Raw genomic sequence first — 115,343 nt, 5'->3', positions numbered from 1 at the left:
TCGACCTGCGCGACATGCCGGAGGCCGAACGCGTACACCGCCTCGACGAACGCAGGGAGCGCCTCTCCCACGAGATGCGACCCACCGACACCTGGCCCCTGTTCGGCATCACGGCGGTACTCCTTCCTGAGGACCGGACACGGCTGTACCTCAGCTTCGACCTCCTCATCGCCGACATCGGCAGCATCCGCATCCTCCTCCAGGAATGGCGCACCCTCTACGCCGACCCCACGGCACGACTGCCCGAGATCGGCCTCTCGTACCGGGACTACGTCCTCGCCGCGGCACAGGTGCGCGGCACCGCGCTCCACGAGAAGTCCCTCGATCACTGGCGGCGGCGCGTCGCCGAACTCCCGCCCGCGCCGGAACTGCCCCTGGCAGTGGCACCGTCGGAGCTGGCGGAACCCCGCTTCACCCCACGCAGCCACGTCCTCGACCGGGCGGCGTGGCAGCGGGTGAAGGACCGGGCCGCCGCGCACGGTGTGACGCCCTCCGCGGTGCTGCTCGCCGCCTACGCGACCGTGCTGGGCCGCTGGTCCCGGAGCCCCCGGTTCACGCTCAACGTGACGGTCATCAACCGGATCCCGGTCCACCCCGACGCCGACCGGCTGGTGGGCGAGTTCGCTTCCTTCGACCTGCTGCCCGTCGACCTCGAACGCGACACGGGCATCGCCGCCATCGCGCGCGCCCTCCAGGAGCACGCCTGGGAGGACCTGGAGCACCGCTACGTCAACGGCGTCGACGTCCTGCGTGAACTCGCCCGCCAGCGGGGCGGCACCAGCGGCTCCGTGATGCCGATCGTGTTCACCTCCACGCTCGTCCAGGACACCGGCGACCAGGGCGAGACGCTGTTCGACTGGCTCGGCGACCTGGTGCACGAGTCCGTCCAGACCCCCCAGGTATGGATCGACGCCGCCGTCCTGGAGACCAGCAAGGGCCTCTACCTCAGCTGGCCCGCCGTCGAGGAACTGTTCCCGCCGGGCCTGGTGGACGAGATGTTCGAGGCGTACTGCCGGCTGCTGGCGGAACTGGCGGCCGACGAGCAGGTGTGGTCGTCGGGGCCGGGAGAACTGGCACCGGCCGGTCATCGCGCGCTGGTGGCTGGGGTGAACGGCACCGGTGGTCCGGTGCCGGAGGGGTTGCTGCACGCGGGGTTGCTGGAGCGTGCGGTGGAGTGTCCGGAGAAGGTCGCGGTGGTGGCGGCCGATGGGGTGCTGACGTATGGGGAGTTGAGGCTGCGGGCGGCGGCGGTGGCGCGGCGGCTGTTGGCGGAAGGGCTGTCGCCGGGTGAGTTGGTGGCGGTGTCGATCGGTAAGAGCCGTGAGCAGGTCCTCGCGGCGTTGGGCGTGCTGATGGCGGGTGGTGCGTATCTGCCCGTCGACCCGGAACTGCCCGTGGAGCGGCGGCACTCACTTCTTGAGCGCTCGGGTGCCCGCGTGGTGCTCACCTCCGGCCGTGAGGCTCCCCTGGGGTGGCCGGACGGCATCACCGAGGAGTTGGTGGACCTCGGCGGACCGGTCGTTGAGGGGCCGGTGCCGGAGGTGACGGGCGCTGCGGGTGACTTGGCGTATGTGATCTATACGTCGGGTTCGACGGGGGTGCCGAAGGGTGTGGCGGTGTCGCATCGGGCGGCGTTGAACACGTGTGTGGATGTGTGTGAGCGGTTCGGGGTGGGTGCCTCGGATGTGGTGCTGGGGTTGTCGTCGCTGAGTTTCGATCTGTCGGTGTTCGATGTGTTCGGTGTGCTGGGTGTGGGTGGCACGTTGGTGTTGCCGCGTGCGGGGTCGGGGCGGGATCCGGGGCATTGGCTGGAGTTGGTGGTGGAGCATGGGGTGACGGTGTGGAACTCGGTGCCCGCGCTGATGGGGATGCTGGTCGAGCAGGCGGGTGATGCGGTCCAACTGCCTCTGGAACTTGTGTTGTTGTCGGGGGACTGGATTCCGGTGGAGTTGCCGGGCCGGGTGCGGGCGGTGGCGCCGGGGGCGCGGGTGGTGAGTCTGGGCGGGGCGACCGAGGCGGGGATCTGGTCCATCGCCTGTCCCGTCGGTGAGGTGGACCCGGCGTGGGAGTCGATCCCGTACGGGCGGCCGTTGCGCAATCAGCGTTTTCATGTGCTGGACGCGCAGTGGCGGGAGTGTCCGGTGTGGGTGGCGGGGGAGTTGTTCATCGCTGGTACGGGTCTTGCCGAGGGGTACTGGCGTGATCCGGAGCGGACGGCGGTCTCCTTTGTGACCCACCCCGTCACGGGGGAGCGGTTGTACCGGACGGGGGATGTGGGGCGGTGGCTGCCGTCGGGGGACATCGAGTTCCTGGGCCGGGAGGACTTCCAGGTCAAGGTCGGCGGCTTCCGTATCGAACTCGGTGAGATCGAGGCGGCGCTGGCCGGATGCGAGGGAGTACGGGCCGCTGTCGCCGCCGCACCCGGGCCACGGCACCACCGCCGCCTCGTCGGCTACATCGTGCCCGGACAGCCCACCGCCGAGACGGAGTTGCTGGAGCGGGTACGGGCGCATGCCGAGCGGCATCTGCCTGGCTACATGGTGCCCCCGGTCCTGAAGGTGATCAACGAGATCCCGCTGTCCGCGAACGGCAAGGTCGACCGCACCGCCCTCCCCGACCCCACGACCGACACCGCTTCCGCCCCGAAGGCCGCCCGCGGCGCCGCCCTCGGTCCCACCGCCGCCGCGCTGAGCGCACTGGCCGCGGAGATCATCGGCATCGACGGGATCGATCCGCATGCCGACTTCTTCACCCTCGGCGGCGACTCGATCATGGGCATCCAGATGGTGTCCCGGGCCGGGGCCCTGGGGATGGACATCACCGCCGCAGACCTCTTCCGGCACCGTACGATCGCCGATCTGGCCGCCGTCGTCGACGAGCGGGCCGCCGGAGTGGAGGCCGCGGACGACGAGACTCTGCCCCTCACGCCGTACCAGCGCGACTTGTTCGCTTCGGCGGCCCCGCAGACACCCACGGCGGCGCACCGCTTCGCCATCCCCGTCGCGGCCGACTTCGCTCCCGAGCGGGCCGAGGAACTGCTCGCGCTGCTGTGGCGCCGGCACCCCGGGCTGCGTATGCGGTTCGCTCAGGGCACGCGGGGCCGGCATCAGATCGAGGAGGGCCGGGCGGAAGACACCGCCCATCCGGTGAGGTACGTGCCGCTGATCGATCTGTCCGCCCTGCCTGCCGAGCGGCGGGTGTCGGCGATGGAGCAGATGGCCGACGACATGCAGGAGGAGCTCGACCCGTTGACCGGGCTCACCGTCAAGGCGGCCCTGTTCGACCTCGGCCCGGAGGACCGCCGGCTGGTCTGGCTCTCCCACGCGCTGGTCACCGATCTGCGTAGCGTCCAGCTGCTGTTGAGCGACTTCTCCGCGGCAGCCGAGCTGCTTCGTGACGGCCGGCCCGCCGACCTGCTCCCGCCGACGCGTCCCTTCGCCAGGTGGGTCCGTGCCGCGGCCGAACACACGGCGGACGATCCCGCCGCAAGCGAGGAACCCGCACCGGCTCCCGAGTCCGACGGCGAGCCCGTCCACCGGTTCAGCACCGTGCTGGACCGCGACGAGGCCGAGCGTCTGCTCGGCACGGCCGCGGCGGCGTACCGGCTCACCGGCCGCGAGGTCGCCATCGCCGCCCTCGCCTGTGCCGCCTTCGAGGCCACCGACCGGCACAGCCTGCGCTTCGCCGTGGAGGACGACGCCCGGCCGCTGAACCTGGCTGATCTGGACGTCAGCGTGAGCGTCGGCGCCTTCTCCCGGATGCTGCCGGTGACCCTGGAACGGCACGTGCCCGGCAAGACCAAGGCGCTGCTGACTGCCGCCAAGGAACGCCTGCGCGCGGCCGTGCGCGACGAGACGCTCTGCACGGGCGACACGGCCTCGCTCCTGCTGCTGCGGGATCTCGACGAGCTGGCCGAACTGCCCCGCGTCGGGTACCCCTTCACCCCGGACGGTCCGGTGGCGCCGCCCGTGTGGGACCCCGGTACCGCTCCTGGCCATCCGCTCGTCGTCACGACCTACCGCCTCGACGGCCGCTGGCACATCGACTGGGCCTGCCGAGGCGGGGAGGCCCGTGCCCTGGCCGAGGACCTGGCCGACCGCACCGCCGGGGCGCTGCGCACCCTCGCCGACCACTGCGCGGCGACGGACAACGGCGCGGTGAGCCCCAGCGACTTCCCGCTCGCCGATCTCGACCAGGCGGCACTCGCCGCCCTGGCCGCCGCCCTGGACGACGGGGCGGGCCCGGACGGCGACGGCTTCTCCCCGAACGACGGCACCGACCACGAGGTGAACCGATGAGGCTCGACGGCATCGAGGACGTCTACGAACTCTCCTCCGTCCAGGAGGGACTCCTCTTCCACAACCTGTTCACTCCGGGCGCCGGCGTGTACCTGGAGCAGATCACCCTCACCCTGCGCGGCGAACTCGACCTGGCCGTCTTCCGCCGCTGCTGGCAGACCATCGTCGACCGCCACCCCGTGCTGCGTACCAGCTTCCACTGGGAGGGCGTCGGCAAGGCGCTCCAGGTGGTGCACCGCACGGTGCCGCTCGACATGCCCGAACTGGACTGGCGGGACGCCTCACCGGAGGAACAGGAGGCCCGCTACGAGCGGTTCGCACTCGACGACCGCATGCGCGGCTTCGCCTTCGACAAGCCCCCGTTGATGCGCACCGCGCTGCTGCGCACCGCCGACGACACCTGGAGGTTCTTCTGGAGCTTCTCCCACCTGCTGCTGGACGGCTGGTCGTTCGGCCTCTGCTTCTACGAGCTGACCCGGCTCTACAAGGCCCTCGCCCAGGGGCGTGAGCCCGCCCTGGAGCGCCCCCGCCCCTACCGGGATTACGTCGCCTGGTGGAAGAAGCGCAGCACCGAGGATGCGGAGAAGTTCTGGACCCGCCACCTCGCCGGATACGAGCCGCCCGCGCGCCCCCTCGAACTGGGCAGCATCGACCGCAGACCACTCGGCCCGGGTGAGCCCAGCCACGGCATGCTGCCCGACCGCGACCTCGTGGCCCTGGTGCCGCGCCTCGGCGAGGTGGCCCGCGAGCACGGACTGACGGTGAACACGATCGCCCAGGGCGCCTGGATGCTGCTCCTCAGCCGCTACCTGGACCGCGACGACGTGATTGCCGGATCCACCGGCACCCAGCGTCCGGCCGGGCTGCCGGGAGCCGAGCAGATCATGGGCCCGATGCTCGCCACCATGCCGGTACGCGCGCAGGTGGACCCCGACGCGAACCTCGTCGACTGGCTGCGTGCCCTGCAACAGGAGATGGCGGAGGCCCGGGAGAACGCCGACATCGCCCTGCCCGAGCTGCGCCGCCTCGCCGACCTGCCGGGCACCACCCCGCTGTTCGACATGGACCTGGCCTACGAGAACGTGCCCGTGCCGGATATGACGCTGCACAACGTGGAGATCGGCGAGTCCACCTACGACGGGCGCCCGCACTTCCCGATCACCATGATCATCATGCCGGGCGAGCGGCTGCCGGTGCCGCGCCTGGTCTACGACCGCACCCGTTTCCCGGACAGCGCCGCCCAGCGGCTCGTCGACCACTTCTACACCGTCCTCACGGCGATCATCGACGACCCGAACCGGCGTCTGGGGGAGATCCCGGTGCTCCCGGACTCCGAACGCGCCCAACTGGCCGCGTTCACCGCCACCGAACCCGTGCCGGTGACGGGCACCCTGCACGAGATCTTCGCCGAGCGGGCCCGCAGCCATCCCGACAAGCCGGCCGTCGTCTGTGGCGAGGACCGCCTGTCCTACGGCGAACTCGACCGCCGCGCCAACCGCCTCGCCCGGCGCCTCACCGACCTCGGCGCCGGCGCCGGCAGCACCGTCGGCCTGGCGATGGAGCGGTCCACGGACATGCTGGTCGCCGTCCTCGGCGTCCTCAAGTCCGGCGCCGCCTACGTCCCGCTCGACCTGACCCACCCCGCCGAACGCCTCGCCTGCACGCTGCGCGACGCCGGTGCGTGCGCCCTGGTCACGCACGCCCCGGGCCGCGGCCGCGTGCCGGACTTCGACGGCCCGCGCGTCGACCTCGATGCGGACGCCGCCGTCCTCGACGCACTCGGCGACGAGCCGCCCCCACAGCAGGCCGACCCGGACTCACCGGCGTACCTCATCTACACCTCCGGCTCCGCGGGCCGTCCCAAGGGCGTCGTGGTGACGCACCGCAACGTGGCCCGGCTGGTCGCCGGGGCCGGCACACGCTTCGACTTCCGGCCGGACGACGTGTGGAGCATGTTCCACTCGTACGCCTTCGACGTGTCGGTGTTCGAAACCTGGGGCGCCTTCTGCAACGGCGCGACGCTGGCCGTGGTGCCGCGCGAGGAGGCGCGCTCGCCCGAGGCCCTGCACGCCCTGCTGCGCGAGCACCGCGTCACGGTGTTCAGCCAGACACCGTCGGCCTTCCGCCCGTACATGACGGTGGCGCTGAACGCACCGGACGACGAACAGCCCCCGCTGCGCTACGTCGTCTTCGCCGGCGAGCCGCTGGACGCGCCCGTGCTGACGCCGTGGGCCGAGCGGTTCGGCACCGAACGCCCGCAGCTGATCAACATGTACGGCATCACCGAGGTCACCGTGCACTGCACCTACCACCGGGTCACCGCCGCCGACCTGACGGGCGGCATCGCCAACAACATCGGCCGGCCGCTGCCCGACGTCTTTGTCCACGTCCTCGACCGGCACGGCAGGCCGGCGCCCGTAGGGGTGGGCGGCGAGATGTACGTGGGCGGGCCGGCCGTCGCCCGGGGCTATCGGAACCTTCCCGGGCTGACGAGGGAACGCTTCCTGCCCGACGCGTTCTCCGACGACCCCGACGCACGCCTCTACCGCTCCGGCGATCTCGCCCGCTATCTGGAGAACGGCGATCTCGAGTTCCTCGGCAGGGCCGACCGGCAGGTCAAGATCCGCGGCTACCGGATCGAGCCCGGGGAGATCGAGACCGTCCTGCGCGAGGACGACACCGTGCGCGACGCGGTGGTCGTCGCCCGCGAGGACACCCCCGGCGATCGGCGGCTGGTCGCGTACGTCGTCACCGGCGACGAGGACGGCCCCACCGAGCGGCTGCGCGAGTTCGTGCGCGCCCGCCTGCCCGAGCACATGGTCCCCTCGGCGCTGGTCCGGCTCGACGCCCTGCCGCTGACTGTCAACGGCAAGACCGACCGCGCAGCCTTGCCCGCGCCCGGCGGGGAGCGCCCCGACCTCGCCGCCGCCTACGTCGCGCCCCGCGACCGGCGGGAGGAGGCCCTGGTCCGGGTGTGGACGGAAGTGCTGGGCGTGGAACGGGTCGGTGTGCACGACGACTTCTTCGCCCTGGGCGGCCACTCGCTGCTCGCCACCCGCGTCGCCTTCGGCGCGTCGGCAGCCCTGGGCGTCGAGGTCTCCGTCCGGCTGGTCTTCGACCGGCCCACCGTGGCGGCCATGGCGGCCGGCCTGGCCGCCGCCACCCCTGACGTGCCGGCCGGCGAGCCGGCGTCCCCGGGCGCGGACGCCCCCATCAAGCGCCGCGCCCGCGTCACCCGGAACACCGAGGCGGGAGGTGACGCGGCATGACCCAGGAGACGTCCGCCGCGGACGCCGTCATCGGCGGCGCCCACGACATGTACCTGATGCCCTGTTCCCCCGGACAGCACCGGCTGTGGCTGCTGGAGCAGTTGGAACCCGCCGGGGCCGCCGCGCACGTGGAGCACGTGGCCGTCCGGATGCGCGGCCCGCTCGACGCGACCGCGCTCCACCGGGCCGTGAACACCCTCGTCGAGCGCCACGAGACCCTGCGCACCGCACTGACCGAGGCCGACGGGGAACCGGTGCAGGCCATCCGGCCGCACCTGACCGTGCCGCTCACCCGGATCGACCTCGCCGATCGCCCCGACGACCTGGACACCGTCCTGCGTGAGCGCGTGCTGGTCCCGTTCCGGCTGGACAGCGCCCCGCTGTTCCGCACTGCCCTGGTCGCCCTGGGGACGGACGACCACGCCCTCGTGATCGCCTTCCACCACGCGGTCTACGACCAGTGGTCCGGCAGCATCTTCCTGCGTGACCTGTTCACCTGCTACCGGGCCATCGCCGACGGCCGGAAGCCGGAACTGCCCGAACTGCCCATCCAGTACGGCGACTTCGCCGCCTGGCAACGGGAGCGCGCCGGGGACTCCCGTGAGCGGGCCGAACTCGACCACTGGACGCGCCGGCTGTGGGAACCGCCCGTCCTGGACCTGCCCACCGACCGGCCCCGCCCCGCCGCACGGGCCCACCGCGGCGCGACCGTCACCGGCGAACTGCCCGCCGACGTGGTGCGGGACCTGGGCGAGCTGAGCAGGGCGCACGGCGCCACCCCGTTCATGACCGCCCTGGCCGCGTTCGGCGCCGTACTTCACCGCTGGAGCGGCCAGGAGGACATACCGATCGGCACACCCGTCGCCGGACGGGACCGGCCCGAGGTCCAGGACCTCATCGGCTTCTTCGTCAACAACCTGGTGCTGCGTACCGACCTGACCGACGACCCGTCCTTCGAACGGCTCCTGGACCGTGTCCGCGGCACCTGCCTGGACGCCTACGCACACGCCGACGTGCCGTTCGAGCGGCTCGTGGAACACCTGGCGCCGCCCCGGGACCTGTCGCGCAGCCCGCTGTTCCAGGTGATGTTCGTCTTCGGCAACGTCCCCATGCCCGAGAACGACGAGCCCGGCCTGCCGCGCCTGGAGATGCTGCGCACCGACACCGGCGCCGCCAAGTTCGACCTGTTCTTCGCGCTGGTCCCGCAGGGCGACGCCATGCGGACCGTGCTGGAGTACGACACCGACCTGTTCGACCGGTCCACCGCCGAACGCCTGCTGGACCACTACCGGCGCCTGCTCGCCGCCGCCGTACGCCGGCCGCGGCTGCCACTGTCCGAACTGCCGCTCGCCTCCCCCGAGGAGGAGCGCCTGCTGCGGGAGTGGGGGGCCGGTCCGGTGCGGCCCGTGCCAGACGCGACCGTGCCGGAGGAGTTCGCCGCCCGCTGCGCCGCCCATCCCGACCGCGCCGCCGTCACCAGCGGGCCCCTGGCCCTGACCTACGCACAACTGCGCGCCCGCGCCGACGAGATCGCCGCCCGGCTGGTCGCGGCCGGCGTCACCCGGGGCTCGCGCGTCGCGGTCGCCCTGCCGCGCGGCCCTGAACTCGTCGCCGCCCTTCTCGGCGTCCTGCGGGCGGGCGGGGCCTACGTCCCCCTCGACCCCGCCCACCCGGCCGCCCGCATCCGCCTCGTCCTCGACGACGCCGGACCCCGCGCCCTGCTGACGACCCGCGCGCTCGCCGCACAGCTCCCCGACGGCGTCCCGACGGTCCTGCTGGACGCACCCACCGTCCCGTCCCCGTCGGCCGGACTGCCCGTTTTCCCCCGCCCCGGCGATCCCGCCTACGTCGTCTACACCTCCGGGTCCACCGGCCGGCCCAAGGGCGTCGTCGTCCCGCACCGCGCCCTGAGCAACCTGCTGCACGCCACGGCCCGCGAACCCGGCCTGCACGCCGACGACGTGCTGGCCGCGGTCACCACCGTGTCGTTCGACATCGCCGCCCTGGAGCTGTTCCTGCCCCTGTTGACCGGCGCCCGGGTGGAGATCGTCCCGGCCGACGAGGCGGCCGACGGGGAACGCCTCGCCGCCCGGCTGCGGCACTGCGCCGCCACCGCGCTCCAGGCCACGCCCACCACCTTCCGGCTGCTCCTGGAGGCGGGATGGCACCCGGGGACGCCGACGTTCACCGCCCTGTGCGGCGGCGAGGCCATGCCGCCCGACCTCGCGGCGGACCTGGTCGCGACCGGGGCCGCCGTGTGGAACATGTACGGCCCCAGCGAGACGACCGTGTGGTCCACGGCGCACCGCGTCCGGGGCGAGGAGGACCCGGTGTCCCTGGGCCGTCCCCTCGCCAACACCGTCGTACGCGTCGCCGCCGGACCGGACGGGTCACCGCGTCCGCTCGGCGCCCCCGGCGAGCTGTGGATCGGCGGCGCCGGACTGGCGGACGGCTACCTGGACCGCCCCGAGCTGACCGGCGAACGCTTCGTCGACCGCCCCGACGGCCGCTGGTACCGCACCGGCGACCTCGCCCGGTACCGGGCCGACGGGCGTCTGGAATTCCTCGGCCGCGCCGACTTCCAGGTCAAGCTGCGCGGCTTCCGCATCGAACTCGGCGAGATCGAGTCCGTGCTCACCGCGCATCCGGCGGTCCGGGAGGCCGTCGCCCACGTACGCGAGGACACCCCCGGGGACCCGCGGCTCGCCGCCTACCTGGTCCTCCGCGACGACGCGGGGGAGAAGGAGACCGTCGCCGAGGTGCGCGCCCGTGCCGCCGACGCCCTGCCCGCCCCCATGGTGCCCGCCTCATTCACCGTCCTGGACGCCCTGCCGCTGACCGCCAACCGCAAGGTGGACCGGTCCGTGCTGCCGGCCCCCGACGCCACGGCGACGGCCCACCCGTCCTACGAGCCCCCGCGCACCCACGCCGAGCGAGAGGTCGCACAGGTCTGGTGCGACGTCCTCGGTATCGACAAGGCCGGCGTCCACGACGACTTCTTCGCGCTCGGCGGTCACTCCCTGCTCGCCTCGCGCCTCGCCGCCCGGCTGCGCGCCCGGCTCGGCATCGACCTGCCCGTGCACACCGTGTTCAGGCACCCCGTACTCGCCGACCTGGCCGCCCGACTCCCCGCGCCGGACGAGACCACCGCGGCCGGCGCGGTCGTCCCCGCCCTGCCCCGCGACCCGGAGCGGTCCGGACCGCACGCCGGGGCCTGTCTCCTGCCCGCGTCGTTCCAGCAGCGCCGCGTGTGGTTCCTGCACCAGCTCGACCCGGACAGCGCCTCCGCGTACGTCATGCACGGTGCGCAGCGCCTCGACGGCCCGCTCGACACCGACGCGCTGCGCGCCGCCACCGAACTCCTCGCCCGCCGCCACGAGACGCTGCGCACCTCCTTCACCGTCATCGGCGACGAACCGGTCCAGGTCGTCCACCCCGACCCCGCGCCACTGTTCGAGCTGGTCGACCTGGAGGACCGGCCCGGCGCCGCGCCGCGGGTCCTGCGCGAGCGCGCCGAGGCACCCTTCGACCTCGCGGCACCGCCGCTGGCCCGGGTCGTGCTGCTGCGGCTCGCCCCCGACGAGCACATCCTGCAACTCGTCGTCCACCACTCGGTGTGCGACCGGCTCACCATCGACGTACTGACCCGCGAACTGGCCGCCGCCTGCACGGCCCTGCACACCGGAGACCGGCCCCGCCTGCCGGACCTGCCCCTCCAGTACGGCGACTACGCCCACTGGCAGCAGGAGTGGCTGGCGGGCCCGGAACCGTCCCGCCAGGTCGAGTGCTGGCGTGAACGGCTCGCCGGGCTCCCCGTGCTCGACCTGCCCACCGACTCCCCGCGGCCCGCCGCACCCCGCTACACCGGAGCCACAGCCACCCTCGACCTGCCGCCCGGCCTGACACGCCGGCTCACGGCGCTGGCCGAGCGGCACGACGCCACGCTCTTCATGGTGCTGCTGACCGGCTACGTGCTCCTGCTGTCCCGCTGGAGCGGCCAGGACGACTTCGCCGTCGGCTCCCCGATCGACAGCCGGACCCGCCCGGAACTGGAGAACCTCGTCGGCTACCTCACCAACAATCTGGTGCTGCGCACCGACCTGACCGGCGACCCCACCGTCGCCGAACTGCTCGCCCGCGTCCGCGAGACCTGCCTCGACGCCTACGCGCACGCCGACGTGCCGTTCGAGACGCTCGTCGAGGAGCTGCGGCCCGACAGGGACCTCGCCCGCAGCCCGCTGTTCCAGGCCATGTTCATCGCCGTGCACCTGGGCGCCCCCGGCCTGGAGCTGCCCGGCGTCCGGGCCGAGCCGCTGTCGCCCGTCACCGAGTCGGCCAAGTACGAGCTCACCTTCACCGCCTTCCCGCACGACGGCGGTCAGCGGATCGTCGCCGAATACCGCACCGATCTGTTCCGGCCCGACACCGTCGAGCGCATGCTGCGCCAGTACGCCACTGCCCTTGACCGGATGTGCGCCGACGAACGGCACGTCGGCGCCCTCGACGTACTGCCCGACGACGAACACGCCACCCTCGTCCGGTGGGGGACCGGTCCCGCACCGGACATCCCGCCGGTGTCCCTGCCCGGCCTGCTCGCGGCGGCCTTCACCGAACACGCCGACCGCGTCGCGGTCGCCGACGGCGAACACGCCCTGACCTACGCCGAACTCGACGCCCGCGCCAACCGGCTGGCCCGCACGCTCCGCGCCCAGGGCGCGGGCCGGGGCACCTTCGTCGCTCTGTTCATGGAACGCTGCCCCGACCTCTTGGTGGCCCTGCTGGGCGTCCTGCGGTCCGGCGCCGCCTATGTGCCGATGGAGATCAACTTCCCGCCGGAACGGCTGAGGCACATGCTGGAGGACTCCGGCGCCGCCTTCGTCCTGACCCAGCGGCACCTCGTCCCCGACCTGCCCGGCACGACGGCCCGCGTACTGCGTCTGGACGCCGACTGGCCCGACATCGCCCGGGCGCCGGCCGACCCGCTGCCGAGCGGCCCCTGCCCCGACGACCTGGCGTACGTCGTCTACACCTCCGGTTCCACCGGCCGGCCCAAGGGCGTCGCCCTCCCGCACCGTCCGGTGGTCAACTTCCTGCTCAGCATGCGGGAGGAGCCGGGCATACGGCAGTCGGACGTGGTCGCGGCGGCCAACACCGTCTCCTGCGACATGCCCGTCCTCGACCTCTACCTGCCGCTGCTGTGCGGCGCCCGCATCGAAACCGTCCCCCTGGCCGACGTACTGGACGGTGAGCGGCTCAGCGAGCGGCTGCGGGACGCCGGTGTCACCTACCTCCAGGGCACACCGACCACCTGGCGCCTGCTTCAGGAGGCCGGCTGGACCCCACCCACCGGTTTCACGGCCCTCGCCGGCGCCGAGAAGGTGCCCGCGGACCTGGCCCACCGGCTCATCGACGCGGGCGCGACCGTCTGGCACCTGTACGGACCGACCGAGACCACCGTCTGGTCCACCGTCCACCGGGTCGGCCCCGACGACGACCCCCTGCCGCTCGGGCACCCCGTCGCCAACACCGACCTGCTCGTCCTCGACAGCGCGCTGCGCCGCACCCCGATCGGCGTGCCCGGCGAGCTGTACATCGGCGGCGACGGTCTCGCGGACGGTTATCTGCACCGTCCGGACCTGACCCGGCAGCGCTTCGTGCCCGACCCACGCGACGCCGGCCGCCGCCTCTACCGGACGGGGGACCTGGTGCGCCACACCCCCGACGGGACGCTCCAGTTCCTCGGCCGCACCGACTTCCAGGTGAAACTGCGCGGCTTCCGCATCGAGCTGGGCGAGATCGAGTCGCTGCTGCGCGACCACGCGAACATCCGCGACGCCGTCGTGACCGTGCGCGAGGACACCCCCGGCGACCCGCGCCTGGTGGGGTACGTCGTCCCGGAGCACCCGTGCCGGTCCGAGACGCTGATCGAGGAACTCGACGCGCTCGCCCGCACCCGGCTCCCCGCCCACATGGTCCCCTCCGCGCTGATGGTCCTCGACGAACTCCCGCTCACCCTGAACCGCAACAAGGTCGACCGCGCCAGGCTCCCCGCCCCCGACGGGCGGCAGCGCACCGGCCGCAGCGGCTACGTCGAGCCACGCGACGACCGGGAGCGCGCCGTCGCCGCCGTCTGGGCCGACCTGCTGGGCCTGGACCGAGTGGGCGTGCACGACGACTTCTTCGCTCTCGGCGGCCACTCACTGCTCGCCACCCGACTGGTCACGGCGCTGCGCGCGACGACCGGAGGGCCCTTCACCGTGCGGTCCGTGTTCGAGCGGCCCACCGTCGCGGCCGAGGCCGAGCTGCTGCGCGACGTCGACGGCAGCCGTGACGACGCCGGCGGCAGTGAGGACGGCGGCAGCGGTGACGGCGGCGAGGGCGAGCCGCTGCCGGCTCCCATCCCGGTACGGGAACGCGCCCCGGGCGCCCACAGCCTCTTTCCCGCCTCCGCCCAGCAGCGACGGGTGTGGTTCCTGGACCGCCTCGCACCGCACAGCGCGGGCGCCTACCTCATGCGGGGCGCGCTGCGGCTGCGCGGCCGGCTGGACGTGGCGGCGCTCCAGAGGGCCGTCGACCTGCTGGTCGAGCGGCACGAGGCGCTGCGCACCGCCATCGTGACCGTCGACGGAGCGCCGGTGCAGCGCGTCGCCCGGCAGGCGGAACTGCCCCTGCGCCACGTCGACCTCGGGCAGGTGCCCCGGGACCGGCGCGAGGACCGGCTGCGTACCCTGCTGGCCGAGGAGGCGCAGCGGCCGCTCCCGCTCGACCGGGGGCCGCTGGCGCGCATCACCCTGGTGCGGCTGTCCGACGAGGAACACGTCCTCGCCGTCGTGACCCACCACGCGGTGTCCGACCGGCTGTCCACCGAGATCATGGTGAGGGAACTCGCCGCCGCCTACGGGGCGCTGACGAGTGGCACCGCACCGGAACTGCCCGCCCCGGCCGTGCAGTACGGCGACTACGCGGCCTGGCAGGAGGACCGCCTCACCGGCGCCGACCTGGCCGGACAGGTCGCCCACTGGAGCCGCCGGCTCGGCGGTGTGCCGCCGCTCGACCTGCCCACCGACCGGCAGCGTCCGACCCGGCAGACCTACCGGGGTGCCACTCGCTCCACGGTCCTGCCGAGTGAACTAACCGACGCCGTCGGCCGGTTGGCGGCCGACGAGGACGCCACGCCGTTCATGGCCCTGCTCACGGTTCTCGGCGCGCTGCTGCACCGTCTGTCCGGCCGGCCGGACTTCGCGATCGGCACCCCGAACTCCGGTCGCGCACATCCGCAACTCGACGGTGTACTGGGCTACTTCGCCAACACTCTGGTACTGCGCTGCGACGCCTCCGGCGAACCGACCTTCCGCACCCTGCTGCGCCGGCTGCGCGACACCTGCCTGGACGCCTACGACCACGCCGACGTGCCCTTCGAGCGCCTCGTGGAGGAACTGCGCCCCGACCGGGACCCGTCGCGCAGCCCGCTGTTCCAGGTGCTGTTCATCCTCATGCCGCTCCCGGCTCCCACTCTGCGCCTGCCAGGGGTGACGGCCGAGACGCTCGACATGCCGGGCGGCGGCGCCAAGTTCGACCTGACGTTCATCGTGCAACCGGGCGCGGACGGCGCGGATGACCGGCTGCGGCTGGAGTACAACGCCGACCTGTTCGACGACGCCACCGCGGAGCGGCTGCTCCACCGGTTCCTCACCGCCGCCACGGCCGCCGTCGCCCGCCCCGACGCTCCGCTCGCCGGCCTGCCCGTGCTGTCGGCGGACGAGGAGAAGGACCTCGACCGGTGGGACACCGGCGCGCCCGCCGGACCGGCCACCCGCTGCGTCCCCCAGCAGTTCGAGGCGCACGCCGCCCGCGCCCCCGAGCGCGCCGCGGTCCACGACGGCGAACACGCGCTCAGCTACGGCGAGCTGAACGCCCGGGCCAACCGGCTCGCCCACCGCCTGCGCGCCCACGGCGCCGGACCGGGCAGCCGGGTCGTGCTCGCCACCGAACGGTCCCGCCACCTGTTCACCGGCCTGCTGGGCATCCTGAAGGCGGGAGCCGCCTACGTCCCCCTCGACCCGGCCCACCCTGCCGAACGGATCCGTGGCCTGCTCGCCTCCTGCGGGGCCGGCCTGCTGGTGACCACGGCGGACGCCGCCGAGCGCGTACCGGACGGCGCCCCGCCCGTCGTCCTGCTCGACGCCGACGACCTCGCCACCGAACCGGACTGGGACCCGGAGCCCCTGTCCGGCCCGGACGACCTGGCCTACGTCATCCACACCTCCGGCTCCACCGGACGGCCCAAGGGGGTGGAGATCACCCACGGCTCCCTCACCCGGCTGCTCGACAGCCTCACCGGGCTCGGCTGGATCGGCCCGGACGACCGGATGGCGGCACCCACCACCCCCGCCTTCGACCTGTCCGTGCCCGACCTGTTCCTGCCGCTGGTCACCGGCGCCCGCATCGAGACGGTGCCGCCGGCCGAGGCGCGCGACGGGGCCGCCTTCGCGCGGCGCCTGCGGGACGCGGGCGTGACCGTCATGCAGGCCACCCCCACCACCTGGCAGCTGCTGCTCGACGCCGGCTGGCAGCCGCCCGCCCGCTTCACCGCCGTGTGCGGCGGCGAGCGCGTCCCCAAGGAGCTGGCCCACCGTCTGGCCCGTACCGGAGCGACCGTCTGGCACATGTACGGGCCGACGGAGGCCACCGTCTGGGCGACCGCGCACCGCGTCACCGGAACCGAGACCCGGCTGTCGCTGGGCCGCCCACTGCCCGGCATGCGTATCAGGATCGCCGACGGCGACGGACAGCGCGTCCCGGTCGGCGTCCCGGGCGAACTGTGGCTGACAGGCCCGCAGTTGGCGCGCGGCTACCACGCCGACGAGGAGCACACCCGGCAGCGCTTCGTCACCCGGGGCGGCTGCCGCTGGTACCGCACCGGCGACATCGTGCGCCACCGCGGCGACGGCGACCTGGAGTTCGTCGGCCGCGACGACACACAGATCAAGCTGCGCGGACACCGCGTCGAACTCGGCGAGATCGAGGCCGTGCTCGGCCGCCTTCCCGCAGTGGCACAGTCCGTGGTCACGCCGTACGAGCCGACGCCGGGAGACCTGCGGCTCGTCGCCCACCTCGTACCGGCCGCACCCCGGGCCCTCGCCGACGACGGCCGGGAAGCCCTGCGGGCCGCCGCCGAGATGCTGCCGTCCTACATGGTGCCCGCGGCCGCGGTGGTCCACGACCGGCTGCCGCTCACCGCGAACCGCAAGGTCGACCGCGCCGCCCTGCCCGCACCCGGCGGGCCCGCGCGTCACACCGCGGACGGCGTGCCCACCACCCCCACCGAGCGCCGCCTGGTGACGCTCTTCGGCGAAGCCCTCGACACCGAACGGGTCGGCGTGCACGACGACTTCTTCGCACTCGGCGGGCACTCCCTGCTCGCCGCGCGGCTGCACGACCGGATCGAGCGGGAGTGGCCGGGGGCCCCCGGCGTCCGCGCCCTGTTCGACCATCCGACCGCCGCAGCCCTCGCCGCCGTGCTCGACACCCGCGCGGAGGCGACCGCCGAGGAAGTGAGCCCCGAGGCGGACGTCACCCTGGACGGCGACATCCGCCCCGCCCGGCCCGCCACGGAGGTCGGCCCGCCCCGCGACATCCTTCTCACCGGCGGCACCGGCTTCCTCGGCGCGTTCGTCCTCGCCCGGCTCCTGGACGGCACGACGGCGACCGTGCACTGCCTGGTGCGGGCGAGCGGCCGCGCGGCGGCCGAGCGCCGGCTCGTGGACCACCTCACCGCGCTGAGGTTGTGGGACCCCGCCTGGGCCGGGCGGATCAAGCCCGTGTGCGGAGACCTCGCCGAGCCCCTCCTGGGACTCACAGCCGAGGAGTTCCGCGTCCTGGCGGCCCGCGTCGACCTGATCCTGCACGGCGGTGCGGTCGTCAACTACGCCCTGCCGTACCGGGACCTGCGCGCCCCGAACGTGCACGGCACCCGCGAGATCCTGCGGCTGGCCTGCGCCGAGCGTGCCACACCGGTGCACCTCGTCTCCAGCCGCGCGGTGTTCGGCCGCGCCCGCGGCGGCGACACGCTCCACGAGTCCGAACTGCCGGGCACGCCCCCGTACGACGACAACGGCTACAGCCAGTCCAAGTGGACCGCCGAGCGGCTGGCCCGCGAGGCGGCGCGGCGCGGCCTTCCCGTCGCGGTGCACCGGCCCGGCCGCATCGCCGGCGACAGCCGCACCGGCCTGTGGCAGAGCGAGGACGTGGCCTGCCACCTGATGCGCGCCTGCGCCCTCACCGGCCTCGTCCCCGACACTGCCCTCGCCACCGACCTCGTGCCCGTCGACCGGCTCGCGGACGCCGTCACCGCCCTGGCGCTGCGCCGCGACGCACTCGGCGAGACCTTCCACTACGCCCCGGTGGGCAAGACGCCGCTGCGGCTGCTCGCCGACGCCCTGCCACCGGCCGGACACCCCGCCCGCCTGGTTCCGCCCCGCCAGTGGCACACCGCGGTACGGGACCTGGCCGACCGGCGCCCGGACGACGGCGGCCTCGCCCTGGTCGTCCAGGAGTACGCGCCGCTCGCCCGCGAGGACGCGGACGACTTCCGCGAGCCGGTCCACGACTGCGCCAACACGCTCCGGATGCTCGGCGCGAGCGGTGCCTTCCCGGCGGTCGACGCATCCCTGCTGACCCGCTACCTGCGGGCGATGACCGACCCGACCACGACCGAAAGCCGCTGACCGTGCCGATGGCGTCCGCCCCCGACGACCGAAAGCCGCTGACCGTGCCGATGGCGTCCGCCCCCGACGACCGAAAGCCGCTGACCGTGCCGATGGCGTCCGCACCCGACGACCGAAAGCCGCTGACCGTGCCGATGGCGTCCGCCCCCGACGACCGAAAGCCGCTGACCGTGCCGACGATGTCCGCCTCGACGACGTAAACGGAGAACACGTGCCCACCCCACCGAGCCCCACCAGGCCCGTCCTCATCGCCGGCGCCGGCATCGGAGGACTCACCGCCGCCCTCGCCCTGTCCGTGCGCGGCGTTCCCGTCGCCGTCTACGAGCGGCGCCGCGGCGGCGAGATCCGCATGGCCGGCAGCGGCCTGACCCTCTGGAGCAACGCCACCACCGCACTCGGCACGCTCGGCCTCGCCGACGTCCTGCTCGCCCGCGGCGAGCAGGTGCGCGGCGGGACCAGCGTCAACGAACACGAACGCGTCATCTACCGCATGCGCACTGCCCAATTCGCCTGGCCGGGCAGCGTCCCCTCGGTCAGCATCAGCCGGGGCGACCTGATCGGCCTGCTGATGGAGGCATGCCGGGAAGCCGGTGTGCCCGTGCACGAGGGCCACCGCTGCGTCGGCTACGAACAGGGCCCGGACGGCGTCGTCCTCGAACTGGACGACGGACAGACCGTGCCGGGCAGTGTGCTCATCGGCGCCGACGGCATCCGCTCGGCGATCCTCGCCCAGTTGCACGGCGAACCGCCGCAGCCGCTCTACACGGGACGCTCCACCTACCGCGGCATCAGCCCCACCCCCGAGGGTCTGGAACCCGGAACCGTCCACATGTTCCACCATGCCGGGACACGCGTCGGCGGCGGTGCCTGGCACGTCGGGGGCGGCCGGGTCGCCTGGACGCTGAGCTGCGCCGCCGAACCCGGCGAACGGGAAGAGCAGGGGGTGCTCAAGGAGCGCGCCACCCAACTCGCCCGCCCGCTGCCGGGCCTGCCCAGCAGGCTGGTGGCCGCCACCGCCGCGGAGGCGGTGATCCGCACCGACATCTTCTACCACGACTGGCGCGAGCACTGGGGCGACGGCCGGGTCACCCTCCTCGGCGACGCGGCCCACGCCATGCCCACCGACCTGGGCCAGGGCGCCTGCCAGGCCATCGAGGACGCCGTCGTACTGGCCGACGCGCTCGCAGGCCACGACGACCCGGTGGCGGCCCTGCGCGCTTACGAGCAGCGGCGCATTCCCCGGGTGCGCTGGGTGCGGGAACAGGTGATGCGCCTGGTGAAGTGGCCTCAGATCGACAGCCGCGTCGTCAAATGGCTGGTGACGAAGGTGATCGCCCCCGTCGTCGTCGCCGTGAAGCAGCGGTCCCTGTGGCGCGAACTGCAGCGCCCCCCGCTGCCCCTGAACACCGAGACCGCCACCGGGGAGACGCGATGACCACCCGCCATGACCCGCCCCTCCCGGTCACCTGGCTCTCCGAGGGCGAACAGGCGTGGCGCGAGCAGGTCGCGGCGTTCGTGGAGAAGGACGTCGTGCCGCGAGCGGCCGGCATGGACCGGGCGGCCCGGATCCCGCCGGACCTGGTCACGGAGCTGCGCTCCGCCGGCCTCATGGCGATCCACGTGCCCGAACGGTACGGCGGGCGGGGCGGCAGTCTCTTCGACGTCATCGTGGCCATCGAGGAACTCGCCAAGGCGGACCCCGCCGTCGCCGTCTTCGTGGACGTGCAGAACGCCCTGGTCACCCAGGCGCTGCTCACCCACGGAAGCGGCGACCAGAAGCGTGCCCATCTGCCCGGCCTGGCCGGTGGCGGTGTGGGGGCCTTCGCCCTGTCGGAGGACCAGGCCGGCAGCGACGCGCTCGCCCTGAGCACCACCGCCCGCCCCGACGGGGACGGCTTCGTCCTGCACGGCCGTAAACGCTGGATCACCAATGCCGCCGAGGCCGACCTGCTCCTGCTGCTGGCCAGGGTGCCCGAACAGGGCCTCACCGCCTTCCTCGTCGACCGCCGGGCCGACGGGCTGAGCGTCGGCGAGCGCACGGCCAAGATGGGCATCCGGGCCACCTCGACCTGCGAGGTGGCACTGCGCGGCGTACGCGTGTCGCGGCGCGGCGTCCTCGGGGGGGTCGGCCGGGGCGACGTGGTCGCCGTGCGGACCCTCGACGTCGGCAAGCTGGGCATCGCCGCCCAGCTGGTCGGCCTGGCCGACGGCGCGCTCGCCGCGGCCGTGGCCCACGCGCGCCGCCGCGTCCAGTTCGGGCGCCCGATCGGCGCCTACCAGGGCGTGCGCTTCCCGCTGGCCCGCACCAGTGCCGAGATCGAGGCCGCGCGGGTGCAGTTGTACAGCGCGACGCGGCTGGCCGAGCACGGCGGGCACACCGGCGAACTGACCCGCGCCGCGGCCGTCGCGAAATACCTGGCCTCCGAAGTGGCCGAGCGCAGTGCCTCGCTGGCCGTGGAGATCCTCGGCGGCCTGGGCTTCGCCGAGGCCGGGGGAGTGGAGAAGCTGTACCGGGACGCCAAGGTCGGCAAGATCTACGAAGGCACCAGCAACATGCAGTTCCGCGCCATTTCGGCGCACCTGCTGCGCGGGGTGGCGGAACACGCCGGCCAGGCACCGGGTCCGTGGGACGACACCTTCGCCACGGAGCTGGCGGAGTGACCGGCATACGGCTGTTCTGCCTCCCCTACGCCGGTGGCTCGGCCCCGCGCGTCTACCACGAGTGGCCGGCCCTGCTGCCCCACGGCATCGACGTGTGGCCGCTGGAACTGCCCGGCCGCGGCAGCCGTATGGCGGAGTCGCCGTGCACCTCCGTCGACGGGCTCGTGGACGACCTCGTTCCGACCGTGCTGTCCGCACTCCACGGCGGTCCGTACGCGATCTTCGGGCACAGTCTGGGCGGCCTGCTCGCCTTCGAGCTGGCCCGCCGACTCGAGCACGTGCACGGACGGCCCCCCGCGCACCTGCTGGTGTCCGCCTTCGAGGCACCCGGCCTGCCGACCGAGCCGGACCGCGACCACCTGCTGCCCGACGACGCGTTCCGCGCCCGGTTGCGCGAACTCGTCGGCACACCCCAGGAGGTCCTCGACAACGACGACCTGATGGAGATCCTCATCCCGGTGCTGCGGGCGGACTTCACGGTCTCCAACACATACCGGTTCCCCTCGCCGTGGCTCACGCTGAGCTGCCCGCTGACCGTCTTCGGAGGCCTGGACGATCCCGAGGCGCCCCCGCACACCCTGCGCGCCTGGCAGCACCGCACCACCGGCGCCTTCCGGCTCCGGCTGCTGCCGGGCAACCACTTCTTCCTCAGCACCGAACGCGCTCTGCTCACCGAGGCGGTCCGCACCGCCCTGGTCGCGGACGAGGCGGACGTCGAACGACGCCGCGGAAGGAGGGCCTGATGCGCCCTTGGCTCTACAACACCCTGTACCGGCTGGGCATCGCGCCCTGGGACACCGGAGTGCGGCCCCACCTCGTCGACCTGCTGGACTCCGGGCGCCTCAAGCCCGAGACCGGCAGCCGCGTTCTGGACCTGGGCTGCGGCACCGGATCCGAGTCCGTCCATCTGGCCCGCCAGGGCTTCGACGTCGTGGGTGTCGACTACTCGCGGGTCGCGCTGGAACGGGCCCGGGCCCGCGCGGCGAAGGAGGCACAGCAGAGCAGGTGCCGGTTCCAGTACGGCGACATCAGCACCTACCCGATCCCCGGGGTCGACGGCACCTTCGACGTGATCCTCGACTTCGGCGCCCTCGACGACATGACAGGAGAGCCACGGGAGCGCATGGCCGGCCTCATCCACCGGTACGCCCACCCGGGCACGGTGTTCGTCCTGTGGTGCTTCTACGCCCGCCCGGAGGACGTGCCCCGCGTCAAGTTCGCCGGTGTCTCGCGGTTGCACAGCATGCTGGAACCCGGGGAGGAACAACGGCTGTTCGGGCGCGAGTTCACCATCGAGCGAGTCGACTCCCCGGAGCACACCGCGTGCTTCGTGATGACGAAGAAGTGACCGGAGCGGCGGAACCGGCCCGCCCCGCCGGCCGGCAGGAGCGCACACTTACCCTGTGCGTGGTCTGCTCCGCCCTGTTCCTGGCCCTCCTGGACAGCACGGTCGTCGGCCTGGCGCTGCCGACCGTGCGACGGGACCTCGGCGCCGACCTGACCGGCCTGCAGTGGGTCGTCCTGGGGTACGTGTGCCCGTACGCGGCGCTGCTGCTGACCGGCGGCTACCTCGGCGACCGGTTCGGCAGGCGGCGGGTGTTCCTGGCCGGGACGGCCGTGTTCACCGCCGGATCCCTGCTCTGCGCCGCCGCCGGGTCGGCGGGGTTCCTGGCGGCCGGTCGCGCGGTGCAGGGCATCGGGGCGGCGGCCGTCACTCCGCAGACCCTGGCTCTGCTGCGGCAGGTGTTCCCGGGGGAGCGCGAACGCGCCAAGGCGCTGAGCACCTGGTCCGCCGTCTCCGGTCTCGCCCTGCTGCTGGGGCCGGTGGCGGGCGGGGCGTCCTCCGAAGTGCTGGGCTGGCGCAGCGTGTTCCTGCTCAATGTGCCGGTCGGGTTGTTCGCCCTGGCCGCCGGCCGGCGGCTGCCGGCCCCTGCTGCGGGCCCCCGGCGGCCATTTGACCGGACGGGCCACCTCCTGATCGTGACGTGCCTGGGGGCGGCCGCCTACGGACTGGTGGAAGGACCGCGCGCCGGCTGGTCGGCGCCGCCCGTGGCCGCCGCGCTGGTGCCGGCCGGGGCGGCGGCGCTCGCGCTGCTGACCGTGGAGCGGCGGACCGCGCATCCGGCGCTGCGGCTGGACCTCTTCCGCGGGCCCGTCTTCACCGGCGCCACGAGCGTGACGTTCCTGATGGCCGTCGCGCTCAACGCGGCGTATCTGGTGCTGAGTCTGCTGCTCCAGGTGCTCGACGGCGCCTCGCCCGCCCAGGCGGGTATGCGGCTGCTGCCGACCATGGCGGCCATCGTGGTCGGTGCCGTCGCCGCCGGACGCGCGACACGGCGCCTGGCGCCGTGGCAACTGGTCGCCGCCGGCACGTCCCTGGCCGGGCTGTCCCTGCTGTCCGTGGCGGCGCTGGCACCAGGCCACTCGTACGCCCTCTGGTGGCCCGGCGCGACGCTCATGGGGCTCGGTATGGGCCTGGTGATGTCACCGAACAACGGGGCCATGATCGGTGGTGTCCGCCCGGAGGACGCCGGCCAGGCCGCGGCCATGGGAGGGGTCCTGCAACAGGTCGGCGCGCTGCTGGGCGTCGCCTCACTCGGTGCGGTGCTCGGGTCCGCCGTGCTGGACGCCTCCACCGGGCCGGCCCGCGCCGGCCTGGCGTCCGGGCTGCGCCACGGCCTGCTGCTGGCCGGGGTGTGCTGTCTGCTGGCGACGGCGGTGACGGTGCTGCTGACCCGGCCCCGGGGGAGGGGCGGATCCGGTACGGCGCCGACGCGGGCGCAGAGTCCGCCCACGGCACGGCGAACCGCCGACGATCCCGGGGGTCACGGCTGATCGGTGTAGACGCGGGTGACGCGCGCACCGATCCCGACGACGATCTCGTTGGCGATGGTGTCGAGCCGCCGCACCCAGTCGGCCAGGGTCGGCTCTCCGTCGAGGCCCGCCCCGAACAGGACCACCTCGTCCCCGGCCGCCGCCGGCGTGTCGCCGAGGTCCAGCACGAACTGGTCCATGCACACCCGGCCGGCGATCCGGTGCCGGGCCCCCGACAACCACACCGGCGCCGTGTTGCCCGCACTCCGCGGCACCCCGTCGGCGTATCCGAGCGGCACCAGCGCCAGGCGGCTGTCGCGCGCGGTGCGGTAGGCGTGGCCGTACGAGACGCCCTGGCCGGCGGGCACCCGCTTCACCTGGGTCAGCCGGGCCCGCAGGGACATCGCGGGACGCAGGTCGGCGGCGGTCAGCGGCTCCTCGGGCCACAGCCCGTACACGGCGATGCCGGGGCGCACCAGATCGAAGGAGGCCTCCGGCAGGGTCAGGGTGGCAGCGGAATTGGCCAGGTGCCGGACGGCGCCCCGGACCCCGGCGCGTTCGGCGAATTCGGCGGCGTCCCGGAAGAGTTCCAGCTGGGCGAGACAGCGCGGATCACGGGGATCGTCGGCCGACCCCGGATGGGACCACAGCCCGGCCACGCGCAGGGTGCCGTCCGCCTCGCCCTTCAGCGCGGCGTCCACCAGCGCGGGCCACTCCGCGAGCGGGCATCCGCCACGGCCCAGCCCGGTGTCCACCTTGAGGTGTACCCGGGCGGTTGTGCCCCCGCGCGTCGCGGCCCGCCCGATCTCAGCCAGCAGCGCCGTGTCGCTCGCGGACAGGTCGACGTCGTGGGCGATGGCGGTCTGCCAGGCGGCGCCCGGCCCGTTGAGCCAGCTGAGGACGGGGGCGTCGATGCCGGCGGCGCGCAGCCGCAGTGCCTCGTCGATGGTGGCGGTGCCGAGCCAGGTGGCGCCCGCGGCGAGGGCGGCCCGGGCCACGGGCACGGCGCCGTGGCCGTAGCCGTCGGCCTTGACCACGGCCATCACCTCGGCGCGCCCCGCCCGCCCGCGCAGCAGCCGGGTGTTGTGGCGGACGGCGTCGAGGCTGATGCGGGCCAGGGCGGCTGGTTCATCGCTCACGCGTGGCAACCGTAGGGCGCGGCACCGGGCCCGGGGAGACCCGGCCGGGCGGTCGGTCGCCCGGCCCGATCGGGCAGGGCCGGGGCGGGCTCCGCCCGCACATGGGCGAGGGTTCAGGCGTCGCCCATGACCAGGCCCTCGATGGTGTGCTTCTGCGTCACCGGGGTCAGCTCCTCCACCAGGGGGCAGTCGAGGTGGCGGCGCACCCGGTCGGGCAGTGTGTCCCAGTAGCCGCGGGTGACCGCCATGTCGTGCCGCTCGCCGTTGGCCGACTCGGGGCCGTCCACGCCGAGGACGAGGACCGGGCGGGACGTGGCCGACTCGTTGGCCGTGCCCCGGTGGATCGTCAGAGCCGTCCGGGCCGAGATGTCGCCGCGCAGCGGATACTTGCGCACCGCGCGTTCCCGGTAGCGGTCGTAGCGCGACCTGGGCGGGAACATGCCGTGCTCGAAGTCGGGGCCGTCGTCCCACTGGGTGCCCGGTGCGATCTCGAAGGGCCCCATGTCCGGTGTGGTGTCGACGGTCGTCACGTTGAAGGCGAGTGAGGTGAGGCGGCGCTCGCGCCGGGTCTCCTCCGGGACGGGGAAGTCCCGGTGCCAGGGCTGGTCGACGGCGCCCGCCAGCGGGACGTCGAAGCCCAGCTCCACGATGCGGTACTCGGGCCCGAGGACCGCGGTGCACACGGACCGCACCCAGGGGTGGTCGACGAGTGCGACGAAGCCGTCGATCTGCTCGGGGTGCATCTCGACGTAGTAGCGGTTCGGCCCGCGCCCGACCGCGCCGCCTGCGCGGCCGCGGGCCTCCTCGAAGGCGGCCTCCACGTCCTCCCGGAGGCGGTTCACCCATGACACGGAGAACGCGCCCTTCCGGGCGGTGATGCCGTCCTCGTACAGGGCGGACACATCGGCCGTGACGTCCGCCTCCAGCTCGCTCCCGCTGATCCCCGGAAACATGTGCGACCCCATGACGCTCCTCCTGGTCTCGTTGAATGGCCCTCATGCTGCATCGATGCTTGCAACGTTGCAATGGAGCTGCGGAAGATCCCTGGTGCCGCTCCGGGGCGCCGTGCGAGGATGGCCGCCGTGAGGAGCCGTCTGAAGGATGTCGCCGCCGTGGCAGGCGTCTCGGTGCGCACGGTGTCCAACGTCGTCAGCGGCTCGGCGGCGGTGGCGGACGAGACCAGGGCGCGGGTCCAGGCGGCCCTCGACGAACTGGGCTACCGCCCCAATCTCGCCGCCCGCAACCTCCGCGCGGGCCGCACCGGACTGATCGGCCTGGCGATTCCCGAGCTCCACTCGCCCTACTTCTCGGAGCTCGCCGGCCTCCTCCTCGACGCCGCGCGGCAGCGGTCCTGGACCGTCGTCATCGATCAGACCTTCGGGGACCCGGAGGCGGAACGGCGGCTGCTGGAGGACGGCGACGGGCGCCTGGTCGACGGTCTGATCATCAGCCCGTGGTCCGTGAGCCCCGAGGAACTGGCCGTCCGGGCTCGCGACGTGCCCGTCGTCCTGCTGGGCGAGCAGGACCCGAACGGGGCCGCCGACCGCGTGGCCGTGGACAACGTACTCGCCGCCGACCAGGCGACGACCCACCTGATCGGGACGGGCCGCCGCCGGATCGCCGCGATCGGCCTCCAGCCGCAACTCCGCAACGGGACGGCCCGGCGCCGGCTGGAGGGTTACCACCACGCCCTGCGGCGCGCGGGCCTGACGCCCGAACCCTCCCTGGAGAAGGCGGTCACCGCCCTGCACCGACGGGACGGAGCCATGGCGATGGCCGACCTGCTGAGATCCGACGCGCGGCCGGACGCCGTCTTCGCGTTCAGCGACGAACTCGCCCTGGGCGCCCTGCACGTGGCGTGGGAGCACGGTCTGCGCGTCCCGCACGACCTCGCCGTGGCCGGCTTCGACGACGTCGAGGACGCGCGGTACTCCAACCCGCCCCTGACGACCGTGGTCCCCGACAAACGGCAGATCGCCGAACGGGCCCTGCAGTGCCTGGCGGACCGCATCTACAGCCCCGCCGCACAGGTGCCCCCGCTCGACGTCGTCGTCCCGCACCGCCTCGAGATCCGCGCCAGCACGCTGCGCGCCGGGTGACACGTCCGGCGCGGGTCACCGGGACGGATCAGGGCAGGGTCAGGATGCGGGGACCGTCTTCCGTGATGGCGACCGTGTGCTCGACGTGGGCGGCCCGGCTGCCGTCGACCGTGAGCAGAGTCCAGCCGTCGGTGCCGGTGCGGTAGTCGTCGTGCCCACCGGCCATGAGCATGGGTTCGATGGCGAGGGTCAGGCCGTGGCGGAGGGGGAAACCGCGGCGCGGGCGTCCCCGGTTGGGTACATGGGGGTCTTCGTGCATACGGCGGCCGATGCCGTGGCCGCCGAAGTCGGCGGGCATGCCGCAGCGTGCCGAGCGGGCGACGCCGCCGATGGCGTGCGAGATGTCGCCGATGCGGTTGCCGGGCCTGGCTGCGGCGATGCCGGCGTCGAGAGCGCGCCGGGTGGCGTCGATCAGCTCCACGTCGGCGGGGCGCGGGGTGCCGACGGTGAAGCTGATGGCGGCGTCGCCGGTCCAGCCCTCGAGCTCCGCTCCGCAGTCGATGCTGACCAGGTCGCCGTCGCGCAGGCGGTAGCCGGTGGGGACGCCGTGGACGATCGCGTCGTTGACCGATGTGCAGAGCACCGCGGGGAAGGGGGTGGCGGCGAAGGAGGGTTGGTAGCCGAGGAAGGGCGAGCGGGCTCCGGCCTCGGCCAGCACCGTGCGGGCCGCCTCGTCCAACTCGTGCAGGGACACCCCGACTCCTGACGCTTCCCGGGCGGCGGCGAGGGCGTTGGCCACGACCCGCCCTGCTTCCCGCATCGCGTCCAGCGCCGTATCGGTCTTGATCTCCACCATGTCCTGCGACTTCCTGTCTCCCGCACAGCGTCCAATTCTTATACCGGTATTAGTATCACGGACGTGCGGTGCGGGGATCGGTTCGGCGTGCTGCTGCGTCAGGTGCGAGGCGGCCGCAACATGGCGGAGACCCCCATGGCGGCGGGGTGGCGGCGGAGACACCGCGCAGGATCGAGGCCGGTGGCGGCGGCTTGCGTTCCGGACGGCTTGGTCCTGTCGGTGTGAACCCGGCTCCGGGGCTCAGGGCCACCCCCGGCCCTGGGAGAGAGCGGCGGCCCGCCGCTCTCTCCCACCGGCGTCTCAGTGCCCGTGCGGTTCGTCGTCGTGGCCCGGGTCGGCCGGCTCCCCGGACGACGCTGGTTCGCCGGGCTCCGGTGTGGAGGACCCGGGTGACGTCGGATCCGCCTCCCCGCCCCGGGGAGTGGCAGGCTTCCCGGTATCCGGCCCGTCCTCGTGCGGCGCCGAGTCCTCCGCCGTGCCGTGGCCGTGGCTGTGGGTCATAGCGGTTTCCACCGCGGGCATGGTCAGGGCGACCACGGCCGCGCTCGCGGCGCCGACCACCAGGACCGCTCGGACGGAGGAGGCGAAGCCCCGCGGGTTGCGCCGCTTCACGTGCCACAGCGCCACCAGGCAGATGACCGCCTGGAAGGCCCCGGCGGTGATGCCGGCCCGGCCGATGTCCTCGGGCACCCCGGCGCCGGGGCCCACGGGGAACCCGACGGTCCGGCTCACCGCCCATATCGCGGTGACTCCCGCGTTGCCCAGCAGGCCGAGCAGCATCACGACCGGACCCGGACGCCGGAGGGCCGCCACGGCCCAGCCGGTCTGGAACGCGCCGACGGCGTAGAAGAACGTCCCGGCCGGCCACCACTCGCCGTAATGGTCCGGGGCGGACGCGAAGTGAATGGCTGCGGCCCCCAGGGCGGCGAACGCCGCGGTGACGCGGGACGCGCTCATGTCCTCCATGACAGAGGGTGCGCTCTTCTTTCTCGTTCCCGTCTGCGGCTTTCCATCCCTTCCGTGTGGGGTCTCCCGAAGCACGCTGATCCGCGCGCCGCTCATGGGCGGCGGCACGCGACGCGTCCTCTAGATCCGCCACACGGAGAGAACCGTCAGGGACGGCGCCGGAGGGGACCGGGCGCCCACCGCGCACCCGCGCGGCCCGTCGGGCGGACACCCGTCGCCGAGCGGGCCGACGGCACAGCCGCTCTCCACGAGGTCCCGTGAGCCGGGTCCGCCGCCGGGACCGACCTGGCAGGAGGTGTCGTCCTCGCCGACCTACCGTGACGGTGCGACTCGACGCCGTACGACTCCGGGGACCCGGCGGCCGTCGCCACGAGCGCCCCTTCGGGATGGTGCGGAAGGTGCGTCGCCGCCCCCGCGAACCCGTGCCCCAGGGCGAGGGCAGGAAGCACCACCAGCACCAGCCAGTACGGTGCCCTCCTGCCGGACATCGGCGTCGTCTCCCTCAGCAGTCCTGCCATTGGCGGTGCACAGTACAGCAGCCGGATTCGCGGGGACGGCCCTCCCCGAACGGCTGTGCCCGTCTGGCCCGCCCCGGCCGTCCGGGTGATCCTGCGGGCGTCATCCGGGGACGAGGCAGCCGCGGTGACCGCCCCCGAGCCCCAGCCCGCCGCGACCGGCCGCCACCGGATCGTGCGGGCCATGCGCGCCGTGCGCGGCACCGTGACCTTCGGCCCGCAGTGCCGTCTCCGTCACGACCGGACACGGCAACCCCGCTGCCACGCTGGCCGCGCTGCCACTCCGTTGCCATCAGGGTTGCTCCGTCGGACGAGGCCCGGCGGCGGACCGTCCGTCAGGGCGGCCCCGCGGAGCCGTGCGGGGAGGCGGACCGTCCGTTCGGGCGGCCCGCCGCCTTCACGAGTCCGAGCGGCTCGGCCGGCGCTGCTCCGCGCGGTCGGCCGCGCGTCCGCCGATGCGGAGCGCGAGCAGCGGAAAGACGAGCACCGAGATCATGGCGGCGCCGACGAGCGCCGCCGCCTCGTCCGTGCCGATGGTGTCCGCGTCCAGGCCGATCGTGGTGATCGCGACGACCAGCGGCAGACAGGTGGCCGCATACAGGGACAGCGCCTTCCGGTCGCGCGGCGCGAGGTCACCCGGAGCCAGTGCGTAGACGGGAAGACCCCGCACCACGAGGAAGAGGGCGAGGAAGACGGGGACGAGCAGCAGGGCCCGGCCTCCCTCCAGGAGAGCGCCCAGGTCGAACTCGACGCCCGTGACCACGAAGAACAGCGGTACGAGGAATCCGAAGCCCATGGCTTCCACCTTCTCCATGACCGCGTGACTGGTGGCCGGGGACGAGCCGGCCAGTACAAGCCTGGTGATGATCCCGGCGGCGAACGCGCCGAGCAGGACGTCGAGACCGAGGACCGACGACAGCGCGAGCATCGCGACGAGGAGCAGCATCACCAGGCGTACGGCGAACTGGCCGCTGCTGTGCACGGTCGCCTCGACGACCTGCGAGAACCAGGCCGCCCGCTGCCTGGACGCCCACCACACCGCCGCCACCGTGATCACCGCGAAGACCAGCAGCACCAGGGCGGACGCCAGCGGCTGACGCCCGCTCAGGAGCAGGGCCATGGCGATGACCGGGCCGAACTCGCCGACCGCTCCGAAGGCGAGCATGACCGTGCCGAACCGGCCCCCGAGCCGCCCGCTGTCGCGCAGGATGGGCAGTACCGTGCCGAGAGCGGTGCTCGTCAGCGCGGTTCCGATGACGAGCCCGCGGTCGATGTCCCCTTCGGCCAGCGCGGTCGCCGCTCCGATTCCGACGACCAGGGCGATCAGCCAGGAGCCGACCGCACGCCGCAGGGTGCTGCGCCCCAGGGCGGCGAAGTCGAGCTCGTAGCCCGCCAGGAAGATGAGCATCGCCAGCCCGAGCTCCGAGAGCGTCTCGAGCACCGTGTCCGTGCGGACCCATCCGAGGACGTCGGGCCCCAGCAGGATGCCCAGACCGATCTCGAAGATCACGACCGGCACGGTGAGCCACCGGCGGCCGGCGAACGCGAGCAGCGGCGCGAGTGCCGAGGCTGTCATGACGAGGATGAAGTATCCGATATGCGCCATACCGGCATTCTTCATGGGGTGACCCGCCGAACCGCGTGTGACACCGGCCCGGCCGGGCCGTCGGCGGGGACCCGGCCGGACCGCCCGCCCGATCACCACAACCCTTCGCGGATCCGGTGTGTCTCACAGGGCACCGGAGGGCCAACTCCGGTGGACGGAAAGGTATCCGCTGGATGTCACCACGCACTCGACGCAGATGGTCCGCAACCCTGGCCGCCGTCGCGGTCCCGCTCCTCGGCGCCGTGCTCGTCGGCACCCCCGCCCACGGGGTGCCGACAGGAACCCTCGACGCCCAGGACGGCCCCGTACTGGGCTTCACCGTCGCCCGGGACGAGGTCGGCCTGCCGCAGCCCGCCGACCCGACCGACCCGCCGCAGATCAGCTGGGGTCTGGAAGGCGATCCGGACGGCGGCACCGCCCAGGACGTGGTGGTCGCCATCGACGTGTCCGGCATCTCCTCCTTCACCGACGTCGCCGGTGCGGACTGCCGGGACGATGTCTGTTCCTGGCCCACCCGGGACATCGCGCCGGACGGATTCGCCGGCGGGATCCTCGACATGAACGCCAAGCCGAGCGCCCCGCTCGGTACGACCGGCACGGCGCGGCTCTACGCCACGTCCTCCAACGCCACGGTCGGCGACACCACCGTGAAGGTCACCGTCGGCGCGGTCGGGCTGGTCGTCAACAGCATTCCCCGCACGGACGCCGCCGAGCCCGGCGGGTCTCTGGACGCCCCCATCACGATCGCCAACACCGGTTCGCTGACGGCTCAGGGCGTGGAGCTGCGACTCGCGGCCACCCCTGGCCTCGGCTTCGCGCAGCGTTTCTCCAACTGCGCGTACGGCACCACCACCGGCGTCCCCGCCGCCTCCGGTCAGACGCTGGACGAAGCGGTGTGCCACGTCGGCACCGCGGTCGAGCCGGGCAAGAAGTACCGGCTGTCCACGCCGATGGGCCTCGACGTCAAGAAGACGGCGCTCTTCGAGTTCCTGGACTACCGGGCGACGTCCATGGCCGGCACCGTGCCGGCGGCCGCGAAGCGGAACAGCGGCAGTGGGCCCGTGCTCGCGCTCGTGCCGGACGGCAGCGCGCCTCCCACGTCCGGGACGGACCACGCGCTGTGGGCGATCAACGCGGCCAACACCGCCGACATCGCCGTCACCGGCGACAACGTCACCGGCGAGCCCGGTGACTCCGTCACACTGACGGCGAAGGTGCGCAACAACGGCCCCGCGTCCTTCAACCTCCTCACCTCCGACGACCAGCTCGGACTGCTGGTCGACATCCCCAAGGGCACGACGGCGGTGAAGGTGCCCGAGCCCTGCCGTCCCTGGACGGGCGGAGGCATGGGAGAGCCGGAGCTCGGCGCCCCGCAGTACATGTGCGCGATCGGCTCGCCGTTCAACGCGGGCCAGGCGGTGACGCTGCCGTTCACCGTGAAGGTCGACGAGGACGCGGCCGCCGCGCCCACCGGCGAGGTTCGCGTCATGTCGGTCAACGGCGTGGAGCCGGCGTACGACACCGACAAGGCCAACAATACGGCTCGCCTCACGGTGCAGGTGAAGGGCGCCGTGGGCACCGGTGGTTCGGCCGGCTCGGGCGGCAACCAGCCGGAGCCCCGGACCACGGGCCTGCCCGAGGACGTCACGAACACCGACACGAACACCGACACGGACTCCGACCCGGACACCACGGGCGCCCTGGCCGAGACCGGCGGCAGCAGCTCGCTGACGTTCGCCTGGGCGAGCGCGGCGGCGCTCCTCGCGGGCGCGGTGCTGATGACCATGGTCCGCAGGCGCAGGGCCCGTGCCGCGGCAGCACCACTGCACTGAAGGAGTTGACGGCCACGGCCGCCGGGACGCGATCCCGGCGGTCGTGGCCGCCGCAGTCATGGGCGCGGGCCCCCGTACGGCCCGCCGGGTCGGTGCACGCGGATGCGAGGCGGCCGTCTAGGATGCCCGCATGAACCAGCGTGCGCGTCACGGGAGCGGGCCCCAGGGGCTGCGGAGCCGTGTGCTGCTGGTTCTGGCGGTCGTCGCCGGCGTCCTGGCCATGCACGGGCTCGGATCCGTAACCTCCTCGGTGCCGTCCGGCACGGTGGCCGCCGGGACGCACCGGGCGGCGGTCGCCGTCGAAGCCCACGCACCTGCCGACGGCGTGGACGAGTGCGACTGCGCGCACGCCGACGACCACGGTCGCGAGGGCGGGCACACCGAGCACGCCGACGAGACGTGCGCGGCCGGCGGTACGAGCGCCGCGCCCGTGCTGCCGGCCCTCGCTCCGGGGGCACTCGCCCCCGCTGCGGCGGACACTCCGACAGCCGCCCTCGCCGTGACCCGGGACGGCCGGGCGCCGCCGTCGTTGAGTGAACTGCAGCTCCTGCGCATATAGGGGCGGCCCCGGCGTGCCCCGGCCGCGGATGCCGGTGCCGCCGTGCGAGCGATGCCCCTATTCCCCTGCACGACACAGGAGCAGCACCACCATGACCGCACACCGTTCCATGCCCCGCCGCACCTCGATCCGCCGTACCACCGCCCGCCGTGCCGCCGCCGTGGTGGCCGCGGCGACCGCCGCCGTCGTCCTCGCGGCCTGCGGCGGGGCGGACGACAGCACGGCCGGCCACAACGCGTCGTCGTCCCCCGGCGCCTCCGCCTCCGCCCCCGCGAAGCAGGGCGAGCACAACGCCGCCGACGTGGCCTTCGCGCACGGAATGATCCCCCACCACCGCCAGGCGGTCGAGATGGCGGATCTGGCGGAGACACGCGCGCAGTCCGCCGACGTCAAGGCGCTGGCCGCGGAGATCAAGAAGGCGCAGGACCCGGAGATCAGGACCCTGTCCGGGTGGCTGGCCTCCTGGGGCGAGGACGTCCCGCAGGAGGGCGGCGGCGGCCACGCCGGTCACGCGATGTCCGGGATGATGACGGACGAGGAGATGACCGCGCTCGGGAAGTCCTCGGGCAAGGCCTTCGACACGGCCTTTCTGGACCTGATGGTCAAGCACCACGAGGGCGCCGTCGAGATGGCCAGGACCGAACAGACCGACGGCGCCTACGGTCCGGCGAAGGACATGGCCGGCGACATCATCAGCTCGCAGACCGCCGAGATCACCCGTATGCAGGGGCTGCTCGGCAAGAACTGAGGGCACGGCCCCCGCGCAGCGGGGCGGAGCGATCCGCCCCGCTGCGCCCCGCCCGGGGGCGGCCCGGCCGCCGCGTCACCGTCCACGCGGTGATGAACCCGGCCGTAACCGGGCCGTACCCCGGATACGGCCGGGTGCCCTGCCGTACGGGCGTCGTTCCGGTCATCCTTCCCGGGGTCGTGGCCCGCGGCTACCAGGCCCTTTGCGTCGGACGTGCCGGAATCAGGCCAACTCGTCCATCGGTCCGGGTGGTTCGGCGGAAGGCCGTGGCCGCCGCGGAGGCTAAGATCACGGCATGGTCACGGCCCGGTCGTCCTCCCGCGTCGCGCGGACCCGCTCGTCCGCGGGTCCGCTGCGGCTGCTGTGGGTCGCGATGGCGCTGTTCGCTTTCGTGTACACGCACGGCGTGAGCATGGAAGGCGTCAGCGGCCACCTGGACACGACTGCCGGGGCCGTCGGTGCGATGTCGCCCGCTCCCGCTCCGGGACACCACCCCGGCGGTGAGCACCGCTCCGACCATGTGGTCCAGGAATGCGTCCCCGGCCAGCCGCAGCAGGCTCCTGTGCTGGGCGCGCCGGTGGCCTCCGCCCTCGTTCCGCAAGCCGCCCCCCTGGTCAGCCGCCCGGCTTCGTGCGGCTTCGGTGACACCGCGTCGGCCAGGCCGCTGCCGAGAACCACGATAAGAGCCACGATTCTCCAGATCTAGAATCCCGGCGGACCTGAGCTCCCGGCGGCTCCAGGCCCGCCCGTCGCCGTGGCGATCGGCCCCGTCGAGCCGGAGACCGCGCCGCGCCCCTGCACGAGCGGCGCGGCACGGTCCACTCCGACGGCCTCGACCGCCCGTCCCGCCCGCCGGCATCTCCTGTCCGGTGTGACGAACCACCGGCGCGGCGCCAACCGCCCCCTGTGGCGAACGGCTCCGCCACGCCGCCCCTGCCCGACCGCAACGCCGCCCCCATGTCCCCGGGCGGTGGCGTGACGTTCGCGCATGTCGGTGCAGCACCCTCCGCCCGCGCAGTACGCCGCGACCGCGGGCCAGCCCCGGTGAACAGGACCGCGCGGTGCGCGAAGAGTCCGCACCGACGCGCGCCATCGACGAAAGACGAGAGCCAGACGATGCACTCTCCCGATACGACGACCCATCCGACCACCAGCCCCGGCCGGGCCGCCCTGTCCGGGCTGGTCGGCAACACTCCGCTGCTGCGCGTGGGCGAGCCCTTCGCCCACGCGGGCCGCGGGTTCTGGGCGAAGCTGGAAGGCTTCAACCCCGGTGGCATCAAGGACCGTCCGGCCCTGCACATGGTCGAACGCGCCCGTGCGCGCGGAGACCTGCGCCCGGGGGCGCGGATCATCGAGTCCACCAGCGGAACCCTCGGCCTGGGACTGGCCCTCGCCGGCATGGTCCACGGGCACCCCGTCACCCTGGTCACCGACCCCGGGCTGGAGTTGTCGATGACCCGCCTGCTGACGGCATACGGCGCCCAGGTCAATGTCGTCTCGGAGCCGCACCCGACCGGCGGCTGGCAGCAGGCCCGCCGGGACCGGGTGACCCGGCTGATGGCGCGGCACCCCGACGCCTGGTGCCCGGACCAGTACAACAACCCAGACAACATCTCCGCCTACACGCCGCTCGCCCTCGAACTCGCCACCGAACTGGGCCGTATCGACGTGCTGGTGTGCAGTGTCGGCACCGGCGGTCACTCGGCGGGCATCTCGGGCGTCCTCCAACAGCTCTGCCCGGGGCTGCGGCTGGTGGGAGTCGACACCGTCGGATCGACGATCTTCGGCCAGCCCGCGCGGCCGCGGCTGATGCGCGGACTCGGCTCGAGCATCTATCCGCGCAATGTCGCCTACGACAACTTCTCCGAGGTGCACTGGGTCGCTCCGGCGGAAGCCGTGTGGGCCTGCCGGCGGCTCGCCACCTCGCACTACACCTCGGGCGGCTGGAGCGTCGGCGCGGTCGCCCTCGTCGCGGGGTGGCTGGCACGTTCCCTGCCGGCGGACACCCGGATCGCGGCGGTCTTCCCCGACGGGCCGCAGCGGTACCTCGGGACGGTGTACGACGACGACTACTGCGCCGCCCACGGCCTCCTCGACTCGCCGCCCGCGGCCGAACCGGAGCTGATCGGCCGCCTCGACGAGAAGGAGGTCACCCGCTGGACCCGCTGCACCGCGGTGACCGACCCGTTGGGCCTCGACCGGGACAAGGACCCGGCCGGAAAGGCGGCGGGCACCGGCGTGAAGGAGGCCCGGTGAGGAGCATCGTCGCGCAGGTCCGCACGTACGACCGCAGCGTTCAGCTGTTGATGGTGAACCAGTTCACCATCAACCTCGGTTTCTACATGCTGATGCCCTATCTGGCCGCCCATCTGGCGGGGCCGCTCGGGCTGGCCGGCTGGCTCGTCGGGCTGATCCTCGGGGTGCGCAACTTCAGCCAGCAGGGGCTGTTCCTGGTCGGGGGGACGCTCGCGGACCGGTTCGGCTACAAGCCCATGATCGTCGCCGGCCTCGGGCTGCGTATCGTCGGCTTCGCGACGCTCGGGCTGGTCGACAGCGTGCCCGCGCTGATCGCCGCCTCCGCGGCGACCGGCATGGCCGGGGCGCTGTTCAACCCGGCCTCCCGCGCGTATCTCGCCGCCGACGCGGGGGAGCGGCGGGTGGAGGCGTTCGCGCTCTTCAACGTCTTCTACCAGGCCGGCATCCTGCTCGGGCCGCTGGTGGGCATGGTGCTGACCGGAGTCGGCTTCCGGGTCACCTGCCTGACGGCGGCCGGGATCTTCGCGGTGCTCAGCGTCGTGCAGATCCGGGCCCTGCCCGCGCGCCGGGCAGGGGAGGGGGCCGCAACGGGCCCCGAGCAGCGGGGTGTTCTGGCGCAGTGGCGCGGCATGGTGGCCAACCGGCCCTTCCTGCTGTTCTCGTTCGCGATGATCGGCTCGTACGTGATGTCGTTCCAGGTCTACCTGGCCCTGCCGCTCGAGGTCCGACGCCTGGGCGGGGACGGGCAGTTCGGCACGGCGGCGGTGGCGGTGCTGTTCGCCGTGTCCGGACTCAGCACGATCGTCGGCCAGACGAGAGTCACCGCCTGGTGCAAGGCCCGCATGGCGCCGGGCCGTGCGCTGACCTGGGGGCTGCTGACGATGGGCGTCGCGTTCGTGCCCCTGCTCCTGGCGACGGCGGTGCCCGTGCCGGACGGGGGCATCGGGCTGTGGCTCGTCGCGGCGGTGCCTCCGGCGCTGTCCGCGCTGCTGCTGGCCGTGGGGACGATGATCGCGTACCCCTTCGAGATGGACACCATCGTCCGGCTCTCCGGGGGGCGCCTGGTGGCCAGTCACTACGGCCTCTACAACACCATCTGCGGGGTCGGGATCGCCCTGGGGAACCTGCTGACCGGGGCCGCCCTGGACGCCGCCCGAGCCGCGGGAGTGGCGGCTCTGCCGTGGACCGCCCTCCTCCTGCTGGGCCTCTCCTGCGCCGCCGCCGTCCACGTGCTCCACCGCACCGGCCGCCTGGAGGCCCCGGAGAAGACCACGCGCCCGGCGCCGGCGACCGCCTGAGGCTGCCGCCCGCTGCCGCCCGCTGCCGCCGGGCCCGCTCCGGGCCGGCGGCAGCGGGCGGTCAGTGCTCGGGACGCAGGCCCGACAGGGTCACGGTCACGAGAACCTGCATGAGCACCGGGCACGGCCGTGCTCGGCAGCGGGGCGCGCCGGGCCGGGGCCTACTATGGAGCCGCGAATCATGCGGCGGAAGGAAGACGGGCCATGCGTCGGCTGGGGGAACTCGAGGCAGAGATCATGGACCGGCTGTGGACGTGGAACCGCCCGGCCACGGTCCGCGAGGTCGTCGACGACATCAACAGGCAGCGGCCGGTCGCGTACAGCACGGTGATGACCGTGACCAACATCCTGCATGGCAAGGGCTGGCTGGTACGCGGCAAGCAGGGCAGGGCCTGGCTCTACACGCCGGTGCGCAGCCGCGAGGCGTACTCCGCCGCGCTCATGGAGGACGGACTCGGGACCAGCAAGGACCGTCCGGCCGCTCTGCTCCGCTTCGTCGAGGGCATGTCGGAGGACGAGGTGGAAGCGCTGCGCAAGGCGCTGCGCGCCGTGGGACGCCGGGGCCAGGAGTGAACGCCGCGCCCGCGCTGCTCGGCTACCTGGCGGCCGTCGGCGTCGCGGCGCCGCGACTGCTGCTGCGCAGCGCGTGGCCACACCGGGCGCCGGCGCTCGGGGCAGCGGTGTGGCAGGCGCTCGCGCTCTCGTTCTCGGTCGCCGCGGCTCTCTTCGCCTACAACCTGGCGACGCCCACCGAGCACCTCCACGCCGACTTCATCGGTGTGCTGCACGCCTGCGGCCTGCACGCGGGCGCCGGGACACCGGGTCCGGGCACGGCGGAGCGGTTGGCCGTCGCGCTGCCCGCGGTGGTCATGCTGGCCCTGGGGAGCAGCTTCGTCCTTCATGTCGTGCGGGCCTGCCGCGCGCGTTCCCGCCACCGCGAGACGCTGGACGTGGTCGGCCGTCACCGTGAGGATCTGCGGGCGACGGTCCTCACCTATGGTGCGCCCGCGGCGTACTGCCTTCCGGGCAGACGTCCCAGGATCGTTGTCAGTGACACGGCGGTCGAGATGCTCTCGCCCGCACAGCTCGAAGCCGTTCTGGAACACGAACGGGCCCACGTGGCCGGCCGCCACCATCTCGCCCTGGCGGCCGCGGAGGCGTTCGCATCGGTGTTCCGAGCGCTGCCTCTGGCGCGTTACGTCAAGGAGCAGACAGCACTGCTGCTCGAGATGATCGCGGACGACCGTGCGGTGCGGAGCCAGTCGCACGAGGTGTTCGCCGCGGCGATGTACCGGATGGCCACCGTGCGGGCGCCGAGGGGCGCGTTCTCGGCCGGGGGTGACAGTGCGGTGATCCGCCTGCGCAGGGTTCTGGGCGCGCACCGGGCACCGCACCCCCTGCTCCGCGGGTCCGCGGTGGCCGGGGCCGTGACCGTCCCGCTGTTTCCCCTGCTGCTCGTCTGCCAGCCCGGTCTCGGGTGAGTGGCCCGGCGGGGTCCTGGGCGAGCGGCTGGCGGTCAGCTGATGCGTACGCCCCACATGAAGGTCATTCCGCTGCGGGCGATCGACTCGTACCGCACCTGCGCTCCGGGCTTGGGAGCGTGCAGGATCTGTCCGTTGCCCGCGTAGAAGCCGACATGGCTGAGGTCGCTGCGCATGATGACGAGGTCGCCGGGCTTGAGTGCGCCGAGGGAACCGATACGGGTTCCGGCGTTCGCCTGCGCCTGTGAGGTGCGGGGTATGGAGACGCCGGCCTGGCGGAACGCCCATGACGTCAGCCCGGAGCAGTCGAAGGAGGTCGGGCCGGACGCACCCCACACGTAGGGCATGCCGACCCGGCTCTGGGCGGCGCTGAAGGCGGCGGCCGCGCGCTGCGAGGCGCCGGCCTCGTTGCCGAGATCGACGCGGTCACTGGACCGGTCGGCGCGCTCCTCCGCGGCGGCGATCCGGGCCCTCTCCTCGGCCGTCATCGTGTTGAGGAGCTGCCGGGCCTTGGCGAGCTTGCCCTGGATCTCCTGCTTCCTGCTGTCCAGTTCCTCGCGGGTGTCCTCGAGGTCGCCGAGCTTCTCCGCGGCCTCGCCGCGCTGCTGCTGCAGTGCGCGCTGCTGGGACATGAACTGCTGGAGCAGGGTGACCTGCCGCGCGTTCAACCGGTCGAGGTCCGAGGCCTTTCGGAGGTAGGTGTCGGGGTCCTCGGAGAGCAGAAGCTGAACGGAGGGGTCCAGACCGCCACTGCGGTACTGGCCGGCCGCCATGGTGCCCAGCCGGCCCCGCAGTTCATTGAGTTCGCCCTGCTTGCGAGCGGCGGTCTCCTGCAGATTCTTGACCTGCTTCTGCAGCCCGTCGGCCTTCTCCTTCGCCCCGTTGTACTTCTCGGTGGCCTGCGTCGCCTCTTCGTACAGCCGGTCGACCTGCGCCTTGACGCCCTTCGTGCCGGGATCGGGCAACGGGTCCGCGGAGGCCGACTGGGTGGACAGGGCGACGGCTGCCGCCGCTGTCACGGTGAGCGCGGTCGCGTAGACCTGGATCATCGTGGTGCCCGGCGGCACTTTCTCAAGGGCCGACCGGCGTGAGAGCAGGTCGATCTCCGGGTCGAAGAGGAATTGCCGGGCCGCGTCGCTCGCGGAGGCCCGGTGGCTTCAGGGCAGAGCGTCGACCACCTTCCGCATGGGCCGAAGCGAGGGCCGACCGAGACCGAACGCCTGCTCGCCGCGCCCTGATCCGGCGGTCAGCAGGGAGAGGGTCACGTCGTGCTTCAGCCCGGTGAGCTCGGTCCGGAAACCTGGCGACGGTGCGAAGCGGGCCCCTACGACGGATCCGCCGTACCCTCTGCCGGGTACGGCGGATCGTGTGGGACGGATTCCTGATCTGTCACGCTTTCACGAGCCGTGCGATGGCCTGCGAGGCCTCACTCGCCTTCGCCTGGCCCGCGATGTGACCGAGGCCCCTGAGTACGTCGTCCTTTGGTGCTGGTAGCCGGCCACGTCCCCTCGGCCGCGGTCACGCGGCCTCGAAGCCGCGCAGCCGCAGGGAGTTGCCGACGACGAAGACCGACGAGAAGGCCATGGCGGCTCCGGCGATCATCGGGTTGAGCAGTCCGGCGGCGGCCAGGGGGAGGGCGGCGACGTTGTAGGCGAAGGCCCAGAAGAGGTTGGAGCGGATGGTGCCGAGCGTGCGGCGGGAGAGGCGGATGGCGTCGGCGGCGGCGTTGAGGTCGCCGCGTACGAGGGTGAGGTCGCCGGCCTCGATGGCGGCGTCGGTGCCGGTGCCCATCGCGAGACCCAGGTCGGCCTGGGCCAGGGCGGCGGCGTCGTTGACTCCGTCGCCGACCATGGCGACGCTGCGCCCCTCGGCCTGGAGCTTCTTGACGACGTCGACCTTGTCCTCGGGCATGACCTCGGCGATCACCTCGTCGATGCCGACCTCGGCGGCCACGCTCTTCGCGACGGCTTCGTTGTCGCCGGTGAGCAGGATGGGGGTGAGGCCGAGGGCGCGCAGGCGGCGGACCGCCTCCGTGCTGGTGTCCTTGACGGCGTCCGCGACCTCGAGGACCGCGCGGGCCTCGCCGTCCCAGGCGACGGCGATGGCGGTGCGGCCGGCGGCCTCGGCGTCGTGCTTGGCGCGGGCGAGGTCCGCGGGCAGTTCCATGGCCCACTCGTCAAGGAGTCTGGCGCGGCCGACGAGGACGGCGTGCCCGTCGACGACGCCCTGGACGCCGAGGCCGGGGATGTTGGCGAAGTCCTCGGGGTCGGCGAGAGGGCCGGTCCTCTCGGTGGCTCCGGCGGCGACGGCCTGGGCGATGGGGTGCTCGGAGGCGTTCTCCAGCGCGCCCGCAAGACGCAGGACCTCGGTCTCGGTGGTGGTGTCGGTGGTGTGGACGGCGAGCAGGGTCATCCGGCCGGTGGTGACGGTGCCGGTCTTGTCCAGGACGATGGTGTCGACCTTGCGGGTGGTCTCCAGCACCTCGGGGCCCTTGATCAGGATGCCGAGCTGGGCGCCGCGGCCGGTGCCGACCATCAGTGCGGTCGGCGTGGCCAGCCCGAGGGCGCAGGGGCAGGCGATGATCAGCACGGCGACGGCGGCGGTGAACGCGGCGGTCAGACCGGAGCCGTTGCCGAGCCAGAAACCGAGCGTGCCGAGCGCGAGGGCGATGACGACGGGCACGAACACGGCGGAGATCCGGTCGGCCAGCCGCTGGGCGGCGGCCTTGCCGTTCTGCGCGTCCTCGACCAGCTTCGCCATCCGGGCCAGCTGGGTGTCCGCGCCGACCCGGGTCGCCTCGACCACCAGCCGGCCGCCGGCGTTCAGCGTCGCGCCGGTCACCGAGTCGCCGACGGAGACCTCGACGGGCACGGACTCGCCGGTCAGCATCGACGCGTCCACGGCGGAGGAGCCCTCGACGACCGTGCCGTCGGTGGCGATCTTCTCGCCGGGGCGGACCAGGAACCGGTCGCCCACCTGCAGATCGGCGGTCGGGATCGTCTCCTGGCGGCCGCCGCGCACCACGGTGACCTCCTTCGCGCCCAGCTCCAGCAGTGCCCGGAGCGCGGCCCCGGCCTTCCGCTTGGAACGGGCCTCGAAGTAGCGCCCGGCCAGGATGAAGGCGGTCACACCCGCGGCGGCCTCGAGATAGATGTTCCCGGCGCCGTCGGTGCGGGCGATCGTGAACTCGAAGGGGTGGGTCATCCCCGGGGTGCCGGCGGTGCCGAAGAACAGCGCCCACAGCGACCACAGGAACGCGGCCGAGACGCCCACCGAGATCAGGGTGTCCATCGTGGCCGCGCCGTGCCGCGCGTTGGTCCACGCCGCGCGGTGGAACGGCCAGGCCGCGTACGTCACGACCGGCGCGGCCAGGGTCAGGCTGAGCCACTGCCAGTACTCGATCTGCAGCGCCGGGACCATGGCCATCGCGATCACCGGCACGGCGAGGGCGACGGCGGTCAGCAGCCGCTGCCGCAGGGGCCGGAGCTCCTCGTCCGCCCTGTTCTCGTCATCGGCACCGTCGGGGCCGCCCCCGCTCTCGGTGCGGGGCGGGGCCGGCTCCTGCGCGGTGTAGCCGGTGGCCTCGACCGTCGCGATCAGATCGGCCACGGCGACGTCGTCGGCGAAGGTCACCTTCGCCTTCTCCGTGGCGTAGTTCACGGTCGCCTCGACGCCGTCCATGCGGTTGAGCTTCTTCTCGATACGCGCCGCGCACGAGGCGCAGGTCATCCCGCCGATGGCGAGTTCGACCGCGGCTGTGCCGACTGTCGTCGTTGGGGTTCCCATGACGTGCTCCTCGTACTCGGAACGCAAGTATCGGCGACGGCGGGACCGGGTGGTTCCGGCGGGCCGGTGCATCATACCCCCTAGGGGTACCTCTTGACGAGTTCATGTATACCCCCCACCCGTATTGATGCGCAAGGTCGGCCGGCATTTGACTTTATACCCCCTGGGGGTACCGTGTCGGTGTGGCCGCGCATCGGGCGGCCTTTGTGGAAGGGGTAGTCATGAACACCGGTCTCAAGATCACGGCCTTCGCGGCGGCGCTCGCGGCCACGTTCGGCGCGGCTTACGGGGTCGGCAGCGCCGTGGAGCCGGTCGTCGCCGAGAAGAAGCCCGCGAACCACACCGCGCACGAGGCGAAGGAGAAGGGCGCCGCCGCACATGAGGACCATGCCGAAGCGGAGGGCGGTGAGACGTCGCTGCCGGGCGGGCTCCAGATCGCCGACCAGGGGTACGCGCTCGACCTGCGGACCCCGCGCGTCGCGGCGGGCAAACCCGCGGAGCTGCGCTTCGCCGTCGTGGAGGAGGCCGCGGACCGCAACGTGACCGAGTTCCGCCGCGAACACGGCAAGGAGCTCCACCTGATCGTCGCGTCGCGCGACCTGACGACCTACCGCCACCTGCACCCGGTGCGCGCCGCGGACGGCACCTGGTCCACGTCCGTCGAGCTGCCCAAGGCCGGCGGCTACCGGGTCTTCGCCGACTTCGCCCCCGCGGCGAAGAACACCGGCGGCCTCACCCTCGGCGCGGACCTGGCCGTCTCGGGGCAGTCGAAGCCCGGGCCGCTGCCCCGCTCCGAGCGCACGGTGACCGTGGACGGCTACGAGGTGACGCTCAAGGGGGAACTGCGCCCCGGCGCGGGCAGCGAGCTGAAGCTCGACGTCGCCAAGGACGACAAGCCGGTCACCGACCTGCAGCCCTACCTGGGCGCGTACGGCCACCTCGTCGCGCTGCGCTCCGGCGACCTCGCCTATCTGCACGTCCACCCGAACGGCGAGCCCGGCGACGGGAAGACGAAGCCCGGCCCGGAGATCTCCTTCACCGCGACCGCTCCCAGCAAGGGCTCGTACCGCCTCTTCCTCGACTTCCAGCACGAGGGCAAGGTCCGCACCGCGGCGTTCACCGTGCACGCGGGCGGGCCCGCGGCGGCGCAGCAGGAGTCCCACCCCGAGGGCGACGAGCCTGCCGGGCACGGGCACTGACCGGCGCGGCCGGAGCCCGACGGCCGGTGCGAAGGGGCGGACCGCAACCGGTCCGCCCCTCCGGCGTTCCTCACTCCGGGCGCCGTGCCGCCCCCGGCTTCCCGCAGCCGCCCCGTGCGCCCGTCCCGGCCGCCGGGGAGGGCTCGGCCAGCCGCGACGCGGCGTACTGCAGCAGCGCCACCGCGACGACGCGGACCAGCGGGTGGGCGGCGGTGCGCCGAACCGCGTCCCAGGAGCCCCGCGTCACCTCTGGTCACGCCCGACGAGTTCGTAACCCGCCTCCTCCACCGCCGCGGACACCGCGTCGGGGTCGAGCCGGTCCTCGCTGGTGACCGTCACCTCGCCGGTGGCGAGGTCGACGCTCACCCGCTCGACCCCGGGCAGCGCGCCGACCTCGGCCGTCACCGCGCGCACGCAGTGGTCGCACGTCATTCCCTGCACGCCGTACACGTCCTGAACCATCGGATCACTCCTTCCCTCGTAACCGAGTATACGGGCGGGGGGTATGGTCCGATGGTTTCCGTCCCGCCGGCCGAGGGCCTCCTACGTACGCTCGGCCGCCGGGGGCGGTCCCGGCGCGGTGCCGTCCCCGAAGGGGCGGCCGCCGAGCCTCTCCCGGTGGTGCGGCGTGGTCAGCCCCGACAGGTCCGGGCCCGCCGGGACGATACCGGTCGGATTGATGCCGGTGTGGACCGTGTAGTAGTGCCGCTTGATGTGGTCGAAGTCCACCGTGTCGCCGAAACCCGGGGTCTGGTACAGATCGCGGAGGTACCCCCAGAGCACCTCGTTCTCCGCGATCTTGTAGCGGTTGCACTTGAAGTGGCCGTGGTACACCGCGTCGAACCGCACCAGGGTCGTGAACAGCCGGATGTCGGCCTCGGTGATGGAGTCGCCGACCAGATACCGCCGTTCCCTCAGCCGCTCGGACACGGCGTCGAGCCGGCGGAAGACGTCCCCGTACGCCTCCTCGTACTCCTGCTGATCCGTCGCGAAACCGGCGCGGTAGACGCCGTTGTTGAGGTCGCGGTAGATCTCGTCCATCACCGCGTCGATCTCCTCGCGCAGCGCCTCCGGATACAGATCCGGGGCGCCGGGGCGGTGCAGGGCACGCCACTGGGTCGCCAGGTCCAGGGTGATGCGCTGGTAGTCGTTGGTGACCAGTCTGCCGCTCGGGACGTCCACCACTGCGGGCACACTGACACCGCCCGGATAGTCCGTCTCCCGCGCGTCGTACGCCTCCGCGAGGTACCGGATGCCCAGCACGGGGTCCTTCCCGCCCGGGTCCAGGGTGAAGCGCCAACTGCGGTCGTCCTGGACGGGGTCGGCCACGGCGAGCGAGAGGGCGTCCTCCAGGCCCAGCAGCCGGCGGGAGACCAGCGAACGGCTCGCCCAGGGGCACGCCTTGCTGACCACCAGCCGGTACCGGCCCGGCTCCACCGGCCAGCCGTCACGCCCGTCCTCGGTGATGCGGTCGGCGAAGTGGCTGCGCGAGCGTTTGAACTTCCGTTGCCCGTAGTCGCTGTTGCGGCTCTGCTCGGCGCCGGCTCCGCTGCTGCTCATGCACGGCTCCTTCTCTCGACGAGGACGGATGGGTCCGCCCCCCTCCTGTCAGGACCGGGCAGCACGCGTCTGCGAACGGTTCTCCTTGCGGATCGCCTCCAGCAGCTCCGCCCGGTTCATCTTCGACCGGCCGCCGATGTCCAGCCGGCGGGCCACCTCGTACAGATGCTGCATGGTGGCGTTCTCGTCGACACCTTCGCCGCTGCGGGCCGGCCGGTCCCGCGGCGTACCGGCGCGCGGATCGGAGGGGCCCTTGCGGCCCTGCTCCTTGCGCTCCCAGTGGTCCGCGACCTTCTCGTACGTGTGCTTCAGCGCGCTGAAGGCGACCCGATGGGCCCGCTCGCCCTCCCCGTACTGCTCGACGGCGGAGTCATGGGCCTTGATCCAGGTGCGCTGCGCGTCCTTGGGCGAGCGCTCCAGCGTCGAAGGAAGCTCCTCGCGTCCCGGCATGGTTCACCTCCGATGCGACGCAGGGCGGGTGCCCCTGGCCGCCACGGCCGAAACAGCCGCCGCCGCGGCGTCCCCGGCGGTGTTTGCGCACCGCCAACCGGGACACCATGGTCATGTGCCGCAGTGCCCGCCTCGTGAGGGATCGTGAGGGATCCTGGGGACCGGCACCATCGTTCCGATGGGCACCCGGGCAGCTGCGGCACACCGCGCGCCGGACGAACGAGCCTGGAGGCCGGGTTGCGTCTTCACCACAGCAGGCCCACCGACCCGGGCTACCGCCGCATCCGCCACGGGCGCGGCTTCCGTTACGTCGACGCAGACGGCCGCCCGCTGCGCGACCCCGCCGAGCTGGCCCGTATCAAGGCACTCGTCATCCCGCCCGCATGGCAGGACGTGTGGATCTGCACCCGGTCCAACGGTCACCTCCAGGCCGTCGGCACCGACGCTGCGGGCCGCCGCCAGTATCTGTACCACCCGCAGTTCCGCGCAGAGCAGGAGCAGGCCAAGCACGACCACGTCCTCGAGGTGGCCGAAACACTCCCCGCCGTACGCGAAGCCGTCGAGGGCCACCTCGGAGACCGGGGCCTGACCCGCCGGCGCGTCCTCGCCACTGCCGTACGCCTGCTCGACCTCGGCTTCTTCCGCATCGGCAGTGACCGCTACACCGAGATGAACAACAGCTACGGCCTCACCACGCTGCTGCGCGAACATTCCCGCTGCCAGGCAGGGGCGGTCCTGTTCACCTACACCGGCAAGCACGGCAAGGAGATCGTCCAGAGCGTCGTCGATCCCGCCGTGTGCCGCAGCCTGACCTCGCTGCTGCGCCGTCGCGGCGGCGGTGACCGGCTTCTCGCCTACTGGGAGCGGCCCGCCTGGCGCGACGTGAGCAGCGCCGACGTCAACCTGTACCTGAAGGAACTGGCCGGCCTGGAGATCACCGCCAAGGACTTCCGCACCTGGCACGCCACCGTCATGGCCGCCGTGGCCCTGGCCGTCTCGGAGTCCGTCGCCCGCAGCGAGACCGCACGCAGACGCGCCATCGCCCGGGCGACCCGCGAAGTCGCGGGGTACCTCGGCAACACCCCCGCCGTCTGCCGCGCCTCGTACATCAATCCGCGCGTGATCGAGCTGTACGAGGAGGGCGTCACCGTCGCGGCCGCGCTGCCCCGCCTCGGGGACGAGGGCGCCTACGGCATTCCGGCGACCCAGGGACCGGCCGAGACGGCCGTACGGCACATGCTGCGCACCGGGCGGCCGCCCGGCTGACCGGCGGTCCGTCGACGCGTTTGAGCACGGGCCTTCCGCGACGATCGCCGCCAGAGCGGCGACGGGCGGCCACGACCACTGGCCGGCGCGCGCGAGCAGGGAACTGCGGCGCGTGCCGGCCGGCGGGTCCAGCGGCCGGAACGCGACGTCCGTCCGATGCCGCTCGATCCCCGAACTGGCCAGCACGGCCACCCCGAGACCCGCGCCGACCAGGCTGTCGACCAGATGGAGGCTGTCCACGCGGTGCGCGATCCCGGGTACGAAGCCGGCCATCGCGCACACCCGCCGCACCAGCTCGTCGTCGTCCGTGCCGGGGGAGTTGGCGATCCGGCCGGTACCGGCGGACTCCGCCGGCCCGGACAGCGCGACAGGGCGGCCGGCGTCCGGATGGTCCGCGGGCACGGCGAGACACAGCGGCTGCTCCTCGAACTGCCGGGCGCTCAACTCCGGTGGCACGGTCCGCGGTACGAGGCTGTAGTCGTACCCCACGCCCAGGTCGGCGCCTCCCGAGCTCAGCAGCCGCGCCGTGTGCTCGGGCTCGGGCTCGCCGTGCTCATGCCGCTGGTGCCGTTCCTGCTCGAGACGCAGGCCCTCCAGCGGAACGGGAAGACCACGTACGGCACGCCGGCCGGTCTGGCACCGGCCGTCAGCCTCGTGGCCGGCATGGTCCTCATCGCCCAGACGCCCGGGGTTCTGCAGGTCGCCGGCACCGTGCTGGTGGTCGCCGCCGGCATCGGCGCGACGCGGGCGGAGTCCCGGCGCCGAGCGTCGGCACCAGCACGTACGCACCACCCGGGCCGCCGATGTTGAAACGCCGGGACCGCGGGTACCCGGACCGGCGTCCCGCCCCGAAGCGGTCCACGGCCCCGTACGGCGGCGGTCGTTGTGTGCCGAGCCGCCGGGCGGGTACGCGGCCGCCGTCGGGCGGCGCACAGTGCGGACCGAGCGGGGAGGAGACGCCGGGTGGAGTGGCTGATCACGGCGGCGGGGGCGGCGCTGGTGCTGGTCGGCCTGCGCGATCTGTTCCACACGCTGTGGCACCCCACCGGCCGCGGCAGCCTGAGCACGGCGGTGATGACCCTACTGTGGCGGCTCGCCCGTCGCTTCGGCGCCCGCGGGACGATCGCCGCTCTCGCCGGCCCCCTGTCGATGATCGCCGTGATTCTCATGTGGACGCTGATCATCGTGGCCGGCTGGACCCTCGTCTACTGGCCCCACATCCCCGACGGCTTCTCCTACGGTCCCGACCTGGAGCCCGGCCGGCGCGCCGACATCGTCGACGGCCTCTATCTCTCCCTGGTGATGGTCGGCACTCTCGGTCTGGGCGACATCGCCCCCACCGACGCCTGGCTCCGCATCGCCGCCCCGCTCGAAGCCCTGATCGGCTTCGCCCTGCTGACGGCCGCCGTCTCCTGGATCAGCCAGATCTACCCCGCCCTGACCCGCCGGCGGCTCCTGGCCCTGCGGCTGGCGTCCCTGCGCGCCACGGGCGGCCTGCCGCCCCCGCCCGGGGCGACGGCCACCGCGGTCCTGTTCCAGCAGCTGGCCGAGGACGTCAACCACGTCCGTATCGACCTCACCCAGCACGGGGAGACGTACTACTTCCACGACGGTGAACCGGACACCGCACTGGCCGCGACGGCCGACTACGCCGCGGACCTCGCCGTCCAGGGACAGCACTCCCGGGACGTGGCCGTCCGCATGAGCGCCGCCATGCTCGGCAGATCCCTCGAGCGGCTCGCCGGCACCCTGGGCACACACTTCCTGCGCACGGACGGCACCCCCAGACAGATCTTCGCCGCCTACGCGGCCGACCACGGCTACGCCCGCGATCCCTGAGCCGGCCCCCGGGGTGCATCCGCACCGCCAGCCGGGGGACTTGCCCCGCCGCCCCGCGTGGTGGGCGTCCCACCCCGGTGCCCCGGCTGGAAAATGCTGCGCGGGCCGGCCGACTGTCCACCCACATCGCAAGAAGCGGCCCCGTACGGCAGCAGCCGACCGTGGCCGTGCCGCCACCCGACAGGGACCCGCCGAGCGGCGGAGGGGGGAGGAACGTGCTGGTCCTGCTGGCACTCCATGCCACGGTCGCCGCGGTGCTGCCCTGGTGGGCACGCCGGTTCGGGGCCACCGCCTGGTATCCGGCCGCCGCCGTGCCGCTGGCCACGGCGCTCTGGGCGGGCTTCCAGGCCCCGGAGGTGCTGGCCGGCGGCACGGTGGAGGAGTCCTGGGCGTGGGCGCCCGCGCTGGGGCTCGTCCTGGACCTGCGGCTGGACGGTCTCTCGCTGCTGATGCTGTGGGTCGTCGGAGGCGTCGGAGCGGCCGTCCTGCTCTACTCCCGCCACTACACGGAACACGACACGGGCCGGGAGTCGGCCCTGCTGCTGGCGTTCGCCGGAGTCATGACGGGGCTCGTCCTCGCGGACAACCTCTTCCTGCTGTACGTGTTCTGGGAGCTCACCACCGTCGTGTCGTTCCTGCTCATCGCCGGACGCGGGGACCGGGCGGAGCGCCGCCGTGCCGCCGTGCAGGCGCTGCTCGTGACGGCCGGGGGCGGCCTCGCCATGCTGCTCGGCTTCGTGCTGCTGGGCGAGGCCGCCGGTACGTACCGGGTCTCGGCGATCGTCGACGACCCGCCGCAGGGCGGCGCGGCCACCGCCGCGGTGGTCCTGGTCCTGATCGGCGCGTTCGCCAAGTCCGCCCAGATGCCGCTGCACAGCTGGCTGCCCGCGGCGATGGTGGCGCCGACACCGGTGAGCGCCTACCTGCACGCGGCCAGCATGGTCAAGGCCGGTGTGTATCTCGTCGCCCGGCTGGCCCCCGGGCTGGCCACCGCAGGACCGTGGCGCCCCATGGTGTTCGCCGTGGGGCTGGCGAGCCTGGTGCTCGGCGCGTGGTGCGCCCTGCGGGAGACCGACCTCAAGAAGCTCCTCGCGTACGGCACGATCAGCGAACTCGGCATGCTGATCGCCCTGTTCGGTGCGGGGACCAGGACCGCCGCCCTGGCGGGCGCCGTGATGCTGCTGGCGCACGCGGCGTTCAAGGCGGCCCTGTTCCTCGTCACCGGCATCATCGATCACCAGCTCGGCACGCGGGACATACGGGAACTCTCCGGGGTGGGACGCCGGCTGCCCTGGCTGCTGACCGTCGCCGTCCTCGCGGCCGCCTCCATGGCCGGTCTGCCCCCGCTCATCGGCTTCCTCGGCAAGGAGGCCGCCTTCGAGGCGTTCCTCCACGCCCCTGACCTGACCGCGCACGGCTGGCTCCTCGCGGCCCTCGTGCTCGGCTCGGCGCTGACGGTGACCTACGCCGCCCGCTTCCTCGCCGGGGCGTTCGGCGGCGCGCCGCGACCCGGCGGCAAGGAGCCGCGGCCGCCCGCCGCGGGGTTCCTGGCACCCGTGGCCGTACTGGCGGTCGCCGGCCTGGTGGGCGGCGTGTGGGCGACGGGCACGGACCGGGCGGTGCGCCCGTACGCCGACGCCTACCCGCCCGGCCCGAAGGGCCCCTACGAGCCGGCCCTGTGGCACGGACTGACGCCCGTGCTCGGGCTGTCGGCCCTCGCCGTGCTCGCCGGGGTGCTGCTGCACCTCGCCGGCCGGCAGGGCATGTCCACTGCTTCCGGACCCTCCCGCCTGGGGCCGCCACAACTGCCCGGGGAGCAGCCCGGCTACCGCCGTACGCTGGCGGCGCTGGACGAGGCCGCGGCCCGGCTGACCCGCCGCACGCACGTCGGCTCGCTGCCGGTCCACCTCGCCGTCATCCTGACGACGGTGGTCCTGCTGCCCGGCACGGCGCTGGCGGCCATGATCCCGGACATCGGCTCACCGCCGCTGTGGCGGGCCGCCCTCGAACTGCCGCTGGGCGTGGGGGTGCTGGCCGCCGCCGCGATGGTGCTGACCACCCGGTACCGGCTCACCGGCACCCTCCTGGTCGGCGCGGTCGGCTACGGAGTGGCGGGGCTCTTCCTGGTGCGCGGCGCGCCCGACCTGGCCCTGACCCAGTTCCTCGTCGAGACCATGACGCTCGTCGTGGTGGTGCTGGCGCTGCGCCGGATGCCGGCCCGGTTCACGCCCGGCAGGACGACCTGGCGCGTCCGCACCGTGCGCGCCTCCGTCGCCGTGGCCGTGGGGCTCTTCGTAGCCACGTTCGCGCTGGTCGCGGCGTCCGCCCGGCGAAGCCCGTCGGTGGCCTCCGAGTACCTCCGCCGGGCGGAGGAGGCGGGGGCGCACAACGTGGTCAACGCCGTCATCGTCGACTTCCGCGCCCTGGACACCCTCGGCGAGATCTCCGTGCTGCTGGTGACGGCCATCGGTGTCGTCAGCCTGGTGCGGATCTGGAACGAGCAGCGGCCGACCCGCACCGCCGCCGAGGACCGCGCCGCAGAGGACGACCGGACCGCCGCCGTGGACCGGGCCTCCGACGAAGGCCGGACCGGCGGGGGCGCGACCGAGCACCGGCCCGGCGACTTCCCCACCGCGCACTGGGACGAGCCGCAGGAGAAGTGGCTGCCCGGAGCGGACGAGCGCGCCGGGAGCGAGCGTTCCGTACTGCTCGAGGTCGTCACCCGGCTGCTCTTCCCGTCGATCCTCGTGCTCTCCCTCTTCCTGCTGTTCTCCGGCCACTCGCACCCGGGCGGCGGGTTCGCCGGCGGACTGGTGGCCGGGCAGGCGTTCGTCCTCAGGTACCTGGTGGGAGGCAGAGCCGATCCGGGCACGGCGGCCCCGGTCGGCGCGGGCGCGCTGGCCGGCGGCGGACTCGTCCTCGCCGCCGCCGTCGGCGCGCTGCCGCTCCTGGCCGGCGCCGCCCCGCTGTCCGCCACGGTCGTGACGGCCCATCTGCCGGTGCTCGGGAAGGTCGAGTTCGCCACCAGCCTCTTCTTCGACATCGGCGTCTATCTGCTGGTGGTCGGAGTCACGCTCACCCTGCTGTCGGCCGTGGGCGTCGCCCTCGGTCGTCCCCGCGACACGGCGACACCGCAGGAGGCCGCATTCCGCGGGCCCGCGACGGACACGGACGGGACGCACCGGCCCGACGGCGCCGAGAGGAGCGACGAGACTTGAACGCACTGGATCTGACCATGGCCGTCGTCGTCGGCGGCCTCTACGCCCTCGGGTTCTATCTGATGCTGCAACGGTCGCTGATGCGCATCGTCCTCGGCTTCCTCGTCCTCGGGCACGGCACCAACCTGCTGCTCCTGGTCGCCGGCGGCTCACCCGGCAAGCCGCCGATCGTCGGGGACAAGGCCGTGGACGTGGCGGAGTACGCCGACCCGCTGCCCCAGGCCATGGCCCTGACCTCGATCGTCATCACCTTCGGGCTCACGACGTTCCTGCTTGCCCTGGCCTTTCGCTCCTGGCGGCTCTCGGGGCACGACGAGGTACGCGACGACATCGAGGACCGCCGCATCGGAACCGTCCGGGAGCGGGCCGAGGACGGCCGGGCCCGCGACCCGCGCCCGAGCAGGGACGACCGCCCACGCGACGAACCGGGGGAGCATCCGTGACCGACACCCTGCTCGCCGCCCCGGTCCTGCTGCCGGTCCTCGCCGGGGGCGTACTCCTGCTCGGCGTTCCGAAGGCCCTCGTCAGGGCGATCAGCGTCGCCGTGCTGACCTGCGTGCTCGCGGTGTCCCTCGCCCTGTTCGCGGTGGTCGACGAACAGGGCCCGGTGGCCGTGCACGTCGGCGGCTGGCCCCCGCCCCTGGGGATCGCCCTCGTCGCCGACCGTCTCTCGGCGCTGCTGCTGACCGTCTCCGTGCTCGTGGCGCTGGCCGTGCTGCTCTTCGCCGTCGGCCAGGGCACCGCCGAGGACCGTCCCGGCACGGCCGCCGTGCTGCACCCCGCGTATCTGCTGCTCGTCGGCGGCGTGGCGCTGGCCTATCTGACCGGAGACCTCTTCAACCTGTTCGTCGCGTTCGAGGTGATGCTTGCGGCGTCGTACGTGCTGATCACCCTCGACTCCGACGAGCCCCGGACCCGGGCCGGCATGACGTACACGATCGTCTCCCTCACCTCCTCGCTGCTGCTGATCACGGTGGTGGCCCTGGTGTACGGCGCCACCGGCACGGTGACGCTCGCCCAGCTCCCGGAGCGCCTCGCCGCGCTGCCGGGCAGCCTGCAGAGCGCGCTGGGCCTGCTGATGCTCGTGGTCTTCGGCATCAAGGCGGCGGTCGTGCCGCTCCATTTCTGGCTCCCCGACAGCTATCCCACCGCCCCGGCGCCGATCACCGCCGTGTTCGCGGCCCTGCTGACCAAGGTCGCGGTGTACGCGGTGCTGCGCACCCAGACCATGCTCTTCCCCCGCACCGGGGTGTGGCTGCTGCTCGCCGTCGTGTCGATCGCCGCCCTCGTGGTCGGCATCCTCGGCGCGGTCGCGCAGGACGACCTCAACCGGCTGCTGTCCTTCACCCTGGTGAGCCACATCGGCTTCATGCTGCTGGGCCTCGCCCTGTTCGACGTGGCCGGGCTGACCGGCACGATCCTGTACGTGGTCCACCACATCGTCGTCCAGGCGACGTTGTTCCTCGTCGCCGGCCTGGTCCTGCGCAGCACGGGCACCACGGCGCTGCACCGCATGGAGGGCGGAGCGGCCACCGGCGCCGGGATCGCGGTGCTCTTCGCGCTGCCCGCGCTCAGCCTGGCCGGCATCCCGCCGCTGTCCGGGTTCGTGGCCAAACTGGCCCTGCTCCAGGCGACGGCGCAGGCGGGCGCCGCCGGTTACGTACTGGCGGGCGCCGCGCTGCTGACCAGCCTGCTGACGCTGTACGCGATGGCGCGCGTATGGAACGCGGCGTTCTCGGGTACCCGGCCGGCTCCCGCACCGCCTGCGCCGGGCGGCGACCCGGTCGCCACGCGCACCATGCGGCGCGGGACGGCGCTGATGCTCGCCGCGACCGCGGGCATGGCGCTGACCGGGGTGGCGATCGCGGCCTGCGCCGGACCGCTGTCCCGCGTCGGCGAGCGGGCCGCGGAGGACCTTCTGGACCCGCGGGACTACCGGGCGGCCGTACTGGGCGAGGAGGGCCGGTCGTGACGAGAGGCGGGCGACACGCAGCGAGCCGTGCCTTCGCGGTCTGCTGGCTCTGGGTGCTGTGGGCGGTGCTGTGGGGATCGCTCAGCCCCCTCGTGGTCACGGCCGGGTTCCTGGTGGCGCTGGCCGTCGTCGTGGCGTTCCCGCTGCCGCCGGTGCGCACGCCCGCGGGCCGGCGTCCGCTCCGGGTGGCCGGGCTCGTCGGCCGGCTGGCCCTCGACCTCGTCCGCTCCGCCGCCACCGTGGCGTGGGAGGCCGTCCGCTACGGCAGCAAGACCTCCGCGGCGATCGTGGAGGTGCGGCTGCGGGCCGACACGGACCTGCTCGTCACGACCGTCGCCAACCTCACCACCCTCACCCCGGGAACGCTCGTGCTGGAGATCGACCGCCGTGGCCAGACCCTGTACGTCCACGCGCTGCCGGCCCGCGACCCGGACGGCCCCGAGCGCCGGCGGCGCGAGGTCCGCGCGGTGGACGAGCGCGTGACGCGCGCACTCGGCCGGGACGACGGGACCGGAGCCGCTGACGCCGAGGAGGAGTCATGACCGACGCCGAGGAGGAGTCATGAGCGTCGTCTTCACCACCGCCCAGGCCGTGATCACCGCAGCGGCGCTGCTGACCCTGCTCCGCCTGTTGCGCGGGCCCGCCGCACTCGACCGGATCGTGGCCCTGGACGTCGTGGTCACCCTCGTGATCGCCGGCACGGCCGTGCACATGGCCGCCCACTCGGACGCCACCCCGCTGCCCGTGCTGCTCGTCCTGGCGCTGCTCGCCTTCATCGGCTCGGTCGCCGCCGCGCATCTCGTCGAGGAACGGGAGCACATGCGATGAGCACGGTGCGGGACGTCGTCAGCGCCGTGCTCCTCCTCGGCGGGGCCGGGCTGTGTCTGCTGGCCGCGCTGGGCCTGCTGCGGTTCCCCGACACCGCCACCCGGCTGCACGCCTCGGCGAAGGCCCAGTCGGTGGGGCTGGTCCTGATCCTCACGGGGACGGCGATGCAGGTACCGGGCCGTTACGCCCCCGTCGTCCTGCTCGTGGCCCTGTTCCAGCTGTTCACCGTTCCCGTCACCGGCCAGATCGTGGGACGCACCGCGTACCGCACCCGTGGCATCGCACGCGCCGCCCTGGTGCGGGACGAGCTCGGCGACCGCCTGGCACGCGAGGGCGGCGCGCCCCCCGAGGACGAGCGCGACGTGGAGACCGAAGAAGACCGGTGAGGCCGCGGAACGCCGGGACTCTCACAGTTGCCGGCGTACCCCCGCCTCGCCGGTCACCTGGGCCGACTCGGCCCCCCAGTCCCCGCTGAACGCCTCGGCGCCCTTGCCCCGCCGCCAGGTGGGCAGCAGCGCCCGGCGCTGCTGGTCCTCGAAGGCCAGGGCGAAAGCCGCGTAGACGGCGGCGGCCGCGAGGACCAGGCCGATGACGCCGGCGGTGTGCTTCCAGGCCTCGGACCCGGACAGTTCGTGGATCCCGGTCGCCGCGAACCGGACCGACGCGAGCGCCATGACGGCGGCGGCCACGAGCTTTCCGGCGCCGCCGGCGGCCACCGGCACCCACAGGGCCAGGGCGGCGACCAGCAGCAGCAGTCCCGCGGCTCCGCTGGTGGTCGCGGGCGGGCTCGCGAGCAGGATCAGGCTCAGTGACAGCCAGGTTCCCGAGAGCACGGCCATCCCGGTCGCCGCGACCCCGTCCCGGCACAGGAAGGCGAGTACGGCCGCCGCTGCCTGCAGAGGGAAGACGAAGGCCAGGAGCGTGAGTGCGACGGCGGTGCCCTGGGCCGGCGGCAGCCATTCCAGCTGGAGCCCGGCGACGACGAAGGTGCCGCCCGCCAGGCCGATGAAGCCCATGGGGAGGGGGCTGGCCAGCGGGCGCATATGGACGACGGCGGCCGGTGTCTCGTTGGTCTTCGCGGTTCCCGTCATCCGGCTCTCCCTCGGTCGACGCGGATCGTTCCGCCGCCCGGGCGGCGGTTCACGCTGTCCCACGGGTGACACGCCGGCGCCGGACGAAACGCCCCCGGCGCAGCCGGGAGCCCGGGCGGACCTGTGGCCCGCCCGGGCTCCCGGTGCTGCGGAGACTCAGCGCGCGAACCAGCGCTGCGGCTCCGGATCGGTGTTCTCGTAGATGTGCTTGGCCTGGCGGTATTCGGCGAGCCCTTCGTGACCGAGCTCCCTGCCGATGCCGGAGCGTTTGAACCCGCCCCACTCCGCCTGCGGCAGATACGGACCGAAGTCGTTGATCCACACCGTGCCGTGCCGCAGCCGCCGCGCCACCCGTTCGGCCCGGCCGGCGTCCTTGGTCCACACCGCTCCGGCGAGCCCGTAGTCGGTGTGGTTGCCCAGTTCGACCGCGCGTTCCTCGTCGGTGAAGCGCTCCACGGTCAGGATGGGACCGAAGGTCTCCTCCTGGACGATGCGCATGTCCTGCGTGCAGTCGACGAACACCGTGGGCCGGTAGAAGAAGCCGTTGCTCAGCTCCGGTTCGTCCGGCCGCTTGCCGCCTGCGACCAGCCTCGCCCCCTCCTCGACGCCCAGCCGCACATAGGACTCGACCTTGTCCCGGTGAGCGGCGGAGACGAGCGGGCCGCTCTCGGTGTGCTCGTGCAGGCCGTTGCCGAGCCGGATGCGCTCGGTGCGGCGGACGAGTTCCGCGACGAAGTCGTCGTGCAGGGAGTCCTCGACGATGAGCCGGGTGCCCGCCGAGCACACCTGCCCGGCGTGGAAGAACACGGCCATGAGGGCGTGGTCGATCGCGGTCTCGACATCGGCGTCGGCGAACACGATGTTGGGGTTCTTGCCGCCCAGTTCGAGGGCGACGTTCTTCACCGTGTCCGCCGCCGTGCGCATGATCATCTGCCCGGTCGACAGGCCGCCGGTGAAGGACACCAGATCCACGTCGGGGCTCTCCACCAACGGTGCGCCGGCCGCCTTGCCCGCGCCGAGCACGAGGTTGACCACGCCGGCGGGCGCACCGGCCTCCTCGATCAGCTCCACCATCTTGATGGTGGTCAGCGGCGTGATCTCGCTGGGCTTGATCACCATGGTGTTCCCGGCCGCCAGCGCGGGGGCCACCTTCCACGACGCCTGGAGCAGCGGGTAGTTCCAGGGCGTGATCAACGCGCAGACACCGACCGGCTCATGGACGACGCGGCTGCGGATCCTGGGATCGCCCGCGTCCACCACCCGTCCGGAGTCGATCTCGGCCTGGCCCGCGTAGTAGCGGAACACCGCCGTCACGTCATCGACGTCGATGCCGCTCTCGACGAGTGTCTTTCCGGTGTCCAGCGTTTCCAGCCGGGCGATGTCCGCCCGGTCGCGCTGGAGGTACTCGGCCGTTCTGTGCAGCAGCTCGGAACGCTGCTGAGGGGTCCAGGACGGCCAGTCGCCGCGGTCGAACGCGGCCCTCGCCGCGGCCACCGCCGCCAGCGCGTCCGTCCGGTCGCCCTCGTCCACGGATCTGACCACGGACTGGTCGTAGGGATTCAGAATCTCGCGTGTGGCGCCGCTCGAAGCGGCGATCCACTTTCCGCCGATAAACAGACTGGACGTAGCAGTCCTTCCCCGGTTGAGCCGAATGCAGCTGCACCGTTGTGCGCCGGAAATCCCCGCCGCCTATGTTTAGCCTGTAACGCTGGGTAGTGCAATGAGCGCGAGGAGCGACATGGGCCGGACGGAGTACGACTACATCATCGTCGGCGGGGGCTCGGCCGGTTGCGCACTGGCCAATCGGCTCAGCGCGGACCGGGAGAACAGAGTCCTCGTGCTCGAGGCCGGCCGCCCGGACTGGATCTGGGACATCTTCACGCACATGCCCGCCGCGCTGACGATGGTCATCGGCAATCGCTTCTACGACTGGTGCTACGAATCGGAACCCGAGCCCTTCATGGACGGCCGGCGCGTCACCCAGGGCCGCGGAAAGCTGCTCGGCGGATCGAGTTCCATCAACGGGATGATTTTCCAGCGCGGGAATCCCATGGACCTGGAACGCTGGGCCGCCGACCCGGGCATGCAGAACTGGGACTACGCGCACTGCCTGCCGTACTTCAAGCGTATGGAGCACTGCGTCGCCGGGGCCGACCAGTGGCGCGGCCAGGGCGGCCCGCTGTGGCTGGAGCGCGGCCCGGCGCGGAACCCGCTGTTCGCCGCGTTCCTCGAGGCGGCGCAGCAGGCCGGCCACCCGCTGACCTCCGACGTCAACGGCTACCGCCAGGAGGGCTTCGCCCGCTTCGACCGCAACATCCGCCGGGGCCGGCGCTGGTCGGCCGCGCGTGCCTACCTCCACCCGGTCAAGAAGCGGCCGAACCTGACGGTGCAGTGCTTCTCGCAGGTGGACCGGGTGCTGTTCAAGGGCAAGCGCGCGGTCGGGGTGGACTACCGCCGCTGGGGCCGGGAACGCCGGCGGGTCTTCGGCGGCGAGGTGATCCTCTGCGGCGGCGCCATCAACACCCCGCAACTGCTCCAGCTCTCCGGAATCGGCAATCCCGACGAACTCCGGCCGCTGGGCGTCGACATGGTGCACGAACTGCGCGGCGTCGGCGAGAACCTCCAGGACCACCTCGAGGTCTATGTGCAGCACGCCTGCAAGCTGCCGATCTCGTACAACCCGTCGCTCAAATGGTCCCGGCGGCCCGCGATCGGTCTCCAATGGCTGCTTTTCCGCACCGGACCGGCGGCGACCAACCATTTCGAGGCGGGCGGATTCGTACGCGGCAACGACGAGGTGCGGTATCCCAATCTGATGTTCCACTTCCTGCCCATCGCGGTGCGCTACGACGGCACGCCGGTGGACGCGGAGCACGGCTATCAGGTGCACATCGGACCCATGTATTCGGATGTGCGCGGGTCGGTGAAAATCAAGTCCCGCGACCCGAAGGTGTATCCGGCGCTGCGGTTCAATTATCTGTCCACCCCCAACGACCGGAAGGAATGGGTCGAGGCGATCCGCGTCGCGCGCGAGATCCTGTCCCAGCCGGCCTTCGCCCTGTACGACGCGGGCGAGTTGTCGCCCGGCCCGGGGGTGGAGACGGACGAGGAGATCCTGGAGTGGGTCGCCCGCGACGCCGAGACCGCGTACCACCCGTCCTGCACGGCCCGCATGGGCGTCGACGAGATGTCGGTGCTTGATCCCGACACCATGCGCGTGCACGGCGTCGAGGGGCTGCGTGTGGTCGACGCGTCGGCGATGCCGTACCTCACCAACGGCAACATCTACGCGCCGGTGATGATGCTCGCCGAGAAGTCGGCCGACCTCATCCTCGGCAACACCCCGCTGCCCCCCGCCACGGCGGACTTCTACCGGCACAGCACCCAGGAGAGCTGACACCGTGTCGATCGACGGAGGAAGCGGCAACGTACCGGAGCCGCAGGACCCGGCAGCGGCGGTCACCGGCCCGGGGAGGGAGAGCAGGCTCAAGCCCGTCGTCTTCTTCGGGTCTTCCGTGCTCATCCTCGCCATCTCGATCTGGGCCATCATCACGCCGACGGGCGCCGAGAACACCATCGGCGTCGTGGTGGACTGGATCTCCTCGGTGTTCGGCTGGTACTACTTCCTCGCCGCCACCCTGTATCTGCTGTTCGTCGTGTTCGTGGCCGCTTCCCGGTACGGAGCCATCAAGCTGGGGCCGCAGCACTCCACCCCCGACTACGGGCTGTTCGCCTGGGCCACCATGCTGTTCGCGGCGGGCATCGGCATCGACCTGATGTTCTTCTCCGTGGCCGGGCCGGTCAGCCACTACCTCGCCCCGCCCGAGGGTGATCCGCAGACCGTGGAGGCGGCCCGGCAGGCGGTCGTGTGGACCCTGTTCCACTACGGCATCACCGGCTGGGCGATGTACGCGCTGATGGGCATGACCCTCGGCTACTTCGCCTTCCGCTACCGGCTTCCCCTGGCCATCCGGTCCGCGCTGTACCCGATCATCGGCAAGCGCATCCACGGCCGGATCGGTGACGCGGTCGACCTGGCGGCCATCATCGGCACGGTCTTCGGCATCTCCGTGTCCCTCGGCATCGGCGTCGTGCAGCTGAACTACGGCCTGACGTTCCTCTTCGACATCCCCCAGGGGACCGCCGCCCAGATCGGCCTGATCGTCCTCGCCGTGGTCCTGGCGACGGTGTCCGCCGTCGCCGGTGTCGACCGCGGCATCAGACGGCTGTCCGAGCTCAACGTCGTGCTCGCCGTCATCCTGATGCTCTACATGCTGTTCGTCGGCAGCCCGATCGGGATCCTCAACAGCCTCATCCTCAACATCGGCGACTACGTCAGCCGCTTCCCGTCGATGACGCTGAACACCTTCGCCTACGATCAGCCGACCGACTGGCTCAATGCCTGGACGCTGTTCTTCTGGGCCTGGTGGATCGCCTGGGCGCCGTTCGTCGGGCTGTTCCTGGCGAGGATCTCCCGCGGCCGCACCATCCGGCAGTTCGTCGCCGCGACGCTGATCATCCCGTTCCTCTTCACGCTCACCTTCCTGTCGGTCTTCGGCAACAGCGCGCTCGGGCTGGTGCGGGAGGGCAACGCCGAGTTCGGCGAGACCGCCGCCAACGCGCCGGAGCAGGGCTTCTACGAACTGCTCGCGCAGTTCCCCGGCGCCACGTTCAGCGCCGGACTGGCCACCTTCGTCGGGCTGCTGCTCTACGTCACCTCGGCCGACTCCGGCGCGCTGGTGATGAGCAACCTCAGCTCGCATCTGCGCACACCGCTCACCGACGCGCCGGCCGTGGTGCGCATCTTCTGGGCGGCGGCGACCGGTCTGCTGACCCTGGCCATGCTCCTCGTCGGAGGTGTGGCGACGCTGACCGACGCGACGATCATCATGGGTCTGCCGTTCTCGTTCGTGATGTTCCTGATCATCTGGGGCCTCTACAAAGCGCTGCGCATCGAACGGATGCGGGAGGACGCGCTGACCACCACCCTGCCGTCGTCGCTGTCCGGGCGGATGGTGCAGGCCGGCCGGGGCACGGAGTGGAACTGGCGCCGCCGCCTGGCCAGGGCGATGAGCTTCCCCACCCACCGGACGGCGGTCAGATTCGTCGACGAGGTCTGCCACCCCGCTTTCGAGGACGTCGCCGCTGAGCTCGGCCGGCAGGGCGCGGAGGCGTCGATCGTCGAGGGGACCGACGAGACGAACGGCCTCCCGCACATGGAACTGCGGGTCCCGATGGGCGGGAACGAGGTCTTCATCTACCGCCTGTGGCCGGTCGAGGTGCCCACCCCGGCGTTCGCCACCCGGGTGATCACGGAACACGACACCTATGTGCGGTTCGAAGTGCACCTCGCCGACGGCAGCCAGGGCTACGACGTGATGGGCTACAGCAAGGAGCAGCTCATCGGCAACATCCTCGACCAGTACGAGCGGCACCTGGAGTTCCTGCGGCTGCACCGGGAGTCCACCGCCCGCTCGTCGCTGCCCGACCACCGGCCCGACACGGCCGAGGTGCATCTGCCCGACAAGGAGGTCTGACGGCGGACGCGGCGCATCGAGCCGCCGTCCGGCGGACCGTCAGGACGGCGGCGTGGAGCGGACGGCGAGGACGGCGATGTCGTCGTCGCTGTCCGCGCCCAGCCCGATGAGGAGTTCGTCGCAGAACACGTCGAGCGGTTCGCGGGCCAGGTCGGAAGCGTGCCGGCGGAGCCGGTCCATGGCGTGGCTCAGGGACTCGTCGCGGCGCTCGATCAGACCGTCGGTGTAGAGCAGTACCGTCGAACCGGCCGGGATCGCGTCACTGGCCCTGGGGCGGGGCATGTCGGGGTCCATCCCGAGCAGCAGTCCCGAGCCGTCCTCCAGGAACTGGGTGCGGCCGTCTTCGCTGATCAGCAGCGGCGGCAGATGCCCCGCGCTGGAGTGCACCAGCTCCCAGGGGCCGTCCGCGGGCCCCTTGATCAGGCCGTAGATGCAGGTGGCGGTGGCCTCCCGGTACAGACTGTGGTTCGCCATGTCGAGGCGGCGCAGGACCGTCTCCGGAGGTTCCTGCCGGTCCACGGCGATACCGCGCAGCATGCTCCGCAGCTGGCTCATGGCGATGGCCGCGTCGAGGTTGTGCCCGGTGACGTCGCCGATGACCAGCGCCGTGTCCCCGCTGGGCAGGGTGAAGCAGTCGTACCAGTCGCCGCCGACCTGGGCGGTGGTGGAGGAGGCCGCGTAACGGGCGGCGAGCTGGAAGTGGTCGATCTCCGGCAGCACGGGCAGCAGCGAGCGCTGGAGGCGCTCGGCGATGTTCCGCGTCTCCTGGTAGAGACGGGCGTTGTCCGTTCCCAGGGCGAGACCGCGGGCCAGGTCGTCGACGAGCGGCAGATCCTCTTCCGTGAACGGCCGTTGCGAGCTGCCGCGGGCGACCGTCAGCGCGCCGATGACCTCCCGGCGGGCCCGGAGCGGGGCGACGACGGCGCTGGTCGCGCCCATTCTCCGGAACAGCTCCAGATAGTGGGCGTCCAGTGGGCTCGCGGCCAGACCGGGCGGCGGAGGCTCGGTGAGCAGCAGCGGGCCCGCGCCGCGCAGCGCGCGGGCCAGCGGACCCCGGGCGGTCTCCGACACCGGCGGAAGCCGGCCCTCGTACTCCTCCGGCCACGGACCCTGGGCGGCGCAGCGGATCACACAGACCCGCTCCACCTGGGCGTCCTCGGTGATCAGGTCGACCGCGCACCAGTCGGCCAGCCGGTCGGTGAGGATCCGGCCCACCTGCTGCAGGCCCTCGTCCAGGTCCGTGGCGTTGCTCAGCGCGGTCCCGATGTCGGCCAGCAGGGTGAGCCGCTCCAACGCCGACATGCCCGCCGGGCCGCGGTCCGCCCTGCGGTCGCCCTCGCGGACCGGCGCAGGGGCTCCGCCCGATTCCTGTGGTGCGGCGGGCCGGACCCGGACGGGCGGGCGGGGCGACGGGCCGGGCGCGGCCGCCCTCGGGGAGAGCTGGGCGACGAACACCGTACGGCCGTCGGCCGTCTCCTGGGTCTGGATGAACAGCCGGACGGGGACCAGCCGGCCGTCGCGGTGCAACGCGGGCAGCGGGACGGAGCGGCCCAGGATCCGGGGCTGCCCGCTGAGCAGCAGGGACGTGAACGCCGTGATGTGGCGCTTGCGCAGGTGCTCCGGGATGAGCGTGGTCAGCGGCAGTCCGACGAGATCGTCCGCGGGCCAGCCGAGCAGGTCCGCGGCCGGTCCGTTCACCGCGATGACCCGGTTCCGCTCGTCGGCGGCGATCGTCGGATTCCGGCTGACCCGCACCTGGCTCGGGTCCCACGGCACCAGCTCGGAGGGGCCGGCGCCCGGCTCCCTGGGCACCACCGTCCAGGCGGTGGGATGCGCGCCGCCGAGCTGGTCGACGACCTGGTCGAAGAGCCACTGGTGGAAGACGCGGCTGCGCGGCAGCGCCGGCAGCGTCAGCAGGCGCTCGTCACGGGCCGACTCCTCCGCCCGGTCCAGAACCCTCCGCAGCGCCTGCACCGCGGGGCCGGCGTCCGGCGGCATGGACAGGGGCAGCGAGCGGATCTCCGCCTCCGCGGCCTGCTCCCGCAGCGCGCTCGTCACACAGGCGCTGATCACGTTGCTCATGTCCTGGGCGGCCGCGAGGTCCTCCGGCGAGACCCCGGGGCCGGTTCCGGTGGCCGCCGCCAGGGTGAGCTCGCGCAGCAGCGTGTGCCGGTGCTGCTGGGAGGCGGCGTACAGCGCTGCCGGCACGTCGACCAGCGTCACGGTCTCTTCGGCGCCGGAGGCCGGTGCGACGGGCTGCCAGCCGTTCGGTTCCGGCTGCGCCCCGTCGGGCCGCAGCTCGAACCACACGGTCTTGGCCTCGTCGTCCGTGTCGACGCCGCACCGGGACGCCAGCCGTTCGACGAGGGCCAGGCCCTGTCCCGTGCCGGCGTACGGAGGGCACTCGTTCGGCACCAGGCCGCGGTCCGGCCGCAGGTCCCTCACCCGTACGCGGACCGTGCCGCCGTCGGCGCCGGCCGACACCTCGGTCTCCGTGCGGGCGTGGAGCACGGCGTTGGTCACGAGTTCGCTGACCAGGAGCTGAGCGGTGTCCACGACGTCCGGCGCGACGCCGGCGAGAGCGTCCCGCACGAACCGCCGGGCCTCCGCCACGCTCTCCGGTCCCCGGGGGAACCGCCGTGATGGTGCCTCCGGGGCACTGAGGTCGCCCATGGATTCAGTCTGCCTCACGAGATCCGCCGCCGCGCTCACGCCCGCCGCCGCGCTCACGCCCGCCCCGCGCGTGGCGGACCGGTCCCGGGAACGGCGTGCACCCGCGCGACGCGGACGGGGCGGGCCGTCGCACGGGTCAGGGCTGGTCGCGAGCCTGGTCGGCGGCCTGGCCGGCGGCGGCGGTCTCGGTGGTGGCGCCGCGTGTGCTGAGCTTGCCGCCGCTGGACTCGAGGTGGGCGCGGACGAACCACTGGAACAGCTCCAGCGAGCGAAGCTGCTCGATGAGCATGTCCTGCGTGACCGGGTCGGACGTCTCGGTTGCCTGCATGGCCTCGCGATGGTCCTTGATGACCGACGAGTAGACGAGGTCCAGCGCGCCGAGGTGCTCGATCGACTCCGCACGGCCGATCGAGTAGTCGTTCAGGAGCGCTCGTCGACCAGCGCCCCCGGGGTGCCGTTGGGCTCGCCGCCGAGGGTGGAGATCCGCTCGGCGAGGTCGTCCGTCATGTCGCGGACCTGGTCGACCTGCGGGTCGATCATCTCGTGCACCGCGATGAAGTGCGGTCCGACGACGTTCCAGTGGATGTGCTTCAACGTGAGGTGGAGATCGTTGAGGGAGTGCAGGCGCATCTGCAGCAGCGAGATGATCTGCCTGCTGTCCTGCGTGCTCATCCCCGGCACTGTGTACGAGATCTCCGGACGCTGTGACGACACGACGGTGCTCCTTGGTGTCCTTGGTGTCCTTGATGTCTTCGGCTGAGGTGTTCAGGAAATCAGCCGCAGCGGTACGCCGCCGCTCGGCCGCGTGCAGGCGGAGCGAGGTTCACCGGTGCGGACGCAGACCGCGGTCGCCGCGGCCCGGGTGGCGAAGGGACGAATGGATAACCCACAGATCTGTCTACTTCCCCCGCGGAGGTGATTCTCAAGGCGTACCGGCGCCAGGACCGACACGGAGCGTGATCGCTCGTTTAGCTGGGACATATGGGGTGCCAACGAGATCGCCACGGGTGTGCGACCCGTCAATGGGCAAGTAATACAGTCCAGTTCGCCCTCGGAGCCGGAGGTGGGGCATGGCGGGAATGACGGTGACGACGACGGACGTGACCACGTCGGTGGAGGGCTTCCTCCGCGCAGCCCGCACCCGAGTGGCCCCCGTGCTGAGGGACGCCGTGCGAGAACTGCCGGGGCCGGAGCGCCGTATCGCCGGGTACCACCGCGGGTGGCACGAGGCGGACGGCAGTCCGCTGCCGTCACCGGCGGGCGCCGAGGCCGGTGGGAAGGCGGTACGGCCGGCCCTGGTGTTCCTCGCGGCCCGTGCGGTCGGCGGCTCCGCCGAGTGCGCCGTTCCCGGAGCCGTGGCGGTGGAGCTCATCCACGACTTCTCGCTGCTGCACGACGATGTGATCGACGGCGACCCGCTGCGCCGGCACCGGCCCGCCGCCTGGACCGTCTACGGCACCCCGGCCGCGGTGCTGGCCGGTGACGCCCTGCTGGTGGGCGCCATGCGCACGCTGGCGGCGGCGCCCGGCCGGCCACGGACGTGGCGCTGCGCGAGGTCCTGGCGATGCTGGGCCGGCTGATGGCCGGTCAGAGCCAGGACATCGCTTTCGAGACGCGCGGCCGAGTGGGCGTGGACGAGTACCTGGACATGGCGGAGGGTAAGACGGGCGCCCTGATGGGGTGCGCGTGCGCACTCGGCGGCGTACTGGCCGGAGCGGCGTGCGAACGCGTCGAGGGACTGCGGGACTTCGGCCGCTGCCTGGGCGTGGCCTTCCAGTGCGTCGACGATCCTGCTGGTCGCTGACCTTGTGCGCCAAGGAGACATCAAGGCGTTTCGAGTGTGAAACGCTCGAAAAGGTGTGTGTCAGCGGCGCGTTGACGTGCCGCGGGCAGGGCGCCGCCCGCCGTGGCACGCGGATGCCGCGGCACCCGCCGCGGTCACGCCCCGGCCGGCGGTCGGCGCGCCGCGTACACTCCCGCGCACGACGCCAGCACCAGGACGAACCCGGTGAAGATCAGCCCGGCGGGACGCAGCCCGAGCCAGGTCGCCAGGGCGCCGACGCCGACCACCGGCACCGAGATCCCGGCGTAGGCGACGACGAAGAACGCCGAGATGGTCCCGCCGCGGTGCCGCGCAGGAGCCGCGCCGCTGATGAGGGTCAGTGCCGCGCGGAACGCCAGGCCCTGGCCCCCGCCGCCGCACAGGGCGCCCGCGACCAGCAGCGGCAGCGACTCGGCGATCAGTGACGACGCCACCAGCAGCAGCCCGGCGACGAGGACGCCGCACCCCACGGGCAGCGCCCGTCGCGCGCCGATCCGCCCGGTCCCGTACTGCCCCAGCGTCGACGCCAGGAACACGCAGAAGACGACCGCGCCCGACACCGCGAGGTTGTGCACCCCCAGCGTCCGCGACGTGAAGCTCGGCGCGACCGCCGTGAACAGACCGAGCAGCGCGAAACCGGCGAACGCCGCGACCGAGGCCGGCGCGAACACGCCCTTGACCTCGGGCGGCACCGTGACCCCCTGCGGCGCCGGCGGCGGCCACCGGCGTGTCACCGCCACGGTCTCCGGCAGGAACCAGGCCACCACCGCGGCCACCGCGACCAGCACGAGATGGATCCAGAACGGCAGCGTCAGCGGCCACGGCGTGTACTGCGCGACGAGGCCCGAGAGCAGCGGACCGCAGCCCAGCCCGCCCATGTTCGCCGCGGTGGCGGCGAACGCGGCCCGCTCCTTGTGCCGGGGGCCGGCGAGTTCGATCACGGCCGCCGTCGCCGCGCCGCTCAGCAGTCCGGCCGCGCCGCCGGACAGCAGCCGACCCGCGAACAGCAGCGGCAGACCGCTCTGCAGCAGGAAGCATCCGGCGCTCCCGGCCGACAGGGCCAAGGCGCACAGCAGGACGGGCCGGCGGCCGGCGGTGTCCGAGTAGTTCCCCGCCAGCAGCAGCACCAGGATGACGGCGACGGCGTACACGGCGAAGACGACGGTCACCATCAGCTCGGAGAAGCCGATCTGCTCCTGGTACCGCCCGTACAGCGGCGTGGGCAGCGTGGTCCCGGCCATCCCGACGGCGAACACCCCGGCGGCCGCCGGGTAACCCGGCCGCCTCCCCCCGCTCATGCCGTCACACCCCGTCGGGCTCGGGGTCGGCCTCCCGGCGCCGCGTCGACTGCGGCTTGGTGTGGATGTACAGGTCCTGACGCTGCGGCGTGGAGGCGCGGTGCGTGGGCAGCGGCAGTTCGTAGCGGACGGGCCGGCGGTGGTCGGCCATCTGGCGGTCGGCGTTGTAGACGCGGCCGAACTTCCACAGCATGCGGGCGAAGTTCGTCTGGCCGCGCAGCAGATTGCGCCCCAGGATGCCCATCGCCCCGACGGCGGTGCGCAGACCGAGGTGCTTGCGGTTCAGTACGCCCTGGGTGCGCACGAGTTCCCGGTAGAAGACCTCGAGCGGGAGCTTGGTCGGGACGACCGCGTGCTGGATGTCGAAGAGCCGGTAGTCACGGGTGGTGAGCTGCCGTGCCTCCGTGTGCCAGATCTCCGTGCCCGGATACGGCGTCATCACCGTGAGATGCACGATCTCCGGCACGGAGAGGGCGAACTCCCGCACCAGACGGAACTGTTCCTCGTCCCACGCCGGGTCCACGATCAGGTTGATCGCCACCATGATCCCCATGCGGCGGGCGGCTTCCAGGGCGCGGAAGTTCTCGTCCGGGCTGACCCGCTTCCGGTAGAGGTCCAGCCCCTCCGCGTCGATGGCCTCCATGCCGAGGAACATGTACCGCAGTCCGAGCCTGGTCCAGCGTTCGAAGACCTCCTCGTTGCGCAGGAGGACGTCGCTCCGGGTCTCCAGGTAGTACTGCTTGCGGATCTTCCGGCGCTCCAGTTCGGCGGCGATGCCGTGGCCGTGCTCGGGCCGGATGAAGGCGACGTCGTCGACGATGAAGACGTTGGGCTCCCGGATGGTCGCCATCTCCTCCGCGGCGGCCTCCGGCGATGCCTTGCGGTAACTGCGCCCGTAGAACGTCCAGGCGGAGCAGAAGGAGCAGTCCCACGGGCAGCCGCGGGTGAACTCGATGGAGGCGCAGGGGTCGAGCTCCCCGATGAAGTAGCGGTTGCGCCGGCGCATGAGGTCCCGTGCGGGCGGCAGGTCGTCGAGGGTGTCCAGCAGGCGGGGCGCGGGTCCGCGGCCGTCCGCGCACACCACGCCCGGCACGGTCGCCAGGCCCCCGTCGCGCGCCGCTTCGAGCAGCGGCGCGACGGCCGGCTCGCCCTCGCCGCGCACGATCGCGTCGACCGCCCCCTCGGCCTGTTCCAGTACGTGCTCCGCGATGAAGGAGACGCTGTGGCCGCCGAAGAAGACGAAGCATCCGGGGGAGGCGGACTTGACCTGCCGGGCGATGTCGATCGCCTCGGGGATGTTCGCCAGGTAGTTGAGCGAGATTCCCAGCGCCTCGGGTGCGAAGGAGCGCATCTCCCGTTCGAGCAGGTCATGAGACAGCACCTGGAGGTCCACCACCCGGACCTCGTGCCCGGCGGCCCGCGCCGCCGCCGCCACCCGTTCCAGCCCCAGCGGTTCGAGTCGCAGAAAGATCTCCGAGTACATCAGGGCGCTCGGATGGACGAGCATCACGCGCATTGGGAACTCCCACAGGATGAAGGTGCACAGCCGCCGGACTCGGCGCGTACGGACATGCGCCGCGTCGAAGGGCGGCGGAGCGGGCGGCGGCACGGCGGCCGGACCGCGGTACGTGTGGTCGATGCACCTCCCTGCGGTTTCCAGCCAGGAATACCGCATGGCCGCCCGGTCACGGAGACAGCGCGCGTCCGGCACGCCTTCGTGGCCGCCATACGGGTGGGCGGCGGTTTCCGCCCCCCGCGTCCGGCCGGCGCCCACCGGCGGCCGGCGGGGCCTTTTCGGGCGACGGTCCTGTGTCCTGCGCGCTTCGCGCGGCCCGGCCCGTGAGACTGGGCCCATGGAACCGGTCACCCTAGGGGTGGAAGAGGAATTTCTGCTGCTCGATCCGGAGACCGGGGTGCCGGTGCCGCTGGCGGACCGGGTGCGCGCGGCCGCCGGTCTGGCGCCGGGCGTCGACGAGGAGGAACTGCGGTCGGAGCTGCTGCAGGTCCAGGTGGAGCTGGTCACGCCGGTCTGCGCGGACCTCGAGGAGGTCGGCGGGAACCTGCTGCGGATGCGGCACGCCGTCGGCGCGGCCGCGGAGGCGAACGGGTGCCGGCTCGCGGCCTGTGCCACGCCGCCGCTGCGGGGCGCCGTGTCGGCGCTGGTGACCGAGCAGCCGCGGTATCGCGCCATGCGGGCGCAGGCTCCGCAACTCGTCGCAGAGCACCTGGTCAACGGGATGCATGTGCATGCGGGGGTGCCGTCCAGGGAAACCGGGGTGGCCGTCCTGAACAGGCTGCGCGGCTGGCTGCCCGTCCTGGTCGCCATGTCCGCGAACTCGCCGCTGTGGGACGGCCGGGACACCGGATTCGCCAGCTGGCGCACCGTGATCTTCGGCCGCTGGCCCGTCAGCGGGCCGCCGCCGGTCTTCCGCGACCTCGCGGACCACGACGAGCGCATCGCGACACTGCGCTCCAGCGGCATCATCTCCGACACCGGGCAGCTGTACTGGCAGGCCCGGCTCTCCGACCGCTTCCCGACCGTCGAGGTGCGCTGCGCCGACGTGCAGCTGCGGGCCGACGACGCGGTCATGTTCGCCGGCATCGTACGCGCGCTGGTCACCGTCGCGATCCAGGAGGCCGAAGCGGGTACGCCGCTGGTCGCCGGGCCGCCGGAGGTGGCGCAGGCGGCGAACTGGCAGGCCGCCCGGCACGGGCTGAACGGTCATCTGATCACCGCGACGGGGGAGCGCAGAAGCGCCGGCGACGTCGTCGCCCTGCTCATGGAGCACATCGCGCCCGCGCTGGACGCCGCCGGCGACAGCCGGGAGGTGGTGTCGCTGGTGCACCGGCTGCTGCGGCAGGGCACACCGGCCGACCGGCAGCGGCGGGCACTGGCCGAAGGCGGCCTGAAAGCGGTGACCGACCTGGTCGTCGCGGAGACCACGGCCCCCTGATCAGGCCCCCGACACGCCGTGGCGGCGTTTCCCGTGGCCCCGGTCGGGCGCCTGCGCCTCGGCCGGCCGCGGACGCAGTCTGCGTCCGACGACATCGGCCAGTGAGATGACCAGGGCGGCGACGACGAAGGCGACGGACACGAGGAGACCCGCGTCGAAGGCGGAGGACCAGTCGCCCCGACCGAGGTGGGCGAAGAACACCGCCCCGACGGCGGCGATCCCCACGGCGGAGCCGACGCGCTGAGCGGTCTGCAGCGTGCCGGCGGCGCTGCCCGCGGAAGGCACCGGGACCTGATCCAGGGTCAGCGTCTGATTGGGCGCGATCACCAGGCCGCTGCCCAGGCCGGCGATCAGCAGCGGACCGGCCATGGCCCAGCCCGCCCCGCGGCCGGTGACCAGCACCACGGCGAGCGCGGTCCCGCCGAGCCCCAGCGCGACCATCGTCAGCCCGACGGTGATCAGCGGCCTGCCGTAGCGGCTCACCAGCCGGCCCCCCACCCCCGCGGAGAGCCCCGAGCCGACGGCGAACGGTGTGATCGCGGCCCCGGCCAGCAGCGCGCTGTAGCCCAGACCGCTCTGGAGATAGAGCGTGGCGACGAAGAAGATCGAGGTGAACCCGGCGAAGTAGAAGAGGATGAGCAGACAGCCCAGCCAGTAGCTGCGGACCCGGAACAGCGACAGGTCCAGCAGCGGTTCGCCGTCACGGCGCTGCCAGCGGCGCTCCCAGAGCGCGAAGCCCACGAGCAGCAGCGCGGAGGGGACGATCAGGAGCCACTTCCAGGACCCCTCCCACTGGTGCGCCTGGACGAACGGCAGCAACAGGGTCAGCAGCCCGGCACCGAGCAGCAGGACCCCGACGGGATCGAGCCGGCGCACGGTGATCCGGCCCGCCGAAGGGGTGTCCGGCAGCAGCCGCCTGGCCAGGACCAGGCAGACCGCGCCGAGCGGGAGATTCACGTAGAACACCCAGCGCCAGCCCTCCTGGGCGCCGGCGAGATGGATCAGCAGGCCGCCCAGCAGGGGGCCGATCGCCGTGGAGATGCCGACGACGGTACCGAAGACGCCGAAGGCGCGGCCGCGTTCCGGGCCGGAGAACATCTGCTGGATCAGCGCCGAGATCTGCGGGGTGATCAGGCCGCCCGCCAGACCTTGCGCCACCCGGGCGACGACCAGCCAGGTGCCGGACTGGGCGGCGCCGCAGGCGGCGGAGGCGAGGGTGAACAGGGCTAGCCCCAGCATGAACACCGCACGCCGTCCCCGCGCGTCGCCCAGCCGCCCGGCCGGGACCAGCACCAGACCGAAGGCCAGCGCATACCCCGACAGCACCCACTGCAGAACGGACTCGGGCGCGTCGAGCCCCTCACGGATGGACGGCAGCGCCACATTGACGATCGACACGTCCAGCAGGGTCATGAACCCGGCCATCAGACAGACGGCCAGCGCCTGCCACCGCTGTGCGGGCGAGAGGTCGCCTGCTCCGTGCGGTCGGACACCGCTCGGCGGCGCGCCGCCGGACGAACCCGAGGTCACAGGAACCACCCTCTTCGACGCCGTGTCCGCGCCCGGTTCCACGGACGGCACGGACTCCTCCACCGACACTCTGGCAGGTCCACGGCCGACCGGCTCGGGAACGCTGCGCCGTGTGCGGCGGCGGAGGGCGCCCGGCCGGGGCCGCGGCCGGGTGAGCGGCCGCGGCCCCGGCGGGCCCTGCGCGGACGGTCAGGCGGCCTGCCCCGACCGGGCCGCTCCATGGGCGCGGATCAGGTCCGCGTAGTGCCGGCCGCTGCCCTTGATCGTGCGGCGCTGGGTCGCGTAGTCGACGTGGACCAGGCCGAAACGCTTGTCGTAGCCGTACGCCCACTCGAAGTTGTCCAGCAGCGACCAGGCGAAGTAGCCGGCCAGCGGCGCGCCCTTGCCGGCGGCGCGGGCGCAGGCGGCGAGGTGCTCCTCCAGACAGCGGGCGCGCTCCGGGTCGTCGACGGTGCCGTCGGCGCGGACCGTGTCCGGGTAGGCGGAGCCGTTCTCCGTGACGTAGAGCCTGCGGGCGCCGTCTGGTCGGGGCGGGCGCGGACTTCGTACAGGACTTCGTCCCGCTCTGCGCGGACGGCGAACTGCCGCACCCGGCGGTGGGCTGACTCCCGAGTGCGCCCGGTCAGGGTCAGCGGCAGCCGCTGCTCGGCGGGGAAGTCCACCCTGGCTCCCGAGTGCGCCCGGCTCAGGGCGCCGGATGGCCGGGGCTCAGATCGATGACGTCGCGGAGCGTGAGCACCGATCCGCGCGGCCGGGAGCGGGCCCCTCCGTCCACGGGCGTCAGCGCGAACCCGACGTGGTCCCCCCAGTCGGCCCGGTCCTCGATCCTGCCGACGAACCAGGCGCGGGCGTCGCCGAGCACGGGCACGCCCTCCGCCCCGGGGTCCCAGCACGCCCGGGCGAACTTGTCCACCCGGTCACCGGTCTCCTCCCCGAACAACCGGGCCAGGCCGTGCTGTTCGCGGCCCAGCAGGTGCACGCCGAGGAACGACGCCCGGCACGCCACGCGGTACGTGTGGTTCACCTTGGAGAGCCACACCGCGAACCGGACCGGGCTCAGCGAGCACTGCGAGGCGAAGCCGACCAGGCAGCCCGCCCGCTCCCCGTCCGCCGCCGCCGTCACGACGTACACGGGGGGATCCAGCAGATCCACGAACCCGTCCACCGCCACCATGCGCAGCCCTTCCGTACGTCCGCCTCGCCCCGGACATCATCCTGTACGGCCTTGAGCGCCGCGCCTCGGCCGGCGAGCGTTGCGGGCATACCGCGCGCTGCACGGGGCAAACGGTGGGCGTGTGCGGAAGGGCCCTGCGGCACCGATCCGGAAGGAGCTCACTCGATGTCAACGAAACTGAGCACCATCGTCCGCGGCATACGGCGGCACGGGATCGCGCCGCGCCGCCGCCGGCCCCGTCCGCCCTCCCGCCTCGGGCGGGGACCGCACGGCATCTCGACCGTGGCCGTCGGCCGCCGCCTGGTCGACGCCCTCCGCGCCCGGGCGGGCTCACGCCGGCACTGACAGGGCGCCGGGGCGGGAGCCGGTGGGGGCAGACCTGCCGTGTCACGGCAGGGCGAGCCCCCGTCGCGCCTGGACGATCAGGTGCTGGGCATGGGCCCCGAACACTGCCGACTCCTTCAGCTTCAGCCACACCCGCTGATACGTGGCGATGGTGTCGGTGTAGGCCTGCCCGACTCTCTGCTGCGCTCCTCGCGGCAGGACGACCGGCTGCCGCGGCTCCCGCTTCACCGGCGCGTGAGCACGCGGAACTCGTTGCCGTCGGGGTCGGCCAGCAGCACTGCGCCGTCCCCGCCGTGTGCGGAGTCGAGACGCTTCGCCCCGAGGGAGAGCAGCCGCTCGACCTCCGCTTGCTGATCGTCGTCCGGTGCGAGGTCGAAGTGCAGGTCCTTGCCGGGGTCCGGCATGAGCGGCGGACCACCCCACGTGATCTTCGTACCGCCGTCCGGTGACTGGATGGCGGTCTCCTCGTCCTGGTCCCAGACCAGCGGCCAACCCAGCGCCTCGCTCCAGAAGTAGCCCACGGTCTGCGAACCATCGCAGGCGAGCGCTCCGATGAAGCCGCAGCCGGCGAGGAAGTTGTTGCCCGGCTCGATGACACAGAACTCGTTGCCCTCAGGGTCGGCGAGGACCACATGGGACGCGTCCGGTCCCTGGCCGACGTCAGCGTGCTGCCCACCGAGGTCGAGCGCCCTGGCCACGGTCTCCTGCTGGTCCTCCAGGGAGGAGCTGGTCAGGTCGAAGTGCAGCCGGTTCTCGGCGGCCTTCTGCGTTTGGGAGGGACGAAAGCCGAGGCGGTAGCCGGCGTCATTTCCGGACAGCAGGGCGACGCCGTCGTGAGAATCGTCGGCTCTCTCCAAGCCCAGGACGCCGGACCAGAAATGGGCTAGGCGCTCGGGCCGGTGCGCGTCGAAGGAGATTGCGAAGAGTCGGCTGCTCATTGCGTCACGCATCCTCGGCCCGTTGAGTGCCAACGGTCTGCAGGGCGCCGTGTCAGCGCCTCGAACGACGATCCTATGAGCGGGCCGGGCTCAGTTGCAGCCGAGTATTCCGCTGCCCCGGAGCCGGAGCTGCACCCTTCGGGGTTCGGGCTGCCAGCCCCCGCAGCCATCGGGGCGCCCCGGGATTCTCGGGACGCGGGTGCCGGCGGGTCCTGCCCGAACACCACGGCCGGCCGGGCCCGCTTCGTCTTCGGCCCGGCGTCCCGGCAACGGCCTGCCCCGCCCACACCCGCCGCCCGGACCCGTCGAACGCCGTCCGCACTACTCGTCCCCTCCCCGGAACAACCACCGCCGCGACAACAACCCGGCCGCCTTCGACGCCAGGCCCCCAGCTGATCAAAAATGACCGGGGAGACACGCACCGGCGGGCGGCGCAGGTCGTACCCCCCGCCCCGACCGACCCGTCAGGCCGAGTCCCGGCGTACCAGTTCGGTCGGGAGGATGACGGCCGCCGGGTCGTCGCCGCCTATGCGGGCCAGGAGCATGCGCACCATCTCCCGGCTGATCCGGTCCCACGGCTGGCGGATCGTGGTGAGGCGGGGGCGGGTCGACAGGGCGGCGGGGGAGTCGTCGAAGCCGCCCACCGCCACGTCCTCCGGCACCGAGCGACCGGCGCGGCTCAGTGTGTCGAGGACGCCCTGGGCCATCAGGTCCGAGGCCACGAACACCGCGTCGAGGTCCGGGGCGCGGTCCAGGAGGAGTTCGGCGGCCTGTTCGCCGCTCGCCCTGCTGTAGTCGCCCGTCGCGATCAGCGACTCGTCGTCGGGCAGCCCGCATTCGGCCAGCGTCTCGCGGTAGCCGGCGAGGCGCTCGACACCGCCGGGCGTGTCCAGGGGGCCGGAGACCGTGGCGATCCGCCGGCGGCCGGACGCGTGGAGGTAGCGGACCATGTCGCGGGCCCCCTCCCGGTCGTCGGCCGCCACGTAACTGACCTTGGCCTGCTGGCCGATGGGTTTGCCGCAGGCGACCACGGGCACGCCCGCGGCCTGCAGCTCCCCGGCCACCGGGTCGCCGGAGTGGCTGGAGACCAGCAGCACCCCGTCCACGTGGCCGGCCTCGATGTACCGCAGGTTGCGGCGCCGTTCGTCCTCGCTGCCGGCGATCATCAGCAGCAGCGGGATGTCCTGCGCGGCGAGCGCCTGGGTGCAGGAGCGCAGCAGGACGTTGAAGTTGGGGTCCTCGAAGAAGCGCTCCTGGGGTTCGGTCAGCAGGAAGGCCACCGAGTCGGACTTGCCGGTGATCAGCGACCGGGCGTGCCGGTTGACGACGTAACCGGTCCTGCGGATCGCGTTGTTGACGGCCGTCTGCGAGGCCGGGCTGACGTAGTGCCCGCCGTTGAGCACCCGGGAGACCGTTCCGCGCGACACTCCGGCCTCGCGTGCCACGTCGTGGATGGTCACCGGCCGGCGTTTGCCGTCTGGGCCGCGGTTCATGGTGTGTCCCCTCCTTCCCCTGCGGTCAAGACTTTACGGCTCCGGACAGCAGGTCCAGGCTCCAGAACCGCTGGATGACCAGGAAGAGCGCGATGAGCGGGACAATGGCGAGCAGTGCGCCGGTGATCACCAGCGTGTAGAGGGCGGGTGTGCTGCTGCCCTGGGCGAGCAGGGTGAACAGGCCCACGGTCATGGGGAACTTCTCGTCGTCGCTGAGCATGATGTACGGCAGCAGGAAGTTGTTCCAGATCGCCACGAACTGGAAGAGGAAGATCGTCACCAGGCCCGGCGCCATCATGGGGACGCCCACCCGGAGGAAGATCCGCCACTCTCCGGCCCCGTCCATCCGGCCCGCCTCGACGAGCTCCATGGGGATGGCCGCCTGGGCGTAGATCCGCCCGAGGTAGACGCCGTACGGGGAGAGGATCAGCGGCAGCAGCACGGACAGATACGAGTCCGTCATGTCGGCCTTCGCCATCAGCAGGTACTGGGGGATGGCGAGGATGACCGGCGGCATGAGCACGCCGGCGAGCAGCACGTTGAACAGGGCCTCCCGGCCGCGGAAGCGGTAGACGGCGAGGGCGTACCCGGAGACGGCGGAGACGATCGTGGAGAGCACGGCGCCCAGGCCCGCGTAGAGGCCGGAGTTGGCCATCCAGCGCCAGTAGATGCCGTCGCGGTAGGCGTCGAGGTCGCTGACGTTGTCGCCGAAGCCGCTGCCGGGCAGGAAGGTGAAGGTGGAGAAGAGTTCGGCGCCGGACTTGGTGGAGGCGACCAGGACCCAGGCGACCGGCAGCAGGCAGTACAGCGCGCCGAGCAGCAGCGCCGCGGTGGGCAGCAGGGCGATCCGGCGGCCGGGCGGCGGTCCCTGGGAGGCGCCGGGGGTGGTGCCGGCGGCCGGGGCGGTCCGGCGGCGCCGTACGGAGAGGGTGGACGTGCTCATCGGGTTCCTTGGCGCTTGGCACGGGAGTCGGAGGCCCGCAGCAGGGAGAAGGAGAGGACGAACGTCGCGGCGGCGAGGACCACGGCGGTGGCCGAGGCCGCGTAGACGTTCCCCGCCACGAAGGCGTCGTGGTAGACCTTCATCAGCGGACTCCAGGTGGTGGAGATGCCGTTGGTCAGCGGCTTGAGCGTGGTGGGCTCGCTGAAGACCTGCAGGGTGGCGATGACCGAGAAGAAGAAGGTCAGCACCAGCGCGGGCACCACCATCGGGATCTTGATCCGCAGGGCGATCTGCAGCGGCGTCGCGCCGTCGAGCTTCGCCGCCTCGTACACCTCCGCGGGGATGGACCGCAGCGAGGTGTAGATCACGATCATGTTGAAGCCGGTGCCGCCCCAGACCGCGATGTTGGCCAGGGCCACGAAGAGCGGTCCGCCGTCGAGCAGGTCGGGCCGCGGCAGCCCCAGCAGTTCGAGGACGTGGTGGAAGGGGCTGACGTCCGGCAGGTACAGAAAGCCCCACAGCAGCGCGGCGACCACGCCGGGGATGGCGTACGGCAGGAAGATCGTGAGCCGGGAGAAGGACCGCGCCCGGACCCGCTCGGTGTCCAGGAGCAGCGCGAACAGCAGGGCGAGGCCCAGCATGACGGGGACGACGATCGCCCCGTAGCCGAGGACGCGCAGGGCGCCGTGTCCGAGTTCGGAGTCGGTGAGGGCGGCGGTGTAGTTCTCCAGGCCCGCCCAGACCTCGGTCCGGGCGTTCTTGCCCAGGCCGAGGCCCTGGACGTCGACCTTGTGCAGGCTGAGCCAGAGCGCGTATCCGACGGGCAGCGCGAAGAACAGGGCGAAGAGCACGACGGCCGGCAGGAGGAAGCCGTACGGGGCGGTCCTCACCCCGTTCGGCGTCCTTCTCCCCGGTGCCCTTCGGCCGGCGGGGGACATGCTCACTTGGCGACCTCGAAGCCCTGCTTCTCCAGGTCCGCGACGGTGGCGTCCTGCATCCGGCCGAGGGCGGCGCCGAAGTCGGTCCTGGCCTTGGCGGCCTTGCCGAACTCGTCCTTGAAGGTGGCGTACGCGACGTTCACGTTGGGTCCCCAGTGGGCGGGGGCGGCGGTCTTCGCGATCTCGGCGGCGCGGCTGTAGAAGTCGGGCTGGCCGGCGAAGAACTCGGGGGCCTCGACGAGGATGCCGCTGGTCTGGGCGGAGGTGGCCGCCGGGTAGATGCCGCTCTCCTTCACCAGGGCGGCCAGCGCCTCCTCGTCCGTGTTGAGCCAGGCGGCGAACTTCGCGGCGGCCGCCTTGTGCTTCGAGTCGGTGGTGACGGCGGTGGTGGAGCCGCCCCAGCTGCCGGTCACGTTCTTCGTGTCGTACCACTGGGGGAGCGGGGCCATCTTCCACTTGCCCTTGGTGTCGGGGGCCGCGGTGGTGAGTGTGCCGGGCGCCCAGACGGCGCTGACCCAGGCGATCTGCTCGCCGGTGTTGAGCGCCTTGTTCCAGGCGGGGGTGTACATCGGCTGGTTGTCGATGGCGCCCTCGGCGACGAGACCGCCCCAGAAGTCGGCGACCTTCTTGGTGGCGGGGTCGTCGATGCCGACCTTCCACTTCTCGCCGTCGATGGTCCACCAGCGGGCGCCGGCCTGCTGAGCGAGCCCGGCGAAGAGTCCGGAGTCGTTGGAGGAGAAGGTGGTGAGGGCCTTGTCGGGGGCCTTCTTCTTCAGTTCGCGCGCGGTCTGCGCGAACTCCTCCCAGGTGGCCGGGACGTCGAGGTCGTATTTCTGGAACAGGTCGTCGCGGTAGTAGAACATCATCGGCCCGGAGTCCTGGGGCACCGCGTACACGGCGTCGGAGCCCAGGGTGGTCTGCTGCCACACGCCGGGCGCGAACTCGTCCTTCACGTCGCCGACCTCGTCGGATATGTCGGCGAGGGCGTCGTTGCTCACCAGCGTCGGCAGCGCCTGGTACTCGGCCTGGACGAGGTCCGGGGCCTTCTTCGCCTTGTGCGCCGTGATGATCTTGGTGACGAGGTCGTCACCGGAGGCCTGCTTCTGGACCGTGACCCGGATGTCCGGGTTCTGCTGGTTCCAGAGGTCCGCGACCTTGTCCATGCCGGGCGCCCAGGCCCAGTAGGTGAGCTTCACAGGGCCGGACGCGGCCTGATCGCCACCGTCGGACGAGCCGCAGGCGGTGAGCGCCGTCGCACCGAGGGCGACGGCGGTGGCGGTGGCCGCGAGGCGGCGGTGCAGCGAGTGGGACATGGGTTGTTTCTCCCTGGCCGAAGGGCCGGTCCGCGGGGGGCGGTGGCCGGCTCTGCATCTGTGAGCGTTCACAGTAGAGAAACGTCCTGGACACTTGTCAATGGTTGTTCGTGTGCGGTTATGTTGCGTCATCGCATCGATATGGATGTGTGCACGTTCCCAGAATGTTTGATTCATGTTGGATCCAACGCCTCAGGAGAGATTCATGCCGGAGACCACTCACCAGGGCCGCGCCCGGCTCGCCTTCGGCGGGGACTACAACCCCGAGCAATGGCCGGAGAGCGTCTGGGACGAGGACGTCCGGCTGATGCGCGAGGCCGGAGTGACCATGGTGAGCGTCGGGATCTTCTCCTGGGCCCTGCTCGAACCCCGGCCCGGCGCATACGACTTCGGCTGGCTCGACCGGCTGCTGGACCTGCTGCACGAGAACGGCGTCGACGCCGACCTCGGCACCCCCACGGTCTCCCCGCCCGCCTGGTTCTACCGCGCCCACCCCGACGCCCTGCCCGTCAGCCGCGAGGGCGTGCGCCACGCCTTCGGCTCACGCGCCGCCATCTGCCACAGCAGCCCCGCCTACCGCGAGGCCGCCGCCGCGATCACCACCCGGCTCGCCGAGCGGTACGCCGGCCACCCCGCGCTCGCCCTGTGGCACGTCCACAACGAGTACGGCGTGCCCGTCAGCGCCTGCTACTGCGACAACTGCGCCGCCCGCTTCCGGCGCTGGCTCCAGGGCCGTTACGGCTCCGTCGAGGCGGTCAACGACGCCTGGGGAACCACCTTCTGGGGCCTGCGCTACGGCGCGCTCGACGAGATCGACCCGCCGCGGCTCACCCCCACCGCGGGAAACCCCGCCCACCAGCTCGACTACCGCCGCTTCGCCGACGACACGATGCGCGAGAACTTCCGCGCGGAGCGCGACATCCTGCACCGCCTCGCCCCCGGCGTCCCCGTCACCACCAACTTCATGACGGCGCTCAGCCAGTGCGACACCGTCGACTACTGGGCCTGGGGCCGCGAGGTCGACCTCGTCACCAACGACCACTACCTGATGACCGACGGCCGGCGCACCCACGTCAACCTGGCGATGGCAGCCGACCTCACGCGCTCCGTCGCCGGCGGCGCCCCCTGGCTGCTGCTCGAGCACTCCACCAGCGGCGTCAGCTGGCAGCCCCGCAACCCGGCCAAGCGTCCCGGCGAGATGGCCCGCAACTCCCTCGCGCACGTGGCCCGCGGCTCGGAGGGCGCCATGTTCTTCCAGTGGCGGCAGTCCCGCAAGGGCGCGGAGAAGTTCCACTCCGCGATGCTGCCGCACGCCGGCACCAACTCCAGGGTCTGGCGCGAGGTCGTCCGCCTCGGCGCCGACATCGGCTCCCTCGCCGCGCTGAAGGACACCCGTACCGTCGCCGACGCGGCCATGGTGTGGGACTGGCAGTCCTGGTGGGCGCAGAGCCTGGAATGGCGCCCCAGCGAGGACCACGACGCCCGCGAGCGCGCCGACAGCTTCTACGAGGCGCTCTACGACCGGCACCTGACCGTCGACTTCGCCCACCCCGAGGCCGACCTGTCGGCCTACCCGCTGGTCGTCGTGCCCGCCCTGTACCTCGCCACCGAGGAAGCCGGCCGCAATCTGCGCGCGTACGTGGGATGCGGCGGCACGCTCGTCGTCTCGTACTTCTCCGGCATCGTCGACGAGCACGACGCCGTGCACCCCGGCCCCTACCCGGGTGTGCTGCGCGACGTGCTCGGCCTCACGGTGGAGGAGTGGTCGCCGCTCGGGGAGGGCGAGAGCGTACGCGTCGACGGTCCCGGCGGGACGCCGGTCACCGCCGACGTCTGGACCGAGTTCGTCGTCCCGCGCGGCGCCGAGACGGTGTGGACGTACGCCGACGGCCCGGCCGCCGGGGGCCCGGCCGTCACCCGGCACCGGCTCGGCCGGGGCACCGCCTGGTACGTGTCCACCCGGCTGGACCCGGCCGCCCTCGACACGGTCCTCCAGAGCGCCGGTGAGGACGCGGGCCTCGCACCGCGGACCGGACTTCCCCGCGACGTCGAGGTGGTGCGCCGCTCTGGTGAGAGCGGCGACTTCCTCTTCGCGATCAACCACACGGAACACGACGCCAAGGTGCCGCTGGAGGCGCCCGGCACCGAACTCCTCGGCGGCGAGCGCGCCGCCGGGCAACTCACCGTCCCGGCCGGCGCCGTCAGGGTCGTACTGCTCGACGCCTGACCTGCCGACCGGACCAGAACTCCCCGGGGGCGGCCGCCGAGCCTGCCGCGAACGGAACGGAGGGCGCGACGGTGTCGAAAACGACGCGAGGCCGAAGGAGTGAAAAGCGACCTCGGCCCGAAGAACGTCGACACCGGCATCGAGCGCCCGCCGGGAAGCCAGCCTCGACGGGCAGACATCGCCGGTCACGGCACGAGCCCAGTGAGCGGCCGCCCCCGGGCAGGTGCACCACCCGTCCTCGCCCACCACCGTCGAAGGGACTCGACGATGCACGTCCAGGCACGACGCACCTCCCCCGCACGGCTGCTGAGAGCCGCGGTCCTGCCCGCGCTCGGCGCCCTGCTGTTCACCGCCCTGCCCGCCCAACAGGCCGGCGCGGCCGCCACCCTCACCAACACCGGCTTCGAGTCCGGCACCTCCGGCTGGTCCACCTACTCGGCCACCGGCCAGGACGCGGCCTCGTACGCCGAGGCCGGCGGGCACAGCGGCAGCCGCCGCCTCTCCCACTGGTCGTCCTCCGCGTACAAGGTGGAGACGTACCAGTACCTGACCGGCCTCAGCAGCGGCAGCTACCGGCTCAGCGCCTGGGTGCGCTCGAGCGGCGGCCAGAACGCCGCGTACCTCGCCCTGCGCAACTGCGGCTCGGCCGAGCAGCGGACCGACCTGCCGCCCACACCCGACGGGAAGTGGATACGGATCGTCACCTCCGTCCGCGTGACCGGCGGCCAGTGCACCGTCAGCATCAACTCCGACGCCAAGGCGGGGAACTGGATCAACGTCGACGACCTCACCTTCACCCCCGGCTCCTCCGGGCTCCCGGTCAAGGGCGTCGACGTCTCCATGCTCAAGAAGAGCGAGGACTTCGGCGGCACCTACCGCACCAGCGGCGGCACGGCCGGGGACGCGCTCGGCATCCTCGGCTCCGCGGGCGCGAACTACGGCCGGCTCAAGGTCTGGGTCGACCCGGCCGACGGCTACAACGACAAGGCGCGCGTGCTGGAGATGGCCCGCCGCATCAAGGCCCGGGGCATGAAGGTGCTGGTCGACTTCCACTACTCCGACATCTGGGCCGACCCGGGCGCCCAGACCAAGCCGGCGGCCTGGTCCTCGCACTCGTACGAGCAGCTGAAGAAGGACGTGTACGACCACACGTACGACGTCCTGAACGCCCTCGAGGCGCAGGGCACCACCGCCGACATGGTGCAGATCGGCAACGAGATCAACACCGGGATGCTCTGGCCCGAGGGCTCCACGGCCGACTGGAGCCGCACCGCCGGACTCCTGCAGTCCGGGACCGACGCGGTGAAGGCGGTCTCCTCCTCCACCCAGGTCGCCCTGCACCTGGCGCACGGCGGTGACAACGGCCTCTACCGCTGGTGGTTCGACAACGCCACCGCGCAGGGGGTGCGCTTCGACGTCATCGCCCTGTCCTTCTACGGCTACTGGCACGGCGCGCTGTCCGATCTCCAGACCAACCTGGACGACGTCTCCGCCCGTTACGGCAAGCCGGTCATGGTCGCGGAGACCGCGTATCCGTTCCGCCTCGACGACGAGGACGGCCACGAGAACATCATCGACCTCCCCGGCGAGCTCGTCGCCGGCTACCCGGCGACGCCGGCGGGGCAGGCGGCCTGGGTGCGCGACGTGATGAACGTGGTGGAGGCGGTGCCCGGCGGGCGGGGACTGGGCGTCATCTACTGGGACCCGACGTGGACGGCGGTCAAGGGCAACGGCTGGGACCCGGCCGACCCGTCGTCGGGCAACGCGTGGGAGAACCAGGCCCTGTTCGGCTACGACGACAGGCTGCTGCCCGCGGCGGCTTGGCTGGGGCACCGCTGAGGGCGGTCGAGCAGGGACCGGGGTCGTGAATCGATTCACCATCTCGGTCCCCCATGGCGGGTGACGGTGGGCGGCGGGGGCCCGGTCGCCCACCGGGGACGCGGCCGTGGCGGGGCGCTGCCTCGGGGCTCCCGGGGCCGGCTCCGTGGGGCGGCGGCCGGCCGCTCGTTCCGCCGCCCTGCCGTCCTGGTCGTCCGTGGCGGGACGCCCGGCCGCCACCCCGGAAACGTGGGGACGCCGCGCGGTCCCGCCGCCCGCGCGGCGGGACGGGCCCGGCCTCGCCCCCATCCCGTCGCGTCGCGCGCCGTCGTCGTGACGGCCTTCGGCGTCGCGATCTCCCTTGTTGTCCGGCGCGCCGCGCCCCGCCCGTACGGAAGTGCTCCGTACGGGCGCCGCCGGAACCGGGGTCCGGACCCGGCCGCCCCGGCCGCGCCCCGCCCGAGCCGCAGCGCGAGGACACTGGCGCAGGCCCCGGGTGTCCGTTACCGTCGTCCAGCGTCCGGCATCCCGCATGATGTTCGGCATGTCGGACGCCATGGTGGGGAAATTCGGCGCCGCCCAAACCGTTGACGCGATCTCGCCACACCCCTACATTTCGTGGCAAGCGCTTTCCTGAAACGATTCATTCATCAGGCAGTCATCACACATCAAGTCATCATGGCGAGAGGGTGCATCATGCGTATGTCCAGGCATGTGGAGAGGCGGACCTTCCTCAAGGCGGCCGGCGCGTCCCTTGCCGGTGCCGGTCTCACCGCCGCCGGCTGCGGCGCGGGCAGCGGCTCCTCCGGCGGCCCCGTGACCATCCGCTACGCATGGTGGGGTGCGGACGACCGGGCCGAGAAGATCAACAAGACCATCGCCCTCTTCGAGAAGAAGCACCCGAAGATCAAGGTCAAGACGGACTTCCAGCAGTACGCGGACTTCTGGAAGAAGTTCAACACCCAGGCCGCGGGCGGCAACCCGCCCGACGTCTTCCAGAACGCCGTCGGCTTCCTGCGCAAGTACGACGCGAAGCGCGTGCTGCTCGACCTCGCCCCGCAGGCCGAGAAGGGCAACCTGGACCTGACCGGCTTCCGGGCCGGCCTGGAGAAGTTCGGCGAGATCGACGGCAAGCTCCTCGGCGTCCCCGTCGGTTCCAACTCGATGGGCTACATCATCGACGAGAAGGTCTACGAGAAGGCCGGCGTCACCCCGAAGGCCGGCTGGACCTGGGACGACTGGGACGACGCCCTCGTCAGGATCCACGACAAGGCCGGGCGGGCCGGCGACTCCGGCCCCTTCGGCATCATGTATCTCTACGACCTGATACTCCGCCAGAACGGCAAGGCCTTCTTCACCGAGAACGGACTCGGCTTCACCGAGAGCGACCTGATCCCGTACTGGACGGAGGCGATGAAGCGCGTCAAGTCCGGGCTGTACGCCGACCCGAAGAAGGTCGAGCAGATCAAGCCCAAGTCCGCTCTCGCACAGGGGCTGGCCGGCGGCGAGTTCACCTGGGACAACTTCACCGCGCGCTACACCGCCGAGGGCGACAGCTCGTACGCCATCGCGCCCATCCCCACCGAGGACGGCAAGCGGACAGGCCAGTACCTCGGCTCGCTGATGCTCAGCGGCAGCGCCCGCACCAAGCACCCCGCGGAGGTCGCGACCTTCATCAGCTTCATGGTCCACGACCCCGAGGCCGGGCGGATCATGGGATACGACCGCGGAGTGCTCTCCACCACCGAGCAGTTCGAGGCGTTCCAACCCGCCGACCCGGTCAGCAAGAAGATCGCCGCGTACGAGCAGCAGATCGCCGACGCCGGTGTGCTCGAGCCCATCACCCCGCACCCCGCCGGCGCCGACATCGTGGAGGCGGCGTTCCTGCGGATCTCCGGTGACATGGCGCTCGGCAAGGCCCCCGTCGAGAACTCCGTGAAGCAGTTCTTCACCGAGGCGAAGACGGCTCTGGACTCCTGATGGGAAGCACCACCGTGACGAAGCCCGCGGCGGCCGAGGGACAGGCGGGCGAGCCGCTTTCGGCCCGTGGCACGGCCCCGCCCGCCGCCCGGAGCGGCGGGCGGCGGGACGGACTGGTCGGCTATCTGTTCATGACGCCCTGGATGGCCGGCTTCCTGCTGCTCACCGCGGGCCCGATGGTCGCCTCGCTCTACTTCGCCTTCACCGACTACGACCTCTTCGCCTCCCCGCAGTGGATCGGCCTCGGCAACTTCTCCGAGATGTTCGCCGACCCCCGCTGGCGTACCTCCGTCGAGGTCACCGTCAAGTACGTCCTGATCGGCACCCCGCTGAAACTGCTCCTCGCCCTCGGCGTGGCGCTCCTGCTGGCGCAGAGCCGGCGCGGCCAGGCCTTCTACCGGGCCGCGTTCTACGCACCGTCGCTCGTCGGCGCCAGTGTCTCCGTCGCCATCGTGTGGCGCGCGCTGTTCTCCGACGACGCCGTGGTGGACCGGGCCCAGTCGTTCTTCGGCGTGGACGTCGGTGGCTGGATCGGCGACCCGGCGTGGATCCTCTACAGTCTGGTGGCGCTCACCGTCTGGCAGTTCGGCGCGCCGATGGTCATCTTCCTGGCGGGACTCAAGCAGGTGCCGCGGGAGCTGTACGAGGCGGCCCAGGTCGACGGCGCCGGACCGTGGCGGCGGTTCTGGAGCATCACGCTGCCCATGATCTCGCCGGTGATGTTCTTCAACGTCCTGCTGGAGACCATCCACTCGTTCCAGATCTTCGGGTCGGCGTACATCATCAGCAACGGCACCTGCGGGCCCGCCGACGCCACCCTCGTCTACACCTGCTACCTGTACCAACAAGGCTTCGAGAACAGCCGGATGGGCCTCGCCTCCGCCATGGCCTGGATGCTGCTCGTCGCGGTCGGCCTGGTCACCGCGGTGCTGTTCTGGTCCCAGCGGCGCTGGGTGCACTACGAGGAGGCGGCCCGATGAGCGGCACATCCACCACCGTGCGGCGGCGTCGCACCGGCTCGCTGAGCTGGCATGTCGGCGCGCTGGCAGTGCTCGGCGTCGTGCTCTACCCCGTCGCCTGGGTGATCGGCGGTTCGCTCAAGCCGAGTGGTGACATCGTCGGCAGTCTCGACCTGTTCCCCACCGAGCCGATCGCCGACAACTACCGGCGGCTGACCGAGGGCATCGCCGACATCCCGATCTCCACCTTCTTCGTGAACTCCACACTACTCGCGTTGGGTTCCGTGGCCGGCGTGCTGCTGTCCTGCTCGCTCGCCGCCTACGCCTTCGCCAAGATCCGGTTCCCCGGACGGAACCTGATGTTCGCGCTGATGATCGGCACCCTGCTGTTGCCGTACCACGTGATCCTGATCCCGCAGTACGTGCTGTTCCAGAAGATGGAACTGATCAACACCTATGTGCCGCTGCTGCTCGGCAAGTACCTCGCCACCGACGCCTTCTTCGTCTTCCTCATGCTCCAGTTCATGCGGAACCTGCCGAAGGAACTGGACGAGGCCGCCAGGCTCGACGGCTGCGGGCATCTGCGGATCTACTGGTCGATCGTGCTGCCGCTGTGCCGGCCCGCGCTGATCACCAGCGCCATCTTCACCTTCATCAACGCCTGGAACGACTTCATGGGCCCGCTGATCTATCTGAACGAGCCGGAGAAGTACACGGTCTCGCTGGGCCTGAAGATGTTCATCGACCAGGACGCCGTCGCCGACTACGGCGGCATGATCGCCATGTCGCTCGTCGCGCTGCTGCCCGTGCTGGCGTTCTTCCTCGCCTTCCAGCGCTATCTCATCGACGGCATGGCCACCTCCGGCCTGAAGGGCTGACCGCCCATGACAGCGCGATCCGCGACGCGGCACACCTCCCGGCTCTCCACCGGCTTCGGCGTCTTCGCCGAGTGCCTGCTCACCGGGGTGTGGATGGCCCTCGCCGCCCTGCCGCTGCTGACGGCCCCGGCCGCCTTCGCCGCCGGGGCCCGTCATCTGCGGCGCCATCTGCGCCACGACGCGTCCGGGTGGCGGCTGTTCGCGGCCGACTTCACGGCCGCGGCGCGCGGCGGCTGGCTCGTCGGCCTGTCCGGCCTCGGGGCGCTGTGGCTGCTCTGGCTGAACCTCGCCGCCGTACGGGCCGGGCTGCCCGGCGGGCCGTTCACCGGCACCGTCGGCGTCCTCGCCTTCATCGCCGCCGTCGTCGCGGTGCTGCGCGCGGCCGCCGCCTGGCACCCCGGCGCCCGCTGGCGCGACCTGCTGCCCGCGGCGGCCCGGCGCACCGTACGCGACCCGGCCGGATCGCTGCTGCTGGTCGGCGGGTTCGCCGTGGTGGCGGCCTCCGCCTGGTTCATGGCGCCGCTCGCCGTTCCGGTGACCGGCGCCGTCGCGGCGGCCGCGGTGGCCGTCGAGACACGGTACGCCGCCCGCTGATCCCTTTGTCCGTACCGCTTCCTCTTCCCGCCCGCACGGTCGTACGGAAGGAATTGTCATGTCCCCCATCTCCCGCAGAACCCTGCTCTCGGCGGCCGCGGCCGCCGGCGCGGCCGCCCAGTTCAGTTGGGCCCTCGGCGGCAGCACCGCCCAGGCGGCGCCCAGGGCCGAGGCCGCCGACCCCCGGCCGGTGACCCTGAAGTGGCTCGAGGCCGACGGGCTCGGGGCCGCCCCCGGCACCACGCTCGGCGTGCCCTGGCCCAAGGGCGCCCACCCCAAGGACCAGACCTTCTCGCTGGCCACCCCCGACGGCCGGGAGGTCCCTGTCCAGTCCTGGCCGCTCGCCCAGTGGCCCGACGGATCCCTCAAGTGGAGCGCCCACGCCATCGGCCCCGAGCGGACCGCCGACGCGTTCACCCTCACCCCCGGCAGCGCCGCCGCCCCCGCCCGGCGGGTCGCGGTCACCACCACGGGCGGCACGGTCACCGTCTCCACCGGTGTCATCACCGCGAAACTCGGCAGAAGCGGATCCAGTCTGGTCAAGTCCGTCACCCGGGGTTCCACCGAGATCGCCAGGGACGGACGGCTCGTCATGCTCCGCCAGGGCGAGATCGAGGACGGCGACCAGGGCAGGGAGACCTACGAACGCTTCGAGAGCCACATCGAGGAGACCCGGGTCGAACAGGACGGGCCCGTACGCGCCGTGGTCCGCATCGACGGAAAGCACCGCCGCGGCAACCGCAGTTGGCTGCCCTTCTCCGTCCGGCTCTACTTCTACGCGGGCGCCGAGTCGTTCCGCATGGTGCACACCATCACCTACGACGGCACCCAGGAGCCCGGCAAGGCGAGCGGCGACTTCATCCGCGGGCTCGGCGTCCGCTTCACCGTGCCGATGCGGGACCCGGCGTACGACCGGCACATCCGGATCGGCGGCGACGGCACCGGCATGCTGCGCGAAGCCGTCAAGGGCGTCACCGGACTGCGCCGCGACCCCGGAGCGGCCGTCCAGGCGGCCCAGTTCGAGGGCCGGAAGCTGCCCGACCCGGCCACCTGGGACCAGCGGGTCACCAGCCGGCTCCACCTGGTCCCCGACTGGGGCGACTACACCCTCAGCCAGCTCTCCGCCGACGGCTTCACCGTGCGCAAGCGCACCAAGAAGGGCCACGGCTGGATCGCGGCCGGCGGCGGCCGGCGCGCCTCCGGCTTCGGCTACGTCGGCGGCGCGAGCGGCGGTCTCTCCTTCGGGCTGCGCGACTTCTGGGAGAAGCACCCCGCCGGACTCGACATCCGCGACGCCCACACCGACAGCGCCGAAGTCACCCTCTGGCTCTGGTCGCCCGAGGCCCAGCCGATGGACCTGCGCTTCTACCACGACGGCCTCGGCCAGGACACCTACGAGAAGCAGCTCGAAGGCCTCAACATCACCTACGAGGACTACGAGCCCGGCTTCGGCACCCCCTACGGCATCGCCCGCACCAGCGAACTCCTCTTCTGGGCCCACGACTCCACCCCCGGCGCCGGCACCCTGGCGAAGGAGACGGCCGCCGTCCGCACCCCGCCCCAGCTCGCCGCCCCGCCCGCCCAGCTCGTGTCCGCCAAGGTCTTCGGCGGTCTGTTCGCCGAACCCGACCGCTCCACCCCGGCCAAGGCCCGGATCGAGGACCACCTCGACTTCCTCTTCACGTACTACCGCGACCAGGTGGACATGCGGCGCTGGTACGGCTTCTGGGACTACGGCGACATCATGCACAGCTACGACCCGGCCAGGCACCAGTGGCGCTACGACGTCGGCGGCTACGCCTGGGACAACTCCGAACTCTCGCCCGACCTGTGGCTCTGGTACGCCTATCTGCGCTCCGGCCGCGCCGACATCTTCCGGTTCGCCGAGGCCATGACCCGCCACACCGGCGAGGTCGACGTCTACCACCTCGGCGAATGGGCCGGCCTCGGCACCCGGCACGGCATCCAGCACTACGCCGACAGCGCCAAGCAGCAGCGCATCGCCAACACCACGTACCGCCGGTTCTACTACTTCCTCACCGCCGACGAACGCACCGGCGACCTGATGCACGCCAACGTCGACTCCGACGAGACCTTCCTCGCGCTCGACCCCATCCGGAAGATCCGCACCGAGCCGTACACCCCCGACCGCCACGCGCTGTCCATCGGCTTCGGCACCGACTGGAGCGGCCTCGTCTCCGCCTGGCTCACCGAATGGGAGCGCGGCGGCCCCAAGGCGGCCAAGGCCAAGGCCAGGGTGCTCTCCACGATGGAGACGATCGCCGCACAGCCCAACGGTTTCGTCCAGGGCAGCGGGCTCTACGACCTCGACACCGGCCGGTTCGCGATCGACAAGGAGCCCAAGGTCGGCGTCTCGCACCTCTCCGCGGTCTTCGGACTGAACGAGCTGTGCGCCGAGCTGATCGACCTCGTCGACATGCCGGAGTTCAAGGAGGCGTACCTCGACTACTGCCGCTACTTCAACGCCACCAAGGCCGAGCAGGCCGCGCGCTACGGCTCGCACTTCGGCTCGCTGATCCTCTTCCAGGGCCACTCGCGGCTCGACGCGTACGCCGCCGTGCAGACCGGCGACGAGAAGCTGGCCCGGCGCGCGTGGGAGAAGTTCTACCACAGCGACGGCTACAGGGAGTCCGCGCCCTGGGCCACGGAAGAGGTCGGCGGACCGGTCACACTGGTGCCGGGCAGTGAGGCCAACTGGGTCCACACCAACGACACCTCGCTCTACGGCCTCGCCGCGATCGAGAACCTGGCGCTGCTCGGCGACCGTATGCCTTGACGTGCTCTCTGGCCTGAAGGTCAGGGATTCCGGCCTGGGTCGTTTGGCCCTTCCGGGGGCTTCCTGCTTCAACGCGCTGTGCGGGCACGTGTGCCCGTCTTACCGGCGCTCCACAGGCGTTTGGCGTCTCCACTCGTCCGGCGGCGACGATACGGCGTCCTTCGAAGAGGACATTGCGGGCTGCGTTGTGGTCGCGGTCATGCACGGTGCCACAGGCCCTGCACGTCCATTGCCGGACGTGCAGGGGCTTGGGGCCGTCCCGGAATCCGCAGGCCGAGCACACCTGCGAGGAGGGGAAGGCCCGGTCCACCTTGGCGAAAGGTGCGGCCGCGCAGAGCCGCCTTGTGGCGCACTACCCCCCAAGGTCGCCGTCTCCAAGCTGGTCAACAGCCTCAAGGGCGTCTCCGCTCGGTACCTTCGACGTGAGTACACCGGGGCGATGAACCGCGCCACCCTGCACGGACACCTGTGGTCACCCTCGTATTTCTCCGCTTCATGCGCAGGCGCACCGCTGGCAATCATCCGCCAGTACATCGAACAGCAACAACGCCCGCGCTCACCTGCGGTTCAGAGCAGACCCGAAATGCGCTTCATCCCCGGCCTGAAGGCCGGGGCTTTCACCCACGAACCTAGGTAGAGCCCTTCGGGCTGTGTCACCAGGACCGCAGGCGGGACTCAATCCCCCTGCGGTCCAGTGCGCCGTCGGCCACCACGATCCGGTAGCGGTAGGCGAAGGCGGCCCCCGGCGGGAGCGTGAACTCCTCGTGGAACGCCCAGGAGAAGGCGACCGTCGGGGTCGGCTCCGACCGTACGAACCAGTGGGAGGGATGGATGGCGCGCTCGTTCTCCGGTGCGTGGGCGAAGACGAGGGTGCTGGACGCGTCGACCTCGTCGTGCACGGCGGTGAAGGCCAGCCAGGGCGTGTGCCGCCCCATCAGAGCGGCGGCCCCCGCCTCTCCGCCGCCGTGCCGGCCGTCCGGTCCGTGCTGACTGTCCGGGCCGTTCGGGCCGAAGACCTGCCCGCCCGTGAAGTCACGCGGGCCGCGCCAGTGCAGCCCGGTGTAGCCGGCCGCCCGACGCCCGGCGGTCGTCGGCGAGCCGAAGCGCAGCGGCTCGTCACGCACGTTGGTGAGGTCCATGGACCAGTCCAGTGCCCACGACCCCGCCACCGGCTCCACGGAGTGGACGGTCAGGGTGCGCCGCTCCCGGGCCCACTCGGTGCCGCCGTTCTCGATCCAGGTGAGCCGCTCGGCCAGCGTCAGCCGGTCGTCCTCGGTCGTCAGAGCGTCGAAACCGTCGTGCCGCATCCAGCCGATCCGGCCCGGCAGCGGAAGGTAACCCTCGCCGTGCACATAGGAGTTGCCGCCCCAGAAGTTCTGCCCGGACAGATGGCTGGCCGTCATCTGCAGACCCTTGTGCCAACGGTGGTCATGGGGGCGGTAGCCCGTGACGACGCGGCCGGACAGCGTCCGCAGCGGATGGACGTACGGCTTGCGGGACTCGAACGCCTCGGGGTCGGGCCGGTAGACGTACGTCATCAGCTCCACTCCCGCGCACGAGACGACGACCTTCTCGCCGTGCGTGTGCGTGACCTGGACCGGGGCGCTCACCGGCCGCCGCCCGTGGCGGGGACGGGCGCCCAGTCGGGGTGACCGCCGTGCATGGCGGAGTAGTACGGGTCGCCGGGCCCGATCTCACCGGCCCGCACGGGCAGTCCGGTGAAGGCCGACTTGTACAGCGCGGCGACGAACTCCAGGGTCCGGCGGGCGTCCGGCCCGCCGCCGGGCGGCCGCGTCCCGGCGCGCATCGCCGCGAGGACACCGGCCAGCTGGGCGGAGTGTGAGCTCGGCACCTCGGCGGCGGGCGTCCGCCACGCCTTGACGCGCTGCTCGTCGACGGCGGTGTGCGGAGCGGGGGTGTAGCTCCAGTCGTCGTTGGAGTGCCCGTAGAGATGGGTGAGTTCGACGGTCGCGTCGGCGCAGTCGACGCGGATCCGGCTGACCTCCTGCGGTGACACGACGCTGTTGACGACGGTGGCCATCGCGCCGTTCGCGAAGCGCACGAGCGCCGTGGAGACGTCCTCGCTCTCCACGTCGTGGACGAGGCGGCCCGCCATGGCGCGTATCTCGGTCCACTCGCCGAGCAGATGGAGCATGAGGTCGATCTGGTGGATGCCGTGCCCCATGGACGGGCCGCCGCCCTCGGTGGCCCAACGGCCGCGCCAGGGCACGGCGTAGTAGTCCGTGTCGCGGTACCAGGTGGTCTGGCAGTGGGCGACGAGCGGCGCGCCGAGCTCCCCGGCGGTCAGCAGCTCGCGGGCGTGCTCGGCCCCGGAGCCGTAGCGGTGCTGGAAGACGACGGACAGATACGGACCGCCCGAGCCGTCCTGGCCCTCGGCCGCCGCCATCGCGTCGAACTCGGCGAGCGACAGACACAACGGCTTCTCGCACAGCACCCAGGCGCCCGCCCGCAGGGCCGCCACGGTCTGCTCGCGGTGGAACGCGGGCGGCGACGCGAGGAGCACCAGGTCGGGGCGGGCGCCGGCCAGCATCTCGCCGACGCCGGCGTAGCCCTCGACCCCCGCACCGGCGACGGCGCGGAAGGCGTCGAGCTGCGCGGTGTTCACATCGACGGCGGCGACCAGTTCCACGGCGTCGGCGTGGTCGGCCAGTGCGGGCAGATGGCTGCCGCGCGCGATGGCTCCGGTACCGACGACGGCGGCACGCAGCCGCCCGGTGGGGCGAGACATGGGGTTGCTCCTCGGGGAGAGCGCGCAGAAAGCGCTTGCTGTCCGCCCACTTTACGGGTGCGGGGCGCGGCGGGACAAGGGACCGGGGGCGCGGGTGGGCGCCCATGGGCGTGTCGCGGACCGCCGTCGAGCGGCGGCCCGCGACACCATCGGAGCGAGCACTTCGCATGAGGCCGCGCCTCGCCGTCCGGACGGCGAGGCGCGGCACGCGCGCGGCCCTGTCCGGTCAGCCCTCGGGCGTGGTCGCCTTGATGCGCAGGAACGTCACCGAGTTCGGCGGGAACGTGTGGCTGAACGTGTTGTCCACGCCGCGCAGCACCGAGCGTTTCGGGCTGATCGGGGTGGCCGTCGCCGTGTTGACCGCGTCCGGGTCGCCCGCGAGGGTCGTCAGGCGGGCCGTCGGTGAGACGTCGGTGCGGCGGCCCAGGTCGACACGAGTCCGGGCCGACGCGTCCTGGGCGTTGACGACCTTGACGACGAGTTCGCCGCGGGCCCGGTCGTACGTCACGACCTGGCGGAAGGGCTCCGCAGGCTGGTCGGTGAAGCTGCCCCACTCCTTGCCGTCCAGGAAGAGCGTGACCTGCCGGCCGCGGATCTTGACCAGCAGGTCGTACTCCTGGCCCGCGTTGATCGTCGTGCCGTCCTCGATCACGACGTTCTTCGCGCCGTGCTCGGCCTGTTCCACGGCGGAACGGGTGTTGTTCCAGCCGCCGAGGTTCCACCAGTAGTGGTTGCCGGTGTCCTTGACGCCGAAGGCGACCAGGAAGCCCTCGCGACCCGACTTCTTCGTGGCCTTCACCCGCAGGTCGTAGTTTTCCCACTGCGGGTCCCCGGCGGTGACCATGGTGTCCTCGGCGGCGGCGTCGGACTGGACGAACGCCCCGTCCTGGATCTGCCAGGAGCCGCGGCCCGCCGCCCGGGTCCACTGGGAGTCGGTGCCGGAGAAGTCGTCCCGGAGCAGGGTGCGGCCGTCGGCGGAGGTGACGGAGACGTCGTCGTACGAGGCGCTGGTCGCCCAGGTCGACAGCCCGACCGCGCCGGTGATGCCGGCCTCTGCCGCCGGGGTGCCGGACGCCTCGCTGGGCACGACGTGGTCGCCGACGTTGGTCATGAACAGCTTCTGCATCTCGTAGTTGGCCGAGCCCCACGACCGGTGGTTGTCGAACCAGATCATGTTCGGCTGCCACTGCACATAGTCCTCGTTGGCGAGCAGCGGTGCGTAGGACGCCATCTTGACGATGTCCGCGTTGCGTTCGAGGCCCGTCATGAACGCGGCCTCCGCCAGGGCGTTGCGGAACCGGTTGTCCCGGGAGGCGTACTCACCGAGGAACACCTGGGGGCCCTCGCGGTCGTACGAGTCGTAGCGGTCGTTGTTCTCCAGGAACCACGACGGGTTGTTGTAGTAGTGCTCGTCGACCATGGCGGCGCCGGCCGCCCGGCTGAGCTCCCAGGCGCGGTCGAACACGGGTCCCGTGTCGTCCGGGCCCGAGTTGCTGATGACCGTGATGTCCGGGTACCGCGCCTCGATGGCGTCGCGGAACTCGGTGAAGCGGGCCATGAACTCGTCGGGGAGGTTCTCCTCGTTGCCGACCGCGAGACGGGTGAGGCCGAACGGCTTCGGATGGCCCATCTCGGCACGCTTGGCGCCCCACGGCGAGGTCCTGGGGCCGTTGGCGAACTCGATCAGGTCCAGCGTGTCCCGGATGTGCCGCCGCAGCAGCTCGGGGTCGTCGGTGGCCCGGTTCTGGCCGCACCCGGTGACCAGCGCGGGGACGACGGGTACGGGCATCGCGCCGATGTCCTCGGCGAACTGGAAGTACTCGTAGTACCCGAGGCCGTAGGACTGGTTGTAGCCCCAGAAGTTGGCGTTGGTGGCGCGCTGCTCGACGGGCCCGATGGTGTCCTTCCACTGGTAGGAGCGGCTGCGCTCCCAGCCGGGCGCCTCGTAGGCCTCGTGGCTTCCGGTGTTGACCAGGCAGCCGCCGGGGAAGCGCAGGAAGCCGGGCTTCAGGGCGGCGATCTTCCGGGCGAGGTCCTCGCGCATGCCGTTCGGCCGGTTCTTGTACGTGTTCCTCGGGAAGAGCGAGACCATGTCGAGCCGCAGCGTCCCGGAGCCGCCCGCGCCGACGGTGAGCCGGCCCTCGGTGCTGGTGCGGCTCGCGGTGAGGGTGCCTGTGTAGCGGGTCCAGCGGTCGTCGCCGGCCCGGACGGTCAGCGGCTCGGCGAGGGCTCCGGACGCGTCGTCCAGAAAGACGGTCAGCGGTGTGCCGCCGGCCCGGTCGGTGCGGGCCCACACCGAGAAGTCGTACCGCTGCCCGGCCCGCACGGCGATGCCGGTGTTGTATCCGCTGTTGGTGAGCCGCACGCCCGCGTCGGCGCCGTCGAGGGACATCCGCAGATAGCGCCTGTTGCGTTCGTTCAGGCGGCCGTCGTCGTCGACGACCTCCGCGGTGGCGGCCCCTGCGGTGGTCGTGGCCCACGAGGTCAGGGGCGTGTACGAGGAGTTGTCCGCCCGGTCGTACTCGAAGGAGCGGTTCTGCACGAGCTCCGCGTACAGGCCGCCGTCCGCGGCGCGGTTGATGTCCTCGTAGAAGATGCCGTACATCGAGTCGTCGATCGATGCGCCGTGGCCGGACGGATCGACGGTGAGGCTGTAGTCGGTGACGGGTGCGGCGGATTCGGCGGATTCGGCGGGTGTGGCGGGTGTGGCGGGTGCGGGCGCGTCGGCCGCACCGGTCACGTCCGACGCGGTGGCCGGGCCGGCGCCGAGGGTGCAGGCCAGCAGGATGCCCGTGCACAGACGGGGCCACGGCTTCGTCCATGGGCGTCGGGATGGCGCGCGCGTGCTTGTCGTGCGGGTTGCCATGGGGCTCTCCTAGAGACAATGCGTTCGAGATGTCGAACGTTGTGCGAAATTGCGCATGGCGAGCATGGGGGAGCCGGTCTGGGTGCGTCAATACACGGGTCTGCGCGGGCTGTTGACATGACGCGAACCCGGTCGTTGACTTACGCCACCTTCTCGAACATTGATCGATATTTCGAACGGGCCGCAACTCGGCGGCCGGCGAAGGAGTGATGAGGAACCATGACGACCAGCAGGCGCGCGGTCCTGGCGGCGGCCGCGGGCGCCGCAGCTGCCGCGGCCACCACGACGACAGCGGCGGCCGGCCCGAAGGACGCCGGGGCCGCCCGCGCACACGAGCCGGTCCGCGAACGCTTCGGGACACTGGCCGACGGCACCCCCGTCGACCGGTGGACCGTCGCGGCCGGCGGGACCCGGCTGCGGGTCCTGTCGTACGGCGGCATCGTCCAGGCGCTCGAGATCCCCGACCGCCGCGGCCGCCCGGCGAACGTGTCGCTCGGCTTCGCCGACCTGGCCGGCTACGTCGCGAAGAGCCCGTACTTCGGCGCCCTCATCGGCCGCTACGGAAACCGCATAGCCGACGCCCGGTTCACCCTCGACGGCACCACGTACCGGCTCCCGGCCAACGACGGCCCCAACAGCCTCCACGGCGGGGACCAGGGCTTCGACAAGCGCGTGTGGGACGTCGAGCCGTACCGCAAGGGGGCCGGCGTCGGGCTCACCCTGCGCCGGGTCAGCCCGGACGGCGAGATGGGCTATCCCGGCGCCCTGACGGTCCGGGTCGACTACGTCCTCACCCCGCGCGGCGACTTCCGCATCGACTACGAGGCGACCACGGACCGGCCCACCGTCGTCAACCTCACCAACCACACGTACTTCAACCTGGCGGGGGAGGGCAGCGGCGCCGTTCACGACCACCGGCTGCGGATCGACGCCTCCCGTTACACGCCCGTCGACGCCACGCTCATCCCGACCGGCGAGCGGGCCCCGGTCTCACGGACGCCCTTCGACTTCCGGCACGCCAAACGCATCGGAGACGACCTGCGCGAAGGCCACGAGCAGATCCTGCTGGGGCAGGGCTACGACCACAACTTCGTGCTCGACAAGGGCGCCACCGCGACGCCGGAGCAGGTGATCACCGTGGCCGACCCCGCCTCCGGACGGGTCATGAGGATCGCCACCACCGAACCGGGAGTGCAGTTCTACAGCGGGAACTTCCTCGACGGCACCCTGAAGGGCACCTCCGGCCGCGTCTACCGCCAGGGCGACGGTTTCTGTCTGGAGACCCAGCACTTCCCCGACTCGCCCAACCGGCCCGGCTTCCCGTCGACCGTGCTGCGCCCCGGGCAGACGTACCGGTCCTCGACGGTGCACTCCTTCGGCACCTTCTGACGGGCCCCGGGAAGCGCGCGCGGAGGCGGCGCTCGGCACCTCGTCGGCCGCGTCCCGGCCCGGACAGCGGCGGGCCGCCGGTACGGAAGCTCGTACCGGCGGCCCCGCTCGCCCGGTGTCAGAAGGTCAGGAACCGACCTTGCGCTTGTTCCAGACGTCGAACCCGACCGCCGCCAGCAGCACCAGCCCCTTGATGACCTGCTGGTAGTCGCTGCCGATGCCGACGAGCGACATGCCGTTGTTGAGCACACCGAGGACCAGGCCGCCGATGACCGCGCCGAGCACCGTCCCGACGCCGCCGCTCATGGACGCGCCGCCGATGAACGCGGCCGCGATGGCCTCGAGTTCGAAGTTCACGCCCGCCTGCGGCACACCGGCGTTCAGGCGCGCGGCGTAGACGACGCCCGCCAGCGCCGCCAGCACGCCCATGTTGACGAACACCAGGAACGTGACGCGCTTGTCCTTCACGCCCGACAGCTTGGCCGCCGCCTGGTTGCCGCCGAGGGCGTAGACATGGCGTCCGACGACGGCGTTGCGCATCACGAAGCCGAAGCCGACGAGCAGGGCCGCCAGGAGCAGCAGCACGACCGGGGCGCCGCGGTAGCTGGCGAGGGTCATGGTGAAGGCGAGGACCGCCGCCGCGAGCGCCGCGCACTTGGCCAGGAACAGGCCCCTCGGCAGCACGTCGAGCTCGTACTTCTGCTGCCGGCGCCGGTCGCGGACCTCCTGCCACAGGGCGAACGCGAGCAGCGCGAGACCCAGCAGCAGCGTCAGGTTGTGGTAGTTGGTGACCGGGCCGATCTCCGGCAGATAGCCGGTGGAGATCTTCTGGAACCCCTCGGGGAACGGCCCGAGCGACCGGCTGCCGAGCAGGATCTGGGTGCCGCCGCGGAACAGCAGCATGCCCGCCAGCGTGACGATGAACGACGGGATGCCGACGTACGCGATCCAGAAGCCCTGCCACGCCCCCGCGACCGCGCCGAGGCACAGGGCGAGCACCAGGGCGAGCATCCACGGCACGTCGTGCTCGACCATCATCACCGCGCAGGCCGCGGAGACGAAGGCCGCCAGGGAGCCGACGGACAGATCGATGTGGCCCGAGATGATGACGATCATCATGCCGATGCCGAGCACCAGGATGTAGCTGTTCTGGAGCACGAGATTGGTGACGTTGTTCGGCATCAGCAGGACGCCGTCGGTCCATATTTCGAACAGCACGACGATGAGCGCCAGGGCGACGAGCATTCCGTACTGCCGCATGTTGCGGCGGGCCGCGTCCATCAGGAGCGACTTCGTGCCGGCGCGTGCGCCCGGCGGCGCCGGGCTGGGCGGGCTGTTCTTGGTGTCGGTGGTGGTGACCGGGCCCATGTCTGTTACCTCTTGTCGCTGGTGTCGGTCATGCGGCGCATGAGGACTTCCTGGGTCGCCTCTCCGCGCGGCACCTCGCCCGTGAGGCGCCCGGCGGACATCGTGTAGATGCGGTCGCACATGCCGAGCAGTTCGGGGAGTTCGGAGGAGATGAGGACGACGGCCTTGCCCTCGGCGGCGAGCCGGTCGATCACGGTGTAGATCTCGAACTTCGCGCCCACGTCGATGCCGCGGGTCGGTTCGTCGAGGATCAGCACATCGGGACCGGCGAAGATCCACTTGCTGAGGACGACCTTCTGCTGGTTGCCGCCGGACAGCCGGCCGACCTGCTCCATGACCGTCGGCGCCTTGATGTTCATGCTGGTGCGGTACGACTCGGCGACCCGGCGTTCCGCGTGCTCGTCCACGATGCCGCGCCGCGAGACCTTGGACAGGGCGCTCATGGTGATGTTGCGGCCGATGGTGTCGATCAGGTTGAGGCCGTAGTGCTTGCGGTCCTCGGTGACGTACGCGATGCCGTGGCCCACCGCCTCCGGGACCGTGCGGGTCCTGATCTCCTTGCCGTCCTTGAGTACCGTTCCGCTGATGTTGCGTCCGTAGGAGCGGCCGAAGACGCTCATGGCCAGCTCCGTGCGGCCGGCGCCCATCAGTCCGGCGATGCCGACGATCTCGCCCCGGCGGACGTCGACGGACACGTTGTCGACGACCTTGCGCTGCTGGTCGATGGGGTGGTGCACCGTCCAGTCCCGTATCTCCAGCGCGGGGTGGGCGCCCTGGTCGCCGGTCCACGGCGTGCGTTCGGGGAACCGGTGGTCCAGGTCGCGGCCCACCATGCCGCGGATGATGCGGTCCTCCGTGGTGTCGCCGTCCCGCACGTCGAGGGTCTCGATGGTGCGGCCGTCGCGGATGACGGTGACGGAGTCGGCGACCTCGGCGATCTCGCCCAGCTTGTGCGAGATGATGATCGAGGTGATGCCCTGTTCCTTCAACTCCTTCATCAGGACGAGGAGTTTGGCGCTGTCCTCGTCGTTGAGCGCGGCCGTCGGTTCGTCGAGGATCAGCAGCTTCACCTTCTTGGAGAGCGCCTTGGCGATCTCCACGAGCTGCTGCTTGCCGACGCCGATGTCCGCGACCCGGGTCTGCGGGTGCTCGCGGAGGCCGACGCGCTGGAGCAGGGCGGCGGCGTGGCGCAGCGTCTCGTTCCAGCTGATGATGCCGCGCCGGGAGTGCTCGTTGCCGAGGAAGATGTTCTCGGCGATGGACAGGTACGGCACCAGGGCGAGTTCCTGATGGATGATGACGATGCCGCGGTCCTCGCTGGCCCGGATGTCCTTGAACGCGCACCGCTCGCCCTCGAAGAGGATGTCCCCCTCGTAACTGCCGTGCGGATGGACCCCGCTGAGCACCTTCATCAGCGTCGACTTGCCGGCGCCGTTCTCCCCGCAGATGGCGTGCACCTCGCCGGGCGCCACGGTCAGCGTCACGTCGGACAGCGCCCGCACCCCGGGGAACGACTTGCCGATCGAGCGCATCTGGAGGATCGGCGCGGCCGCGCCGCCCGTCACAGGTCGCTCGCCTTGATGTAGCCCGAGTCGACGAGCACCTGCTGGTAGTTGGACTTGTCGACGCTGACCGGGTCGAGCAGGAAGGCGGGCACGACCTTCTTCTCGTTGTTGTAGGTCGTGGTGTCGTTGACCTCGGGCTTCTTGTCGTTCAGCACGGCGTCGGCCATCTGCACGGCCTGCTTGGCGAGCGCCCGGGTGTCCTTGTAGACGGTCTGGGTCTGCTGCCCGGCGATGATGGACTTCACGGAGGCGACCTCCGCGTCCTGCCCGGTGACCACCGGGTACGGCTTGGCCTTGGTGCCGTAGCCGTCGGACTTGAGCGCGGACAGGATGCCGATCGAGATGCCGTCGTACGGGGAGAGCACGGCGTCCACCGTGTCCGAGGAGTACGAGCCGGTCAGCAGGTCGTCCATGCGCTTCTGCGCGGTGCCGCCGTCCCAGCGCAGGGTGGTGATCTGCTCCAGCCGGGTCTGCCCGCTGCGGACCACCAGCTGCTTCTTGTCGATGTAGGGCTCGAGGACCTTCCACGCGCCCTGGAAGAAGAAGCGGGTGTTGTTGTCGTCGGGGGAGCCGGCGAACAGCTCGACGGTGAACGGGCCCTTCGCGCTGCCGTCCTGCAGGCCCAGCTTCTCCACGATGTAGCCGGCCTGGAGCTCGCCGACCTTCTCGTTGTCGAAGGACGCGTAGTAGTCGACGTCGTCGCTGCCGAGGATCAGCCGGTCGTACGAGATCACCTTGATGCCCTGATCGCCCGCCTGGCGCAGCACGTCGCCCAGCGCCCGGCCGTCGATGGCGGCGACGACGAGCACGTCGACGCCCTTGGTGATCATGTTCTCGATCTGGCTGACCTGCTGGTCGACGTCGTCGTCGCCGTACTGCAGATCCGTCTTGTAGCCGAGCTTCTGGAACTGGGCGGCCATGTTGTCGCCGTCGGCGATCCACCGCTCCGACGACTTGGTCGGCATGGCGATGCCGATGGTGGAGCCCTTGCCGCCCTTGTCCTCCTGCTTGCTGCCGCCCGTGCTGTTCTGGCCGCAGGCGGCGAGGGACAGCGCGAGCGCGGCGGCGACGGCGGTGGCGAGCGTGGTTCGGCGGTGACGCATCATCATCAGTCCTTCAGGGGTGAGAGAACGACCGCCGGGGCGGCGCCGGGCAGGTCTGTGGGCAGGTCGGTCAGGGGCAGGTCGGTGACCGGGAAGCGGTGCAGCGGGCCGGGGAGGCGGGAGCCGAGCGGCGACATCCCGCCGTCGGCGCCGTGCCGGGCGAGCAGGTCGAGCACGAGCCGTCCGCGCCGGACGCGTTCGCGGGCCGACGCCAGCATCGCGTCGCGCATCTGGACGCCGTACGGGTAGAAACCGGGAGCCCTGCTCAGCCCGAACTTGAGGTAGAGCGGGGCGCCGCGCCGGATCAGCTCGGCGGTCTCGTACATGCGGACGTAGCCGCCGAGGTCGTCGGGGGCCTCGACGTAGAGGTCCATCGGCGCACCGCTGACCCGGCGGATCTCGGTGAGGTGAGCGAGCGTCAGATCGGAGGGGACGTTGACGGAGTCGGCGCCGAGACGCTCATGGACCGCGTACGCGGCCGGGTTGACCGGGCCGACGAGTGCCGAGACCTTGAACGTCGTGTCGGCCGGCAGTACTCCCTGCTCCCGCAGCCGGTGCAGGCACCAGAGCACCCCCTCGTCCGCGACGAGCAGGCACCGGACGCCGAGGGAGGCGGCGCGCAGGGCGTCCTCGACGCACCCGGCGAGCGCGTCGTGACCACGGGCCCGCAGCCCGGAGCCGCCGGAGTCGGTACGGGTCGACGCGCCGATGTCCCAGGTGCCGCGCGGTCCGGTGAACAGGCAGAGCTCGATGCCGCGTTCGGCCGTCGCCTCCACCATCTCGGTGATCTCGCGGTCGGTCAGCATCCAGACGCCGCTGCCCTGGCTGACGCGATGGATCGGCAGGTCCAGCCGGGCGGCCTCCTCGAGTACGACGGCGAGCACCTCGGGGCCCTCGCAGGAGGGGATCTCGGTGCGCCAGCCGCCCCCGTCGGGGAACCGGTGCGGGGAGGCGTCCGCCGGGTTCTCGGCGGGAGCGGCCAGGCCGAGCGCGGCGAGCGCCGGCTCACCCGGTCGGCGTTTGCCGGTGGCCGGCGCGGAGGGAGGGGTCACGAGCAACCTCAATGTTCGATATATCGGACGGCGTTCGAGATTCTGCGGTGAAGGTAAGGACCGTGGCGGGCGGGTGTCAATGGGTCGGACAGCGAAAACGGCAGATCCGCACCGCTTACCGGCGGAAGGCTGCGGCGATAGACTGTTCGCTCAGTCGGTCAAGCGTTGATATCTCGAACAGTCGCCATTTCGAACGCTGCCATCCCGAACAAGGGGGAAGTCATGGGACGCCACGTGCCCGCTGTCACCCGGGCTCTCGACATTCTGGAGCTTTTCCTCGACGGGGACGGGACGCTGTCGGCCCCCGACATCGTCCGCAAACTCCAGCTGCCGCGCACCACTGTGCACGAACTCATCACCACACTCACGGCCCGGTCCTATCTCGTCCCGGTGGAGGGCCAGTCCGGGCGCTACCGGCTCGGCGTCCGCACCTACCAGCTCGGCAGCCGCTACGCCGAGCAGCTCGACCTCGCCCGCGAGGGCCAGGAGGTGGCCCGCTCCGTCGCGCAGACCTGCGGCGAGACCGTCCACGTCGCGATCCTGGACGGCTCCCAGGTCCTCTACGTCGCGAAGGTCGACTCCACCCACGCCGTCCGCATGGTCTCGGCCGCGGGCCGGAGCCTGCCGGCGCACTGCACCGCCGTCGGCAAGATGCTGCTCGCCTCCCTCCCCGAGGACCAGCTCGACGCCCGCCTCGCCCCTGGCACCGAACTGGTGGCCATGACATCGAACAGCATCACCGACCCGGCCGTGCTCCGCTCCGAGCTCGCGACCGTGCGGTCGGCCGGCGTCGCACTGGAGCAGCGCGAGTCGAACGCGGACGTCAGCTGCGTCGCCGCGCCGGTGCGCGACCGCTCCGGACGGGTCGTCGCGGCGCTCTCCATCTCCGTGCCGATGATCCGCTGGAGCGAGGAACGCCTCGCGGAGCTGCGTCCGCTGGCCGCCAAGGGCGCCGCGGACCTGTCCGAGCGGCTCGGCCACCGGGCCGCGCTGTGAGGGGCCCCGAGATCGCGGTGCGGCACGAGGCCGTACTGGGCGAGGGGCCCACCTGGGACGCGTCGGCCGCCCGCCTGCTGTGGGTCGACATCCTCTCCGCGCGCGTGCACACCTACGACCCCGCCACCGGCCGGCGTACCGTCATGGCCACCGAGCAGCACGTCGGAGCCGCCAAGCCGCGCGCCGGCGGGGGACTGGTCGTCAACCTCCGGGACGGCGTGGGACTCTACGACGCCGGCGGCGCCTTCCGCTGGCTGCACCGGGCTCCGGTCGAGGGACGGCGCGGCAACGAAGCGGCCGTGGCGCCGGACGGCTCCCTGTGGGCCGGGACCATGCGCTACGACGAGGCGCCCGGCGGCGGGACGCTCACCCGGATCGCACCGGACGGCACGGCCTCCCCGCTGCTGACCGACGTCGCCGTCAGCAACGGCACCGGATGGAGCCCCGACGGCAGCCGGATGTACTACGTCGACTCGCCGACCCGCCGCATCGACGTGTTCGACGTGCGGCCCGGCGACCCGGTGCCGGTGAACCGCCGTCCGCTGGCCGTCGTCGAGCCGGGCGCGGGCTACCCGGACGGGCTGACCGTGGACGCGGACGGCTGCCTCTGGGTGGCCCTCTGGGACGGCGGCGCCGTGCGCCGCTACACGCCCGAGGGGGAGTTGGACCGCGTCGTCGCGCTGCCGGTGCGCCGGCCCACCTCGTGCGCCTTCGGCGGCGCCGCCCTCACCGACCTCTACATCACCTCCGCCCGCAAGGGACTTGCCGCGCCGCATCCGCTGTCGGGATCGGTGCTGGTGCTCCCCGGTGCGGGCAAGGGGCTGGCGCAGCCGGCGTTCCTGGGCTGAGCGGGCCGGGGCGGGGCGGTGAACGGTCCACCGTTCCATCCCGGCGTTCGTGATATCGAACGTTGTTCGTCATTTCAGCGAAAGTCATTGACGGCTCGTTTCCCCGCGTCTACGGTCCCGTTCGAAGTCGCGAGCATGTGCCGGTATTTCGAACAGTCCACGGCTGCTCCACCTTCCCTCTCCCCGTCGAATGAAGGAGCCGCCCTTCATGAACGCCGCCCGATCCGGACGCCGCAAGCACCTCAGAACCGCCGTCGCCGCCACCGCGCTGGCCGCGGCCCTGTGCGGCGCCGGCACCCTGCCCGGCCACGCCGCCGGCCCCGCGGATGCCGCCGCTCCCGCCCGGGCGTCCGCCGCCGCGTACCCGGACCCGCGCCCCGTCACCGGGGACACCGAGGTCCACGACCCGTCCGCCGTCCGGCTGGCGGACGGCAGCTACGTCGTCTACTCCACCCACAACAGGATCGAGGCCCGCGTCTCCCAGGACGGCCGGACCTGGCGTCGTGCCGGCTCGGCCTTCACCGAGATCCCCGACTGGTGGCGCGCCTACTCGCCCGAGGGCGACCCCTGGGCGCCGGAAGTCACCTACCGCGACGGCGTCCACTGGCTCTACTACGCCGTCTCCTCCTTCGGCTCCAACCACTCCGCCATCGGCCTCGCGACCTCGGTCTCCGGCAGGCCCGGCACCTGGCAGGACCGCGGCGTCGTCTTCGCGACCACGACCTCGGACCACTACAACGCCATCGACCCGGCCGTCATCGAGGCCGACGGCAAGGTCTGGATGAGCTTCGGCTCGTACTGGACCGGCATCCGCATGATCGAGCTCGACCGCCGCACCGGCAAACCGGCCACCGGCGACCCCGAGGTGCTGCACCTCGCCACCCGCCCGGACGAGCCGTACGCCGTCGAGGCGTCGTACATCGTCAAGCACCGCGGCCAGTACTACCTCTTCGTCTCCTACGACCGCTGCTGCGCCGGCACCGAGTCGACGTACAACATCCGCGTCGGCCGGGCGACCAGCCCCACCGGTCCCTACTACGACCGCGACGGCACCCCCATGACCGAGGGCGGCGGCGAGCCGCTGCTCGCCGGACACGGCAGGTACGTCGGCACCGGCGGCCAGTCCGTGCTCCGCGACCGCGGCCGTGACGTCCTCGTCTACCACTACTACGACGCAGCGGACGAAGGCCGGCCCAAGCTCGGCCTCAACGCCCTGACCTGGGGCAAGGACGGCTGGCCGGCCGTCTCCCGCTGACGCCCGCACACCTTCGGAAGGACACCATGCCCGAGCGCAACGCCCGTTTCACACTCGACCCGGCCTTCACCGTGGGAGAGGTGAATCCCCGTCTCTTCGGCTCCTTCGTCGAGCACCTGGGCCGCTGTGTGTACACCGGCGTCTACGAGCCCGGCCACCCGGCCGCCGACGAGGCCGGGCTGCGGACCGACGTCCTGGAACTGGTCCGCGAACTCGGCGTCACCGCGATCCGCTACCCCGGCGGCAACTTCGTCTCCGGCTACCGGTGGGAGGACTCCGTCGGTCCCGCGGAGGAGCGCCCGCGCCGCCTCGACCTCGCCTGGCGGTCCACCGAGACCAACCGCTTCGGGCTGAGCGAGTTCATCGCCTTCCTGAAGAAGGTCGGCCCGCAGGCCGAGCCGATGATGGCCGTGAACCTCGGCACGCGGGGCGTGGCCGAAGCGCTCCAGCTCCAGGAGTACGCCAACCACCCGGCCGGCACCGAACTGTCCGACCGGCGCATCGCGCACGGCGACAAGGACCCGTTCGGCATCCGCCTGTGGTGCCTCGGCAACGAGATGGACGGGCCCTGGCAGACCGGCCACAAGACGGCCGAGGAATACGGCAGGCTGGCGGCGGAGACCGCCCGGGCGATGCGCCAGATCGACCCCGGTCTGGAGCTCGTCGCCTGCGGCAGCTCCAGCCAGGCCATGCCCACCTTCGCCGCCTGGGAGGCCACGGTCCTCGCGGAGACGTACGACCTGGTCGACCACATCTCGCTGCACGCGTACTACGAGGAACTCGACGGCGACCGCGACTCGTTCCTCGCCTCCGCCGTCGACATGGAGTCCTTCATCGAGAACGTCGTCGCCACCTGCGACCACGTCGGCGCCCGGCTCAAGTCGAAGAAGAGGATCCAGCTCTCCTTCGACGAGTGGAACGTCTGGTACCAGCGGCGCTTCCAGGCGGAGAGCGAGGCGAACCCGCTGGACTGGCCGGAGGCGCCGCGGCTGCTGGAGGACAACTACAGCGTCACCGACGCCGTCGTCTTCGGCTCGCTGCTGATCGCGCTGCTGCGCCACGCGGACCGGGTCACCGTCGCCTGCCTCGCCCAGCTCGTCAACGTGATCGCCCCGATCATGACCGAACCGGGCGGCCCCGCCTGGCGGCAGACGACGTTCTTCCCCTTCGCCCAGGCTTCCCGGTACGGGCGCGGCGAAGTCCTCGACGTACGGGCCGAGTCGCCCACGTACCGCACGGCCGCCTACGGCGAGGTGCCGCTGCTGCACGCCACCGCCGTACGGGACCCGGAGAGCGGCGCCGTCACGGTCTTCGCCGTCAACCGCGACCAGCACGAGCCGCTGCCGCTGCGCGTGGCACTGTCCGGGCTGGACGTGAGCCGCGTCGTGGCGCACAGCGTGCTGAGCGACGCCGACCCGGACGCGCGCAACACCCTGGCCGACCCCGAACGCGTCGTGCCGCACGCCGGCGACGGCGCCCGGCTCGACGCGGGCGTCCTCGACGTCACCCTCGAACCGCTGTCGTGGAACGTGATCCGTCTGGCCCCCGACGCCTGACCTTCCCCGCCCCGCCCGCACAAGCCGCCGCCCGCCCCCGCCTCGCCCCGGGCACCGGGGCCGGGCGGCCCCCGGCACCGACCCGCCGCGACCTCAGCCGCGGCCTCAGCCACTTCAGCCACCGACCGAACTCCCGCAGAGACGAGCCGCCATGCACCCTTCCCTCCTCACCCGGCGACGAGCCCTCGCCGGCGGCGTCGGCGCCCTGGCCGGCGCCGCGGCCCTGGGCCCCCTGTCCGGCTGCGCCGCGCCGTCCGCCACCGCCGGCCCCGGACAGACCCCACTGCGGTTCTGGCATCTGTTCGGCGGCGGCGACGGCGTCAACATGCAGGGCATGCTCGACGACTTCCGCGCCGAGCACCGAGACGTGGCGCTGGAGGCCGTGACACTCCAGTGGGGCGCCCCCTACTACACCAAGCTGGGCATGGCGGGCGCCGGCGGACGCGCTCCCGAACTGGCCGTGCTGCACCTCGCCCGACTCGCGGGCTTCGCCCCCGGGCGGCTCCTCGACCCGTTCGACCTGGACCTGCTCGCCGACCTCGGAGTGCGCGAGCAGGACTTCCCGCCGGACATCTGGCAGCGCGGCCAGGTGTCCGGCCAGCAGTACGCCGTGCCGCTCGACACCCACCCCATGGTGCTCTACTACCAGACCGAGGTGTGCGAGAAGGCCGGGCTCATGACGGGCTGCCGCCTCAAACCCATCCAGGGCGCCGAGGAGTTCGCCGACGCGCTGCGCGCGGCGAAGAAGGCCACCGGCCTGCCCGGTCTCGTGACGGAGACTCTCGGCCCCGACTGCATCACCCCCTGGCGGCTGTTCGCCACCTTCTACTCCCAGACCGGCGGCAAGGTCCTCTCCGAGGACGGCAAGCGCCTCGCGCTGGACGACGCGAAGGCACTGCGCGTCCTGACGTACATGGCCACGCTCGCGGAGGAGGGGCTGATGGTGCGCCGCGCCGACTACGGCGCCTCCGTCGGCATCTTCAACGGCGGGAAGACGGCCTTCCACCTCAACGGCGAATGGGAGATCAGCACCTTCCGCACGGCAGGGATCCCGTTCTCCATGACCCGCGTCCCCGCCCTCTTCGGCCGCCCCTCCGTCCAGGCCGACTGCCACGCCTTCGTCCTCCCGCACCAGGCCGGCCGCGGCGGGGCGTCCAACGAGGCCGCCCACACCCTCGTCGCCTGGATGCTGCGCAACTCCGTCGCCTGGGCCGAGGGCGGCCATGTGCCCGCGTACCGCCCGGTCCTGAAGGACCCCGCCTATCTCGAGCTGAAGCCGCAGTCCGAGTACCGCGGCGTCATCGACGACGTGGCGCTCGACGAGCCCGCGTGGTTCGCCGGCTCCGCCTCCCGGATGTGGATCGAGCTCGGCGCCGTCTTCTCGGGCGTCCTCACCGGCTCCCGCACCCCTCGCGGCGCCCTGACCGAGGCCAAGTCCCGCCTCAGGAACCTCCTCGACACCCGCAATCCCCTTCCCGGAGTCGCGTCATGACCACCACCACCGCGGCGCCGCCGCCACCGGTGGCGAAGGACCGCACCGCCGCCGCCCGCACGCCGGTCCGCTCCGTCCACCGCAGCTGGACCGAGCACGGCCTGGTCTTCGTCGCCCCGTTCCTGCTCGTGTACGCGATGTTCCTGCTGTGGCCGCTGATATCCGGCGTCGGCATGAGCCTGACGAGCGAGAACATCACCGGCACCGGGGGCGAGTTCGTCGGCCTGGCCAACTACGCCGAGGCCATCGCCGACCCGGACGTCTGGTCCTCGCTGTGGAACACGGTCTGGTTCACCGTGCTCTCCACCGTCCCCCTCGTCCTCGTGGGCCTGGGACTGGCGCTGCTCTCGCACCAGCTCCGGGTGGTGCAGTGGCTGTGGCGGCTGAGCTGGTTCGCCCCGTTCCTGCTGCCGTCCGGGGTAGTCTGCCTGCTCTTCGCGCAGATGATCTTCCCGTCCGGCTTCGGCCTCGCCGACCAGATGCTCGCCTCCGCCGGCCTCGAGCCGGGCATCGGCTGGCTGAGCGAGGAGCGCTACGCGATGCTCTCCATCGTGGCGACCACCGTCTGGTGGACGGTCGGCTTCAACTTCCTGCTCTACCTGGCCGCGCTGCAGGCCGTCCCGGTCCACCTGTACGAGGCCGCGGAGCTCGACGGCGCCGGCGCCTGGCACCGCCTGTGGCACATCACGCTGCCGATGCTGCGCCGCACCACCGGACTGGTGATCGTCCTCCAGGTGCTGGCCTCGCTGAAGATCTTCGACCAGGTCTACATCATGACCGGCGGCGGCCCCGACGAGTCCACCCGGCCGATCCTCCAGTACGTCTACCAGCAGGGATTCACCGGATACCGCATCGGCTACGCCTCGGCCGTCTCCTACATCTTCTTCGCCCTGATCCTGATCGTCTCCCTGGTGCAGCCCGTGCTGTCCCGGCGCCGAGCTGAGGAGGCCGCAAAGTGAGCGGTTCCGTCACCGCCAAGATCCCGTCCGTCCGCCGGACCGCCACCGACGCCGGCGGTCGCCGAATCCGCTGGACCGGCGGCAGGATCGCCCTGCTGGTGATCGCCCTGGTCGTGGCGGCCGCCTGGCTGATCCCGCTGGCCTGGGCCGTGGCGACCTCGCTGAAGCCCGAGGCCGAGACGACGAGCACCCCGCTCGAATGGATCGGCTCGCGCATCACCTTCGACGCCTACACCAAGGTGTGGGAGTCCGGCGATCTGATGCGCTGGATGCTGAACTCCGCGTACATCTCCCTGATGACGACCGTGCTCACCGTCCTGACGTGCGCGATGGCCGCCTACGGCTTCACCCGCACCGACTTCCGCGGCCGCAAGCTGCTCTACGGGCTGGTCCTCGCGGGCATCATGGTGCCGCCGCAGGTGCTGATCGCACCGCTGTTCACCGAGATGGTGCAGCTCGGTCTGGTCGACACCTACTGGGGCGTGATCCTGCCCCAGGTCGCCGTGCCGGCCATGGTCTTCATCCTGGTGAAGTTCTTCGAAGGGGTGCCGCGGGAGCTGGAGGAGGCGGCCTTCGTCGACGGCGCGGGACGCTGGCGGGTCTTCTGGACGATCGTGATGCCGCTGTCCCGGCCGGTGCTCGCCGCCGTCGCGATCTTCACCTTCATCTCCACCTGGAACAACTTCCTGTGGCCGTTCCTGGTGACCACCGACCCCGCCGGGATGACGCTGCCCGTCGGCCTGGTCAACGTCCAGTCGTCGTTCGGCGTCCGCTACGCGCAGATCATGGCGGCCCTGGTCATCGCCGGACTGCCCCTGCTGATCGTGTTCATGCTCTTCCAGCGGCAGATCGTGCGCGGCATCGCGCACACGGGTCTCGCCGGCCAGTAGGACGGGCCCGAAGAGCGGGCCCGTCGACACGGTTGTCCGAAGAAGGAGTCATCGCAATGAGCCGCACAGCACTCCTGCCCCGCCCGCTCGCACGCGCACTGGTGTCGATCCCCCTGGCCACACTGCTGGCCCTGGCTCCGGGTACGGCTCTCGCCTACCCGGCGCCGGGGCACGTGACCGGTGACATCGTCGTGCACGACCCCGCCATGGTCCGCCGTTCCGACGGCACCTATCTGCTCTACTCCACCGGCGGCGGACTGGCCATGCGCTCGTCCACCGACCGGATCGCCTTCCGCGCCGGAGGCTCCGCGTTCCCCACCGTGCCCTCCTGGTGGAGCCGCTACTCCTCCGTACCGGAGGCATGGGCCCCCGACATCTCGTACCACGGCGGCACGTACCTGATGTACTACGCCGTTTCCCGCTTCGGCTCCAACACGTCGGCGATCGGCTTCGCGACGTCCTCCACCGGAATGCCGGGCACGTGGACCGACCACGGCATCGTGCACAGCACGGACGGATCGAGCGACCACAACGCCATCGACCCGAACCTCTTCGTCGACGACGACGGAACGTGGTGGCTCACCTTCGGTTCCTGGTGGACCGGGATCAAGATGATCCGCCTCGACCCGGGCACGGGCAAGCAGCACGCCGGCGACAGGACGCGGTACTCCCTCGCCTCCCGTCCCACCGGCAGCCGCGCGGTCGAGGCGCCCCAACTGGTCAAGCGCAACGGCCTCTACTACCTCTTCGCCTCGTACGACACGTGCTGCGCCGGCACCTCGTCCACCTACAAGATCAAGGTCGGCCGGTCGAGCCGGGTCACCGGGCCCTACACCGACCGCGCCGGCGTACCGATGATGAACAACGGCGGCACGCTCGTCCTCGAGTCCCACGGCCGGGTCATCGGCCCGGGCGGGCAGTCCGTCATCAAGGACGCGGACGGCCACGTGCTCGTCTACCACTACTACGACGGCCAGGACGGCGGCACCCACAAGCTCGGCGTCAACCGGCTGGGCTGGGGCGGCGGCTGGCCGTCCGTCTACTGACCCGGCCCCCACCGGCCGCCGCGAAGGCCGGGGCGCACCGATCGGTGCGCCCCGGCCTTCGCGGGTGTCTCAGACGCCGGCGTCCTCGAACCGGTGCAGCTCGCCCGGCAGCCGCGCACCGAGCGGCGACATCGCGTCGTCGGCCCCGTGCCGCGCCAGCAGATCGAGCGCCAGCCTGCCCCGGCGTACCCGCTCGCGGGCGGTGCTCAGCACGGTCTCCCGCAGATGCAGGCCCGACGGATAGACGGACGGGGCCTTGGCCAGACCGAACTTGAGGTAGAGGGGAGCGCCGCGCCGGATCAGCTCGGCGATGTCGTACATGCGGACATAGCCGCCGAGGTCGTCCGGCGCCTCGACGTACATGTCCATCGGCGCACGGCTCACCCGGCGGATCTCGGTGAGGTGGGCCGGCGTCAGGTCGCTGGGCACATTGAGGGAGTCGGCGCCGAGGCGCTCGTACACGGCGTACGCGGCCGGGTTGACCGGGCCGATCAGCGCCGAGACCTTGAGGGTGGTGTCGGCGGGGAGGAGACCCCGCGTCCGGGCCCGGTGCAGCGTCCACAGCACTCCCTCGTCGGCGACGAGCAGGCAGCGGACGCCCAGTTCCGTGGCGCGCAGCGCGTCCTCGACGCAGCCCGCGACCGCGTCGTGCCCGCGGGCGCGCAGACCCCCGCCGCGGGAGTCGGTACGGGTGGAGCCACCGATGTCCCAGGTGCCGCGCGGTCCGGTGAACAGACAGAGCTCGATGCCGCGTTCGGCCGTCGCCTCCGCCATCTCGGTGATCTCGTCGTCGCTGAGCATCCACACGCCGCTGCCCTGGCTGATGCGGTGCACGGGCACATCCAGCCGGGTCGACTCCTTGAGCACGGCGGCCAGCGCCTCCGGGCCCTCGACGGACGGGATCTCCACCCGCCAGCGGCCGCCGTCGGGGAAGGTGTGCGGCGAGGCGTCGGCGGGGTCGTGGGCCGCGCCGCCGAGGCGGAGGGCGGTCAGGGCGGGTTCGCCGGGGCGGCGCGGTGGTGAGGACGGGGACATGGATCTCCTCCGGCTGACTGAAGGGCGTCGTCGACTATGTTCGAAATCCCGAATGTTGTTCGAGATCGTGAGTGTGGGCCGGGACGGCTCCGATCGCCGCCCCGGCCCTCGTGGGGGGTGGGTTCTCAGGGGCGCAGCAGTACCTTGCCGACCGCGGGATCGCCGGCGCCCACCAGCTCCATGGCCTGCTCGAACGCGTCGAGCGTCAGCTCATGGGTGACCAGCGGCAGCGGCGTGAGCAACCCGGCGGCGAAGGCGCGCACCGCGTGCGCCCAGGCGGCCGGCGGTGCGCCGAACACGGTGTGGATCTCCAGCCGGCGCACCACGAGATCGGTCGGGTCCAGCCCGAGGGCGCCGGGCGCGGGGATGCCGGTGAGCACCAGGCGGCCGCCGCGCCGCAGCAGCGCGGCCGACGTACGGGCGGCCGACGCCGCACCGGCGGCCTCGACGACGACGTCGAACCCGCCCGGCAGGGGCTCCTCCTCCACCGTGCGGTAGTCCGTCGCCCCGAAGGAGCGGGCGAGCGGGGCCCGGTCGGACCGGGTGCCCACCATCAGCAACTCGGCGGGGGAGCAGGCCCCGAGGAGCTGCGCCGCGAGCATCCCGAGGGTGCCGGTGCCCACGACGGCCACCCGTTCACCGGGCCGGACGGCCGCCTTGAGCGCCGCGGCGGCGACACACGCCGCCGGTTCGAGCAGAGCGGCGGCCGCCAGGTCGGCGTCGTCCGGCAGCGGGTGGAGCAGCCGGGCGGGCAGGGTGAGGGTCGAGGCCATCGCCCCGGGCCGGGTGAAGCCGGTCTCCTCGTAGCCCGCGCCGCACAGGGTGGTCTCGCCCGCGTGGCAGCGGTCGCAGACCTGGCAGTTGCGGAAGCCCTCGCCGACGACCTTCCGGCCGACGAGCGAGCCGGGCACACCGTCACCGACGGCCGCCACGGTGCCCGACCACTCGTGCCCAGGGACGACGGGATAGCGGACGTAGCCCTCCGGCCGGGTGCCCTGGAACACCTCCCGGTCGCTGCCGCAGATGCCGACCGCCGCGATCGTGACCTGCGCCTCGCCCGGGCCGGCCGGGCGCGGGGTGTGCGCGGCGAGCCGGAACCGGCCGGGGCCGTCGAGCACGACCTCCCGGGACGGGCGGTCCGCCCCGTCGGCGGTCATGCCTGGTTCCCCGTCGGGTCCCGCTTCTCCCAGCCCTCGGCCCACAGGTCGAACCGGGCCCGCTGCTGCGGGAATTCGGCTGCCGCGTCGGTGTCGAGCTCGACCCCGAGCCCCGGTTCGTGCGACAGCTCGAAGTAGCCGTCCACGACCTGCGGCGCACCCTTGACGACCTTCTTGATCTCGGCGTCGGCGAAGTCGTTGAAGTGCTCCAGGATCTTGAAGTTGGGGGTGGAGAAGCCGACTTGGAGCGAGGCGGCCGTCAGTACGGGCCCGCCCACGTTGTGCGGTGCGACGAGCATGTAGTGCGTCTCGGCGGTCGCGGCGAGCTTACGGGTCTCCAGGATGCCGCCGATGTGGCCGACGTCCGGCTGGAGGATGTCGGCGGCCTGCGACTCGAAGAGTTCACGGAACTCGATGCGGTCGTGGATGCGTTCACCGGTGGCGATCGGCATGTCGACCTTCTCCGCCACCTTCGCCAGCGCCTTCAGGTTCTCCGGCGGCACGGGCTCCTCGAGCCACGCGGGCCGGTACGGGGCGAGTTCGCCCGCCAGCCGCACGGCGGTGGACGGGGAGAAGCGGCCGTGCATCTCCAGCATCAGCTCGGCGTCGGGACCGATCGCGTCCCGGACCGCCTCGATCAGCGACACCGAGTACAGCGACTCCTGGTGCGACAGCTCGTAGTGTCCCGTGCCGAACGGGTCGATCTTCAGGGCCCGGTAACCCTTCTCCATGACCGCGCGGGCGGCCTTGTGGTACGCCTCCGGAGTGCGCTCCGTGGTGTACCAGCCGTTCGCGTACGCCTTGACCCGGTCGTGGACCTTGCCGCCCAGCAGCTGCCACACCGGCACGCCGAGCGCCTTGCCCTTGATGTCCCAGCAGGCCATCTCCACGCAGGCGATGCCCGACATGACGATCTCGCCGGCCCGGCCGTAGTCGCCGTACTTCATACGGCGGACGAGGTCCTCGATCGCGAACGGGTCGGACCCCGCGATGTGGTTCGCCTCCGCCTCGCGCAGATAGCCGACGAGGGCGTCGGTGTGGCCCAGCATGCGGGTCTCGCCGATGCCGGTGAGTCCTTCGTCGGTGTGGACCTGGACGTAGGTGAGGTTCCGCCAAGGGGTCCCGATCACATGTGTGCTGATTCCCGTGATGCGCAAGGCAGTTGACTCCTGTCATGTTCGATATCTCGACACATGTTCGAAATTCTGCCGCGACAGTAAGGACGGAGCTTGCCGCGTGTCAATGGGGCGCGAACGCTCTTGACCGCCTTTCTGTGCGGAGCATAACCTGCAGAGGTTCGAAATAGGGAACGCAGTACGAAATCTCGAACACTCTTTGTCTGGGAGGCCGACGCAGTGGCAGCAACACCGGTATGGAGCATCGACCCGCGCACGGGGGCGCAGCGCGAACGGGTCGCGGACGAGGCCGATGCCCGCACGGTCGATGTGGTGGTTCGGGCCGCGCACGGTGTCCGTGGGGTCTTGGCGGACCGGGTGGTGCGGGCGGGGTTTCTGCGGTCGGCGGCGGGGGCGT

At 72.2% G+C, this 115,343-nt stretch carries 84 protein-coding genes and 5 pseudogenes (1 of these 89 running past the window's edge); 50 read left to right on the top strand and 39 right to left on the bottom strand.

Translation table 11 applies throughout. From position 1 onward, the window contains the following. The 9 genes in view from ACFYOP_RS20885 to ACFYOP_RS20845 are tightly spaced (at most 11 nt apart) and all read left to right on the top strand, a layout consistent with a single transcriptional unit that may run on beyond the window. Window positions 1-4,298: the 3' portion of an amino acid adenylation domain-containing protein gene (locus ACFYOP_RS20885; protein WP_388452312.1), read on the top strand. 3,298 nt of this gene lie to the left of the window's left edge; the window shows 4,298 of its 7,596 coding nt (coding positions 3,299-7,596); its start codon lies beyond the left edge, outside the window; its stop codon occupies window positions 4,296-4,298. Continuing rightward, complete coding sequence (locus tag ACFYOP_RS20880; protein WP_356897895.1) at window positions 4,295-7,567, top strand: amino acid adenylation domain-containing protein; 3,273 nt, start codon at window positions 4,295-4,297, stop codon at window positions 7,565-7,567. Before ACFYOP_RS20885 ends, ACFYOP_RS20880 begins: the two co-directional genes overlap by 4 nt. After that, a complete protein-coding gene (locus ACFYOP_RS20875) occupies window positions 7,564-18,294 on the top strand; it encodes an amino acid adenylation domain-containing protein (protein WP_356897896.1) in 10,731 nt (3,576 codons plus the stop codon). The genes ACFYOP_RS20880 and ACFYOP_RS20875 overlap by 4 nt, the downstream gene beginning before the upstream one ends. An 8-nt stretch (window positions 18,295-18,302) precedes the next feature. Continuing rightward, a complete protein-coding gene (locus ACFYOP_RS20870; protein WP_356897897.1) occupies window positions 18,303-18,494 on the top strand; it encodes a hypothetical protein in 192 nt (63 codons plus the stop codon). An 11-nt stretch (window positions 18,495-18,505) separates the two neighbouring features. Beyond that, the gene (locus tag ACFYOP_RS20865) at window positions 18,506-19,729 is read left to right on the top strand and encodes an FAD-dependent monooxygenase (protein ID WP_356897898.1); all 1,224 of its coding nucleotides are present in this window, start codon (window positions 18,506-18,508) and stop codon (window positions 19,727-19,729) included. After that, the gene (locus ACFYOP_RS20860) at window positions 19,726-20,955 is read left to right on the top strand and encodes an acyl-CoA dehydrogenase family protein (RefSeq protein WP_356897899.1); all 1,230 of its coding nucleotides are present in this window, start codon (window positions 19,726-19,728) and stop codon (window positions 20,953-20,955) included. The genes ACFYOP_RS20865 and ACFYOP_RS20860 overlap by 4 nt, the downstream gene beginning before the upstream one ends. Beyond that, a complete protein-coding gene (locus ACFYOP_RS20855) occupies window positions 20,952-21,698 on the top strand; it encodes an alpha/beta fold hydrolase (protein ID WP_356897900.1) in 747 nt (248 codons plus the stop codon). The genes ACFYOP_RS20860 and ACFYOP_RS20855 overlap by 4 nt, the downstream gene beginning before the upstream one ends. Further along, window positions 21,698-22,303, top strand: a complete 606-nt coding sequence (locus ACFYOP_RS20850) for a methyltransferase domain-containing protein (protein WP_356897901.1) — start codon at window positions 21,698-21,700, stop codon at window positions 22,301-22,303. Before ACFYOP_RS20855 ends, ACFYOP_RS20850 begins: the two co-directional genes overlap by 1 nt. After that, entirely contained in the window at window positions 22,279-23,790 is a 1,512-nt protein-coding gene (locus ACFYOP_RS20845) for an MFS transporter (protein ID WP_356897902.1), read from the top strand. Before ACFYOP_RS20850 ends, ACFYOP_RS20845 begins: the two co-directional genes overlap by 25 nt. Here the strand turns inward: ACFYOP_RS20845 and alr are convergent. Next, window positions 23,781-24,908: an alanine racemase gene (alr, locus tag ACFYOP_RS20840; protein WP_356897903.1), complete on the bottom strand. Its 1,128-nt coding sequence runs from the start codon at window positions 24,906-24,908 to the stop codon at window positions 23,781-23,783. The two genes, ACFYOP_RS20845 and alr, sit on opposite strands and share 10 nt — an antisense overlap. Window positions 24,909-25,021: 113 nt before the next feature. Next, window positions 25,022-25,873, bottom strand: coding sequence for a phytanoyl-CoA dioxygenase family protein (locus ACFYOP_RS20835; protein WP_388452305.1), 852 nt, complete (start codon window positions 25,871-25,873; stop codon window positions 25,022-25,024). A gap of 117 nt (window positions 25,874-25,990) precedes the next feature. Between ACFYOP_RS20835 and ACFYOP_RS20830 the strand changes: the two genes are divergently transcribed. Continuing rightward, the gene (locus ACFYOP_RS20830; RefSeq protein ID WP_356897904.1) at window positions 25,991-27,007 is read left to right on the top strand and encodes a LacI family DNA-binding transcriptional regulator; all 1,017 of its coding nucleotides are present in this window, start codon (window positions 25,991-25,993) and stop codon (window positions 27,005-27,007) included. 28 nt (window positions 27,008-27,035) lie between these two features. Here ACFYOP_RS20830 and map read toward each other — a convergent pair whose 3' ends face one another. The 3 genes from map to ACFYOP_RS20815 form a co-directional block, all read right to left on the bottom strand. Next, window positions 27,036-27,803 carry a type I methionyl aminopeptidase gene (gene map / locus ACFYOP_RS20825; RefSeq protein ID WP_356897905.1) on the bottom strand — a complete coding sequence of 256 codons (768 nt, stop codon included), beginning with the start codon at window positions 27,801-27,803 and terminating at the stop codon, window positions 27,036-27,038. A 300-nt stretch (window positions 27,804-28,103) separates the two neighbouring features. Further along, on the bottom strand, window positions 28,104-28,760 hold the full coding sequence (locus ACFYOP_RS20820; protein WP_356897906.1) for a hypothetical protein: 657 nt from the start codon (window positions 28,758-28,760) through the stop codon (window positions 28,104-28,106). Between the two features lie 921 nt (window positions 28,761-29,681). Further along, the gene (locus ACFYOP_RS20815; RefSeq protein ID WP_356897907.1) at window positions 29,682-30,890 is read right to left on the bottom strand and encodes a cation:proton antiporter; all 1,209 of its coding nucleotides are present in this window, start codon (window positions 30,888-30,890) and stop codon (window positions 29,682-29,684) included. Between the two features lie 173 nt (window positions 30,891-31,063). On the opposite strand from ACFYOP_RS20815, the gene ACFYOP_RS20810 reads away from it, so the two are divergent. The 8 genes from ACFYOP_RS20810 (at window position 31,064) to ACFYOP_RS20775 (ending at window position 39,064) form a co-directional block, all read left to right on the top strand. Then, window positions 31,064-32,722: an LPXTG cell wall anchor domain-containing protein gene (locus ACFYOP_RS20810; RefSeq protein ID WP_356897908.1), complete on the top strand. Its 1,659-nt coding sequence runs from the start codon at window positions 31,064-31,066 to the stop codon at window positions 32,720-32,722. 130 nt (window positions 32,723-32,852) lie between these two features. Then, window positions 32,853-33,281, top strand: coding sequence for a DUF6153 family protein (locus ACFYOP_RS20805; protein ID WP_356897909.1), 429 nt, complete (start codon window positions 32,853-32,855; stop codon window positions 33,279-33,281). Between the two features lie 91 nt (window positions 33,282-33,372). Continuing rightward, the gene (locus tag ACFYOP_RS20800; RefSeq protein ID WP_356897910.1) at window positions 33,373-34,029 is read left to right on the top strand and encodes a DUF305 domain-containing protein; all 657 of its coding nucleotides are present in this window, start codon (window positions 33,373-33,375) and stop codon (window positions 34,027-34,029) included. Window positions 34,030-34,324: 295 nt separating this feature from the next. Further along, window positions 34,325-34,735, top strand: coding sequence for a hypothetical protein (locus ACFYOP_RS20795; protein WP_356897911.1), 411 nt, complete (start codon window positions 34,325-34,327; stop codon window positions 34,733-34,735). 410 nt (window positions 34,736-35,145) lie between these two features. Further along, window positions 35,146-36,285 carry a PLP-dependent cysteine synthase family protein gene (locus ACFYOP_RS20790; RefSeq protein ID WP_356897912.1) on the top strand — a complete coding sequence of 380 codons (1,140 nt, stop codon included), beginning with the start codon at window positions 35,146-35,148 and terminating at the stop codon, window positions 36,283-36,285. Then, window positions 36,282-37,583, top strand: a complete 1,302-nt coding sequence (locus tag ACFYOP_RS20785; RefSeq protein WP_356897913.1) for an MFS transporter — start codon at window positions 36,282-36,284, stop codon at window positions 37,581-37,583. The genes ACFYOP_RS20790 and ACFYOP_RS20785 overlap by 4 nt, the downstream gene beginning before the upstream one ends. Before the next feature lie 204 nt (window positions 37,584-37,787). Beyond that, entirely contained in the window at window positions 37,788-38,156 is a 369-nt protein-coding gene (locus ACFYOP_RS20780) for a BlaI/MecI/CopY family transcriptional regulator (RefSeq protein ID WP_356897914.1), read from the top strand. Beyond that, window positions 38,153-39,064, top strand: coding sequence for a M56 family metallopeptidase (locus ACFYOP_RS20775; RefSeq protein ID WP_356897915.1), 912 nt, complete (start codon window positions 38,153-38,155; stop codon window positions 39,062-39,064). Before ACFYOP_RS20780 ends, ACFYOP_RS20775 begins: the two co-directional genes overlap by 4 nt. A 35-nt stretch (window positions 39,065-39,099) precedes the next feature. Here the strand turns inward: ACFYOP_RS20775 and ACFYOP_RS20770 are convergent, their stop codons facing one another. The 3 genes and pseudogenes from ACFYOP_RS20770 to ACFYOP_RS20760 form a co-directional block, all read right to left on the bottom strand. Then, window positions 39,100-40,113: an NlpC/P60 family protein gene (locus ACFYOP_RS20770; protein ID WP_356897971.1), complete on the bottom strand. Its 1,014-nt coding sequence runs from the start codon at window positions 40,111-40,113 to the stop codon at window positions 39,100-39,102. Then, window positions 40,101-40,380, bottom strand: a pseudogene (locus ACFYOP_RS20765) (DNA-binding transcriptional regulator); the annotation flags it as partial. The pseudogene ACFYOP_RS20765 and the gene ACFYOP_RS20770, both read right to left, overlap by 13 nt. 202 nt (window positions 40,381-40,582) lie before the next feature. Continuing rightward, window positions 40,583-42,850, bottom strand: a complete 2,268-nt coding sequence (locus tag ACFYOP_RS20760) for a heavy metal translocating P-type ATPase (RefSeq protein WP_356897916.1) — start codon at window positions 42,848-42,850, stop codon at window positions 40,583-40,585. A 221-nt stretch (window positions 42,851-43,071) separates the two neighbouring features. On the opposite strand from ACFYOP_RS20760, the gene ACFYOP_RS20755 reads away from it, so the two are divergent. Continuing rightward, entirely contained in the window at window positions 43,072-44,049 is a 978-nt protein-coding gene (locus ACFYOP_RS20755; protein WP_356897917.1) for a hypothetical protein, read from the top strand. Between the two features lie 70 nt (window positions 44,050-44,119). Here the strand turns inward: ACFYOP_RS20755 and ACFYOP_RS20750 are convergent, their stop codons facing one another. The 4 genes from ACFYOP_RS20750 to ACFYOP_RS20735 all read right to left on the bottom strand — a co-directional run bounded on the left by ACFYOP_RS20750 (window position 44,120) and on the right by ACFYOP_RS20735 (window position 46,059). Next, the gene (locus tag ACFYOP_RS20750; protein WP_356897918.1) at window positions 44,120-44,296 is read right to left on the bottom strand and encodes a hypothetical protein; all 177 of its coding nucleotides are present in this window, start codon (window positions 44,294-44,296) and stop codon (window positions 44,120-44,122) included. Beyond that, window positions 44,293-44,511 (bottom strand): heavy metal-associated domain-containing protein, encoded by a 219-nt coding sequence (locus tag ACFYOP_RS20745; protein WP_356897919.1) that lies wholly within the window; start codon window positions 44,509-44,511, stop codon window positions 44,293-44,295. Before ACFYOP_RS20745 ends, ACFYOP_RS20750 begins: the two co-directional genes overlap by 4 nt. An 81-nt stretch (window positions 44,512-44,592) precedes the next feature. Then, entirely contained in the window at window positions 44,593-45,609 is a 1,017-nt protein-coding gene (locus ACFYOP_RS20740; RefSeq protein ID WP_356897920.1) for a glutathione S-transferase C-terminal domain-containing protein, read from the bottom strand. 48 nt (window positions 45,610-45,657) lie between these two features. Next, window positions 45,658-46,059: a ChaB family protein gene (locus ACFYOP_RS20735; RefSeq protein WP_356897921.1), complete on the bottom strand. Its 402-nt coding sequence runs from the start codon at window positions 46,057-46,059 to the stop codon at window positions 45,658-45,660. A 237-nt stretch (window positions 46,060-46,296) separates the two neighbouring features. On the opposite strand from ACFYOP_RS20735, the gene ACFYOP_RS20730 reads away from it, so the two are divergent. After that, on the top strand, window positions 46,297-47,325 hold the full coding sequence (locus ACFYOP_RS20730) for a DNA topoisomerase IB (protein WP_356897922.1): 1,029 nt from the start codon (window positions 46,297-46,299) through the stop codon (window positions 47,323-47,325). A gap of 93 nt (window positions 47,326-47,418) precedes the next feature. Here the strand turns inward: ACFYOP_RS20730 and ACFYOP_RS20725 are convergent. After that, window positions 47,419-47,814 (bottom strand): annotated as a pseudogene (locus ACFYOP_RS20725) (LysR substrate-binding domain-containing protein); the annotation flags it as partial. A 474-nt stretch (window positions 47,815-48,288) separates the two neighbouring features. On the opposite strand from ACFYOP_RS20725, the gene ACFYOP_RS20720 reads away from it, so the two are divergent. The 7 genes from ACFYOP_RS20720 (at window position 48,289) to mnhG (ending at window position 55,568) form a co-directional block, all read left to right on the top strand. Continuing rightward, a complete protein-coding gene (locus tag ACFYOP_RS20720; RefSeq protein ID WP_356897923.1) occupies window positions 48,289-49,164 on the top strand; it encodes a potassium channel family protein in 876 nt (291 codons plus the stop codon). 215 nt (window positions 49,165-49,379) lie between these two features. Further along, window positions 49,380-52,382 (top strand): Na+/H+ antiporter subunit A, encoded by a 3,003-nt coding sequence (locus ACFYOP_RS20715; protein ID WP_356897924.1) that lies wholly within the window; start codon window positions 49,380-49,382, stop codon window positions 52,380-52,382. Then, entirely contained in the window at window positions 52,379-52,825 is a 447-nt protein-coding gene (locus ACFYOP_RS20710; RefSeq protein WP_356897925.1) for a Na(+)/H(+) antiporter subunit C, read from the top strand. The genes ACFYOP_RS20715 and ACFYOP_RS20710 overlap by 4 nt, the downstream gene beginning before the upstream one ends. Then, window positions 52,822-54,354 (top strand): Na+/H+ antiporter subunit D, encoded by a 1,533-nt coding sequence (locus ACFYOP_RS20705; RefSeq protein ID WP_356897926.1) that lies wholly within the window; start codon window positions 52,822-52,824, stop codon window positions 54,352-54,354. The genes ACFYOP_RS20710 and ACFYOP_RS20705 overlap by 4 nt, the downstream gene beginning before the upstream one ends. Next, on the top strand, window positions 54,351-54,896 hold the full coding sequence (locus ACFYOP_RS20700) for a Na+/H+ antiporter subunit E (RefSeq protein WP_356897927.1): 546 nt from the start codon (window positions 54,351-54,353) through the stop codon (window positions 54,894-54,896). The genes ACFYOP_RS20705 and ACFYOP_RS20700 overlap by 4 nt, the downstream gene beginning before the upstream one ends. Window positions 54,897-54,915: 19 nt before the next feature. Then, on the top strand, window positions 54,916-55,182 hold the full coding sequence (locus ACFYOP_RS20695; protein WP_356897928.1) for a monovalent cation/H+ antiporter complex subunit F: 267 nt from the start codon (window positions 54,916-54,918) through the stop codon (window positions 55,180-55,182). Next, complete coding sequence (gene mnhG / locus ACFYOP_RS20690; protein ID WP_356897929.1) at window positions 55,179-55,568, top strand: monovalent cation/H(+) antiporter subunit G; 390 nt, start codon at window positions 55,179-55,181, stop codon at window positions 55,566-55,568. Before ACFYOP_RS20695 ends, mnhG begins: the two co-directional genes overlap by 4 nt. Before the next feature lie 21 nt (window positions 55,569-55,589). Here the strand turns inward: mnhG and ACFYOP_RS20685 are convergent, their stop codons facing one another. Further along, entirely contained in the window at window positions 55,590-56,273 is a 684-nt protein-coding gene (locus tag ACFYOP_RS20685; RefSeq protein ID WP_356897930.1) for a GPR1/FUN34/YaaH family transporter, read from the bottom strand. 156 nt (window positions 56,274-56,429) lie between these two features. Further along, entirely contained in the window at window positions 56,430-57,926 is a 1,497-nt protein-coding gene (locus ACFYOP_RS20680; RefSeq protein ID WP_388452425.1) for an aldehyde dehydrogenase family protein, read from the bottom strand. Window positions 57,927-58,011: 85 nt separating this feature from the next. Between ACFYOP_RS20680 and betA the strand changes: the two genes are divergently transcribed. Both betA and betT read left to right on the top strand, forming a co-directional pair. Beyond that, entirely contained in the window at window positions 58,012-59,670 is a 1,659-nt protein-coding gene (gene betA, locus ACFYOP_RS20675) for a choline dehydrogenase (protein ID WP_356897931.1), read from the top strand. 4 nt (window positions 59,671-59,674) lie between these two features. After that, complete coding sequence (betT, locus tag ACFYOP_RS20670; protein WP_356897932.1) at window positions 59,675-61,810, top strand: choline BCCT transporter BetT; 2,136 nt, start codon at window positions 59,675-59,677, stop codon at window positions 61,808-61,810. Window positions 61,811-61,849: 39 nt separating this feature from the next. Here betT and ACFYOP_RS20665 read toward each other — a convergent pair whose 3' ends face one another. Together ACFYOP_RS20665 and ACFYOP_RS20660 are read right to left on the bottom strand one after the other, a co-directional pair. After that, window positions 61,850-64,483, bottom strand: coding sequence for a SpoIIE family protein phosphatase (locus ACFYOP_RS20665; protein ID WP_356897933.1), 2,634 nt, complete (start codon window positions 64,481-64,483; stop codon window positions 61,850-61,852). Between the two features lie 136 nt (window positions 64,484-64,619). Next, window positions 64,620-65,155 (bottom strand): annotated as a pseudogene (locus ACFYOP_RS20660) (Dps family protein). A 398-nt stretch (window positions 65,156-65,553) separates the two neighbouring features. Here ACFYOP_RS20660 and ACFYOP_RS20655 point away from each other — a divergent pair. Together ACFYOP_RS20655 and ACFYOP_RS20650 are read left to right on the top strand one after the other, a co-directional pair. Next, window positions 65,554-66,063: a polyprenyl synthetase family protein gene (locus ACFYOP_RS20655; RefSeq protein ID WP_356897934.1), complete on the top strand. Its 510-nt coding sequence runs from the start codon at window positions 65,554-65,556 to the stop codon at window positions 66,061-66,063. Continuing rightward, complete coding sequence (locus ACFYOP_RS20650) at window positions 66,063-66,287, top strand: polyprenyl synthetase family protein (protein ID WP_388452288.1); 225 nt, start codon at window positions 66,063-66,065, stop codon at window positions 66,285-66,287. The genes ACFYOP_RS20655 and ACFYOP_RS20650 overlap by 1 nt, the downstream gene beginning before the upstream one ends. A gap of 134 nt (window positions 66,288-66,421) precedes the next feature. Here the strand turns inward: ACFYOP_RS20650 and ACFYOP_RS20645 are convergent, their stop codons facing one another. Together ACFYOP_RS20645 and hpnR are read right to left on the bottom strand one after the other, a co-directional pair. Then, entirely contained in the window at window positions 66,422-67,603 is a 1,182-nt protein-coding gene (locus ACFYOP_RS20645; protein WP_356897936.1) for an MFS transporter, read from the bottom strand. Between the two features lie 4 nt (window positions 67,604-67,607). After that, on the bottom strand, window positions 67,608-69,119 hold the full coding sequence (gene hpnR / locus ACFYOP_RS20640; RefSeq protein WP_356897937.1) for a hopanoid C-3 methylase HpnR: 1,512 nt from the start codon (window positions 69,117-69,119) through the stop codon (window positions 67,608-67,610). Between the two features lie 337 nt (window positions 69,120-69,456). Here hpnR and ACFYOP_RS20635 point away from each other — a divergent pair, with 337 nt between their 5' ends. Beyond that, window positions 69,457-70,557 carry a glutamate--cysteine ligase gene (locus ACFYOP_RS20635; protein WP_356897938.1) on the top strand — a complete coding sequence of 367 codons (1,101 nt, stop codon included), beginning with the start codon at window positions 69,457-69,459 and terminating at the stop codon, window positions 70,555-70,557. Here the strand turns inward: ACFYOP_RS20635 and ACFYOP_RS20630 are convergent, their stop codons facing one another. From ACFYOP_RS20630 to ACFYOP_RS20620, 3 genes and pseudogenes are all read right to left on the bottom strand, one after another. Further along, complete coding sequence (locus tag ACFYOP_RS20630) at window positions 70,558-72,087, bottom strand: MFS transporter (protein WP_388452285.1); 1,530 nt, start codon at window positions 72,085-72,087, stop codon at window positions 70,558-70,560. It abuts the gene before it with no gap. Window positions 72,088-72,276: 189 nt separating this feature from the next. Next, a pseudogene (locus tag ACFYOP_RS20625) lies at window positions 72,277-72,606 on the bottom strand (family 1 glycosylhydrolase); the annotation flags it as partial. 166 nt (window positions 72,607-72,772) lie between these two features. Then, a complete protein-coding gene (locus ACFYOP_RS20620) occupies window positions 72,773-73,261 on the bottom strand; it encodes a flavin reductase family protein (protein ID WP_356897939.1) in 489 nt (162 codons plus the stop codon). Window positions 73,262-73,426: 165 nt separating this feature from the next. Between ACFYOP_RS20620 and ACFYOP_RS20615 the strand changes: the two genes are divergently transcribed. After that, window positions 73,427-73,606, top strand: a complete 180-nt coding sequence (locus ACFYOP_RS20615) for a hypothetical protein (protein WP_356897940.1) — start codon at window positions 73,427-73,429, stop codon at window positions 73,604-73,606. Window positions 73,607-73,648: 42 nt separating this feature from the next. Here ACFYOP_RS20615 and ACFYOP_RS20610 read toward each other — a convergent pair whose 3' ends face one another. The 6 genes from ACFYOP_RS20610 to ACFYOP_RS20585 form a co-directional block, all read right to left on the bottom strand. After that, window positions 73,649-73,834, bottom strand: coding sequence for a hypothetical protein (locus tag ACFYOP_RS20610; protein ID WP_356897941.1), 186 nt, complete (start codon window positions 73,832-73,834; stop codon window positions 73,649-73,651). Continuing rightward, on the bottom strand, window positions 73,831-74,544 hold the full coding sequence (locus ACFYOP_RS20605) for a VOC family protein (RefSeq protein WP_356897942.1): 714 nt from the start codon (window positions 74,542-74,544) through the stop codon (window positions 73,831-73,833). The genes ACFYOP_RS20610 and ACFYOP_RS20605 overlap by 4 nt, the downstream gene beginning before the upstream one ends. Before the next feature lie 464 nt (window positions 74,545-75,008). Further along, entirely contained in the window at window positions 75,009-76,037 is a 1,029-nt protein-coding gene (locus tag ACFYOP_RS20600; RefSeq protein WP_356897943.1) for a LacI family DNA-binding transcriptional regulator, read from the bottom strand. A 25-nt stretch (window positions 76,038-76,062) separates the two neighbouring features. Continuing rightward, the gene (locus tag ACFYOP_RS20595; protein WP_356897944.1) at window positions 76,063-76,980 is read right to left on the bottom strand and encodes a carbohydrate ABC transporter permease; all 918 of its coding nucleotides are present in this window, start codon (window positions 76,978-76,980) and stop codon (window positions 76,063-76,065) included. Continuing rightward, window positions 76,977-77,918, bottom strand: coding sequence for a sugar ABC transporter permease (locus ACFYOP_RS20590; protein WP_356897974.1), 942 nt, complete (start codon window positions 77,916-77,918; stop codon window positions 76,977-76,979). Before ACFYOP_RS20590 ends, ACFYOP_RS20595 begins: the two co-directional genes overlap by 4 nt. Before the next feature lie 2 nt (window positions 77,919-77,920). Continuing rightward, on the bottom strand, window positions 77,921-79,231 hold the full coding sequence (locus tag ACFYOP_RS20585; protein ID WP_356897945.1) for an extracellular solute-binding protein: 1,311 nt from the start codon (window positions 79,229-79,231) through the stop codon (window positions 77,921-77,923). A 205-nt stretch (window positions 79,232-79,436) separates the two neighbouring features. Here ACFYOP_RS20585 and ACFYOP_RS20580 point away from each other — a divergent pair, with 205 nt between their 5' ends. From ACFYOP_RS20580 to ACFYOP_RS20550, 7 genes are all read left to right on the top strand, one after another. Further along, window positions 79,437-81,458: a beta-galactosidase gene (locus ACFYOP_RS20580; RefSeq protein WP_356897946.1), complete on the top strand. Its 2,022-nt coding sequence runs from the start codon at window positions 79,437-79,439 to the stop codon at window positions 81,456-81,458. A gap of 267 nt (window positions 81,459-81,725) precedes the next feature. Next, on the top strand, window positions 81,726-83,297 hold the full coding sequence (locus ACFYOP_RS20575) for a glycosyl hydrolase 53 family protein (RefSeq protein WP_356897947.1): 1,572 nt from the start codon (window positions 81,726-81,728) through the stop codon (window positions 83,295-83,297). Between the two features lie 675 nt (window positions 83,298-83,972). Next, entirely contained in the window at window positions 83,973-85,256 is a 1,284-nt protein-coding gene (locus tag ACFYOP_RS20570; protein WP_356897948.1) for an extracellular solute-binding protein, read from the top strand. Next, a complete protein-coding gene (locus ACFYOP_RS20565) occupies window positions 85,256-86,236 on the top strand; it encodes a sugar ABC transporter permease (protein WP_356897949.1) in 981 nt (326 codons plus the stop codon). The genes ACFYOP_RS20570 and ACFYOP_RS20565 overlap by 1 nt, the downstream gene beginning before the upstream one ends. Next, the gene (locus tag ACFYOP_RS20560; protein ID WP_356897950.1) at window positions 86,233-87,093 is read left to right on the top strand and encodes a carbohydrate ABC transporter permease; all 861 of its coding nucleotides are present in this window, start codon (window positions 86,233-86,235) and stop codon (window positions 87,091-87,093) included. The genes ACFYOP_RS20565 and ACFYOP_RS20560 overlap by 4 nt, the downstream gene beginning before the upstream one ends. 6 nt (window positions 87,094-87,099) lie before the next feature. Continuing rightward, entirely contained in the window at window positions 87,100-87,687 is a 588-nt protein-coding gene (locus ACFYOP_RS20555; protein ID WP_356897951.1) for a hypothetical protein, read from the top strand. Between the two features lie 58 nt (window positions 87,688-87,745). After that, a complete protein-coding gene (locus tag ACFYOP_RS20550; RefSeq protein WP_356897952.1) occupies window positions 87,746-90,484 on the top strand; it encodes a Tat pathway signal sequence domain protein in 2,739 nt (912 codons plus the stop codon). Here the strand turns inward: ACFYOP_RS20550 and ACFYOP_RS20545 are convergent. Continuing rightward, on the bottom strand, window positions 90,375-90,767 hold the full coding sequence (locus ACFYOP_RS20545; protein ID WP_388452276.1) for a zinc ribbon domain-containing protein: 393 nt from the start codon (window positions 90,765-90,767) through the stop codon (window positions 90,375-90,377). The genes ACFYOP_RS20550 and ACFYOP_RS20545 overlap by 110 nt on opposite strands. Window positions 90,768-90,839: 72 nt before the next feature. Here ACFYOP_RS20545 and tnpA point away from each other — a divergent pair. Next, window positions 90,840-91,037, top strand: a pseudogene (gene tnpA, locus ACFYOP_RS20540) (IS200/IS605 family transposase); the annotation flags it as partial. 100 nt (window positions 91,038-91,137) lie between these two features. Here the strand turns inward: tnpA and ACFYOP_RS20535 are convergent. The 3 genes from ACFYOP_RS20535 to ACFYOP_RS20525 all read right to left on the bottom strand — a co-directional run bounded on the left by ACFYOP_RS20535 (window position 91,138) and on the right by ACFYOP_RS20525 (window position 96,099). Further along, window positions 91,138-92,094, bottom strand: a complete 957-nt coding sequence (locus ACFYOP_RS20535) for a PmoA family protein (RefSeq protein ID WP_356897953.1) — start codon at window positions 92,092-92,094, stop codon at window positions 91,138-91,140. Then, complete coding sequence (locus ACFYOP_RS20530; RefSeq protein WP_356897954.1) at window positions 92,091-93,233, bottom strand: Gfo/Idh/MocA family oxidoreductase; 1,143 nt, start codon at window positions 93,231-93,233, stop codon at window positions 92,091-92,093. Before ACFYOP_RS20530 ends, ACFYOP_RS20535 begins: the two co-directional genes overlap by 4 nt. 226 nt (window positions 93,234-93,459) lie before the next feature. Then, a complete protein-coding gene (locus ACFYOP_RS20525; RefSeq protein WP_356897955.1) occupies window positions 93,460-96,099 on the bottom strand; it encodes an alpha-L-arabinofuranosidase C-terminal domain-containing protein in 2,640 nt (879 codons plus the stop codon). A gap of 219 nt (window positions 96,100-96,318) precedes the next feature. Here ACFYOP_RS20525 and ACFYOP_RS20520 point away from each other — a divergent pair, with 219 nt between their 5' ends. Beyond that, window positions 96,319-97,488 (top strand): aldose epimerase family protein, encoded by a 1,170-nt coding sequence (locus ACFYOP_RS20520; RefSeq protein ID WP_356897956.1) that lies wholly within the window; start codon window positions 96,319-96,321, stop codon window positions 97,486-97,488. 126 nt (window positions 97,489-97,614) lie between these two features. Here ACFYOP_RS20520 and mmsB read toward each other — a convergent pair whose 3' ends face one another. From mmsB to ACFYOP_RS20500, 4 genes are read right to left on the bottom strand one after another with little or no spacing between them, the layout of a single operon-like run. Next, window positions 97,615-98,856, bottom strand: coding sequence for a multiple monosaccharide ABC transporter permease (mmsB, locus tag ACFYOP_RS20515; RefSeq protein ID WP_356897957.1), 1,242 nt, complete (start codon window positions 98,854-98,856; stop codon window positions 97,615-97,617). 5 nt (window positions 98,857-98,861) lie between these two features. After that, window positions 98,862-100,388 (bottom strand): multiple monosaccharide ABC transporter ATP-binding protein, encoded by a 1,527-nt coding sequence (mmsA, locus tag ACFYOP_RS20510; protein WP_356897975.1) that lies wholly within the window; start codon window positions 100,386-100,388, stop codon window positions 98,862-98,864. A 29-nt stretch (window positions 100,389-100,417) separates the two neighbouring features. Next, window positions 100,418-101,524, bottom strand: coding sequence for a multiple monosaccharide ABC transporter substrate-binding protein (gene chvE, locus ACFYOP_RS20505; RefSeq protein ID WP_356897958.1), 1,107 nt, complete (start codon window positions 101,522-101,524; stop codon window positions 100,418-100,420). Between the two features lie 5 nt (window positions 101,525-101,529). After that, the gene (locus ACFYOP_RS20500; protein WP_388452271.1) at window positions 101,530-102,576 is read right to left on the bottom strand and encodes a hypothetical protein; all 1,047 of its coding nucleotides are present in this window, start codon (window positions 102,574-102,576) and stop codon (window positions 101,530-101,532) included. 222 nt (window positions 102,577-102,798) lie between these two features. Here ACFYOP_RS20500 and ACFYOP_RS20495 point away from each other — a divergent pair, with 222 nt between their 5' ends. The 8 genes from ACFYOP_RS20495 to ACFYOP_RS20460 all read left to right on the top strand — a co-directional run bounded on the left by ACFYOP_RS20495 (window position 102,799) and on the right by ACFYOP_RS20460 (window position 111,618). Further along, window positions 102,799-103,572 carry an IclR family transcriptional regulator gene (locus ACFYOP_RS20495; protein ID WP_356897960.1) on the top strand — a complete coding sequence of 258 codons (774 nt, stop codon included), beginning with the start codon at window positions 102,799-102,801 and terminating at the stop codon, window positions 103,570-103,572. Continuing rightward, a complete protein-coding gene (locus ACFYOP_RS20490) occupies window positions 103,569-104,420 on the top strand; it encodes an SMP-30/gluconolactonase/LRE family protein (RefSeq protein WP_356897961.1) in 852 nt (283 codons plus the stop codon). Before ACFYOP_RS20495 ends, ACFYOP_RS20490 begins: the two co-directional genes overlap by 4 nt. Window positions 104,421-104,628: 208 nt before the next feature. After that, a complete protein-coding gene (locus ACFYOP_RS20485; RefSeq protein ID WP_356897962.1) occupies window positions 104,629-105,675 on the top strand; it encodes an arabinan endo-1,5-alpha-L-arabinosidase in 1,047 nt (348 codons plus the stop codon). A gap of 26 nt (window positions 105,676-105,701) precedes the next feature. Further along, window positions 105,702-107,231, top strand: coding sequence for an alpha-N-arabinofuranosidase (locus tag ACFYOP_RS20480; RefSeq protein WP_356897963.1), 1,530 nt, complete (start codon window positions 105,702-105,704; stop codon window positions 107,229-107,231). A gap of 151 nt (window positions 107,232-107,382) precedes the next feature. Then, window positions 107,383-108,723, top strand: coding sequence for an extracellular solute-binding protein (locus ACFYOP_RS20475; RefSeq protein WP_356897964.1), 1,341 nt, complete (start codon window positions 107,383-107,385; stop codon window positions 108,721-108,723). After that, the gene (locus tag ACFYOP_RS20470) at window positions 108,720-109,682 is read left to right on the top strand and encodes a sugar ABC transporter permease (protein ID WP_356897965.1); all 963 of its coding nucleotides are present in this window, start codon (window positions 108,720-108,722) and stop codon (window positions 109,680-109,682) included. Before ACFYOP_RS20475 ends, ACFYOP_RS20470 begins: the two co-directional genes overlap by 4 nt. Beyond that, the gene (locus tag ACFYOP_RS20465) at window positions 109,679-110,572 is read left to right on the top strand and encodes a carbohydrate ABC transporter permease (protein ID WP_388452264.1); all 894 of its coding nucleotides are present in this window, start codon (window positions 109,679-109,681) and stop codon (window positions 110,570-110,572) included. Before ACFYOP_RS20470 ends, ACFYOP_RS20465 begins: the two co-directional genes overlap by 4 nt. 56 nt (window positions 110,573-110,628) lie before the next feature. Next, window positions 110,629-111,618, top strand: a complete 990-nt coding sequence (locus ACFYOP_RS20460; protein ID WP_356897966.1) for an arabinan endo-1,5-alpha-L-arabinosidase — start codon at window positions 110,629-110,631, stop codon at window positions 111,616-111,618. Between the two features lie 69 nt (window positions 111,619-111,687). Here the strand turns inward: ACFYOP_RS20460 and ACFYOP_RS20455 are convergent, their stop codons facing one another. The 3 genes from ACFYOP_RS20455 to ACFYOP_RS20445 all read right to left on the bottom strand — a co-directional run bounded on the left by ACFYOP_RS20455 (window position 111,688) and on the right by ACFYOP_RS20445 (window position 114,967). Further along, complete coding sequence (locus ACFYOP_RS20455) at window positions 111,688-112,653, bottom strand: hypothetical protein (protein ID WP_356897967.1); 966 nt, start codon at window positions 112,651-112,653, stop codon at window positions 111,688-111,690. Between the two features lie 125 nt (window positions 112,654-112,778). Continuing rightward, window positions 112,779-113,810 carry an alcohol dehydrogenase catalytic domain-containing protein gene (locus tag ACFYOP_RS20450; RefSeq protein WP_356897968.1) on the bottom strand — a complete coding sequence of 344 codons (1,032 nt, stop codon included), beginning with the start codon at window positions 113,808-113,810 and terminating at the stop codon, window positions 112,779-112,781. Next, window positions 113,807-114,967, bottom strand: coding sequence for a mandelate racemase/muconate lactonizing enzyme family protein (locus ACFYOP_RS20445; protein WP_356897969.1), 1,161 nt, complete (start codon window positions 114,965-114,967; stop codon window positions 113,807-113,809). The genes ACFYOP_RS20450 and ACFYOP_RS20445 overlap by 4 nt, the downstream gene beginning before the upstream one ends. Window positions 114,968-115,343: the final 376 nt, after the last annotated feature.

Source organism: Streptomyces sp. NPDC006294, from assembly GCF_042870895.1.
In the GTDB taxonomy this organism is placed as follows: Bacteria; Actinomycetota; Actinomycetes; order Streptomycetales; family Streptomycetaceae; genus Streptomyces.
This window is presented reverse-complemented; position numbering and strand designations above follow the sequence as displayed.

What these genes read in the sequence shown, in the direction of transcription:
- ACFYOP_RS20455 (WP_356897967.1), bottom strand. Translation starts at nt 112,653, where the DNA reads ATGTCCCCGTCCTCACCACCGCGCCGCCCCGGCGAACCCGCCCTGACC.
- ACFYOP_RS20485 (WP_356897962.1), top strand. Translation starts at nt 104,629, where the DNA reads ATGAACGCCGCCCGATCCGGACGCCGCAAGCACCTCAGAACCGCCGTC.
- ACFYOP_RS20635 (WP_356897938.1), top strand. Translation starts at nt 69,457, where the DNA reads ATGGAACCGGTCACCCTAGGGGTGGAAGAGGAATTTCTGCTGCTCGAT.
- ACFYOP_RS20740 (WP_356897920.1), bottom strand. Translation starts at nt 45,609, where the DNA reads ATGAGCAGCAGCGGAGCCGGCGCCGAGCAGAGCCGCAACAGCGACTAC.
- ACFYOP_RS20590 (WP_356897974.1), bottom strand. Translation starts at nt 77,918, where the DNA reads ATGTCCCCCGCCGGCCGAAGGGCACCGGGGAGAAGGACGCCGAACGGG.
- ACFYOP_RS20450 (WP_356897968.1), bottom strand. Translation starts at nt 113,810, where the DNA reads ATGACCGCCGACGGGGCGGACCGCCCGTCCCGGGAGGTCGTGCTCGAC.
- ACFYOP_RS20620 (WP_356897939.1), bottom strand. Translation starts at nt 73,261, where the DNA reads ATGGTGGCGGTGGACGGGTTCGTGGATCTGCTGGATCCCCCCGTGTAC.
- ACFYOP_RS20795 (WP_356897911.1), top strand. Translation starts at nt 34,325, where the DNA reads ATGGTCACGGCCCGGTCGTCCTCCCGCGTCGCGCGGACCCGCTCGTCC.
- ACFYOP_RS20575 (WP_356897947.1), top strand. Translation starts at nt 81,726, where the DNA reads ATGCACGTCCAGGCACGACGCACCTCCCCCGCACGGCTGCTGAGAGCC.
- ACFYOP_RS20585 (WP_356897945.1), bottom strand. Translation starts at nt 79,231, where the DNA reads ATGTCCCACTCGCTGCACCGCCGCCTCGCGGCCACCGCCACCGCCGTC.
- ACFYOP_RS20460 (WP_356897966.1), top strand. Translation starts at nt 110,629, where the DNA reads ATGAGCCGCACAGCACTCCTGCCCCGCCCGCTCGCACGCGCACTGGTG.
- ACFYOP_RS20470 (WP_356897965.1), top strand. Translation starts at nt 108,720, where the DNA reads ATGACCACCACCACCGCGGCGCCGCCGCCACCGGTGGCGAAGGACCGC.
- ACFYOP_RS20760 (WP_356897916.1), bottom strand. Translation starts at nt 42,850, where the DNA reads ATGGGAACCCCAACGACGACAGTCGGCACAGCCGCGGTCGAACTCGCC.
- ACFYOP_RS20850 (WP_356897901.1), top strand. Translation starts at nt 21,698, where the DNA reads ATGCGCCCTTGGCTCTACAACACCCTGTACCGGCTGGGCATCGCGCCC.
- ACFYOP_RS20565 (WP_356897949.1), top strand. Translation starts at nt 85,256, where the DNA reads ATGGGAAGCACCACCGTGACGAAGCCCGCGGCGGCCGAGGGACAGGCG.
- ACFYOP_RS20685 (WP_356897930.1), bottom strand. Translation starts at nt 56,273, where the DNA reads ATGACGGGAACCGCGAAGACCAACGAGACACCGGCCGCCGTCGTCCAT.
- ACFYOP_RS20525 (WP_356897955.1), bottom strand. Translation starts at nt 96,099, where the DNA reads ATGGCAACCCGCACGACAAGCACGCGCGCGCCATCCCGACGCCCATGG.
- ACFYOP_RS20475 (WP_356897964.1), top strand. Translation starts at nt 107,383, where the DNA reads ATGCACCCTTCCCTCCTCACCCGGCGACGAGCCCTCGCCGGCGGCGTC.
- ACFYOP_RS20860 (WP_356897899.1), top strand. Translation starts at nt 19,726, where the DNA reads ATGACCACCCGCCATGACCCGCCCCTCCCGGTCACCTGGCTCTCCGAG.
- ACFYOP_RS20875 (WP_356897896.1), top strand. Translation starts at nt 7,564, where the DNA reads ATGACCCAGGAGACGTCCGCCGCGGACGCCGTCATCGGCGGCGCCCAC.
- ACFYOP_RS20735 (WP_356897921.1), bottom strand. Translation starts at nt 46,059, where the DNA reads ATGCCGGGACGCGAGGAGCTTCCTTCGACGCTGGAGCGCTCGCCCAAG.
- ACFYOP_RS20650 (WP_388452288.1), top strand. Translation starts at nt 66,063, where the DNA reads ATGGCCGGTCAGAGCCAGGACATCGCTTTCGAGACGCGCGGCCGAGTG.
- ACFYOP_RS20745 (WP_356897919.1), bottom strand. Translation starts at nt 44,511, where the DNA reads ATGGTTCAGGACGTGTACGGCGTGCAGGGAATGACGTGCGACCACTGC.
- ACFYOP_RS20555 (WP_356897951.1), top strand. Translation starts at nt 87,100, where the DNA reads ATGACAGCGCGATCCGCGACGCGGCACACCTCCCGGCTCTCCACCGGC.
- ACFYOP_RS20835 (WP_388452305.1), bottom strand. Translation starts at nt 25,873, where the DNA reads ATGGGGTCGCACATGTTTCCGGGGATCAGCGGGAGCGAGCTGGAGGCG.
- ACFYOP_RS20600 (WP_356897943.1), bottom strand. Translation starts at nt 76,037, where the DNA reads ATGAACCGCGGCCCAGACGGCAAACGCCGGCCGGTGACCATCCACGAC.
- ACFYOP_RS20560 (WP_356897950.1), top strand. Translation starts at nt 86,233, where the DNA reads ATGAGCGGCACATCCACCACCGTGCGGCGGCGTCGCACCGGCTCGCTG.
- ACFYOP_RS20770 (WP_356897971.1), bottom strand. Translation starts at nt 40,113, where the DNA reads ATGATCCAGGTCTACGCGACCGCGCTCACCGTGACAGCGGCGGCAGCC.
- ACFYOP_RS20655 (WP_356897934.1), top strand. Translation starts at nt 65,554, where the DNA reads ATGGCGGGAATGACGGTGACGACGACGGACGTGACCACGTCGGTGGAG.
- ACFYOP_RS20755 (WP_356897917.1), top strand. Translation starts at nt 43,072, where the DNA reads ATGAACACCGGTCTCAAGATCACGGCCTTCGCGGCGGCGCTCGCGGCC.
- ACFYOP_RS20805 (WP_356897909.1), top strand. Translation starts at nt 32,853, where the DNA reads ATGAACCAGCGTGCGCGTCACGGGAGCGGGCCCCAGGGGCTGCGGAGC.
- ACFYOP_RS20580 (WP_356897946.1), top strand. Translation starts at nt 79,437, where the DNA reads ATGCCGGAGACCACTCACCAGGGCCGCGCCCGGCTCGCCTTCGGCGGG.
- ACFYOP_RS20480 (WP_356897963.1), top strand. Translation starts at nt 105,702, where the DNA reads ATGCCCGAGCGCAACGCCCGTTTCACACTCGACCCGGCCTTCACCGTG.
- ACFYOP_RS20570 (WP_356897948.1), top strand. Translation starts at nt 83,973, where the DNA reads ATGCGTATGTCCAGGCATGTGGAGAGGCGGACCTTCCTCAAGGCGGCC.
- betA (WP_356897931.1), top strand. Translation starts at nt 58,012, where the DNA reads ATGGGCCGGACGGAGTACGACTACATCATCGTCGGCGGGGGCTCGGCC.
- ACFYOP_RS20880 (WP_356897895.1), top strand. Translation starts at nt 4,295, where the DNA reads ATGAGGCTCGACGGCATCGAGGACGTCTACGAACTCTCCTCCGTCCAG.
- ACFYOP_RS20810 (WP_356897908.1), top strand. Translation starts at nt 31,064, where the DNA reads ATGTCACCACGCACTCGACGCAGATGGTCCGCAACCCTGGCCGCCGTC.
- ACFYOP_RS20665 (WP_356897933.1), bottom strand. Translation starts at nt 64,483, where the DNA reads ATGGGCGACCTCAGTGCCCCGGAGGCACCATCACGGCGGTTCCCCCGG.
- ACFYOP_RS20815 (WP_356897907.1), bottom strand. Translation starts at nt 30,890, where the DNA reads ATGGCGCATATCGGATACTTCATCCTCGTCATGACAGCCTCGGCACTC.
- hpnR (WP_356897937.1), bottom strand. Translation starts at nt 69,119, where the DNA reads ATGCGCGTGATGCTCGTCCATCCGAGCGCCCTGATGTACTCGGAGATC.
- ACFYOP_RS20820 (WP_356897906.1), bottom strand. Translation starts at nt 28,760, where the DNA reads ATGAGCGCGTCCCGCGTCACCGCGGCGTTCGCCGCCCTGGGGGCCGCA.
- ACFYOP_RS20550 (WP_356897952.1), top strand. Translation starts at nt 87,746, where the DNA reads ATGTCCCCCATCTCCCGCAGAACCCTGCTCTCGGCGGCCGCGGCCGCC.
- ACFYOP_RS20800 (WP_356897910.1), top strand. Translation starts at nt 33,373, where the DNA reads ATGACCGCACACCGTTCCATGCCCCGCCGCACCTCGATCCGCCGTACC.
- ACFYOP_RS20615 (WP_356897940.1), top strand. Translation starts at nt 73,427, where the DNA reads ATGTCAACGAAACTGAGCACCATCGTCCGCGGCATACGGCGGCACGGG.
- ACFYOP_RS20530 (WP_356897954.1), bottom strand. Translation starts at nt 93,233, where the DNA reads ATGTCTCGCCCCACCGGGCGGCTGCGTGCCGCCGTCGTCGGTACCGGA.
- mmsB (WP_356897957.1), bottom strand. Translation starts at nt 98,856, where the DNA reads ATGGGCCCGGTCACCACCACCGACACCAAGAACAGCCCGCCCAGCCCG.
- mmsA (WP_356897975.1), bottom strand. Translation starts at nt 100,388, where the DNA reads ATGCGCTCGATCGGCAAGTCGTTCCCCGGGGTGCGGGCGCTGTCCGAC.
- ACFYOP_RS20695 (WP_356897928.1), top strand. Translation starts at nt 54,916, where the DNA reads ATGAGCGTCGTCTTCACCACCGCCCAGGCCGTGATCACCGCAGCGGCG.
- ACFYOP_RS20870 (WP_356897897.1), top strand. Translation starts at nt 18,303, where the DNA reads ATGGCGTCCGCCCCCGACGACCGAAAGCCGCTGACCGTGCCGATGGCG.
- mnhG (WP_356897929.1), top strand. Translation starts at nt 55,179, where the DNA reads ATGAGCACGGTGCGGGACGTCGTCAGCGCCGTGCTCCTCCTCGGCGGG.
- ACFYOP_RS20595 (WP_356897944.1), bottom strand. Translation starts at nt 76,980, where the DNA reads ATGAGCACGTCCACCCTCTCCGTACGGCGCCGCCGGACCGCCCCGGCC.
- ACFYOP_RS20520 (WP_356897956.1), top strand. Translation starts at nt 96,319, where the DNA reads ATGACGACCAGCAGGCGCGCGGTCCTGGCGGCGGCCGCGGGCGCCGCA.
- ACFYOP_RS20790 (WP_356897912.1), top strand. Translation starts at nt 35,146, where the DNA reads ATGCACTCTCCCGATACGACGACCCATCCGACCACCAGCCCCGGCCGG.
- ACFYOP_RS20780 (WP_356897914.1), top strand. Translation starts at nt 37,788, where the DNA reads ATGCGTCGGCTGGGGGAACTCGAGGCAGAGATCATGGACCGGCTGTGG.
- ACFYOP_RS20645 (WP_356897936.1), bottom strand. Translation starts at nt 67,603, where the DNA reads ATGAGCGGGGGGAGGCGGCCGGGTTACCCGGCGGCCGCCGGGGTGTTC.
- map (WP_356897905.1), bottom strand. Translation starts at nt 27,803, where the DNA reads ATGGTGGAGATCAAGACCGATACGGCGCTGGACGCGATGCGGGAAGCA.
- ACFYOP_RS20605 (WP_356897942.1), bottom strand. Translation starts at nt 74,544, where the DNA reads ATGAGCAGCCGACTCTTCGCAATCTCCTTCGACGCGCACCGGCCCGAG.
- ACFYOP_RS20495 (WP_356897960.1), top strand. Translation starts at nt 102,799, where the DNA reads ATGGGACGCCACGTGCCCGCTGTCACCCGGGCTCTCGACATTCTGGAG.
- chvE (WP_356897958.1), bottom strand. Translation starts at nt 101,524, where the DNA reads ATGCGTCACCGCCGAACCACGCTCGCCACCGCCGTCGCCGCCGCGCTC.